Here is a 115,343-nt window from a genome sequence, read left to right as displayed (position 1 = left end):
CCGAAAAACTGACTAGCCAAGACCCCACAGACGCTTGCTTTGATGCGGCTTGGCAGACAGTCGGCGGAAAGGGAGCGGATTTCTGAAAACAACTGGAACATTTTTTCAAAAAAAGAACTGGAGGCTAAAGGGACTTAGGAATGGCCTTACTTCAATCCATGATATTAAAAGTAGACTGGCTATTATTCATGTTTTTTCCTTTTTTATATGAATGAAACCCTCACTAGATTGAAGAAATTTGCGACACTCCTGCCGAATAACTGACTAGCCGAGACCCCACAGACGCTTGCTTTGATGCGGCTTGGCAGACAGTCGGCGGAAAGGGAGCGGATTTCTGAAAACAACTGGAACATTTTTTCAAAAAAAGAACTGGAGGCTAAAGGGACTTAGGAATGGCCTTACTTCAATCCATGATATTAAAAGTAGACTGGCTATTATTCATGTTTTTTCCTTTTTTATATGAATGAAACCCTCACTAGATTGAAGAAATTTGCGACACTCCTGCCGAATAACTGACTAGCCGAGACCCCACAGACGCTTGCTTTGATGCGGCTTGGCAGACAGTCGGCGGAAAGGGAGCGGATTTCTGAAATCAACTGAAACGTTTGTTAAAGAAAAAACTGCAGGGAAACTCGCTTTTCTTCGAGTTTGTCTACAGTCTGAGACCGCTAAAAAAGCGGTCTTTTTTATAGCTGAAAATGCATAAAAAACCATGTATGTACATGAAATCTTAGTTTCCTTATTTGCTTGTATAATCTCTTTCAACCTTGCAAATTCGGGTGGAGTATGACGAGTACCAATCTTTCATACCTTTTTCTTGAGCCTTTTTGTGAGCAGCATTTTCTTTCCAAAGCTTTATGGCATCCAAGGACTTCCAATAGGATACGGTAATTCCTAACCCGTCTTGATCTCTTACGCTTTCGACTCCTAAATAGCCATCTTGTTGTGCGGCAAGTTCGCCCATGAATTCCGCGGTTGAATTGTAGCTTGCGGCATCCTTATCGCTTCTTTGAGAAGTGAAAATGCAAGCGTAATAGGGTGGTTCGGGAGTATTTGCAAGAAACATGAAATGATGCCTCCTTTTAACTTAATATTCAAAATAATACCACATATGCGAGAACATGGATATTATGCCCGGTAAATCGGGACCTTGATATCCAGCCAAGAAAACAAGGAGATAAGAAGCAGTATATATAACACTGACACGGCAATTCTATGGAAGGGATTTTATTCCTGATTAACGAATATATATTACTTTGGCAGTTTTGCAAAAAAAGGAGATGGTTTTGTGTGCGGGATTCGTTAGTAAACATATAGAAAGAGATGCATTTTTACCGAAACAACGCGATATTCTATTGGAAAATGCGTTAACAGATTTATCAGCAGATCCTGATGTTTTGGCTATTTACCTAACCGGTTCATTATAGCAAAAGGAAACGATGATAACTACTCTGATATAGATTTGCACACCATTGTTATTTCAGAACGGAAAGCAGATTTTTTAAAGGGTAAAAGGAATAGAGCCAATAATTGGGGAAATGTATCATTTCACGAAGACTACAATCCTTCTTCACCGTATGTCGTCACTCATTATAATACCTTAGTGAAAGTGGATAGCTGGTATCACGCACCTGAGGAAATTGTTCCCTCCATCTGGTTAAAAGAGGTTGAAGTCATTTATGATCCTTTTAATATTATGAGTCATGTTATTAAGGAATCCGTAAAGCTAGTTTATAAACCTTCACCTGATGAAGTTGAGCATTGGAGAGGAAAGCTGCTGCTTTTGTCCATGAAATATATAGAGCCGTTATGAGAAGAGAAAGTTCATACGCACTATCCAATCTTGATAGGATACGGTGGCTGATTGTGTCTGGGTGGTATATGGAAATGGAAGAACATGTAGATGTGCCCTATGGAGTATGGACAAAAATCGAGGGCAATAGAAGTAAATTAGATGGAAAGGAATTATCCCTGTTGGATATGGTATCTGATACCTTTTATAAAAATTATGGGACACGTTCATATGAGGCTAATGAAATTACGTAAGTGTAAAATGTGTAATCACTTTTGGAGGGATGACTAAGTGGCAGAATTGGTATATCATGTAGCCGTTTCGTTGGACAATTTCATTGCCGACCAAGCAATGTTGGAAGGGAATATCAATCATTCTTCTTTCTTATTTGAAGGAGATCATGTCCCAGACTTTTTATCCGATATCCAGCAATATGAAGCGGTGTTGATGGGTAGTAAAACATATGAATTTGGATTTCAATTCGGAGCTAAACCGGGTGAACCAGGTTATAAGGGTTTGAAACATTATATATTCTCGAGCTCCCTTCAGTTTGAATCCAATGAGGAGGTAGAACTTATCAAAGAAAACGCCGTGGCGTTTATAAAAAACCTTAAGCAGCAAGGTGACGGAAAGCTATGGCTTTGCGGGGGCGGAGAACTGGCTGGAACGTTTTTAAAACATAAACTCATTGATCAATTGGTGCTGAAAGTGAATCCAATCATAATAGGTGAGGGCATCCCTCTTTTTGGCAGCATTAAGCCAAGTCTAAAATTAGATTTAGTTGAAATGAAACAATATCCAAACGGAGTGATTAAACCCACATATAATATTATTTATACTTAGGAATATGTAGAGGGCTTTCCTTCAATAAATAGGGCTGCACTGGCGCAGCCTTTTTCGTGCGCCCGGCATGGGTGCAATCTATAGGGTGAAAGTCCCGAACCATGAAGGCAGTAGTAGTGGTTAGCTTAATGCAAGGGTGTCCACGGTGACGTGGAATCTGAAGGAAGCAAGCGGCAAACCTCCGGTCTGAGGAACACGAACTTCATATAAGGCTAGGTATCATTGGATGAGTTTGCGAAACAAAACAAAGTCCTTACTGCCGAAGGTGGTACAGAGTAAATGAAGCAGATAGATGGAGGGAAAGATTGCACTCTTACCCGGGGAGGTCTGATGACAGCCAAGTACACTTGGTAACCTGTCCAGTGATGGACAGCTGAATCATCAGAAGTCAGCAGAGGTCATAGTACTTGTCTACTCGAGAAGATAAGGAAGGACCGAACAGATTAAGGAGGATGAATACTAGGCGTTCGTTATCTGCAAAGAAGCAAACAATTCCTAACGGAACTTAATTGAAGGAAGAAGTGGTGAATACACGGGGAACTTCAAAAGGGTGGAGCAGATAAAGGCACAAATAGACCATTTATCCACGTAGAAAGGATATCAACGATGTTAATGGAACAGATACTAGGGAGGGAAAACTTAATACAGGCATTGAAGCGTGTAGAAAGAAATAAGGGAAGCCATGGTGTAGATGGAATGCCGGTTCAAAACCTGAGACCGCACCTCGTAACCGAATGGTACAACATGAAAACTGCCCTTTTACAGGGTACCTATCAACCGCAGCCCGTCCGTCGTATCGAAATCCCGAAACCAAACGGCGGAGTTCGGCTATTGGGTATTCCAACCGTTCTAGACCGTTTCATTCAACAAGCCATTGCCCAAATATTTACCAAGATATATGACTCAACCTTTTCGGAGAATAGCTATGGATTTCGCCCTAACAAACAAGGGCACCAGGCGGTTCGAAAGGCAAAGTCCTATATAACCGAAGGTTATACATGGGTAGTGGATATGGACTTGGAGAAATTCTTCGATAAAGTGAATCATGACAAGCTCATGGGAATGTTAGAGCGGAAAATTGAAGATAAACGAGTTCTCAAACTGATTCGTAAATTCCTTCAAGCAGGCATTATGATAGGCGGACTTTTTCATAAAAGTGAGGAGGGAACTCCGCAAGGAGGTCCGTTAAGTCCTTTATTATCTAATATCATGTTAGACGATTTAGATAAAGAACTAGAGAAACGCAATCTTCGATTCGTAAGGTATGCGGATGACAGTACTATCTTTGTGAAGACACGAAAAGCCGCCAAACGTGCAATGGGAAATATCTCAAGCTTCATTGAAAATAAACTGAAGCTAAAGGTCAACTACGAGAAGTCGAAGTATGATCGCCCTTGGAACAGAACGTTTCTCGGTTTTAGTTTCACGAAGTCAAAGAAGAACCCGAAGGTTCTACTGGCTAAACAAACGGTGAAGAGAGTAAAGAAACGAATCAGGGAAATGACCTCGAGAAAATTACCGATACCCATGAAACTCCGAATAAATAAGTTAAAGCAATACCTTAGAGGTTGGATGGGGTATTTCGCCCTCATTGATACTCCGAACGTATTGAAGAATTTAGATTCATGGATTCGAAGAAGACTCAGGATGTGCCTATGGAAGCAATGGAAATTGCCAAGAACGAGGGTGAGGAAACTCAAAGGATTAGGCGTCCCATTTGGAAAAGCATATGAATGGGGAAATAGCAGAAAGGGTTATTGGCGCATAGCGCATAGTCCTATTCTAGACAAAACCCTTAATAATGTTTATTGGCTCCATCATGGGTTAGTAAATCTATATGAACGATATACAAAACTACGTCAGTCTTAAACTGAACCGCCGTATACCGAACGGTATGTACGGTGGTGTGAGAGGTCGGAGGCTAGGCGCCTCCTCCTACTCGATTAATAGAATTCAATGGTCAATGGTCATTGTCGTTAAAATTTTTCTTAAGTGAAAAGTGTAAAAATAAAAGAAAATTAATTAGATATTTATTTTTAACATATATCCTTTCAGTATAACTTGAAAGGGGTTTTCTATATGGAAAAAATGTTGAAATTATCAAAGAATATATTTTTCACCTTCTTTGCTATTATCATATTTGTAGCAATAGCTGTTTTTATTTACCATAATTATCAAAAGGGCAAGGAATCATCATTAATTAGTGAAGGAACATCCGTTGATTTTAATAACAAAGAAATTAATGTATATACTGAGGGCAGCGGTGAGGATACATACGTTTTTATGTCAGGTTCCGGGATTGCTGCTCCTGTTTATGAATTGAAAGGATTATATAGTAAGTTTGCAAAAGAAAATAAGGTTGCAGTCATTGAGAGAGCTGGATATGGATACAGTGCTGTTTTTCATGATGATAGGGATATTGATACAATATTGGAACAAAGCAGGAAAACATTAATTGAAAGTGGAAATATACCTCCTTATTTTTTGGTTCCACACTCGGTATCAGGTATTGAAGCTATTTACTGGGCACAAAAATACCCAAGTGAAGTAAATGGAATTATTGCTTTGGATATTGGTTTACCGCACCAATATGTAACTCATAAAATGGGTATGGTAGATTCATTGACTGTAAGAGGAGTGAATATTTTAACGAAAATGGGTTTGCACCGTCTTGTTCCTTCTGCTGTTTATAATCCCGAAGTGATTCGGCAATCATTCTTAACTGACCATGAAAAGGAAATGTATAAAGCATTATCATATAAACAGTTTTTTAATGATGATATGGAGCAAGAGCTTTTACAAAGTTACAATAATGGTAAAAAATCAGTTAACTTGCCGATTCCAAAAGAAACACCCATTTTATTCTTAGATGCGATTGCCGATGAAAATAAAAATTCAAAATATACAAAACAAAAAAATGAAGATTATGAGGAGTTTGCAGAGAAACTATTAAAATCGGATGTAATAAAACTGAAAGGAACGCACAGCATTTATTTATACGCGCCTGATGAGATATATGATCTTGCCATGGAATTTATCAAATGAATTGAAGAAAGAAAGGCCCTATGATGAAAAGATATAATATTTTAATTGTTGAAGATGATTTGATGATTGGTGATTTATTGAAAAAAATTTTGCAACGCGAAGAGTACAATGTATGTTGGATGAAAGAAGGAAAAGATATTATAGATATAATCCATGAGATGGATTTAGTCATTATGGATGTTATGCTGCCTGGAGATGATGGCTATCAAATAACAAATAAAGTGAAAAGTCTAGGATTAAATATTCCAGTCATTTTCCTATCCGCCAGAAATGATATGGATAGCGAACTCCAAGGCTTGGCAATTGGTGAGGATTATATGACTAAGCCTTTTGATCCCATGGAGCTATTACTAAGAATGCAGAAATTGCTGGATAATCACTATGGTACTTTCACGCAAATTAAACATTTATATATTGATGCTGAATATAAAAAGGTATTCAATAATGACTTGCATAATGAAGTGGTTTTTACTGCGATAGAGCGTAAAATATTTTTTTATTTATATGAAAATAGGAATCGGATTTTAACGAAAGAACATTTCTTTGAATATTTATGGCAGCTCGAAGATAGGAATCAAAATATCATTAATGTACACATCAAAAAAGTTAGAACAAAAATCAATGATAACACCGGTGAGATCATCCAAAATATATATGGAGAAGGGTATAGATTGAATACCTATATAAAGAAATGAAATTAAAGAAAAAATACCTGCTATGGTTGTTTATCGCCGTTATTAGCGTGCCATTTATATTAGTGTTAATCAGTATCATTATGTCAGTAATTTATGATTTGGCCTTTAAAACCAAAAATAATGACATTCCTTTTCATGAATCCTTTGCATATCCTACAATGCTGGGAGTATTCATTTTATCATTATTATTGTTAGCCTTCTTATTTTCCAAATCTATTAACTCGCTATTAAATAAAATAAATATATTGAATGAAACCATCAGGAATTTAGCTCGTGATGAGGAGGTTCCGAATAAATTAGAGGTTAATGGCAATGATGAAATCGGGAACTTAACTAAATCGGTGAACTTACTAATTGAAAGAACGACCTATCGAGAATTGGAACTAAAGCAACAAGTGGAAATGAAAAAGGGACTCTTAAATAAATTAAGGCATGACATCAATACACCTTTAACAGCAGTAAGATTACAATTATTTTATTTAGAAGGTCAATATACGGATCAAGCTCCACTATTACAATCACTATATCAACAAATAGATTATATTTCAGAATTAACAAATGAATATAATATTCAATCCACAGATGCGTTAGATAATTCTTATATCTTAAATGATGAAGTGAATATGCACGATTTATTAGAAATGATGGTTAAAAAATGGGGTTATTTGTATATAATGCATGGTATTGAATTAATATATCATCCATTAATTGGAGAGATGGAATGGATAAGTAATGACTCGTGGCTCCAAAGGTTATTCGATAACGTTTTCTAAAATGTGTTGAATCACTCGAGGGCTGATAAACTTGTGATAACCATTGAAAATAATGTGGTCAGTATCAAGGATAATGGGATTGGTTTTGATATCGATAGTAAAAGTAAGGGGCTTGGCTTAAAAATAATTGAGGATATAGCCAAGACACTACATATAAAATATAATTTGCAATCAAACGAAAGCGGAACTTTATTTTGTTTTACAGTCGAAAAAACGATATAACTCTCACTTAATTCGTTATTTTGCGGCATTGACATCCGGGGATTTTGTCAAGGGTTTATCAATATTATTCTTTTCAGATAGTTTGCCTTATGCAACATAGTTATATATCACTTACTTATATAAAGCGCTACAAAAAGGTTGCTATAGACCCACCCATTTTTAAGTTGATATTATATTCAGGTACTTAATTGTGGGGGGAAGTTGAATGGAAGAACAAAAATATAATGACCTCAAATTAGGCGAACGTAGTGCAATCATTAGTATAATTGCTTATATTTGTCTATCAATCATGAAGCTGGCTATTGGATACATAAGCGACTCAGCGGCCTTAAAAGCGGATGGTTTGAACAACACGACTGATATTATCGCGTCCATTGCTGTACTGATCGGTTTAAGGCTGGCTCAAAGACCCCCCGATAAAGATCATGGTTATGGTCATTGGAAAAGTGAAACGATTGCTTCGATGGTAGCTTCATTTATCATGTTTGCTGTTGGTGTACAAGTTTTAATAGATGCAGTTGCTTCCATGCTTAAAGGTGGAAAGGAATCACCTGACATTATTGCAGGATATGTAGGTGTTTTATCAGCAATAGCCATGTATTTTGTATACCGATATAATAAAAAGCTTGCTATAAAAATTAACAGTAAGGCCGTTATGGCAGCTTCAAAAGATAATATTTCCGATGCTTGGGTAAGTTTCGGAACAGCTATAGGGATTTTCGGTTCCCAATTAAATATGCCTTGGCTGGATTCCCTTACTGCCGTCATTGTTGGATTATTAATATGCAAAACAGCCTGGGATATATTCATTCAAGCCTCGCATGAACTTTCTGACGGATTTGATGAAAAAAAAATCCATCTATATAAGGATGTAATTACAAAAGTGGATGGAGTCAAGGGGATAAAAGAAATTAAAGGGAGAAATTACGGGAATAATGAAGTGATTGATGTTGTGATCCTTGTCAATTCTACCTTGGATATTAAAGAAGCACATGATATAGCGACCCATGTAGAGAAAGTGATGATGAAAGATCATGGAGTGTATGATGTTCATGTCCATGTTGAGCCCAATTAATTTCTCTTTTTTATGAGCATTAATAAAAAAGGGAATAAATGGGCTTTGCAAACATATGTATAATATGCAATCATTAATTCATTACATTGGAAGGAAAAGGTACCTCATACAATGAAGCAGTAATCTTATCAAATAAACAGTAAATCCAAATCTATTTCAATGGGTGGTATCGGTTAGATATATTCAATGAAAATACGCTTCACTATGTTTGCTTACCGGATATATTGGTGAGTAAAGTGAATTCACTTTTTCATTTGAACAAGAATCTTTTTGAAACCCATGTGAGATTTTTAATGATTATGTTTAGAGATGGGATTCGTCTGTTCGTTTATAGGTACTAATTCATATACAACTACTTTTTCTGTTATCAAATCAGATGAGGTATATTTGGTTTGTATATTAATTTAGTAACAGGCGATCTCTCTCTAGAAAAATAGAGGGGGATTTTTCATGTTATTTCTAAAAGCGAATGATTTAAAGAAAAGCTACGGGAACCGTGAAGTTATTTCCGTTGATTCACTTCATCTTTACAGTCATGATCGTGTTGGTTTGGTTGGCAGGAATGGAGAAGGTAAAACGACCCTTCTTTCTATACTAGCAGGGTTTAGGGAACCCGATTCCGGTCATATAGAGAGCTATGGAACAGTCAGCTATATCCCGCAAATAGAAGAAACTGAACAAGAAATAAGCGGGGTATTATCGAGCATATGGAAACTGCCCAATGAGAATCAAGAAATCATAAGCGGCGGCGAACGTACTCGAAGAAAAATCGCCGCAGCTCTTTCTTCCAATGCGAATATATTGATTGCGGATGAACCTACCAGCCATTTAGATATATCTGGAATTGAACAATTGGAAAAGGATTTAAAGTCTTTTAATGGCGCTATTTTGCTTACTTCACATGATAAAGCATTCTTAAATCATCTGTGTAATACAATATGGGAAGTTGAGCAAGGCAAGGTAACTGTATATGAAGGGAATTACGAAGCGTATATCAAACAAAAGCAAGCAAAAACAGAAAAGGAAAATAAGCAATATGAAGAGTATACCCGCGAAAAGAATCGGTTGAAACAGGCTGCACAAAACCTCCAGGCCAAATCTGATTCAATTAGGAAAGCCCCTAAACGAATGGGCAATTCAGAAGCAAGGCTGCATAAACGCAGTGCTGGGAAACAGAAGGCGAAATTGAACCGTTCTGCTGAAGCGATTGAAACTCGAATCGAAAAATTAGCAAAAAAAGAAAAACCGAGGGAAGATCCCCCTATCATCTTTGATATTTCAGAATTTCCATATTTGCATAGCAAAAGGGTCATTCGATTTAATGGCTGTTCCCTGAAAGTCGGTTCAAGGATGCTGAAACAACATATTTTTGGAGATGTCCCCCTAGCATGCAGACTCGCCATCAATGGTCAAAATGGTTCAGGAAAAACGACATTATTGAAAAAGATAGTAGAACGGCACCCAGATTTATATATCGCGAAGCCAGCAAAGATTGGATTTTTTGCCCAACAACAAGAAAATTTGAATGAAAGTAAAACGGTTCTTGAAAATATATTGGATGACAGTCCCTATAATCAAGCTTTTATTCGTACGCTATTATCACGATTAGCTTTTAAAGGAAGTGACGTTCACAAACAAATATCACTTTTAAGCGGTGGGGAAAGAGTCAGGGCTTCCCTAGCAAAAGTTTTTTTGGGAAACTATAATGTACTGGTTTTGGATGAACCTACAAATTATCTGGATATTCATACTAAAGAGGCTTTAGCCGAAGTGTTAAAAGCATATCCAGGAACCATCGTTTTTGTGACCCATGATCGTTCATTGATCCAATCGCTTGCAACCCATTCACTTTCATTTGAAGATGAACCTCCGAGAGTATATGCGATCAATCAGGAATCAACAAAATTGGCTACTCGCAAGGAAGGTCAACAAGATAAACAGGCTGAACTTCTTATGATTGAAGTGCAAATCATCGAGACACTTGGGAAACTGTCCAGTGTTATCAAGGAAGAGGAAAAAGAGGAATTGGATAGGGAATACCTCCAACTCTTAAACAAGAAAAAGGAGCTTGAAGGTTAAGTGCAATCCATTAAAAAGGCCCCTCTCAATCGAGAGGGGCCTTTTTAATGGATAAAGACCGGTTAAGTAGGTAGAGAGTTATTTTACACTTAAAATACCAATAAATTAGTAAAATTAATGAAAAAAAGATGGGGAATGTTAAAATTAACCAAGTGTATGAAGGAGGGACTCATCTTGATGGGGATTGGATTAGATAAAATAAATGAAAATTGATCATTAAATGGCATTTTTACGACGTGACAATCCCCATTCCGGATTTCATAGCTAGAAATAACTACCACAAGTAGGGGGCGAACTGTTTAGTTGACGGGATCTTAAGTTCTTCTAGAGTATTACAAGGTTTAATATTGGCTTCATCTTTAAAATGACCAAAGAAGAACTTAAAAAGGAAATAAGAAGTTAAATGACGTATCAGTAAGTAATACTTTTCCTGGAATTGCTTGTTTAAACTCTCGGTTTAATAAGTTCGGCAGAACCGTGTGTTCTTGAGTGGCTTTCAACATCTTCTGGTAAGGGGTTGGTTCTTCTAATTGGACAAACAATCTTGTATTTTCTCATAATCCTTCGGATTCGCTTCAAGTTATATGTAATTTGAAACTGTCCTTCTAACGTCATCTTAATCTGTCGTGCACCTTTTTTACGGCGTTTAAATTGAAAAGCTTTTATAATATTCACTTTTAGTATCAAGTCTTTTTTCTCTCGTTGCTTTCTTCTTTCCTGAGATTCTGAAGAAAAGTAACTATAATAACCAGAGCGCGAAACTCCTGAAATCGCGCATAAGAAAAAAACCATATTTTTAAGTTCGTACTTTTCAATCACTGAACGTATTAAAAGAAACCTCTGTTCTGCAGAGACTTTTACTCGTTTCTCTCCAGCCCCCTTTCCATCATGTCTAACTTTTTTAGCAACTCATTCTCAGCTCGCAACAGTTGAATTTGGGCTTCTAATCTAGCATTTTTATCTTCTAAAGTACGCTCTTTCTTAGTTGGTCGCCCTGAATTCTCTCTACGCAAATCTCGAAGTCCTGATACTCCTGATTCGTTATAGCAGTTCGCCATTTATTGGCTGCCCTATTTACTCTGACTATACCAAGGACTTCAACATCAAAACCATTCTCCTCTAAAATCTGTCTAGGTAATTTTCCATTTTCATTTTCAGCTATAAACATCCTTTTAAACTCATCTTTATACGTAATACCCTTTGTACTTACTGATTTGATATAAGGGTTTTTGGATATGGTTTTTATTTCTTTTTCAGTAAAGTGTTTTTTAGACATTTGATTTTTCCCCGATTCTGCCATTTTTATTCATTATAAATAAAAATGCCCTATAAAGCAGACCTTTTTTAAAGTGTCTGCTCTATAGGGTACAGTTTAAATAACTCGCTGACCTTATAATACGAGCGGGGCAGGATAGTTGAATTACTGCAAATATAGATTAATTTTCTAAATGCATTAAAAACTGGGAATTAGGAATGATAATTGAGAAAACATTGAAACGTCATTCGGTGGCATTCTTAACTTGGAGTGTTATAAAAAATGAACAGTGCATGGAACCGGCTAATAAAAAAGCGAAAAAAAATAGAGCAAACCCTGTATGATGAAACAGAAATAAACTCAAACAAACAGGAAATCAGTAAACAATTAGATGAAAACCTTAAAAATATTAAAGAAGCTTTAGGGAACAGCGGTGACTTAGCTATTCGTGAATTTAAAATGGGAAAACCTTCTCTGCATAAAGTTGCGCTTATTTATATAAATGGGTTAGCAGATAAGGAGATTATTGGCAGCTTTATCATAGAAAGACTAATGGGTAACGTTAACAATACTGAAAGTGTTGATCCCCAGTCACCGAGCCAATTATTTACATACATGAAAGAGAATATCTTAACAGTTGGTACAGTTAAGGACATAACGGACTGGAACAAGATGTTACTTTCCCTCTTATCTGGACAAACCATTCTTCTGATTGATGATTGGAATCAAGCCATTAGCTGTTCGGCAGAAGGCGGGGATTTAAGAGCCATTACTGAACCCACGACAGAATCTGCTGTCCGGGGTCCTAAAGAGAGCTTTGTTGAGTCGCTTATTACCAATACAGCCATGGTCCGCCGCAGAATTAAAAGCCCCAATCTATGGGTTGAAACCATGAAGATAGGGAATTTCACACAAACAGATGTGGCCATTATGTATGTAAAAGGGATTGTTAATGACAAGCTTCTTACCGAGGTCAAAGAGCGACTGAGTAAAATTGAAGTAGATGAAGTTGCTAGTTCAAATACAATTGAAGAATGGATTAATGACGACACATGGACACCTTGGCCAACCATGTTAGTAACGGAACGACCTGATGTTGTGGCCGGAAATTTAATGGAAGGACGTGTCGCCATTTTTGTTGATGGGACACCGTTTCCTTTACTTTTACCAGCGACAATGAGTCAGTTTTTCCAAACAGCCGAAGATTATTATATGCGTTGGAATATAGCTAGTTTTTTGAGACTTCTAAGAGTTGTTACATTCTTAATCACCCTTCTAGGACCGTCTCTTTTTATTGCATTTATTTCCTTTCACCAAGAATTAATTCCAACACCTTTATTAGTTAGCCTGACAGCACAGCGACAAGCAATTCCATTTCCGGTATTTATAGAGGCACTATTAATGGAATTTACATTTGAGGTTTTGCGGGAAGCCGGTGTTCGAATGCCGCGTACGGTTGGACAGGCCGTTTCCATCGTTGGAGCACTTGTATTGGGAGAAGCAGCTGTTTTAGCAGGAATTGTTTCAAGCTCCATGGTGATTGTGGTGGCAGGGACGGCAATTGCCAGTTTTACCATCCCCCATGCTTCCATGATGGATGCAGCGCGTTTACTTCGATTTTTGATGATGGTGTTGGCAGCTTCTTTCGGGCTTTATGGAGTTGGCTTAGGAGTCATTGTATTAGTCGCACACACTTGCAGTGTACGCTCTTTTGGAATTCCGTATTTGGCTCCCTTTGCACCACTTATTTTTGCTGATTGGAAAGATACCCTAATTCGTATACCAAAACCGTTTTTGTCAACACGTCCTCGTTTAATTAACCAAACGAAAATTAAGAGGACAGGTAATACCGAAAATCTCGGGCCGTCACCGAGAGAAAATCAAATAAAGGACAACGAATCAAAGAGGGATTCCAATGAAACATAAACCATTCATTATTCTTTTTATGCTTCTATCTATTGTATTGCTGGCAGGCTGTTGGGATAGTGCCGAATTAAAAGACCTTGACCTTGTAAGTGCTATCGGCATTGATGAAGGCGGCGATAAGGTGGAAAACAGATATCGCGTCACCGTCCAAATTATAAATGAAGCACAAATAGCTGGTGCACCTGGGCAAGGAGGGACATCAGATGCGGCTCCGTTACGACCTTTTCGGCTACAGGAAGCACCGTTGCGGAAGCACTCCGAAAAATTGCGCCAAAGTCACCTCAGGAACTTTTTTTTCCTCATGTTCAATTATTGGTGATTGGAGAGGAGCTGGCGAGAAAAAAAGGGATTCAAGATTTGTTTGATTGGATTGAACGTGATTCTCAGTTTCGTACTCTTTTTCCGATTTTAGTCGTCAGAAATCATACAGCAAAAGAGCTTCTCCAAATCTCGACACCTTTAGAGAAAGTTCCCTCTACGAAAATTGTTGGCGGATTGGAATCCACTAAAAAAATCTGGGGAGAGTACGCAAGTACCCGTGCCGATCTAGTCATTCAACAATTAGGCGGAGAAGGGGCCTATTTAACGGGAGTTCAGATTACCGGCGACCCGGATAAAGGGAACCAGATAACAAACGTTCAACAAATATCGCCAAAGACAACCGTAGAGATAAGAGGACTTGCCATTTTTAAAAAGGGCAAACTTAAAAAATGGTTGGATGAAGATGCTGCCCGTGGTACTACTTGGATTAATAATGAATTGACAAAAACCATTTTGAACTTGAATTGTGAAAAGAAAAAAAAGGGGATTTCCGTAGACATGACGCGCTCTAAAACGAAAGTTAAAGCGGAAATAAAAAACAAAAAACCCGTTTTTTATCTCACAGTTCGGTCAGAAGGTGACATCTCAGAAGTCCATTGTCCAATCGATCTCAGTAAACATGAAGCCATTGAAAAACTTGAAAAACAGATGGAGAAGGAAATAAAAGAGGAAATCATGATAGCTGTAGCAGCCGCCAAAGAACAAAAAAGTGATATTTTTCGTTTTGGCGAAACTGTCAACCGAGAGGACCCAAAACTGTGGAAGAAGATCAAGAAAAAATGGGATGATGAAATCTTTCCCGAGGCAGAAGTCAACGTAGATGTAAAAGCGTTTATTCGACGGTCAGGCTTACGGACAAAATCATATATAAAATAAGGGCAAAGTCTAGTCATAACAAGTAACGAAGGATGGAGAAAGCAAAAGTTAGTGCCCTTCAACTATTTGCTATAATGTTTATATATGATTTGGGGACAGAACTGGTCATACCATATGGAATCGCTGCTAGAAAAGATGCCTGGCTTGCCGATCTTTTAGGAATGTGCGGAGGAATCATCTTATTCTATATTCACTTCTTTTTATTTCGTCAATACCCAAATCTTCCTCTTACCGGATATGTCAGAAAAATATTCGGTAAATATATGGGATGGATCATTGGGTTGTTATACGTCATGTACTTTTTATATATTGCTGCTAGAAATGTGCGTGACTTCGGTGATTTGATTATTTCATCGACATTGTCCGAAACACCGTTAGTAGCCATCAGTATCTCACTGGTTCTCGTCGTATGTTATGTACTTTATTTAGGGGTTGAGGTAGCAGGAAGAACAGGAGAGATATTTCTTATTATCTTGATTTTGTTTGGGATAGCAGGAAGCTTTTTTGTCCTTGTTTCAGGTAGTGTTGACCTTCATAATTTGCAGCCATTTCTTGAAAATGGATGGAAACCAATCTTCACGACAATATTTCCGGAAACCATCAATTTTCCTTTTGGAGAAGCGATCGTCTTTACGATGTTTTTTCCTTACTTAAATCAACCTGGATCATTAAAAAAAGTAGGGCTGTTTTCCTTGCTTTCAAGCGGTATTATACTAGCTTGGACTGCCAGTTTAAATATCGCTGTTCTTAGTGTCGAAGAAGTGGAGAGATCTACTTTTCCTCTGTTATCAACCATTGGAAAGGTCAATCTTTTGGAGTTTATACAACGACTGGATGCTATTGTTGTTTTTAGTTTTTTGTGACGATATTCTTTAAGGTATCTGTCTTGTTGTATGGTACTGTAATCGGAATAGCCGATTTGTTTAACTTGAAAAATTATAGACACATTCTTTTACCAACTGGATGCATTCTCATCTTTTGGTCAATGATGATTGCCTCCAATTTTTCAGAACATATAGAAGAAGGCATTTTTATAGCACATTCTTTTCACATTATTTTTTATATGATCCTTCCATTGCTAATACTAGTCGTTTCCTTAATTCGTGACCGATTCAATAAAGCTAACTAGAACCATTTTGTTTTATTAGCTCTATTTTTATGGTGAGCACAATTTGTCCAAGTGTTATATATTTTCACACTATAAATTACCCCTCCATTCTTAAAAGGATTAAATATAGGAAAGCAGGATAGGATGAATGACTAGTTTAGACGTACCAGCGTTTATCCGTCGGACAGGTATACATACAAAAACCCAGTCATAACAAGTAAAGAAAGGAGGCTTCTAAGACGATGGAGAAAGCCAAGATTAGTGTCATTCAACTATTTTCCATGATGTTTTTATTTGAACTTGGTAGTGCACTGGTCGTAAGTCTTGCCATTGATGCTAAAAAAGACGCCTGGCTCGCGATTCTTTTAGGGATGTGTGGTGGAATTGTCTTATTTTTTATTTACTTCTTTTTATTTCGCCAATATCCGAACCTGCCGTTGACCGGATATGCCAGGCAAATATTTGGCAAATACATTGGGTGGATAATTGGCCTATTATACGTTGTATACTTTTTGTACATTGCTGCCCGGGATTTACGTGACTTTGGGGAATTGCTGCTTTCATCGACTATGCCAAAAACACCGTTATCGACTCTTAATATCTTGATGATTCTTGCCATTTGTTATGTACTTTATCTAGGGATTGAAGTATTGGGGAGAACAGCAGAAGTATTTATTGTCGTTTTGATCTTTTTTGGATTTACAGGAAATCTTTTAGTGTACTTTTCAGGTAGTGTCGATCTCCATAATTTGCAGCCATTTCTGGAAAATGGGTGGAAACCCATCTTAACGACAGCCTTCCCCCTAACAACTTTTTTCCCTTTCGGAGAAATGATTGTCTTTACCATGCTGCTTCCTTATCTAAATCGGTCTGAATTAGCTAAAAAAGTTGGGTTGTCTGCCTTAATTTCAAGTGGGCTTATCTTAAGTTATACAACAAGTTTAGATATCGCCGTTCTTGGTGTCGAAGAAGTGGAAAGATCTACTTTTCCTTTGTTAGAGACCATCGGAAAGGTCAACCTTTTAGAGTTTATCCAACGACTGGATGCCCTTGTTGTCTTTACCATGCTGATTACGATGTTTTTCAAAATATCCATCTTTTTTTATGTTGCAGTCATCGGAATGGTCGATTTGTTTAAGGTAAAAAATCATCAACAAATTGTGTTGCCAGCAGGGATTATTCTTATCTTTTTATCCATGGTGATTGCCTCAGATTTTTCGGAACATATTGAAGAAGGTCTAAACGTTATACAATATTCTCTTCACATGCCTTTCATGGTGATTATCCCGTCGTTAATGCTCCTTGTTGCCATCATTCGCAACCGTTTCAAAAATAAAGCTAACTAGAACCATTTTGTTTGTTCGCTTTATTTTTTATGATGATGACGATTTGTTGACCAATTGTAAGCAACAGAAAAAATACTATCATCACATATTCTCCAGGTTCTGTTACCCAAAACGGGTGGAGTAAATGGAACAATGCTTGAGAGAGCTTAAAGCCTAAAAGAATGTCCATTAATACACTAAGTGAACTGGTTAATAAAAGAATGAATACAAAAATTCCTAACACTTTCATGGATTTTTTCTCCTATCATGTGTAAATATATTATTTGTCATTTGTCACACGGGAATCTTTTAATAAAATCCGTATGAACGAAGTTGCTGCAAAAAGTAGTTCCTTCTACATCATGGACGTGGGTATTTCATTTATATACTTGTACTTTTACGAACGGTTTATACCATTCAAATTTATACTTCAAAGGGTACTTTGTTTAAGTAATCATGATAATCAGAAATAGGTCGGATTGTCTCTAGCTTTATGATCAAATACGAGCACGTAACCATCTACCTTGCATTATCAATATATATCCTCGTTCTTCCAAGTAATGAACGACTGGAGTTGATCATGTCCAGTGGCTTCTAAACGGCTGAAGGACTCTGACCAGACTCTCTCTTTACATCCTTAAGAAACGCTACAAGTAAATTAAGCCCCTCAACAGTATGAGTTTTTTTAAAACTCTTTTGATAAGGTTTACCCTTTTAAAAAAATGCTTGAACCTGACTTTCCCCTTTCGAAACATCTAGACCAACGCTGTCACAGCTTCGCTTGTTATACGAGATCTATGTCCCAAACCAGCCTAATCATGTTTCTATAAGTAGGGGGCAAACTATTTAGTTGATGGGGTTCTACCCCCACGAGCAGGTACGTTTTGCCCCGGCTACCGTTATAATAAAACCATATAAAAAGTGATCAACCAGAAATATTTTCTGGCTGACCTTATAATACGAACGGGTGCTTTACTTCAATAAGGAAGGTTGCTGAGGCAGCCTTTTTCTTAAGACGCTACCATGAAAATTAAACACTAATAATCAGGAAAAAAGGCCATATTAAATAAAACGCAAGCTTCAAATTTTTAAAAAAAGAGCAGCGCCTTATTAGAGATTTCCTAATAAATCGGTGGTTAGGATGCTTCTGAAATATTTACGGTATATCCTAAGTTTTCTAACCTTCGCACCGAATTTCGTACAATGGAGGCTTGCTTTTGTTTATCAAAATAATCTTCGCCTAAGTCTACATACATTTCTTCTCTAGTTAAAAGATAATAAGCAATTCTTAACATGGCGTGGGCAACGACAATTCCAGCTCGTTTTCTTCCTTTTCGCGCAGCTGTCCGTCTGTATAGAGCGCCAAGGTAGTTTTTGGAGGCTCCAACTGAATGAGCAGCTTCGGTTAAAGCAGATTTTAAATATTTATTTCCCTTTTTGGCTCTAGTTGATTTTCTTTTTCCTGCACTTTCATTGTGTCCTGGTACGAGTGCGGCCCATGAACATAATCTGGCTGCACTTTCGAACTGCTTTTCAACGTCCGTTCCGATTTCAGCTATAATTTGTTCTGCCATTCGAGTGGCAATACCAGGTATTGAATCCAGTCGTTCTATGTTTTTTTGATACACACTAACTCTTTGGGCAACCTCTTGATCAAGTTTTTCAATCTGTTCAGTCAGAAAATCAATATGAGTTAGAATCGTTTTAAGCATCATTCGTTGATGAGGATTCACATACCCATTCAGGGCAAGGATTAAATCATCTTTTTTCTTCTTCATCGAACGTCGCGCCAAGTTTGCTAGTTTCTCAGAATCATCCTCACCATTTGCGATTGCATGAAGCATGTCCTTTGATGAAACGCCCATAATATCCGATACGACAGAGCCTAATTTGATATTTGCACCTTCAAGCACCTTTTGAATTCGATTATGCTGTCTAGCTCGTTCTTCAATAATACTTCTGCGATAACGAACAAGCTCACGCAATTCTCGCTGATTCCGATCAGGGATAAAGCTTGCTTTCAACAACCCATGACGAAGAAGTTGAGCCATCCACTCAGCATCCTTGACATCTGTTTTTCGACCAGGGACTGCTTTCATATGTTGTGCGTTAACAACTAAAAATTCCATTTCTTCATCCTTAATTAAGTTCACGATAGGCTTCCAAAACACACCTGTGCTCTCCATAGCGACATGAGTGCAACCATGTGATTTAATCCAATCCATCAGTTGAATTAAAAACACCGTTTTTGTAGAAAATGTTTGAATCTCCTTTCCTTCGGGGGTCATAATGCAGGCGGTAATTTTTATCTTTATGTACATCCATTCCGCATACTCGATCAATGATAATTCCATGGAAACCATCCTTCCTATGGCGAAAAATTAGAGGCTGGTGCAAAAACCAGAGTAGGATTAATCTACCATGAGTGCTTCCCGTAGGGGAGCGACAGTCTGTGATGCACCGTGGTCGTTGGAGTCAGACTAACGGATGGGCTCTAATGGCACCATAGTTCATCGACCTTCCTCTCCCAGCCATAGAAACAGTATGGACAGTTTTCCACCATTTTCATTCTCTGTGGTGAAGCGCTGATTTTTGCGCTTCATGGATGGCTAACGGGTGCGTTCGTATTATAAGGTCGACCAGTAAAAATGAACTGCACCTCCAATTGTTAGTTGTGTCTAACAATTGGGGTGCAGTTCACGTAGAGGAGAACGACTTTTTAAGTTGTAATTCTCTTTGCGTATAGACATTTACGAAATGGGCGGTATAGCATTGTTACAACCGTTCGTAAAAGTACACCTTTATGAACAAGAAAAAGCCCTTAATAGAAGAAAAAAGGGCATTTTCGTATTTTATTTCCTATAAGTTAGCTTATGTTAACTATGAACTATATCATATCTAAATGAGTTATTTCCCAATGTTTATTCTTAATAAGATGCTCTAAATTCTCTTTATCTCTTTTTTTAAAATAATTGATAATTTCTTTATGATCTTCATTCATTTCCTCTAATACGGCAAAAAGCTTTTCTTCATTATTACTTAAATAAATTTGTCTAACAAAACTATTTTGTAAAGAATCAAGAAGATCTATTAATGTAGGATTATTGCATTTATCAATATATACTTTATGGAATTGATTTTGGTATTTTTGATAATCTAAATAGTTTTTTGTTGAAATTGAAAATTCAATTTTCTTAACCAAATCTTCCATACGTTCAATATCACTTTCTGTGATATGCTCTAAAGATAATGAGGCTGCTAAAGAATCCAATACACTAACAATACGAAAAACATCTAGCTTTTTTTTTGTATCAAGTTCTTTTACGATAAATCCTTTTCTAGGAAGATACTCGAGCAAATTGTCTGAAGCTAGTTGTATCAAAGCTTCTCTTACAGGAGTTCTACTTACTCCTAATTTTTCGCATAATATCGATTCATTTATCTTATGCTTAGGAAGTAAAGTTCCGTTCTGAATTCTTTCAGTTATATAATCATATACGAGATCTTTTAATGATTGATATCTATTTTTGATAGCGTTTCCTCCTAAGCCAAAAATTAATTATATATAGTATACAATATATAATTAGAAATTCTTGTCTATTATATTAGCACCATCTTTTACAGACTTCAATGTCTCTATTATTTATTATTATATTTAAGATATAAACCTACTCCTGCTTCCATTTTTATTTATGAATTGTTGTTTTAAGTGATTCAAGTTGATAAATCTTATAGCATTAGAAATAAGAGTTTAAAGAATTTTTAAGAATAAAATAATAAAGCATTGAAAAATAGATAAGTTACTTGTATAATTCGATATGTAAAATATTTTCTGACTATTCTGTACTATATACAATATACAATATAAAGTATATTTTTGTATTTGTTTTAAGTTTTTTAAACTATTTGTATTAGATACCTTAATGTTAAGAAATAAACCCAAGAAAACATTAGGTAAAAACTGTAATGTGGAAGGGGGATTTTTTTTAGAGTGCAAAATATACAATATATTATATACAAAATAAAATTCAAGTTTCAACAAGACCATTTTTACAATTTATAAATTAGAGGTGAGAAAAATATGAGTGAGAATAACTTTAAAGATGTGCAAGATGGAACAAAAACGGTATGGGCAGGAGAAAAAGAATCTCTTGCTTATAATGCAACCCAAGTTCCTGTAGTTCTTAGTGTAGCCTACAATTACGATGACGTAGACGAATGGCAAGAAGTTGCCCTTGGAAATAAACCTGGTTATACCTATAATCGAATGGCAAATCCAACTGTTCAAGCTCTGGAAGAAAAAGTAAGGATACTCGAGGGGGCAGAGAAAGCTGTAGGTTTTTCATCAGGAATGGCTGCTATTAGTAGTACATTATATACATTTCTAAGACCAGGAGATCGGGTTGTATCAGTTAAAGATACTTATGGAGGAACCAATAAAATTTTTACTGAATTCTTGTCCAATCTTGATGTCGATGTGACATTGTGTAATACCGGAAACCATAAAGAAATCGAAGCTGAAGTGGTCAAAGGGTGTAAAGTGCTATATTTAGAGTCTCCTACTAACCCTACTATGAAAGTTACTGATATTGAGAGGATAGCGAGAGTCGGAAAATCAGTGGGTGCATTAGTTATCATAGATAATACGTTTGCTACTCCAATTAATCAAAATCCTCTTCAATTAGGAGTTGATATTGTAATCCATAGTGCAACTAAATTCTTAAGTGGACATGCAGATGCATTAGGTGGCATAGTATGTGGCTCTAAAAAATTAATGAAAAAAGTCTATCATTATCGTGAAATTAATGGAGCAACTATGGACCCATGGTCTGCCTACCTTATTTTAAGAGGGATGAAAACGTTAAAGCTTCGTGTACGGCAACAAGAAAAAAGTGCAATGGAAATTGCAAAGTATCTTCAAAAGAAAAAGCTTGTTGACGCAGTTTATTACCCGGGATTAGAAGCGCATCCACATCATGATATCGCAAAGAAACAAATGAAAGGGTTCGGTGGGATATTAAGTTTTGTATTAAAAGGTGAAATGAAAGCTATCAAAATTTTATTATCAAAATTAAAATATGCAAACAAAGCTGGAAACCTTGGAGCCGTTGAAACTATATATGGGCCTGCAAGAACGACTAGCCATGTTGAATGTACTATTGAAGAGCGAAAAGCCCTTGGTATCCCAGAAGGTTTAGTTCGTATCTCTGTAGGTATCGAAGATACAGAAGATCTTATAGCAGATTTAGAGCAAGCTTTTTCTTACTTAGAATCCAATTACCCTGTTAGCTGTAGTTGAAAGCATAAAATATTACTAATGGAAGAGGTATTGAAATATGACACATAAGATAGCATTACTTGGATTTGGTGTAGTTGGTCAAGGGTTAGCTGAAATTTTACAAGATAAAAGTGAGTCACTACGTAGTGGGTTTAACTTTGATGCAAAAATCGTTGCTATTTCTGATGTTATGAAAGGTTCCCTTTATGATCCTAAGGGGTTGGATCTTTCTTTAGCTTTACAAGCTGTAAAGGAAACAGGAAAATTAGATAGTTACCCTGAGACCCCTAGCTTGGTAAGAGGGTGGGATAGTTTTCAAACAATACGTGAGAGTAATGCAGACACTGTTGTTGAAATTACCTTTACTGATGTAAAAACAGGACAACCTGCCATTGATCATTGTAAAGCAGCATTTGAAAGCAAAAAGAACGTAGTAATGAGTAATAAAGGTCCGGTTTCTCTAGCTTATCAAGAGTTAGCTGAATTAGCAAAAAAAAATGATGTTCGTTGGGGCTTTGAAGGAACAGTTATGAGTGGAACCCCAGCATTAAGAATGCCACTGAGTTCATTGGCAGGGAATAGCATTTTTGAAATACGAGGGATTTTGAATGGAACAACTAATTATATCCTAACTAAAATGGAAGAAGGATTGAGTTATCACGATGCATTGTCAGAGGCACAAGCTCTTGGTTATGCAGAGGCAGATCCTACTAGCGACGTTGAGGGATATGATGCTCAATATAAAGCTACCATTCTTGCTAACATTGTAATGGGTATTCCAATGAAACGAGAAGAAGTAGAATGTGAAGGGATTAGTCATCTTACGGAAAAGGACATTGAGTGGGCAAAATCAGAAGGTAAGAGATGGAAGTTAATTGCTAAATGTATAAAGGATGGCGATAAAGTCATTGCAAAGGTAGGACCTGAAGCTATACCACTTACAGATCCTCTAGCTGGAGTTTTAGGTGCACAAAATGCAATTACTTATGATTGTGATTTAGCTGGCCCAATTACCTTAATTGGAGCGGGAGCTGGACGTAAAGAAACAGGATTCTCGATTCTTATTGATTTAATCAACATTAACCGTGATCAATTATAATTATAATTCGTTTCATTCTTAAAGCTATAAGTTAAAAATTACTTATCATGAGGTGATTTTGTATGATGTTTACTGACAATTTAATAAATAAAAATAAGATGTTTCTTGCTGGGGAATGGGTATCTCGTGATAAAAGCATTGAAGTCTTGGATCCACAGGATCATAGTTTAATCACAACAGTTCCTGCTGCTAATGAAAGAGACGTCATTTATACTATTGAAGAAGCAAAAAAAGGAGTAAAAATAGCAGCAGATATGTCAACACATGAAAGAATTGCTATTCTTCATCGTGCTGCGGACTGGATCTTTGAAAATAAGGAAAGATATGCAACTACTATTGCTCGTGAGGGAAGTAAAACAATTAAAGAAGCAAGAAAAGAAGTACTACGTTGTATTGAAACACTTCGTATAAGTGCTGAAGAAGCAAGGAGAATTAATGGAGAAACCATTTCGTTTGATCAAATGCCAGGAAGCGAAGATCGCATAGGTTACTATTATCGTTTTCCTATTGGAATTATTGTAGCTATAACACCTTTTAACGATCCATTAAATCTTGTTGCACATAAAGTGGGTCCTGCTATTGCTGCTGGGAACGCTATTATTGTAAAACCAGCAACAGTAACACCATTAAGTGCTCTCTTATTGGCAGAAGCTTTTGAAAAAGCCGGCTTGCCACCGAAAGTTTTATCCGTCATTACCGGTTATCCAAGTGACATGGGTGATAGTCTAATTACTCATTCAGCTATACGAATGATTTCTTTTACAGGAGGTCTTGCCACTGGCAAAGCAATTATTCAAAAAGCAGGCTTGAAAAAGATATGTATGGAGCTTGGATCAAACTCACCAGTTATTGTATTGAAAGATGCTGATTTAGAAGAAGCTGTGAAATCAACTGTTTCTGGAGCCTTTTGGGCAGCAGGACAAAATTGCTTAGGGGTACAGAGAATATATGTTCAAGAAGGTATTTATCATGACTTTATTGGTAAATTTATTGATCGTACTCAACAATATCGAGTAGGTGATAAATTATTAGAAGAAACAGATATGGGACCAATGATCTCCGAAATAGAAGCAAAACGTGTTGAAAGTTGGGTAAATGAAGCTGTTGAGAAAGGTGCAAAGTTGCTTTGTGGTGGAAAACGTGATGGCTCTTTTTATCAACCTACTGTTTTAGTTAATGTACCAGAAGATTGTAAATTGGCAACTGAAGAGGTTTTTGGCCCAGTTGTTACCATTTATAATGTCCCTGATCTCGATACAGCTATTTCCCAATCTAATAGTGTAGATTTCGGATTGCAAGCAGGTATATTCACTCGTGATTTAGATAAGGCATTGAGAGCCATACGTAAACTTGATGTAGGTGGAGTTATGGTAAATGATAGCTCAGATTATCGCATTGATGCGATGCCTTTCGGAGGTGTAAAAGGTTCTGGTTTAGGTCGTGAAGGAATTAAGTTTGCGCTTCAAGAAATGACTGAACCAAAAGTTGTTTGTTTTAAAGTTAATAATAAAACAATATGATAACATAAGGGCTGACCTGTCCAGGTCAGTCTTTAAGTTAAAGATTCTGACTTTTCTGTAAAAATATAAACTTTGTATATTGTTGTCTATTAAAATAAGTACTTGCAGAGAGTAATAACGAGGAGGAGACTAGATGCCAAACACAAATAATACCAATGAAAACCAGTTGAAACGTTCAATGAAAAGTAGGCATTTATTCATGATTTCGCTAGGTGGTGTAATTGGAACGGGTCTTTTTCTGAGCAGTGGATATACAATTAGCCAAGCTGGACCAGGAGGTACGATTCTCGCTTACTTAGTAGGCGGATTAATCATGTACCTTGTCATGTTATGCCTGGGCGAACTAACTGTTGCTATGCCAGTAACAGGTTCATTTCAAACTTACGCTACCAAATATATCGGTCCTGCTACTGGATTTACTATTGGTTTAATGTACTGGCTTACTTGGGTGGTAACGGTAGGTTCCGAATTTACTGCCTCTGGACTATTAATGCAGAGGTGGTTTCCTCACACTTCTGTTTGGATGTGGAGCGCCGTCTTTGCGATTCTAATTTTTTTACTTAATTCCTTTTCAGTAAAAATATTTGCAGAAACCGAATTTTGGTTTTCAGGTATCAAAATAATTACTATTATCTTATTTATTGTGCTTGGAGGATCTGCAATGCTTGGATTTATTCCAATGGATGATAGAGCCTCTGCCCCCATGCTTTCTAATTTCACTGTAGATGGAGGTCTTTTCCCAAATGGCCTGCTTCCAATTTTTATGGCTATGATTTCCGTTAATTTTGCCTTTTCAGGAACAGAACTTATTGGCATTGCTGCTGGAGAAAGTGAAAATCCAGAAAAAGACGTTCCTAGATCTATTAGAAATGTAATTTGGCGAACAATGTTTTTCTTTGTTGGTGCAATTTTTGTGTTATCTGGGTTAATCTCTTGGAAAGAAGCAGGAGTCATTGAAAGTCCATTTGTGATGGTTTTTGACAACATTGGAATTCCTTATGCAGCAGATATTATGAACTTTGTTATTATTACAGCTTTACTCTCAGTAGCAAACTCTGGTCTATATGCATCTACTCGTATGTTATGGTCTCTTTCAAATGAAAAAATGATAAGTTCATTCTTTGGAAAGGTAACATCAAATGGAGTACCATTGAATGCTTTATCTGTAAGTATGGCAGTAGCTTGTTTATCTCTATTATCTAGTGTATTTGCACCTGATACAGTTTATGTAGTACTTGTGGCTATATCAGGATTTGCAGTAGTAGTAGTTTGGATAGGGATTGTTTTATCACAATATATGTTCCGTAAACATTTTTTGAAAATGGGTGGAGATATTAAAAATTTAAAATTCCGTACACCACTTTATCCTTTTGTACCCATTGTTGCTTGTGTCTTGTGTCTTGCTTCTTGTATTGGTCTTGCTTTTGATGCGAGCCAAAGAATTGCTCTGTATTGTGGAGTACCTTTTATTATTTTATGCTATCTCTTCTACTATATGAAAAATCGAGGAAATAAGAATCAGATAAATTCTCAAAATGAATCGGATGATTATATTAGGAATATTAAGTAAAGAGATTTTTTGTGAAAATGAGAAGGCTTACAGGATCTTGAAAAAGACTATAAGATTTCTTAATGGAATTGCTTTTAAGCTTAAAATAAGGGGATCCAGAGCCAAAAAAGCGTATATAATACGCTTTTTTGGCTTCAATATCGTTCTAAAGGTGTTAAACAACAAGGAGATATGCCAATTGATTTTTTAAGAAAATGTAAACCCAACCATCTCGGGATAAGGGCAGTAATCGCTCCATTTTAATTGACAAAATTTTACCTTTAAGCTAAAATTTTTCCTTGAGGCAAGTTTTTTATATAAGTGCATATAATGTGGTTAAAGTGAAGTGTGGTAGATAACCACTTTATTTTTTGTTTAAATGTTGCCTTTGATAAACATTGTTATTTCATGAAAAAATATTATTTGCGAAGGAGATGTTTGTAATGAATTCCGCACTTACCATTAACAGTTTGTTTGAATCCTACCATGGTAGTGTAGCGGTAAAAAACGTAAGCTTTCAATTGATCAAGGTAAATTGGTTGGGGTTATAGGTTTAATGGAGCAGGGAAATCAACATTATTAGAAGCTTTGTTAAACTTACTCCCGAAAGATAAAGGTAATATTCAAATATATGGAAAAATTTTTAACAAACTAAGGAAATCTGTTGCATATATCCCGCGAAGAAGCAATATTGACTGAGATTTACCAATTACTGTTTTGGATACTGTATTACTCGGACCGTATCCCAATCTATGTTAATCAAAAAAAAAGAAAAGGAATGGGCACTTAAAGGTTTGCAAAGGGTTGGTATGGAGAATTTTCAAGAGGCCAAAACAAAGAGTGTTTTTATCAAGGGCGCTTGTTGAAAAATGAAACTTTTTCTATATGATCCTTTTTTTTGGGATATAGGTGACCTAGACTATTTAAAAGCCAGTTGTGAAATTTTGTTAACCAGTGATGACTACCTATTTAAAAGGAGGATTTTATATTGTTTGTTAAGTTTATAAGAGAAAATGTTTACGCGTCATTTATGCTAACGATACTTCGTATATTTATAGGTTGGCAGTGGTTGAATGCAGGGTTGAGTAAAATAACTAGTGGGAATTTTGATGCATCTGGGTTCATTACAGGTGCAATAGGGAAAGTAACTGGTGAACATCCTTCTGTTCAATCTTGGTGGGCTGAATTTCTAGGTATTTTCGCATTACCAAATGTGGGAATATTCAATATTCTAATTCCTTGGGGTGAATTTTTAGTCGGAATTGGACTACTTTTAGGCACTTTTACAACTTTTGCTGTATTAATGGGAGTACTAATGAACTTCTCCTACATGTTCTCTGGAGCAACGAGTACAAACCCACAAATGCTTTTAATTGAAATATTTATCCTTGTTGCAGGCTTTAATGCAGGGAGAATAGGTTTAGATCGTTGGATAATCCCATTCTTAAGAAAACAAGTTTTAAGAAAAAAGGAACAAGAAGTCACTATGCACAGTGCTTAGGAGTAAGTTATCTAATCATAACTCTACAACATATAAGGGGTACAGAAACGATTCACAGATTGAGGGGCCACTATGGAAAGTAATAGAATTAATAGGCAAACATATCAAAATGGTAGGTTTCACCACCAAACAAGGCTATTAAATCTTTAGCTTGGTAACTTGCTCGTCCTTTGAACAAAACCTACTTTTTTGGCTAGCTCTGGAGAGCTTGTGGAGATAAAGATCGTCGTCGGTTCCAGTGAAATGCCCCTTAAATAAATGTCAATTGTTTTGAAAAATTAGTAGAGAAGAAGGACTTGCGAAAGGGAAAGTCTAAAAAAATGTGAAAAAAGATTTCAAAAAAGAAAACAGGAAATTGACAGTGATCAATTCCCTGTTTTTTTAGTGTTCTAGGGGGAGCCACGAGAAGGATTTACACCTCTTTTATCAGCAGCGGTTATATAACTGCACTATGTATTCATTGATTTCAAAGTTTGTAACACTATCCATATTTTCAATAAAAATATGGAAGCCATCGCCATGTAAAAACAAGGAAAATCAAGCGATGCCCAGGATAAATTAAAGGAAGCGGAACATGAGTTTGTTGCTGCACATAAAATCCAAACCTCATTGATTCAACAAGAAGTGAACGGTGAGAAATTCGAAATTCCAATGCTCCTAATTCATGCTCAAGATCACTTGATGACTTCCATGACAACAAAAGATTTAGCGATTGAAATAGTGGAATTACATGAGAAAACACAAAGGAACTAACAATATTCAGGAGGTTGCTACGGCAGCCTATTTCTTATGGACATAACGTGTGAACTTGCACGAGAAGGCGGCGATATATTTACTTAGCTTAGGTTCATGAACCTAAGCTAAAGAAATATGGAATGAAAGGGTCACTCAAGATTAGGATTCTCCGAAAATTTAAATTATACTAAGGTTCATGGCAGTAGCTACACAGATTAACCAATATGTTCATGAAGGATAATCATGAAAAATGCAGCACATAGGTAAGCCATACCAAACACCTTATTAGCAAGATCAATCGTGATATAAAAGGAGAGAAAAACATGCAAAGAGTCAATCTAACTGAAGATTTTAGTCTTTCACGCATTGTGCACGGTATGTGGAGATTGGCAGATTGGAGATTTTCTACCGAGGAAATCCTATCTCTTATTGAACACGGAATGGATCGGGGCGTAACTACATATGATCACGCCGATATATATGGCAGCTATACATGTGAGGAGATTTTTGGGAACGCACTTTCATTAAAGCCATCTTTACGAGATAAAATGGAGATCGTTACGAAATGTGGCATAGTGCTCCAATCAGAAAACCGTCCATTTCATAAAAGTCACCATTACAACACTAGTAAAACCCATATTATAAAGTCTGTCGAACAATCTCTTATGAGCCTTAAAACGGATTATATTGATCTGTTACTTATTCATCGTCCAGATCCCCTGATGGACCCGGCGGAAACGGCTGAGGCGTTTAATCAATTAAAAGAATCAGGAAAGGTCCGTAACTTTGGCGTATCGAACTTCAAGAAACCGCAATGGGATATGCTTCAATCTTATCTTGAATATCCGCTTGTGACGAATCAACTGGAACTTTCAGCATACAATCTTGAAAACTTCGAAGATGGAACCATGAACTTATGTCAGGAAAAGGGCGTGGCGCCGATGGCGTGGTCACCGCTTGCAGGAGGAAGCATCTTTGAGGAGTCGAATGAAAAGGCTGTTCGCTTAAGAAAAACGTTAGAAATCGTGAAAGAAGAAATCGGTGCTAACGGAATGGATGAAGTATTGTATGCATGGCTGTTGAGACATCCTGCAAAAATCATTCCGATCGTTGGATCCGGTAAGAAAGAACGACTGGACAGCGCCATTGATTCACTAAACCTAAGCATGGAAAAAGAACAATGGTTTAATATTTTAACCAGCTCGATGGGACATGATATCCCGTAATGATCCTTACCTTTGAACGCAAAGAATGGAACTTCCAATAGGGGGTCCCATTCTTTTTTGCGTGAAGAAATAATTGGGGATTATTCAAGTTAATGTAAACAAGCTAGGCCACTGATTGATTAATGGCCTTTGCTTATTAAAGATTGATATTGGCAGAGAATTTTTTGTTATTTCCCAAAAAAATCTTCCATTCCAACTATGAATCCTGTAGTCGAACAGCGGGACATATGTCCTTTCCGGTATCTTTTATCTGTTATTTAATAATGGAAAGAAGGAAGGGGGAGACACAGTGAAAGGGATTTTCTTATCATTTTTAGGCGGAGCCTTTCTAACGTTGCAAGGTGTAGCCAATTCCCAGATTAGCCGGGACCTTAGCACGTGGCAAGTCGCAACAATCACACAGTTCACTGGTTTCATCATCGCCGGGTTGATATTAATTATGATACGTAAAGGGGATTCTCTTGAATTAAAAAAAGTAAAACCATTGTATTTGTCAGGTGGCACCTTTGCTGCGGTGATAATTTTCAGTAATATTACCGCTTATAAACAGATCGGAGTGACGTTTTCGGTATCAGCTTTATTGCTTGCTCAGCTAAGTCTTAGCTTTGTCATTGATAGCAAAGGGTGGTTTGGGGTAACGAAACAGAAGATGCAACTACCACAGTTCATTGGGCTTGGCTTGATGATGGCAGGAATCATTTTATTAGCGTTATAATTGTAAGGATATAAGGAATAGGCAGGAAGTGAATCTTAACGATGAAAGAAATAATGGATTCGGAAAATCTCAATCACTATTTGAAAGTCCATCAGTTGGAAAACATTTTTAACGGAGCCTTGATGCCCTATCTATCTCTCTACCAGGTTGAGTCAGGTGAATGCATTTGCTCCCAAGGCGATCGCGTGAATTATTTGTACGTGCTGGTTAAGGGAAAAGTTAAAGTGTATACGACATCAGCCGAAGGCAAGAATCTGATTCTGTCATTCAAGACCCCTCTCGAAGTAATTGGTGATATTGAATACATACAGGGAATCGATATCATTAATACTGTTGAAGCGGTATCGGATGTCTATGTAATCGGCATCCATCATCAATGGTTAAAAAAGTATGCCGAAGGTCAACCGGCCTTCCTCCAATTTTTACTAAGGGTCATCACCCAGAAGTTTTATGTTAAATCCAAGTCACTTAGTTTCAATTTAATGCATCCAGTTGAAGTAAGGCTTGCAAGTTACCTCCTATCTGTTTCGTTCGATGAAACAAATGCCCAAATCACTGGACGGTTGAATACAGATAGCTTGAAGGATACCGCAAACTTTATTGGGACAAGTTACAGGCACCTGAATCGAGTCATCCTGCAGCTTTGTAGGGACGGTTTGATTGATCGTTCCGCTGGATTCATCCAAGTTAAAGACTGGGAAGGGTTAAAGGCACTGTCAAGCCATAATATCTATGAGTAGATAGTTTATATGATTTGGAGGAGGCGCGTTACGATGTTACTTGGATTAAGTTGGGCAATCCTCGCGGGTTCAATGGTCAGTTTACAAAACGTTTTCAATTGTAAAGTAAATGAACATGTCAATCCATGGTCAACGACTACACTTGTATTAGGGTTGGGCTTTCTTGCCTCGTTTTTAAGTGGGTTCGCATTTGAGGGAATGGAGCTTTTTCAACTGCATAATATGAAGCCCTGGTATTGGCTCAGCGGGTTGGTTGGCATAGGCGTGGTCATATGTGTGACACAGGGAGTTAAGCTGCTGGGACCTACCTTCGCCATTTCAATCGTGATGTCGGCACAGCTTGTATTTGCTCTAGCTTGGGATTCTATGGGTTTGTTGGGGCTGGAGAAGGTTCCCTTTACATTCAAGCAGTTGGCGAGTGTCCTGTTTATCATTGCTGGGATGATAATATTCAAAATAGGAGGGAAAAGGAAAACGGCCTCTTGAAATGACCTAGAAAGACTATGGTTTGGTCACGAGTTATTCAAAGTAGGACGGAAACATTGAATGGAGTGATACACATGAACAGATACAAAGCTTTATTTTTTGATATAGATGATACACTTTTAGATTTTCGGAAGGCTGAAAGTGATGCACTGCGCTTACTTCTCGTGGAGAAACAAGTGTTGTATACACCGCAAGCGGAGGCGCATTATAAAACAATCAACCAAAACCTGTGGAAGTCATTTGAAAAGGGGGAAATATCGCGGGATGAGGTAATCAATACGCGTTTTTTAACTTTTTTTAAAGAATATGGCCGGGCGGTGGACGGGGTTGCACTGGACGTAGTTACTTGGAACAAGCGACCCAGGAGGTTAATGGGGCACATGAATTGGTAGCGAATTTAGAGCTGCACTATGATTTATATATTGTGTCAAATGGGGTCTCCAGGACCCAAGATAAACGCTTGCGGGATTCAGGCTTGCGTGCATATTTTAAACAAGTTTTCATTTCAGAGGATACTGGATATCAAAAGCCGATGAAAGAGTTCTTTGATTACGTATTTGCCTGTATTCCTGATTTTAAACCGGATCAAGGGTTGATAATCGGGGACTCATTAAGTGCAGACATAAGGGGAGGACAACTTGCCGGCATGGATACCTGCTGGTTTAATCCTCAACAGAAGCAGAATGAAACGGGAATAGAGCCAACCTACGAAATAAAGCAGCTTAGTGATCTATATTCCATAATCAACAAAGCATGTGACTTGAGTTGCAAAAGCTAGTTGCTATTTCATTGTATTTGCGATCAGTACATAGACGATAAAGAATGGCTAAATAAGCAAGTATACCCTGAAGAAAAGATGTGAAATAAATGGCTGAGCCCTTAAAGGATTTATATAATGAAACGTTCATTCGTGAATTCGGTGAAAAAGTAAGAGGGGTCCATCCGTCCTTCTCTACTGAATCGTTTGTAGAGGAAGTGATTGATGAGCATTGGGACGAGAGGAAGTTAAAAGAACGAATTAGACATATTTCCATTACTCTTGGCAAGCATCTTCCTAGTGAATATCAAGATGCTTTGGGTATTTTGTATCGACTTGATAAGGATTGTGAAGGTTTCAGATATTTATTTTTCCCGGATTTTGTCGAGGTACATGGATTGAATAAGAAAGATTGGCCGTTATCGCTAGGTGCGTTGGAGCGTTTCACTGCAAGGTCATCCTCCGAATTTGCCATCCGTGCTTTTATCTTGCTTGATCCCGTTTTAATGATCGAGAAGGTGAAGGAATGGACCGAACATGATGATGAACATGTCCGTAGGCTGGCTAGTGAGGGGTGCCGGCCCAGGTTACCTTGGGGACAAGCATTACCGATGTTCAAATCCGATCCGACACCTGTATTGGAATTACTTGAGAACCTGAAAAGCGATCCGTCCCTATATGTACGCAAAAGTGTGGCAAATAATTTGAATGATATTGCGAGAGATCATCCAAATGCCGTCATAGAGACTGCCAAGCGTTGGCATGAAAGTGGAAACCCCCAAACGATTTGGATTGTCCGACGGGGATGCCGGACCCTTGTTCGTCAAGCAGATCCAGAAGTCCTTTCATTATTTGGTTACACGGATGTATTGAACAATCCTAATTTCATTAAAAACGCATTTATTAGAAATGAACCAGACTCGATTTTTATTGGGGAAACCAGTGAACTTCATTTCGGGCTTCAATTGCACGCGAAGAATACAGCGAAACTTCGTATTGAGTACGCCATCGATTTTGTAAAAGCCAATAAGAAAACTTCTCGCAAAATATTCCTACTGGCAGATAGGAATTTCACGGATGGAGAAAGAGTCAAGAGAGTGAGAATCCACAATTGGAAGGATTTGACCACACGTCGTCATTACATGGGAACCCATCGAATATCCCTTCTCGTAAACGGAGTGGAAGTTGCAGAAACTCATGTAAAACTAAACGCTGAAACTTAAATGATTATTCATAATATCGAATGAACAGAACAGTTGTTAACGGAAGGGTTTTAATACTTCTATTTTAAATCAAAAAAAAATGTAGACAAACTCAATTATTATCGAGTTTGTCTACATTCTGAGAGGAGAACCCTAGCTCCTCTTTTTGTTATTTAGATATAAGTGCAGATTATTCATTTTTATCCGATTTTGAATACACTTCGTTAAATCGTTTATCGCATCAAAAGGCTTATACTTCTATTTACATCAAATCCAAAAAGTTGGATAGCTCCGATTGCTGCGCAAATTATTAATTAACAATGCCAGTAAAACGATTACGGCAGCACCAGTTAAAACAGGCGTAAATAAATAACTCCAGCTATACTGGCCAAGCATAACTACAAGCGGGTCTGCACCTGCTGGTGGATGCGTCGTTTTTGTCAGCATCATCACGGCAATTGCTAATCCGACAGCCAAGCCGATTGCCCAAGGCTCATCGCCAAAAAAATGATAGGAAGCTAAACCTACGAATGTTGAAACGAAATGGCCGCCAATAATATTCCGTGGCTGTGATAACGGCGCATTCCATAGCCCGAACGCCAGTACGCAACTGGCACCAAATGGAGCCATTAACCACACTGCAGATGTCATTTTTGTTAAAAGAATTAAAGCGAAAATAGTTAAAAATCCACCGATTAGCCCGGTTATTGCGTCTTTTACATTTATCTGTAAAGGACTTCTTCCTTTTCCCTTCATTTTAGATAAATAACGAATATGAAAAAAGTGTTTTTCTTTAGGCCTTGCTACTGATATAGGGTCCAATATTCCCCCTCCTTTTTTATATATTTAGACTTTACACGAAATAAACTAACCTGTCAAAAACATTTTTATAGGTTAGTTTAAAAAACCACAAAAAAACCAACTTTTATAAGTTGGGTCTTCATTCATCATCGGATTTCCGGTGCTGAAATCGGGCTACCTTTTTTCTATTCCCGCATATTTTCATTGAACACCACTTGCGTCTTCCACTTTCATCGATAAATAAAAGGACGCAATCATCATTCGAGCACCGCTTTAGTGAGGACAGCTTATTTTCTTCAATTAAAGTTAAAAAGTCAAAAGCAATATAAGATAGCAGGATATCTTCCGCTTCTCCAATAGGTATGGGAACCAGTTTTTGATCCATTAATTTATAAGTGAAAGGTGATTTTTGGATTTTGTTTTCTAAAAAAGCGATAAACTCATCAGGAATCTGATTCCCATCTGCTATTAACTCAAATTGTTTTCTTAAAATAGTACGCATTTCTAGAAGGCCTATAAATACCTGTTGAATTCTCTCTTTAATTTTTAAGGATAGCTGATTATCCCAAAATGAGTTTTTTCTTTTTATTACAGAAATCCAGTCCAGCACATCCCGTCCTGATAGTAATAAGTCTTGGCGCTGACCACGACTGACTAGTTCCGTATTCACTAAATCCAGAGAAAGATTACTTGATATAAGTGGAAATTTATTAGTTTCAGACATGAATTCATCCCCCATTTCCCTGTTAAATTCTAACCAATAAAATGTTAATTGAGAGGTTATATCATCATTATACCTTATTTCGGAATTTTTCAGCTACTCGTCTTTCTTGAGAAATTACGGGATAACATGAATCGTGTTATCAAACATCCATATTAGCAATAATTGAATAGTAAATGAAAGTACATGAAAATCAATCCTTTTAAAGTGAAGGAAAAAGTTCTTGACAGAACCTGTACGTACAGGATAATATGAAAGCGTATACAGAACCTATACGTACAGGTTATAAAAACAACTATATTTTGCTTTCTAGGGAAAGGAAGTAGTGAAATGGGTAAATACACAGAACCAGCAACGGATTTGCTTCAACATGTCGGAGGGAAGGAAAATATTGCGACGGTTACGCATTGTGCGACAAGGATGCGTTTTGCTTTGAAAGATCCCGCCAAGGCGGATGTAACGAATATCGAATCGATTAAGCTTGTAAAAGGAACCTTTACACAAGCTGGCCAGTTCCAGGTCATAATCGGGAACGAAGTATCATCGTTTTATAATGAATTCGTTTCCATAGCTGGACTTCAGGAAGCGTCAAAAGAAGATGTGAAAAAAGCGGCTAAACAGAATATGAGCTGGCTGCAGCGTATGATTGCACATCTAGCTGATATATTCACCCCACTGATTCCTGCCATAGTCGTTGGAGGTCTCATTCTTGGATTCCGCAATATCATTGGCGATATTAAAATGTTCGATGATGGCACAAAGACCCTTGTGGATATTTCACAATTTTGGGCAGGGGTCCACGCCTTCCTTTGGCTGATAGGTGAAGCTATTTTTCATTTTCTTCCTGTTGGGATTACATGGTCGATCTCGAAGAAAATGGGCACGACTCAAATTCTCGGAATCGTCCTTGGTTTGACCCTGGTTTCCCCACAACTTCTTAATGCATATGCAGTGGCAAACACAAAGGCAAGTGACATACCTTTTTGGGATTTCGGTTTTGCCCAGGTCGATATGATCGGCTACCAGGCTCAAGTCATCCCAGCGATACTTGCAGGGTTCGTCTTGGCTTATTTAGAACGGTTCTTGAGAGATAAAGTGCATAATTCCATTTCCATGATCGTCGTTCCATTTTTCGCTTTACTTCCAACTGTAATCATTGCCCATACCATTCTGGGGCCTTTAGGCTGGAAAATCGGTTCTGTCATTTCTACGGTTGTATATTCCGGATTGACTTCATCAGTTGGCTGGTTATTTGCTGCCGTTTTCGGCTTTGCCTATGCACCGCTTGTCATAACAGGCCTGCATCACATGACAAACGCAATCGATCTTCAGCTTATGAGTGAACTTGGCGGTACGAACCTATGGCCGATGATCGCATTATCCAATATTGCACAAGGTACAGCAGTGCTAGCAATGATTTACATCAACAGAAAGGACCAGGAGGAAAGACAAGTTTCCATACCCGCTACGATTTCATGTTATCTCGGTGTAACCGAGCCAGCCATGTTCGGGATTAACCTGAAATACGGCTTTCCGTTCTTAGCCGGTATGATCGGTTCACTTTTCGCAGGCATCGTTTCAGTCGGATCTGGAGTAATGGCAAATTCCATTGGTGTTGGAGGGATCCCAGGTATCCTATCCATTCAGCCACAGCATATGGGAATGTTTGCACTCGCGATGCTGGTTGCTTTCGTTGTGCCATTCATTTTGACTATAGCATTCTCCAAGCGTCCTAAAATGAACTTGAAAACTAGAACGAAAACAACGAAATTAAATGCTTAATAATGTGGAGGGAGAAGCATTCTCCCTCTTTTTTACCATACTGGCAAAAGATGCATCAGGGAAAGCAGAGGAGGAATTACAATGAAGGATTTTAAAAAAAGTGCCATCTATCAAATTTATCCGAAGTCATTTAAGGACTCGAACGGTGACGGCATCGGGGACATAAATGGAGTTATAGATAAACTTGATTATCTGAATAAACTGGGAGTGGATTATATTTGGCTGACCCCTTTTTATCGTTCACCTCAAAATGATAATGGATATGATGTAGCGGATTATACATCCATTGATCCTGTTTTTGGGACGATGGATGATTTCGAAAGATTGGTGAAGGAAGCTAATTCGCGGGATATCCAAATCATGCTGGATATGGTGTTCAACCATACATCAACAGAGCATGAATGGTTCCAAAAAGCATTGGCTGGAGAGAAAGAATATAAGGACTATTATATTTTCAAGAAATCAAAAAATGGAGAGCCCCCTACCAATTGGATTTCGAAATTCGGAGGCCCTGCATGGGAATATGTAGCGGAACATGATGAATACTACCTCCATTTGTTCGATCGGACACAAGCTGACCTTAACTGGGAAAATCCCAGAGTAAGGCAGGAAATCTTCAATATAGTAAACTTCTGGATGGATAAAGGTGTCAAAGGATTCCGTTTGGATGTCATCAATCTTATTTCGAAGCCTGACATCTATGAAAATGACAAAGATGGAGATGGACGATGCTTTTATACAGATGGTCCCAAAATTCATCAATTCCTTAAAGAGATGAATGAAGAAACTTTCGGGAAGGATGAAGAGGTGATGACTGTAGGGGAAATGTCATCGACGACCATTGACCATTGCATCAAATATTCATCTCCAGTTGAAAACGAGCTGTCCATGGTATTTAGTTTCCATCATCTAAAGGTGGATTATAAGGATGGGGAAAAGTGGTCACTTGCAGATTTTGACTTCAGGCAGTTAAAGGAGATCCTAAGCAGCTGGCAATATGGGATGCAAGAAGGAAATGGATGGAATGCCCTGTTTTGGTGCAACCATGACCAGCCGAGGATCGTATCCAGGTTTGGGAATGATCAAGAGTATCAAAAGGAATCAGCCAAGATGCTGGCAACAGCCATTCATATGCTTAGGGGAACCCCTTATATTTATCAAGGGGAGGAAATAGGGATGACCAACCCGAAATTCAATGATATTGGACAATATCGGGACGTGGAATCGATTAATTATTACAATATTTTAAAAGAGGCAGGCAAGGATGAAAAGGAAATAATCGAAATCCTTCAAGCTAAATCCCGTGATAACTCGCGAACTCCCATGCAGTGGGAAAATACGGAGCATGCAGGCTTTACAAAGGGGACTCCATGGATTGAGGTGCCTGATAATGCTAAGATCATCAATGCTGAACACGCACAGAAGGATCAGGATTCCATTTTTCATCATTACCAAAAACTTATATTCTTACGTAAGAAACATGATATCATTGCATATGGGGACTATCAGGAAATTCTTGGCGAGCATGACCATTTGTTCGCCTATGTACGCAGTTATGAAGACGAGAAACTTTTGGTCATCAATAACTTTTATGCAAAAGAAGCGTCCTTCGAAATTCCAAAAGATATAGACCTAACCGTATACAACTCAGAGCTCCTGCTCTCAAACTATATCGATTCGAAAGATCTTGCAGGTGATGTTATCCTTCGTCCCTATGAATCGGTTGTCTATTTGTTGAAAAAGGATGAGTAGCAGACTAAGAAAAATATATTGTGGTGATGAAATGAACAGCAAATATCTATCGCTATATGGTGATATCGTTTCAAAAATTGAAGAAGGAACCTTTCCGATAAATTCAAAGCTTCCTTCCGAAAGCAGCTTCATGGAAGAGTATGACATATCCAGGGATACTGTGAGAAAGTCCTTACAGTTGCTTGAACAAAATGGATATATCCATAAAATCAAAGGCAAGGGTTCCTTTGTCTTGGATTTCAGCAAATTTAATTTTCCTGTAGCAGGGTTGATTTCCTATAAAGAAATGGTGGAAAAGTTGAATTTACATTCCAAAACGATCATCCATAAGTTGGAGCTTGAGACCCCCGACTCAAACATGGGCAAGCTTCTAGATTTAACTGGTGATGGTAAAGTGTGGAAAGTATTCCGGGTACGGCAAATCAATGGGAAGAAAATCATACTGGACAAAGACTATTTCAAAAGCGAGATCGTAACTGACCTGACAAAGGAAATTTGTGAGGATTCGATTTATGGATATATCGAAAAGGAACTCGGGCTCCAGATTGGTTTTTCCAATAAGGAAATTACCGTGGAGCCATGCAGTGAAGAAGATAAACAATTATTGGACATTGAAGACTTCGATATGGTGGCAGTTGTGAAAAGTACGGTCCATTTAATTGATGGAAGCTTGTTTCAATATAGCGAATCCAGGCATAGACCCGATAAATTCAAGTTCACGGATTTTGCACGAAGGACTTGGTGAAGGGAAAAGGTATATGATGGCAGGATAAGGAATAAGTGTAAAAACGATTGGGCTTTCAAGGAAATGACTGTAGAATTATATTCAATGGAAGTACTGAAAGTTCTGCCCCATTCATAAAGAGAAGGCTGCCTTGGCGGCCTTATCCAATGCAGTTCAAGGTATCGTGTTTTTCTTATAGACAATTTTATTTTTGAACGGGCGGGGAGAGGGGGAGGGTCAAACTTTAGTTTGACCCTCCTTCTGCTTGTTTGGGGGTTTGGGAAGCATTTAGTAAAACCACTCCCCCAATGATTAATACTAATCCGCCTAATGTAGTGATACTAAATGGCTCATTCCATAATAGTACACCAATCAATGCTGTTAAAGCTGTGCCTATTCCTGACCAAATCGCATATGCTAAGCTTAACGGAATTGTTTTAAGACAGAAAGATAAGCTATAAAATGCTATTCCAAATCCTATTATGACGCCAAAAGTAGCGAATAAATGAGTGAAGCCTTCTGACAACTTAAGCATGGTCGTACCAAATACTTCGCTTATGATTGAGATTCCTAAAGCTATGTATCCTTTCATATGATTACCTCCGATTACTAAATTGTTAATGAGTGCCTCCACTAGAGAGTTTCAATACAACCACTCCTCCAATGATCAGGACCAAACCTAAAAATTTTTTCAGGTTAAAGCTTTCTTTATAAACGATAACCCCCACTAAAGCTGTTAAAGCTGTGCCTATTCCCGACCAAATGGCATAAGCCGTTCCAAGCGGTATGGTTATTAATGATAACGACAGGCAATAAAAAGCCAAACCCATTCCAATTACCACACCAATGGAAGGGAATAACCTTTTAAACCCGTTTGATATTTTTAACATCGAACTGCCAAACACTTCACTTAGGATGGCTATTGCCAAAAATGCATAAGGATTCAAGATGAACTCCTCCTTAATATTGATTACTATTTTCAAGCCCCCAAGAATCTTATCATCTTAAGGCCCCATATTAAACTAATACCACCTATAATTAGTTTCATATTTTCAGTCATTGCAGAATATATCCTTTCACGCTCAAAACTATGCTGAAAGTGATACAATAAGGCACTTCTTAAAACCTGATAGCAACATATAAAAGTGCAAACAGGGATTTTTAGGAATTTTGTCGAATTATTCCTTTAACGATTATATTGGGGTGAACTTATTTCATGGAATTTATAATAAACAAAGAATGCTTCAATATGTCGATTTCAGATGTCAGCCATGCCGTTTCCATAAAAAACAACTATACCCATTTTATCAGGAAAAGTTAGTGGCTAATGACGATTGCTTAACCCTTCTTGGTAGTAATTCCGATATTGTCATTGAAAATGTCATTGAAAAAACCATTCCTTTAACGATTGATGGGTGTAAAGGAATTGGAGGCTTGAAAACTACCAGAAGAACCTCTGTAAAGATATTGTTTATTTTAAAATATACCTCGATAGAATATATAATATAAATGTGATCCAACAATAGCTAAATACTCACTATTCGTTGTTCAGTAGGATCTATTCTCCTATGTCCAGTATGGAACGCTCCAAGAAGGATACCTGAGCATTTAAGCCAATGGGCCTTTACAGAAGGTGCATTTTATAACATTGGAAAAATATAAAGATGGAGATATGCAGCAAATTCATGCTAGGCTTTGGAATACAATAAGTGATTATTCTAAAAAAGGAGGAGAACAAGTCATCCATATGATTTGTTCCCCTTTTTCCTTCTTAGGAATCCGCCACTTCAATCAGAAAGTAAGGTCGATAAGTGGTGGGTAGTTCAATGTTCGCATCAAGCATTTCTTATGAATCCAATTTGGCTAAGAAAAATGCCTTTTTCCAATGTAAAACTAATAGAATACCTGCAAAAATCCCTACTTTAATATACTCTAATTGTTCTTTATCTACTTTTTCTCACCTCTTATAAGCCTTTTTTCACAGGTGTATATGCAATTAACATAGTAATTTCAAATATACTATTTCCTCTTAGAATCAAACTATTAACCTATTACACTTTTATATCTCTTTCATATACTAATATATCTTTTTATAAAGGGGGTAGAAAGTGTGCAATCAACTTGTATCTTAGAAGTTAATGGTCAATTCTTTTTAGTCACTGAAATTGATGATGTAGCTACACTTAGAATCCGTATTTCATCTCTATTAGCATCAACTTTAATAGGATTAGGATTCCCAGTCTGCGGCGAATAGGACTTTTCAAACATTTTTAGGTATACCACTTCAAAAAGGTTAGTGCCTACACTATACAAAACTAGTTAATATAATCAGATGTTATCGGCATGTAAAAAGGGATCTTCCAATTGAAATACCTTTTTACTACTTCTTCAACTAACGCACAGTTTGTTGAAAATAAGATAGCAATATGAAGGCACTTTCCTCAGTGCCAAGGAATAGAACTAGATTTGTTATACCCTCCAATAAACCTTCCCCACATGTACTGCACCCCAATTGTTAGACACCATCTAACAATTGGAGGTGCTATTTTTTATGCCAATTTCAGAATTGCCATTTGAAAATGATATAAATTTACAAACTTCGTAGGTGTATCACTGCCATCTCATAGCGAGAGTATGCGTGATGTAGGCCCAGATGAGAATTATTTAAAACATGTGTCCTATTTATTGGCAATGCACCGCCAATTTGCTCAGTTAAATAATCCAGTACTGGGAGTCATATTATTTGATCAACTTAGTCGTACCTATTTTCCACCAGGTAAAAAACCGGAAGAGTTTCAACTTGATACAGAACGAACACCTTTGTTAACATTCTTTGAAACAGGAGTTTAACCACTAAGTTTCTATTTAATACTTTTTTATCAACTCTCCTGCTTCTTAAAGTGTTGTCAAACAAACACAAATATGGAATGAGATACACATGTTGACTGTTCCCAAATGATTATCTAATCTATACCATAACGTGCCCGAAAATCAAAAGCTAAACCAAAAGTCTTTGGTTATACCGGCACGTTTATTCGTCTCAGTCTTAAGCTTCTTGCAGGATCCATCAAGATTCTCGCACTAAAGGGTCAACAAACGACTCTTAATATTTGGGGGTAAACCAATTCATTTTCATAATCTACCCTTTATAACGCGTATTTCGAATGTGCAATAACCTTTTGAATCATGAAGGGAGGAAGGGGCACGCTTAGCGTATCCTTTTTGTTTCCCTTTCGGATTACACTAATTTCCTTCGCACTGCAATCGACATCTCGACCCTTAAGTTGGAAAGCTCATTTACCGTATCCCGCTACCAAGAAAGAAGGACAGAATTGTATAAACCCGTTATAAATTCACAGGATATAGAAAGGGGGATAATTATGTATGTTATTCAAACCAGGGATCATGAAGTAATTGCAAAATTAAATCGAAATGTTCACAATCTGCATGTAAAACTATATCCTAAGTATTTTAAGGAATATAATTATAGTGCAATGAAAGAAACTTTCAAAAGTTTGGTTGAAAATAACAGTTTTGTTTTTCTAGTTTTAAGAGATCATGAAGAACCAATTGGTTATGTATGGATTGAAATTAAAAACTATCCAGAAAGTGCATTTAAAAATGCGTATAAATCAGTATATGTGCATCAGCTTAGTATCGTTGAAAGTCAAACCCAAAAAGGTTACGGAAAAAAACTAATGAAAGAGGTATATGAAATTGCTAAAAAGAACGATATTGATTTAATTGAACTGGATTATTGGTTTGAAAACATAGCTGCAAAAGAGTTTTATAAGAAACAAAACTTTAAAAAGTATAGGGAGTTTGCATTTAGACAGTTGTAAATACTTTGAATGTCAATTTTCAAAGGTTGAAGCATGGAATTAATAAAAACCCCGAATAGGGGTTTTTTTAATTAATATCTTATCATTCTCCTTGAAAAACTGGGGGGGTGAGGAACTCCACAAACAAAGCTTTGGGAATAACACTCTTTCACGATACTTCGGGTATGCGGTATATATGTGTTGAAGTGTTTATTCACGGTAGTTGTATGTGTCGGGTGAAAAACCGGAATCACAGTGTTAATGACATTAGTTTTAACATATTGCTTTGTTGGGGAGATTTGAGGTGGATTATACTGAGTGGGCATTCTGTGAGGTGGGCAATATTGTGGTGGACATTGACCGCCTTTCGGATGCCCCCAGGGCTTATTATACATTTAAACACCTCCTGGCTTTTTTTTGAAAGTCATTATTAGTTTATGAAAATAATTGATAAAGGGACTGGTATAAATGCCTTTATCAAAAATTCACGGGCATATCAGAACTTTCACTCATTTTAAAAAAATTGAATAAACATTAATTTAAACGAATTCGGTTAATCGCTTGACGAACAAATGACTTGTGTCTTATCCGCCAGTTATTTTCCTTGCTTTTTTCCAAGCCCCATTCAGGAAATGTAGATAACCGTAATGCGGCAAATAATTGCCAGAAAGGTAAGTTTGTAAAATTCACCTCCGGCATCATGGATTTATATTGATTGGTGAAGTCATTCATCGCTTGCATTCCATAATGATATGAAATTTCGAGTTGACTATTGGCAAGGTCAGCCAAAGGGTCCCCTAAGCCTGAGTCTTCCCAATCAATTATGGAAACTAGTTTATCCTCTTTCCATAATATATTTCCTGGCCAATAATCACCATGAAGGATCACTTCTTTATTGATGGAACATAACGGAATGGAATATTTTAACAAATCTCTAATCGCGCTCAGATTTAATGTTTCGTCCAGGATTACCCTATCTTTATTATTTAACATCTCGACATATCTATTTTCTAGTTTAGGCAGAAATGATAAAGATGGATTTGCACAATCAACATGATGGATTTTTGATAGATTGATTGCCAATTGTAAGATATGATCATTAAGATTTGAGGGGGTGAATTCTGACTTACCCTCAATAAACTCGATAAGTATGCATGGCTTGGAAAAAATCTCGCAGGATTGCTCGAAGTAATATGGCATCGGTACAGGTAAACCGGCAGCTTTCAATATCCCTAAGAGCTTGTGTTCATCTGCTGCAATATCTGGATTCCGTTTCAAGTCATTATCACAATGCTGACGAACGATCATTTTAATGATCCGCCCTGACGATTGTAATATTTCAAGTCCTGTCACCTGTGCAGAAATTCCGCCTTTTAATTCCCATGCGCGAATTAGCTTGTTTCCTTGATCTAACTTTTTAACCAATTGTTCAAATTTACCATATCCATTCATCATACGACCTCTCCTTTTAAAATCCCGTTCAATGTTTAGGAATATAAGTTCACCTTATCTATGGGGTAAGTGTCCAGTTTTTCTATAACTTTCGTATTCAAAGAATACATTTAGCATTTGGCTGAATCCTCAATAAATGAAACCAAAAACTTGATACACACGTAAAGCAATGTAAACAAAGTGAGGTGTGCAGACATTGAAAATAGAAAAATATAAACTGGAAACACCAAAAGGGACGTTACAATATAATATTAGTGGAAACGGCAAACCTAATATAGTTTTAATTAACGGTGGTTCGGGACCGATAGAGGGGTGGATGAAAATCCTACCGGCAATTTCGGAATCCTCATCAGTATTTTCCTAAAATCGTTTTGGTGTTGCTGGCAGTGATAAACCGAAGGAAAGCTAAGACGGGAAAAGTATTGTTAACACTTTACGTGAAGCATTAACAATCGTAGGGTTTGAACCTCCATATTTATTGGTGGACATCGCTATGTGGATTATATGCTAATTTATACCCCCGACTTTACCCAAATGAAGTAGCGGGAATCGTTTTTTTAGAATCCAGTACCCCGAAGATATTAGTCTTGATGAATATCAAGGCAAGGCAGTTAAAGCCATTAATAAGATGTTCAAGATGTTTGATTCCTTATCTCCACATAAACAATTCAATGAAGTTAATTTTGTGGAAAAAACCGTGAATCAAATCCATCAAACTGATACTTTTCCTGAAATACTTGTATTTGTCATTTCTGGTGGACAGGAAAACCGAATGATGCCAGAGGAACTTCGAAGAAAACGACTTGAGAATCAATTGGAATTACTTCCATTGTCTGTCAAGAAACAGCAAACACATTGTCGCTGAAAAAAATGGACATTTTCCGTAATTATCAGAACCAACTATAGTGATTGACTCAATCGAAGATTGTGCAGAAGTAATAAATAAAACAAACAATAACCAATAAATGAAAAGCTTTTTGTTGATGTTGACTTTTTTAAAATCTCTCTATCTCCTTCCATCACTTTGTTTATGCTCTGATACCGAAGTGGGAAAATGGAAGAAAGCTTTTTTCGAAAAATTCTCGTCCATTGGGCGAATGTCATAATATATAATTTGCCATAAACACCTTTAGGGGTGTATTTTTTTTGGGAACGGCAGCCGAGAAGAAGAATTCTATATTATTTTGAAATTTCTTTAATCCGATAGTTATGTGTACAAGCATTTGTTAATACGTAACATAAGATTAATAGAGGTGATAGAAATGGTAAAAGTATTTATTGATCCCGGCCATGGCGGTATGGATCCAGGCTCGGTGGGGAATGGATTGAGAGAAAAGGATTTAACTTTATCCATTGCAACTCGGATTAAAGACATTTTATTAATAGAATATAATAACGTTTCTGTAAAAATGAGCAGGACCCAAGATACGTACCCTTCCTTAAACGATCGAACAAATGCAGCGAACGCGTGGGGAGCTGACTTTTATCTCTCCATCCACATTAATGCTGGCGGCGGAACTGGGTACGAGGATTACATTTATACGTCCACTAACCAGATAACGAAAACGTATCAAGATCATATTCATTCAGAGGTCATGAAGCTTATTAACATCCAAGACAGAGGACAAAAAACAGGAGATTTACATGTGCTCCGTGAAACGGACATGCCTGCACTCCTTACTGAAAATGGATTTATCGATAATGTCAATGACGCATCCAAATTGAAAACGGCATCCTTTATCGAATCACTGGCTCGCGGACATGTTAACGGTTTAGTTAAATGCTTCAATCTTACAAAGAAAAGTACAGCTGTATACCACACTGTCGTTAGTGGGGATACCGTATATTCCTTAAGCATTGCTTATGGGAGTACGGTTCAGCAAATTAAAGATTGGAACGGTCTTGACAGTCAGTACACCATTACAGTAAACCAGAAATTGCGGGTGAAATGAATAAATAATTGACTAGTTAAATTATTCATCACTTCCAGAAAGCACACCACTCAGGAAGCCCTTCTCAAAAAGAGAGGGGCTTTTCTTGGTTCAGGAATATGCATGTAATGAAATAATGATATACATTCTACCGTCCCGATTCGAAAATAGCGGAAGGAATGGGAATATTATGACCAAAATATTATTAGCCTCTAATATTAAAATCTAATTCTTAAAACTGATATACGGGGAAAAGATTTAAGAACTAACATAGATGCCAGTCCACACAAAGGGAAAATAATAAATTTGCACAGTAGGAAAAAGTGGACTTTGTGTAAATGGGAGTCACTTTCTGGCATTATATATAATTACAGTTTATCAGGAAACAAGCCTCTGACGAGCTTCGAACCCGCACTCCTTTCGTAAGCATAGGATGAGGGAGAACACGCTTTCCAACGGATTTTCACCGGCTGGGATTCCACATGCCTCAGCTTATTTGCTTTTCGGTGCTTCTGAAACCCTTACCTTGCGACCCGGTGGCTACAATATTATCCGGCGCTCTTCCCTTCTAGAGCTACAGAGGCAAATGCTTATCATTCCATTATAAGATTTTATATGAGGTTGTGAACCCAATAATAAAAATTATGATAATTTGATTGCCTAATATAGACAATTTTATTCTTTCTGCATGTAAGGAAAATTTACTGGAAAAAGCGTCCTAGGACGCATAGTTACCAAATACATTCACTCAATTTCATAAGTAATCTAAGAGAACAATACTAAAAAGAAACAATGATGGCTTGTACCTAAATATGTAGAATTGAATCTATGTATTATTGCTCATTATTCATTTATTTTCATTTCCGTAAAGAAACCCTCGAGATGGATATTAATCGTATATTTTAATGGCTTGAACTACTTTTCCTAAAATTCGGACTCTATCATTTTTGATGTTATAGGTTTTTTCTTCATAAAAAGGATCCGTGCTGCAAGGAGTGAGTGTGATGTTTTCTTTATTGATATTCACTTTTTTGACCGTAGCATCGTAACCATTTACTAAAACCACACCAATTTTTCCGTTTTCGACGTAGGTTGTTTTTTCAACGAGAATCAATGATCCGTCTCTGAATTCTTTGTTCATGCTATTGCCAATCACTTTTAGGAAAAAATATTCTTTATTCGATTTTAGCATCGAATTTAATGTCGGCATATAGGCTTCTATATATTCGTTGGTAAAATTAGGCTCTCCAGCAGGGATATTTCCGTAGACACCAATTAATCTTACATTCTTTTCATTTAGAAATTCCATTCCAGGATTATTTCTATCTATAGGTGCTCCTTCAATGAGGTGGGATAGCGGTATTTCAAAGCATGTCGACATCATGCTCAATTTATCCATTAAAGGTTTATTCCGTCCGGATTCCCAAGCTGATACTGCCGTTGGGGCCACTTTTAATATATTTGCCAAATCTTCTTGTGTCATTTTTCTTTCTTTTCTTAACATTTTAATCCGTTCACCAATGTGCATATTTCTTCACCTCTTACTTGAATATACACTATGAGTGAAAGTGAGTAAACTTAAAGTGAGTGAATTTTGCGAAAAATTGTTGGTAACTATACTTCAAGTGTGATATTATTTTTTAAGACAGGTGGTGACAAGATATGACAAACGTTAAGTTCACACTTAAACAAGCTAGGAAGTATAAAGGATTAACTCAAGATGAAATGGCTAAAGTGCTGAAGATGGCCAAGAGGACTTACATTGACTATGAGCAATATAAGATTCCTTTGCGAATCGATAAGGCTTATTTATTTGCTGAATGTGTAGGATTCTCGATCGACGATATCATTTTTTTTGATCCTCATCTACACTTCAAATGTAGTTGAAAGTCAAGTGTACCAGCGTTTCTTCATCAGATTGGCCATTCGGAATGTAAAGTCTAATCAATACATTCCTAACTTCCACGGGACAAGATTCAAGTAATGATGGAAAGAAGATGAAAAAAGTGGAAAGGGAAATTAATTCTTTTGAAGTTGCAGTAGGAGGCATTGAGGATATTATCGTACACGACGGTGTTGTCAAATTGTACAATCGGAAGGTATTGATCCTGTTCTCAGGGGAAAATTCGGGTATGTAGGAGGAGGTGGGGGGAGTGCTTAAAGGAGAAAAAATCCAAACTTCTCACGTTCTTTAAAAAAGGGACAGCTGCAACCCCCAATTGGAGCATGCTGATATTTTGTATAAAATAGACGATTGATATTGGGATCCTCATGAATGACAGCCGATTGCCGTGAAAAAAATTTATTTACTTAATGTATAGGCCGGACTGAAAACACCATGAATAGGAGCAAATGGACAATGGCAAATTCGAAGGAAAAGTTAATATTGATGAACAAGCCCTCTATCCTTTGCAGGATAAGGGCTTGTTCTTTTTTTCGTGAACTTGAAGGATTCGATTTAAGGATTTCCTCCGTAAGTACATCTTCATAAAAGGAAAAGATGCATCCATAAATGAATTGAAGGCGAGTCTTCATACTTTATCTCCATTTTTGATGAACTTCTTCTAGTTTTTTTCTCCCATCTTTATGAAGATAGCAGGTAATGGTATGCAAAAGTACAAATATATACTAATGAAGGCTATGGAAGGCCTGGGAAGGAGGGCATTGATAATAGGATGAGTTCGAAAAAATACCACAGGATATTGGAGGAGATAACAATTGAAAAGGAATGTAATCAATTATGTCGTTTTTCTTGTCCTCATTCTAACCATATTATTTATGGCTAAGCCAGACATTTCCTCTGCAGGAAAATTGAAGCCGCCCTCCGAAACTTTCAGTCCAGGGGATTGGTTTCTTGGAAGTATTCCTCCCAATCTTGACACAGAGAAACCACCGATCGTGTTTGTTCAAGGGAAAAACAGCAGTTCAACCAGCTGGTACGGTGAAACGGAATATCATGGTGTTAATGATATGTATACCAAGGCGTATGAAGCAGGCTACCAAACTGTTTTTGTTCAGCTTCATGATTCAGCTGGAAATGGATCAGTGAGCCAATATGCTAATGGAAGGCTTTTAGCTCAAATGCTTTCAGAAATCAGTAACCATTTCGGGGGCGAAAAAGTAAATATTATAGCTCACAGCAAAGGAGGGCCAGACACCCAAGCGGCTCTAGTACACTATGGAGCACACCAATATGTTGGAAGGGTCATCACTTTAGCTTCCCCTCATCATGGTTCTTACCTAGCTGATTTGGCTTATAGCTGGTATGCGGGCTGGCTTGGTTCCTTATTAGGTCAAAAAGATGATGGAACTTATTCATTACAAGTTGGTAAAATGGCGGAATTTCGTTCTGTCACAGATAACCATGTTAACTCACGTAAAAACATGTATTTCACTGTAGCAGGTATGAACAGAGGCCCGGTTCTTTCAGCTTTATCAATGGGTGGACAATACTTATCTTCATATGGAGAAAATGATGGTCTTGTGAATGTATGGAGTACAAAAATACCCTACGCAACACATTTATTTACGGATCCCAACTTTGATCACGACAATATTCGAGTTGGTTCAGCTGTATTTTCAAGAATTGAACCCTATTTAAGAAGCACTTCCATCGCTGGGGTTCCTGAATTTAATGTCAACTATAAAGAACGAGTAGAAGATGATGTCATCACAACCGCACTCGCTCAAACCGTTCTGGGTGATGTCCTGAAACAAAATGTCTGGATTGAAAAAAATTTCCATGTAAATGAAGCCGCCCCATGTAATATAACCATATATACAGCCTCAAATGATGTTGAGGTTGAATTAATTTCTCCATCCAATAAAAAGTATTTACCTTCCTTAAAAGTTCATTCAGTCAAGAATGAAATTTCCTTTTTTAATGGCGCAACCATCCAATCATTCAATAGAAATAACCTTGAAATTGGGGACTGGAAAGTGCGAATGAAGACTAAATCGCCAAAAGACGCCTTCTTGTTCACAGCACAATTCAACGAAAAGAATCCCATTACTTTAAGTATGGCCGGTAAAGTTAAGCAAAAAGATGCAAAATTTTTAATAAAGAACCCAATGAATGATAAAAAAAGGCCAATCAGCACAACATTTTTGGTTCATCTATTAGATGAAAACGGTAATGAAATTAGTGAAAAAAGCTCCATTAAGGTAATGGATACCGAAAATTTTACTGGTGCCCTTCCAGAAGTACCTAAGTCAGGTGTTTATAATGTAACAATTGATGTCAAGGAAAAAAATGTGAATGGTACTGAAAGAACCCGGACGCTGATTCGTTCAGTCTATATTGAGAAATAGTGAAAGGCCTTCTCTTAATTGAGAGGGTATTTTTGATGAAATGAGATGGAGCTGTGAAATGGTATGGTTAACTAGGATGATGGCGATTCAGCAAAAGGAAACAGCCATTTTAGGTGTTAAATTTACGGGCGTTATATGGGGATATAAGCAAGTCAAGTCTCCTGGCAATAAAAAAGATTGATGAATTGCAACGAGTGACAACCTGTATAGATTTAATCCGCCTTTTGATACGATTCTCTATAAGACAAAATACCAGTCTTGAGTGCAGCATAATTGCCTATGCTTGCATAGCCATAAAACCAGCCCATGAAAATTCCTGCAACCAAATGATGACGATGGCTTATGAAAATGGAAATGAATAAGCCAAGACCTAAAGCGATGCTTGGGATGAATTTAGGAGGAACATGAAACATGACCTTTATAAGTTGAGTAAGAATCATGATGGTAGGAATGGCTATCACTGCATCCCAAAAGTTTGTATGGATGGTTGGGAAGTCCATAATTTCACCACCTTAACATGAAAGTTTTTAAAATTAATTTTTACTATTTATCAAGGTTTTATACCATAATATATGAATACATATTTAAAAATTATTTATTGAAAGGTTATCAAAATAAAATCCATAAATCTATATTATATCGATTGACGGCTTTCCTGTTTGGAAGGGGAGAATGGTTTTAATAAAACGCGGAGCGAGCCACTTTTCCGAACATTTTTTGTTGGACAAGCTGTAACCTTTCCCATATTTTAGAATACGATAAGAATAAAGATAAACAGTGAAAAAATAAAGTGATTCTAATAATTGGAGGTTCTAATGAGCAAGGAAAAGTTTATTAAGCATATTGCTCCTTATGCCCAGAAAATTCAAAAGGAATTTAAAATTTTACCTTCTGTTGTCATTGCACAAGCTTGCTTGGAGAGTGGATATGGGACAAGCTTATTAGCAAATCAAGGGAAAAATATATTTGGTACAAAAGGTGACTTTAAGGGCGAGTCTGTCATTATTCAAACAATGGAATATGTCAACGGTGTGCCCGTTCAAGTATGGAACAAATTTAGAAAATACCCAACTTGGGAAGTAAGTCTTCGAGATCTTGCCAATCTATATGTAAAGGGAACTTCGTGGAATAGAAGTCTCTATACAGCTGTCATTGGAGAAAAAGATTACAAAAAAGCACTCAAAGCAATATTCGATGCGGGTTACGCCTCGGACCCGAAATATATAGAAAAACTGGTGAGCCTAATTGAAACAAGTGATTTAACTAAATATGATGCAAGCACCGAAGAGGTTTATCATATTGTCAAAAAGGGGGATTCAGTCTCTGGGCTTGCAAAGGCATATGGTTCTACACAAGTGCAGATTCAACAGTGGAATGACTTGGTCGATCTAACCTAATTAAAGTGAACCAAAGATTAAGAGTGAAATGAATTTTAACTGGGAGCGGTATTTTACCGCTCTCCTTTTTTATTTGAAATAGTTTTTTTAAAAGTACATATATCAAGACAGGCGATAGTATACCTTTCATCCGTTATAAAGGATGTTAATATTCCATGAAAACTTGATTCTATTAAAAAATATCTCAAAATCTACTCTTCCATATGCATATTGAGAGAATTTGGGACATAAATTAAACAAACAAAAAAAGCGCGGTTAGCGCTTTTAGTGTATTTGCCTATATAAGCCGATTACTTTTCCAAGTATCGAAACATCTCGTAAAATAATTGGTTCCATATTTGAGTTCTCAGGCTGAAGCCTTATGTAATCCGGTTCCTTAAAGAATCGTTTTACAGTGGCTTCATCATCTTCCGTCATGGCCACGACGATATCTCCATTATTGGCACTGCTTTGTTGTTTCACGATGACATAATCCCCATCATGAATTCCTGCTTCGATCATACTTTCACCCATGATTTCCAGCATGAATACATGGTCATCATGTGGAACCATGCTTTCAGGAAGCGGAAAGTATTCTTCTATGTTCTCAATGGCCGTTATAGGCATGCCCGCTGTTACCTTTCCAAGTAACGGCACGTTCACGACATTGGCTTTGGGAATACTGTTCGCTTCCTCCGAATTCATTATTTCAATGGCCCTTGGCTTGGTCGGGTCACGTCTAATCAGGCCCTTACTTTCCAGGCGGGATAAATGTCCGTGTACTGTTGAACTTGATGCAAGTCCCACAGCTTCGCCAATCTCCCTTACGGAAGGTGGATACCCTTTTTGGCGGACCTCTTCTTTAATGAAATCAAGAATATCTTGCTGCCGTTTTGATAGTTTAGTCATTAGTGCACCTCTTCCCCAATGTTCTTTGCTACATTATAGCATGGCCCCCAACTCTATACAAACATAAGTTCGAATTTAGTTGTTGACTGAAACAAATGTTCGTATTATAATTTAACCATAACATACGAACGAACATTCGCTTTGGAGGGATAATTATGAAAAAATTATACAAAAATTATATTTATACGATTCTATTAGCGGGATCAGTATTCATCTTTTCAATTTTATTCTCTTGTACATTGAACAATGATCAAAAAAAAGATTTCCTTTCTATAGAAGTAAGTGAAGGTGACACCCTATGGGGAATTGCCGAAGAGTATGAAGAAGCAAATTTGACAAAAAAAGAATTCATTGGTTGGATAGAAGAGCATAATGGAGTCAGGGCGGATTCTATTAAAACTGGTCAAGTCATCGTCATACCGGTTAAAGAGGAAGAACTTGTCCAGAATTTGGCCAGTGAGCAGTAAGTAGTGAAGGTAGGGTATTATGAAGGCGGTAATCTATTGTAGGGTCAGCACAGAAAAAGAGTCACAGGAAACATCATTGGCAAGGCAGGAAGATGAATTAGTCAAATTGGCGGAAAAGATGGATGTGGAAGTTGTTTCCATTATAAAAGAACAGGCAAGTGGTTATGAGTTGAATCGGGATGGAATTTTTGACATGCTCGAACTATTTAAAACCAAAGAAGCTGAAGTACTATTAATCCAGGACGAAACAAGACTGGGAAGAGGGAATGCCAAAATAGCCCTTTTCCATTTCATCCTTAAAGAAGATGTGAAAATTTATACGCTCTCACACGATGGAGAGCTTGAGTTATCGGATTCGGATGCCATGGTCATCCAGATAGTCGGTATTGTAGAAGAATATCAAAGGAAACTACATAATCTTAAAATAAAGCGCGGGATGATAAGAGCCGTTGAAAAAGGGTACCGTCCTCAAAAAAACCTTCAGAATCAAAGGAACTCCACTGGAAGGGACCGTATGGAGATTCCTATTGAAGAAATTATTAAACTTCGGGCCAATGGATTGACATTCTCAGAAATCGCAGCCACATTAAGGGGCTTTGGATACAATGTATCTAAGGCTACTGTGAACAGGCGTTTTCTCGAACATCAAATGAATACAAAGGAAAGTAAATCATAGAACTTGTAATTTCGCTTTTTTTTTAATACCATGACAGTATCCGCAGATTATGAAGGAGCGAAATTATGTTATCAAAAGAAAAAATAGCCCGTATTAATGAACTTTCTAAAAAGGCAAAGGCTGAAGGTTTGACGGAAGTTGAGGCGAAAGAGCAAACCCAATTGAGAAGTGAGTATTTGGAAACATTCAGAAAGTCCATGTCCGATACGTTGGAGCATGTGAAAGTCGTGGATCCAGAAGGTAATGACGTCACTCCTCAAAAGATAAAAAATATAAAAGAAAAAAGAAATTTACATTAATGCTTGGATTCTTCTGAAGGGACATTCCAATTGAGAATTCTATTAGCATGTAAAAAGAGAGTGCATTGATGTATGTATTCTCCTATTTAGTTTATTCTAAATAGGGGACTTCTCTTATTTTTAGAAAATTGTAATATTGGGGCAGTAAATAGTGATTTTAGTTGTGATATTATGCTTGTCACTATAATATAAAGAGGTACATTACAGGAAGGGATGTTTTTACGATATGTTAGATAAATTAGATGCACTTTCTATTAATACGATTCGTACATTATCGATTGATGCAATTGAAAAGGCTAATTCTGGCCATCCAGGTATGCCAATGGGTGCAGCGCCAATGGCGTATAAACTATGGACCGAATATATGAACCATAACCCGAAAAATCCAGATTGGTTTAATAGAGACCGCTTTGTTCTTTCAGCTGGTCATGGGTCTATGCTGTTATACAGCCTTCTTCATTTATCGGGCTATGGCTTATCTATCGATGATTTGAAAAGCTTCCGCCAATGGGGCAGTAAAACTCCAGGACATCCTGAATACGGACATACGGCTGGTGTAGATGCAACTACCGGGCCGCTTGGACAAGGTATCGCAATGGCAGTCGGAATGGCAATGGCAGAACGTCACTTGGCTGAAAGCTATAACCGCGATTCTTACAATGTGGTCGATCATTATACATATAGCATTTGTGGAGATGGAGATTTAATGGAAGGTGTTTCTGCAGAAGCAGCTTCATTAGCTGGACATCTACAACTCGGAAGACTTGTTGTTTTATATGATTCTAATGATATTTCCCTTGACGGCGACTTAAGTCAATCATTTAGTGAAAGCGTGGCAGACCGGTTCAAATCTTATGGATGGCAGTATATCCGCGTTGAGGATGGGAACGATCTTCAGGAAATTGCTAATGCGATAGAAGAAGCGAAAACCGACGAAGCACGCCCAACATTAATCGAAGTGAAAACGGTTATTGGTTACGGTTCACCAAATCGTTCTGGTAAATCTGCTGTTCACGGCGCTCCGCTTGGTGCAGATGAGCTGAAATTGACAAAAGAAGCATATAAATGGACATTCGAAGAGGACTTCCATGTTCCTGAAGAAGTGTATTCACACTTCAATGAAGCTGTTGTTGATGCAGGCGCTCAAAAAGAAGAAGCTTGGAATGAATTGTTCAAAAATTACAAAGAAGCACATCCTGAGTTAGCACAGCAATTGGAGCTGGCCATCAAAGGTGAGCTGCCTGCTGAATGGGATCAGGAAATTCCGGTCTATGAAGAAGGTAAGACATTAGCTTCCCGTGCTTCAAGTGGGGAAGTACTAAATGCGATTGCCAAAAAGGTCCCTAGCTTCATTGGGGGTTCTGCGGATTTAGCCGGATCTAATAATACTGCCATCAAAGGTGAGACAGATCTATTACCTGGTAATTACAGTGGCCGTAATATTTGGTTCGGTGTACGTGAATTCGCCATGGGTGCGGCTTTAAACGGAATGGCACTTCATGGTGGATTAAAAGTATACGGAGGAACATTCTTCGTATTCTCTGATTATCTACGTCCTGCCATAAGAATGGCAGCACTAATGGGACTGCCTGTAAACTATGTATTCACTCATGACAGCATTGCTGTAGGGGAAGACGGGCCGACTCATGAGCCAATCGAACAATTAGCATCATTGCGCGCAATGCCTAACCTAGGGGTAATCCGTCCAGCTGATGGCAATGAAACGGCAGCAGCCTGGAAAGTGGCAATGGAGTCAACAAATAAACCAACTGCTCTTGTACTGACTCGTCAAGGGTTGCCAACAATAAAAGACACTTCCGAAACTGCGTATGAAGGTGTTTCAAAAGGGGCTTACATCATCTCTGCTTCTAAGAAAGAAGTAGCAGATGCATTACTTCTTGCGACTGGTTCCGAAGTGAACTTGGCTGTGGAAGCACAGAAAGCTTTAGCGAACGAAGGAATTGATGTTTCGGTAATCAGCATGCCATCATGGGATCGATTTGAAACTCAATCTAAAGAATATAAACAAAGCGTAATCAATCCGGCAGTGAAAAAACGTTTAGCTATCGAAGTGGCTTCACCGTTTGGTTGGGATCGTTATGCAGGTGATGAGGGTGAAATATTGGCCATCAATCATTTTGGAGCTTCTGCTCCAGGCGGTAAAATCATGGAGGAATTTGGTTTCACTGTAGAAAATGTAGTTGCCCGTGTTAAGGAAATGCTTAAAAAATAGTAATGGGGAACTGACACCAACTAGCGTGGTGTCAGTTTTTTTATCAAAAACAATCGTATTTTATATTGAATGTGCTCCTACTCTAAAGGAAATCTTCCATTCGACAAAAAAAGAAGATAATTTCTCCAGCAAACAACATATCTTTTTAGTTTGTCAATATATAATGAGAATAAATAAATTTCGTTTAAATGTGTCAGTTAAAGGGGAAAGTCATCAATAGTGGAAAATAGTGGAGAGGGTCCTGGTGGTTAGATGTTTTCGTGACCAAAATAGGAAAGCTAGGAGGCATTGGCTGATGAGAACCTATCAAATTTATTTAATCGAAGATGAATTTGCCCATCATTATTATGGAAGAGAGAAGCTATTTTTCAATTTGTTTTTGGAGTATATTCAAGCAAGGGGCAGACTGAAGAGTATTTTGCAAAAACAAATCGAATATGTCACCAAAACAGTCCCGATTATCCAGTTGCAGTTAGCTATTGAACAACGTTTGCAAAAAAAGATGAATTATTGGACTCAAAATGGAAAATACTATTTAGAAAAAACAAACGGATCAAGTAAAGCCGTTTTAATCATTCAGAATGAGTCCATTACTCTTAAGGCTGAAGGAGACTATGAAGCGGAGACGGCATTCTTTGAAAGTATTCGAAAATATGAAGCGAGTTTTCTGGCAATTGATTTTGAACATGAAAAATACGGTTGGTTAAAACCGATAAAAGAAAGAAAATTTGTGTAAATGGGGGACTTTTCGGTAGCGGGTATTGTATAATAACCTTTGGTCTAGTACACTGATGTTAGACAACATGAAGGAGGAAATAGTATGTGGGTTTACATTCTAGTTGGCGTACTGGCATTGATTGCTGGAGTAGTGCTGGGATTTTTCATCGCTCGTAAATACATGATGGATTACTTAAAGAAAAATCCGCCAATTAACGAACAGATGTTGAAAATGATGATGATGCAAATGGGTATGAAACCATCCCAAAAGAAAATTAATCAAATGATGAGCGCAATGAATAAACAACAAACAAAATAAGATAGCATGAAACCTTGATATATCAAAGTTCTTGGAAGATTGGATGCAAAATTTTATATAATATCGATATGGTTGATCCATTAAGACTGAATCCTTCCACCGATTTTATATAAAATTTTGGTTTATCTTTCATTTTTGTTTCTTAATCCACTTTTTCTGAATGAATGATTCAGTAAAGGTGGTTTTTGTTTTGGAATTGATAGATAAAAGCAGAACAGTATTTACTGATTGAAGAAAATTATAAAGAACGCATATTTAATAAAAATTTTTAGTATAAAAGGTAAGTCCCCATTCTAAAATGTACCCTTTGTTAAGGACAGCTTAAAAAAGATGATTCCTGTATTGTGGTATTATCCCCCTATAGTAGACAGTTGAAAGAAAGGTACTGTACTGTTTATTATGGAGGGGATATTTTTATGGGTAAATATAGAAGAACCTTTACTGTTGATTTTAAAATGCAAGCCATTGAAATGTACTTACATAGAGGTATGGGTAGTAAATTGATTGGAAAAGAACTAGGTGTAAGTTATAGACAGGTGGATTAAAAACTATAATAGTGATGGCATTCTGGGCCTACAAGAATTCAGTAGTACTTTACCTGGAACATCTTGTTTGAATTCCCTATTCAAAAGATTCGGCACCACACAAAGTGCTCGTGAGTGGCTTTCATCATTCGTCTGTACGGATTTGCCTTCCGAATAGGACATAGAATGCTGTACTTCTTCATGATTCGCCGGATACGCTTCAAATTATAGACAACATTAAATTGACCCGCCAAAGTCATCTTGATCTGACGAGCCCCTTTCTTACGATTTTTGAAATTTTTTCGATTTCTTTTTTCTTGTGATTTCACTGAGAAGTAATTATAATAACCACTTCTTGAAACACCGGCTATTTTTCATAGGTATTTCACCATATGTTTTAGCTGATATTTTTCAATCACGGAACGAATAGGATATATTTTTTGAAAGGAGGAAGAACTACTTCTTCATCCCCCTTTCTGCAAAACGAATCTTTTTTAACAGTTCGTTTTCTGCCTTTAGTAAGTTGATTTGTGCTTCTAAGCGAGCATTTTTCTCCTCTAAGGTAAGTATTCTTTCTTTTTGGCGCCTTGAATTTCCTGCTCTAGTGTCACATAAACCAATAATCCCATTCTTCTCGTAAACAGCTTGCCATCTCTTACTCGCTGATTTAATTCTTTCCGTCCCCAAAACCTCTATATCAAACCCAAATTCTTCAAAAATTCCTCTTGCGAATTTGCCTTTCTGTTTTTCCGCTATATATGCTTAAATTCATCAGTATAAGTAATCCCTTTTGAACTTACAGATTTAACATAATTATTTAGATGATAGTAGTTTGATTTCTTTCTCTGTAAAACGCTTTTTACTCATAACCTTCTCCAGTCCCATATTCTGTTTTCTCGTTGTGTTTCTTAATTATACAAAAAAGTACCCTATAGGGGCTGTTGACAAAATGGGGAAGAGCTTTTGCTCCTTCCCCATTTTGATTTTTATCGTTAATTGCTTGTTTATTGATTATTCTTCTTCATTTTTTTGTAGCTAGTTCATTACTTTTACCATTCGTTTTAAGTTTAAGGCCAACGCCGAAAAGAGGCATTGTTCATGGATTTTTTGAATGCCCCTCTTATATGTCTTATATAAATTGTGCTTTATTTTCATGGTGCCAAATGAGCCTTCACACCAGACTCTTCTTAGTTTTGAACCAGTTTGTAATCACTTGTTTTTGTCCTTTTCATGTTTTCTTCTAATAGTTCATGGGCGATGGGGCGTGATATGGTTCTTTTAGTCGCTGTTTTCCCGAAGCATTCCACTCTGAAAGGACAGACTTTACAGTCTTGGGTTTTTGCCGAATAGGTCTTGTAATTTGTTTCGCCCTTTCTCATTAAATGTGTAAAGGCTAGTTCCTTCTTATTTTGACATAGGTATATATCGTTTTCGCTATTATAAGTGAACTCCCGATGCGAGGTTGTCTTAAACGCCGAATCATACTGAGTGGGACTGATATACCCCGTTATGCCTAATTTTTTTAATCCATGGTGAATAGGCGTTGTATCGTATCCACGATCCGCCCCTACATTCTTAATATTTAAATGAAACTTCTCTTTTATCACTTTCAAGCGTTCTACGTAAGGTTCGCAGTCATTTACATTTCCTGCACTCGGATGAATATCTATTATGATTCCGTTTTGGGTATCAATGCTGGTATGAGCCAAATAGTGGGGACCTGATGGTTTCCCGGGTCGATTTAATAACCCTGAATCAGGATCGGTTTTAGAGACGGACACTATTTTTGTAGTAGACTCTTTCGGTTTTCTCCCAGCCTTTTTTCGGCCAACGTTTTCTCTTTTCTCCTGCAGTTCTTTTTCAAGCTTCTTTGCCTCTTCTTCAAGAGTATTTAAATACTGGGAAGGAGTCTTCTCAACCTCAACCTTTTTCACCTGATCCTTAGAAGCACTGGCTTTTATATGGGTAGAATCTGTCACAATGGTTTCCCCTGTGACCAATCCTTTTTCAATGCATAGTGAAACAATGTGATCGAAGATTTCTTGGAATACGGCACTGTCTTTGAACCGTCTTCGACGATTTTGACTAAAAATAGAGTGGTCGGGAATTCGATCAGTTAGATCAAGTCCTAAAAACCATCTATAAGCAAGATTTAAATGAACCTCCTGTTCAAGTTCGCGTTCTGAGTCAATATTAAAAAGATAGCCGATAAGCAACATCTTGAAAAGGAGGACGGGATCCAAAGACTTCCGGCCCAGTTTCGAATAAAAACTTTCCATTTTAACGTATATAAAAGAGAAGTCAATTCTCTCCAATATTAAGCGGAGAATATGATTAGTAGGAACAAAATCGTTCAAATCAATAAACTCCATTTTGCTTTGGTACTCATCATTGCGTCCCATCATAGAAATCCCTCCAATAAAAAACCTGCATAGAATAAATTCTATACAGGTTTCAGAAATTCCTTTTAGATTGTCAACAGCCCCTATAGGAGACTTTTTTAGGTGTCTACTCTATAGGGTACAGTTTAATTCTAGGTGAGCGCTTTTTTATTTTGAAAGTAAACACGCAAACAGAAAAAACACTTGTCCACACCTTCTATCAAAAGATGCATATACAGTATTAAGGAGGGTGTTAGAATGATAAATGATTTTGTGAAAAAATGCTTTGAGGATACTTGTTCGGTATGGTTTCCTAAATGTGAACATAAATTTGAACACAAATGTAAATTTAAAGATAACAAATGGGAATCTAAATTCAAATGGAAATCTAAATGTAAAAAATAAAAATCTTTTCAATTAATCTTTTTATTAAAGCACACTTGACCAATAAAGAGTCAGTGAATCTATAAAATTGATTAAAGTAAGCATCCGAGTAATCGGTTGTTTTTTTTGAATGAACTTAATAAATAGAAAAGTATTTAACCTGAATTGGTCGAGCGCTTTTTTGCATTTATATAGGTTGGTTTTATTTATATCTGATGCCCAAATTAATTTCATAAAGGATCTATATTCTTCATTCGCACCGTTTTAAACCATAAAAATATGTCTAAATATTAATGAGGGATCAAAAATTCGTTTCAGTAAAATCTAAAGATGAAGAAAGAGTGATTGAATCGTTATCATTAATTGCAATAATTTTAACACCGAGTCTTTTTTTAAGAGTCTTTAACTTCGGCAATATTAAAAGCATAAATTGGGGATTTCAATGCAATATTAAACCGATAGACAATGTTGAGAACCCTGTTGAGTTTTTTGAGTTGACTTTATCAACTGTAAATATTATTATTACAGTAATCTCCTTGAGGAGGATGCGTAAAGTGAATAGTGATTTTACAATAGCTGTGCATAGTTTGGTCTATTTAGCTTATTTACCAGATCATATGGCAAGCAGTGAGTCTATCGCAGAAAACGTTTGTACAAACTCGGCAAGGATTCGGAAAATGATGAGCTGCTTAAGAAAAAAGGGATTTGTAAAGACTAAAGAAGGTGTGGGCGGAGGCTATATTCTAGACTGTAACCCTGAAGAGGTAAGTTTGGCGGATATTTATATAGCGGTCTCACATGGAACCTTGAAACCAAAGTGGTGTACAGGTGATCCGGAGAAAAAATGTGTCATATCTTCCAATACCCAGGTAGTCATGGATCAAATATTTGATGAAGCTGAATTATATTTTGAAAAATATTTAGAAGATATAACTCTAAGCACTTTTTTGGAAAAAATTAAACAATGTCCGTGATATTGATTTAGTTTTTCCTTTGCACTAAATGTATATTTTATTATTACAGTTAATAACTTTGAATATCAAATGAACATAAAAGGGGTGTTAAGGAAATGGTTGAAAATAATCTGTTCAAAAATGGGGATTGGGTACAGGGAAAATCAAGAGATGGGGAACTTATCCATGGTTTTATTGAAACCGTAAGCGATAATCGAGAAATCGTTAAAGTGAATGTGGTGGAAAGTGACAATGAAAAAGCGGTTGGGAAATCGATTTGGATTCCGAGTAAATGGACCGAAAAATTGCCGGATCTAGAAATCAGTAATGAAACTCATCTTTTGGCCTTAATTGATTTGGCGTTACTTTCTAAAGATGAAACATGGTTTATGGAGTTATCCGGTAAATTGGAATCCATCAAGATCCATCCGAAAATAAATGCGAGGAAATCAGAATTTCTTATTCCGGGAAATGGAATCGCAAAAATTGATTTAAATAGATGATGAGTAAAGACCATAAATATTTCGGATAATACAAGGAGGAAATGATCATGACAATAGAACATGTAACAGATGATAATTTTGCTAGTGAAATCAAGGAAGGTTTAGTATTGGTTGATTTTTGGGCACCGTGGTGCGGTCCGTGTAAAATGATTGCGCCAGTGCTTAATGAAATAGATGTGGAAATGGGTGATCGGGTTAAGATCGTAAAACTTAATGTGGATGAAAATTCAGATACGACAAGCGAATATGGAGTGATGGGAATTCCAGCTCTAATTCTATTCAAAGATGGAGAAAAGGTAGATCAAGTTATTGGCTTCAAGCCAAAAGAAGCCATTTCGGCATTAATCACAAAACATGCATAATTATTATCATAATATGCGGATGTGTATCGTGAATTAAGGACTTATACCAACCAACATGGTGGGTAACTAAATGGAGGATTACTAAATGAATTCTAAATATACACCATTATTTGAATCGTTCAATTTAGGAGAGAAATTAGAAGTGAAAAATCGATTGGTGATGGCACCTATGACAAATTTCTCTTCTAATCCTGACGGGACCGTAACCGACGCCGAAGTTAACTATTATGAACGTCGGTCAAGCGGGGTCGGCATGGTTATAACGGCATGTACTTACGTGACGGCTAATGGCAAAGGTTTTCATGGAGAATTTGGCGGAGATCAGGATGAATTGATTCCTAGTTTAAGTCGTTTGGCATCAGCGATTAAAGCGAAAGGTGCAAAGGCAATTCTTCAGATTTTTCATGGTGGCCGTGAGGTTCCACCGGAATTAATACCAAATGGAGATGTTGTCAGTGCAAGCAATATCTCATCGGAAGGCGAAGGAAAAGCAGTTCCGCGTCCACTATCTGAAAAGGAAATAGAATCGATCATTCTCGACTTTGGTGAAACCACCCGACGTGCCATTGAAGCGGGGTTTGACGGTGTCGAGATTCACGGTGCAAATGGTTACTTGCTACAGCAATTCTTTTCGCCTCATTCAAACCGTCGTGAAGACAAGTGGGGCGGTTCCCTTGAAAAGCGCCTGACTTTTCCATTAGCGGTTGTGGATGAAGTGAAAAAGGCTGTTGCTGAACATGCCAAGGATCCGTTCATCGTAGGATATCGTTTTTCACCGGAGGAACCGGAAACACCAGGTATCACGATGGAGGATACACTTGCATTAATTGATGGACTTGTAACAAAGAATCTGGATTATCTTCATGTTTCATTAATGGATTTCTGGTCGAAAGCAAGACGGGGAGCCGAGGTTGACCGACCTCGGATAGAGATTATTAAAGAACGTATTGGAGATCATGTTCCCTTAATTGGTGTTGGTTCCATCTATACAGCGGATGATGCGATCAAAGCACTGCAATCGGGGGTTCCGTTAATCGCATTAGGCCGTGAAATCATAATCGATCCTGAATGGGTACAAAAAGTGGAACAAGGCAGGGAAGCTGAAATCGTGACAAAAATAAACAAAGATAATCAGCGGCAACTTGATATTCCAGACCCATTATGGCAAGCGATCATCCACTCTCCAGGATGGTTTCCCGGGATTGAATAAATAGACGTTCATATATTAGTGAAATAAAAAAATGCATAATGGTTTTCATATAACCCCGGATAAGGAACACATATTAAAGTGTTCCTTATCCGGGGCTTTTTATGATCTTTTGGCTGCTTCATAGGCAACATTAAGACAAAGTGGGTGAGTGCTAAACTGCATAATAAGACTTTTGCAACAATTTTTTTAATGGTCTCTCCTCCGTTAATTGTTTAAAAGGGTTTGGAATAACCTTCCTCTTAACAATAAACAAAAGTGAATTATAATAAATTTCTAAAATAAAATGGGTTTTTTGAAAATGAAACACTATTCTTTTTATTATGTAATTGAATTTGTTAGGTTCTGCGACAGCCTAACAATCTACTTTCGATTATTGAAGGAATTGGTATAGCCTTCAGGCCCATTTTCATTGAAGAGGGGTTCCCTATGTCGGGAATTTTGTAAAATATCCGGTAGATCTTCATTTCTGGATAAATTTCAATAATGGATAGAAGACAAATAACTGTAAGAGAAGACTCTGATAATAATTGATATGAACTTTTAGACTAGTACCTAGGGACAATAGTAAATGTACTTGATATTAAGGGGAATCTTAAATCAAAAATCACTTGTAGGAAGTCTGACCCTTATGAATTCTTACCAAAGATTGGAATCTGGAGAAAATATGCCCTGGTTCTTTCTAAGGAAAAAGAAAAAACACGGAGTGGTTTTATCCAACTCCGTGTTTTCATAATGTAGGGATTAGCAAACCTAAACGATATCTTTAAAATAGAAAGGAATCAAGTGAGTATGGGCCAGCTCCGATTATCGCAACGCCAATCGCCACTGCAAGAATGGCAAGATTATATTCATAACCGTTTTGAGTTGCCCAGTAGCCATTTGCTCCATGGACTTTAACGATCGCAACGAGCATTGTAAGTGCAATTAATATACCAGCAAAGGGTGTAAGGAGACCTAAAGCAAATAAAGCTCCGCCAATAAGCTCTGATAGACCAGCAAATAGGGCCATGGTAACTCCTGGCTTCATGCCAATTGAATCAAACCAGCCTCCTGTACCTTTCAAGCCATGACCGCCAAACCAACCAAATAATTTTTGAGCCCCATGTCCGACAAACGATAATCCGATTACTACGCGTATTACTAATAAACCTATACCAATCATTTATGATTCCTCCTGAAATTATATTTTGAATTTAGATATCTGTATTTCGAGATTTGTGCCAAAAAAACATAGCGCGAATTATCTCGAAATAAATTATCTTTATTTAAGGATAATATTTTTTGAGCGATTTGTCAAACACAATTTTATCATTTTCATTTTAAAAATAATAAAGATTAGAGAATAATTGAAGTTCCTTTTGATTTTTTTGTGTGAAAATTAAATGAAATGAAAAAACTATTTAATAGCAAACCGCAAAAATCTTGAGAGGGAAAAATAGCGTCAGCATAAGAAAATAAGGGAGAAATGTTCAATGTCAGCTATTACAATTAAAGCCGTACTTCAAGCAAAATCAAGTTACGAGTAACTTCTGCTGCAGAAGCTGTTAGAGGGAGGAAACTCTTTCACAAGAAGAAGAAGGGTGTATTACCTATGATATTCATCAGTTATTTTTTATGAGTCTTGTAAAGACCAAAGTGCACGAGAAATCATATAAAATTCAATCATTATCAACAATACGGAATCCTTGATTGAAGCATGAGAAGTGTACCGATTAAAAAAATTGAATTGTAACCAGTTGGCAGCCAAAGTGTATTGAGTAAACTTTCATATAATCAAAGTTCCCGCTTTGTTAATTTGAATCGTTAGGCATTTGAAGTAGCTTACTGTGGGTGGAGTTGAATATTTGGGGTGTCACAGTCGCTATTAGGGTCTTCAAACGAATGCCCTCCTGCAATATCTTACTCGTGAATTTCACTGTTTAACTCGTGAGTTTTGCTGATTTACTCGTAAGTTTTGCACTTTAACTCGTAAATTTCACACATTAACAGTATATGGAATTCGATTTTATTTATGAGGGCGCCGATCAATTTAAGCATTCCTTTTTCAACAGAGTAATTATCTTGGGGCTGCAAACGCCATTTATAAATAAATTCATATAGGATGCCTTTGATGGATCCAAAATTACCTGACTTTTAATGTCAGGTATTCCGTCTTTTTCTTCATAAATCCGTTGGCAGCCATTTGGAATAGCGCAAAATTCATAAGGAATGATTCTTTTTGGGATTCTCGTGCGAACTTCGTGGGAGAGCACTTAGGGGAAAACAACAAAGGTCTCGGGATTTCTGTATCCTTTTTAATAAAACGGCAATATATACTGTCCATTTCTAAAACTCTCCCCTTTTCTTATCTCCCTATACATTTTAAAAAAGGTAGTCTTGTGATCACTGTTCCGGACGATTCTTCCATCTTAGTTGGATCTCCTATTGTTCTTGTACTGACAAACTTTGCACCGACATCCGATGTTTATATTACAACATCGGATGTCGGTGCATTATTTTAAATGAAAAAAACAGGAAAACAGGCACGCACTTAGCGCTTGCCTGTTTTTTTATATAAAAAAGGTCATGCCTAAGTATTCAAATTAAGAAAGATTGTAAAAAGGGGAGATTAACAGCAAAATAATTCATATAATAATATATGTGGTTATCAATGGGAGATGAACTGAGTTAAAAACCTGTACCGGTTTTATAAAAAAGTTCATTATATTTATTTAATAATTGATCAAGTTGCTGGCTATATTCAACGGCAACATGCGAGTTTAAACCATCTTTAGCAACAATCTTGATAAGTTCATTTCTCTTTAATTCGATCTGTTCGAGAAATTCATTCTTTTTAGCCATTATATTTCCTTTCTGGCCCCAACATTTATTCAAGGTACCCTTAATTTATGTGTTCGTTTGTAAAATCTGTATGAATATAACAATTATATCGGCTTGGGGTAATGAATTCAAATAAGTTAACTTAATCCTCCGTCGCCCCATCCAAGTTATAAGCAATTGGTCGTCATGAAATATTCAAAGTTCCATAAATGTATTTTTTTATCTTATTTGTTACAATGTTTATAGGTTGACATACATAGGAGTGAGCTTATTTGAATGATATTAATATGTTTTTAGCTTTTGGGGCGGGCTTTCTGAGTTTTATATCGCCATGCTGCTTACCGCTATATCCGGCTTTTTTATCTTATATCACTGGTATGAGTGTTGGTGAAATCAAATCCGAGAACGCCATGCTCCAAAGAAGAAGCATGCTGCATACTTTATTCTTCCTTCTTGGGTTTTCTCTGGTTTTTATTGCAATAGGTTTTAGCACAACATACCTAGGTTCTTTTTTCTCGAATTACAAAGAATTAATTCGTCAGATTGGTGCCATCCTGATTATCATTTTTGGTTTATTCATTGTAGGAATCTTTCAGCCGAAATCTTTGATGAAAGACAGTCGTTTTGAATTTAAGAACCGACCCAGCGGATATATAGGTTCCATTCTTATCGGACTTGCCTTTGCGGCTGGATGGACCCCTTGTGCCGGTCCGCTATTAGGTGCTGTCATTTCACTGGGGGCAACTAATCCTAGTGCTGCCATGAGCTATATGACTGCCTATATTTTAGGATTTGCCATACCGTTTTTCATATTATCCTTCTTTGTCGGAAAATTGAAATGGATAAAAAAGTACAGCCAATACATCATGAAGATTGGCGGATATTTAATGATTGTAATGGGTGTGATTTTGTTTTTTAATTGGATGACCAAAATAATTGCAGTCCTGTCTAGACTATTCGGTGGCTTTACGGGGTTTTAGTCCATAATAAGCTATTTTTTCAATAAAATTCTATTTGAATTGACTGCTGTTAGGTCTTATTTCTTTCCTTTTTTGTGCCATTTCTGTTGATTCTGCGTCTAAAGTTATGTATTTTTAAAAATTATATATAAAAATCATTACATTTCGAACGCGTGCCCTTGTTTTGAATGAGGAGGAACGGCTATGGTGATGCTAAGTATATGAGAATGACACTTTCAATTTGAATCCTGACCTTATAACGATGGATATGACCATGCCAATCATGATCATGCTGGATGCCGAAAAAAATCAAGAAGGAATTTCAGCTGTAAAGGTCATAATGCATGGGTCAGCAAAAAATGGTTGTCGAGGCTATAGAAGCCGGGGCCTAGATTTTATCTTCAATCCTTTTGACGAGGGCATGGTATTGGATAAAAAGGCCGTTTAATTAATGACACTCACCTTGTTTATCTCAAATAGGTAATATATACTTTGTTTATCAATTGAAGTCATATATAATTTTTAAGGGTACTTACCTATTTTTAGTTTAAAGGGATGGTTAAGAGATGATATATATATCAACAGGTATAGCGATTGTGATGGCTATAGGTGTTTTCATGTTACGGATGAAGGAAACGAAAAAACCAGTGAATGAAAAGAAAATCATCTTACCGCCTCTGTTTATGAGTACGGGTGCTTTGATGTTTATTTTCCCGATGTTTAGGGTGACTCGATACGAATTGTTGGAGGCTCTTGTGGCAGGGATGTTATTTTCCATCTTATTGATTAAAACATCTAAATTTGAAGTTAGAGATGAAAAAATTTATATTCTACGCTCTAAAGCGTTCATATTCATATTGATTGGTCTCATGGTGATTCGACTGGTGGCAAAACTGATGCTGGGAAGCACGATTGAAATCGGTGTATTGAGCGGAATGTTTTTCTTACTTGCTTTTGCCATGATCGTTCCGTGGAGAATTGCCATGCTTTACCAATATAAGAAAGTTAAAGCAGCCAGTTTCGGCGGAAGTAGCATGGTGTGATACATGTATTGTAGGATTTATTCAAAGGGACAATCAAAAAACCTGAGTCGATATTCATAATGACTCAGGTTTTTCATTTGCCTGGAAACTATTCATGAGAGTATAAAATTAATCCGAAAACCTATATTTCGTCATGGCTGCCCCTAGCAGATATCCAAAAAGGGCAACCCAACTTCCGATCATGCCCTCACCGGCACGATACCATGTTCCAGTGGCGCAACCTCCTTCCAGAAACATACCAATACCAAAAATAAAGCCACCGACGATTGTTCCCAACCATGGAAAACCATCATTTCCAAACTGAATGACCCCTGTATCATTCAATGCATAAACACCAATACTTTGTATCGCTATAACAATAAATGTAGCTAAGAACATCCGTCCATCTTTAGCTAAAATCAAATCACGATATGCACCAACAACACAGAAACGGCCTCTTTGAAGCACAAATCCCAGCAGTAAACCACAAATAATCCCGAACACAAGCGTTGGGCTGCTACCGAAGGTCATGAAATCACGGAGTTTGAGCAGATCGATGACGCTAAATGGCGGATAATCGTGAAAAAGGGAAAGTAAATTGATTTGAAGAAAACGTGCTCGGGTTTCCTGTGCACGTTTTTTTATTTTTTCAAGGTTGAATAATTGGCGCTGAAAGTTTCTGGTGATAACATGTCTTTAACCACCTTTTTAAGGAGATGTTGATAATGGTAGACGAGGTCATTTTAAACGATGTTCCACTGCATGTTACTGATTTTCTTTCTGAAACTGTAAAGGATTCAGAGGGTGAGGAAGTCAGAAAAGTCAGTTTTAATTTCAAGGTTACACATAGTGAATATCATGATATTACAACATTGCTTTATCAAATGGTATTTGATTTAAAGATTCCACAGTCAAACGAGGAGTTTCGAGCAGAGATCTTTAACTATGCAACTTCGGTCACGAATCTATATGAAGAAAATGCGGTTGGGGATTTTTCGCTCGTCTTACTGGAAGTGAACGGTCAGGAATGATTGCGTTGCCAGTCTTGTAAAGATATGGGTTACTGTCTATAATAATAGTGACGATCATTCTATACATATGAGGTGGTACTTTGCTTAGTGGATGGTTTTTATGGTTTATTCTATTTTGGGTAGCCCTTTTAATTATATTGATGAGCATAGGTGGCTTTTTCATGTTTCGAAAGTTCCTGAAAAGATTTCCCAAAGAAGATGGGAAATCCGATATGGATTGGGAAGAATACTATTTGGACCAAACAAAGCACTTATGGTCAAAGGAGCAAAAGGAATTACTAGAAGATTTAGTGAGCCCTGTGCCAGAACTTTTTCGTGATGTTGCACGTCATAAAATCGCGGGGAAAATCGGCGAGTTGGCGTTAAAGGAAAAAGCGGGCGATATTACGGAAGATTTAGTGATACGCGGCTATATCATTGCCACACCAAAACGTGACCATAAATTTTTACAAAAAAAATTAGCTGAAAGAAAGGTGAATATGGGTCCCTATGAACACTTATTCAGCTAATGATGAAAAAAGCAGACTCTTTAGGAGTTTGCTTTTTTTATTCTGAATAATTCAAAAGAATGGGGCAGTGTGGTAAAAATTAGAACGTTTGTACCCAAACCATGCTATTCGTTAAATTTTTGATATAATAATAGTAAGTAAAATTAGGACGGAGTGAAACTATGAAATTTATCCATACGGCTGATTGGCATTTAGGGAAAATCGTTCACGGGGTACATATGACAGATGACCAAAGGCATGCACTCTTGCAATTCATAGAAATTGTCGAAGAGGAAAAACCGGATGCGGTTGTTATTGCCGGTGATCTATATGATCGTTCCGTTCCGCCGACAGAAGCGGTGGAGCTTCTTGATGAAATCCTTTATACGATTAATGTGAAAATGAATACACCGATTGTTGCGATATCGGGAAATCATGATTCTGCGGAAAGGCTTGCATTCGGTTCATCATGGTATCGTCATAGTCAGTTATACATTCATGGGAAATTGACAAAAACATGTGAGCCGGTTCGCATCAAAGGCGTGAACTTTTATTGTGTTCCATATGCAGAACCTGGGACGGTCCGCCATCTTTTTGAAGATGATAGTATCCATTCACATCAAGCAGCAATGAAGCGGATAACCGGAACGATTGCTGAAAATTTAAACAAGGATGAGCCGAATGTCTTCGTAGGACATGCTTTTGTATTAGGCGGAAAAACGAGCGATTCGGAAAGGGTCTTGTCGGTAGGTGGTTCTGGCTGTGTTTCATCCGACTTATTCGATGCGTTCGATTATACGGCACTTGGGCATTTACATAGTCCAGACGCGATACGTCATCCAAAGGTGTTTTACTCTGGATCACTATTAAAATATTCTTTTTCTGAGGCCAAGCAGAATAAGTCGCTTTCCATCGTCGATATGCAAGAAGATGGAAGCTTTGATATACGCTATCGTTCTTTGGCACCCAATTTCGATATGAGGGAAATATCCGGAGTTATGGAAGAGTTACTCGATCCCTCTTTCTATCAATTGCAAAAAAGGGATGACTATTTGAAAATAACACTAAATGATGAGGGGGCACTTATCGATCCTATTAACCGCCTGCGCCAGATTTATCCGAACGTACTACATCTAGAGCGAAAATGGGATTTGACCGACCTTAGAAGAAAAAAATCCTTCTCTTCTGTAAAAGATGAACGGAAATCAGAATTGGACCTGTTTGAAACGTTTTATCAAGAAATGACAGATCGGGACTTTGATTCTCAAAAGCAGGATTTGATGGTTTCGGTAATTGAGGCTGTTAAGAAAGAGGAGGCTTTGAAATGAGACCGGATATTTTAACGATGCAGGCATTCGGACCATATGCAGGAAGGGAAACCATTGACTTTAATTCCCTTGGAGAACGGACCATGTTTGTCATTTCTGGAAAGACAGGTGCAGGGAAAACAACGATATTTGATGGGATTAGTTTTGCGATATATGGAAAAGCCAGCGGTGAAGATCGAAGCGGGCAAGATTTGCGAAGTCAGTTTGCCGAAGATGATATGTTGACTGAAGTCTCGTTACAATTTACCCTGCGTGGAAAAACGTATTTGGTGACCCGATCGCCGCAGCAGGAACGTAAGAAAAAAGCAGGTGAAGGAACAACAACGGTTGGAGCAAAGGCTGAATTATATGAGATATTGGCAGAAGGAAAAAAATTGCTGGGTGCAAATGTACGAGAAGTTGAAGAAAAAATCAAAGTACTCATTGGACTTGATGCGAATCAATTCCGGCAAATCCTGATGATTCCACAGAATGAATTCCGAAAACTGTTAACTTCCGACAGCAAGGATAAAGAACAGATTCTCCAGAAATTATTTCATACTGAACTTTATAAACGAATAGAAGAAAAATTAAAAGAAGAGGCTTCCATCCTAAGAAAGAAAAGTGAAAAAAGTGCTCAGCGGCGAATTGAATTAATGAAAGGCATCCAGCCTGGTAATCATGAAGAATTGCAGGCACAATTACAAGGGGAAGAGCCTAATGAACAGCAGGTCTTACCATTATTACAGGAAGTCATTTTGCAAGCGGCAGAAAAAAATGAGGATATAAATAAACATATAAAGGAAAAGCAAAAAGCTCGTGATCAAGTAAACCAAGAACTTTCAAAAGCTGTCGATTTATTAAATCGATTTTCGGAAAAGGAAAAACTGCGAAAAGAAAAGGAGGCCCTTGAAGCAAAGCTGCCAGAAATGGAACTAGTGAAAGTCCAAATAAAAATGGCACACAAAGCGGCTTCGCTTGAAAAGCAGGAACAATACTATTTGCGAATTGGCAAACAAGTACAAGATGCGAATGCCGAACTTCAAAAGTTAAGTGAGCAGTCCGAGAAGTTACGGACTGAGCGCATTGAGAAGCAGGATTCCTATGATAAGGAAATGTTGAAGGAAAATCAAAGAGAGCAGGCAGTCCGAACTGTTCATCAGCTTGAGCAGGTAAAAGAGGCTGTCATGACTTTTGCAAGCTTAAAAGCACAGGTTACATTAGATGAAAAAGAATGGCAAACTAGTAAACGACTTCGTGAAAAAACTGTTTCGGAACATCTGTCTATTGAAGAGGAGGCAGAGAAAGTTGCTCAAGAAAAAACAGAAGCGGAAAATGCGGCTGTTCTTTATCGTGATCAGGAAATTGAAGCAGAAAGAAATAATCAATCGTTATCGAAAATTAAAAAGCTTCAAGAAGTTCTTCATGAAATCCAGAATACGAAACGAGTTCTGGATGAAAAGAATAATCGGTTCCAAGAGTTACAAAGAATACAAATTCAGGACAAGGAAAAACTGGAAACCCTGAACCGAAACTGGCGATCAGGCCAAGCGGGTATGCTTGCCTCCATGCTGCACTATGGAGAAAATTGTCCTGTGTGCGGTTCGCAAAGTCATCCAAAACCAGCGAAAATGCATGAGCATATGCCGACGGATTTGGAACTGAAAGAACAAGAAAACAAGCTGAAAACTGCAGAACAACAAAAAAGCCAAGCTGAAAGTGAATATTATCAAGCGAAATCAAAATATGATGCACTGGTAGAGTCTTCACAAGAAAAGCTTAGTGACTTAAAAAATGACATGCCGGAGTTTAGGTATGAAGATATTGATGAGCATTTGATACAGTTTGTACAAAAAGGAAAAGTGCTGCAAGAGCAGCTAAAAGAATTGATGCGAAAAAAATCTGTATTCAATGATCTGGAAAAAAGGTTGCTGGATTTAAAAGAGAAAGCATCCCAGCTTAAGGATAATCTGATCTCTTTAGAAAGAAAAGAGGACCAAGGGAAAACCAGGTATATTGAAAACTCTACAAAACTAACAGGATTAACCGATTCCCTGCCAGGTGGAATACGGACAGAGGAAGAATATAATGCAGCTTATCAAATGGCTGTGAAAACACAGAAACGCTTACAATCGGCCTTGGAAGATGCACAAAAAAACCTTCAACTGGTGAAGGAAAGAGAATCGGCCATCATAGCAAAAAAAGAATCCCTAAGCGGAAATATAGAGGCTTTAAATAAAGAATTGAAAGAGGAGCGGGAAAAGCTAATTACGGATATGACCAATCAAGGTTTTTCCAATTATAAAGAATATACGGCAGCAAAAAAATCGGAAGCGGCTCTTGGAAATTTGGAGGACCAAATTCAGCAGTATAATCAAAATTGGCAAAGTGTATTAAGTCTGTTTCATGATTTGGAAATGAAATTAAAAGATGTGACCAAACCGGATCTTGAAGGATTGAAAAAGACTTTCGATTTCATAGATGAAGAATTGGAGTCGTTACGCCAAAATCAGAATGAATTACAGGCTGAAAAGCGGACTAACGAAGAAATCGAAAGGAAATTGGCGCAAATCAGGGAAGATCAGAAAAGTTTGGATGAAAGGTACAGTATCGTCGGTCATCTGTCTGAGATTTCCAAAGGTCAAAACTCCTTCAAAATAACTTTTGAACGATATGTACTGGCTGCCTTTTTAGATGATATCCTAAAAGAAGCCAATTCAAGACTGCTGAAAATGACAAGCGGCAGATATCAGCTGTTGCGAAAGCTTGATCCTACACGCAGGAATATCCAGAGCGGTCTGGAATTATCTGTGTATGACCAATATACAGGACATGAGAGGCATGTCAAAACCCTTTCGGGAGGCGAGAGCTTTAAGGCATCCCTTGCACTTGCCTTAGGCCTTGCGGATGTAGTCCAGCAGAATGCTGGCGGAATTTCACTCGAAACGATGTTCATCGATGAAGGTTTCGGTACGCTTGACCCTGAATCTCTTGATCATGCGATTGAAGCATTAATGGATATACAAAGTACCGGAAGATTGGTGGGGATAATTTCCCATGTCCCGGAATTGAAAGAAAGAATCGATGCACAGCTTCAAGTCATTTCTACACAAAATGGAAGTCGAACTTCCTTTTATTTTGCTGGATAATCAAGAAAAAAGAATGGCTAAGGGGATGTGATTCCCTATGCCATTCTTTTTATTTTTATGAACGAACTACTCAATGTTAATATCTTCAGCTGTTTTTCCGGGGGAAAACTTATGGATGCGAATCACCAATATCGGATTCGAGAATTCAGCGGTAATTCTTCGTGAGCAAATCGAAAAGGGGAAAGGGATTTTTCTCTGTGTGGGTAGTGCATCTTCTTTTTTTTTAAGAAAATGCTTGTCAGTATCGTCAACGGTGATCGATAGCTCATTATCACATAGGCAAACTTTTATATCTTTCACATCATGATTTTCCAAAACCGCTTCCACCATATACTCATCGTCACTTTCGTATATATCAATTGAAAAAAGTTGATGATCCAACGCACAAGTTTCCGGATCCAGAAAAAAACTTTTTACCCATTCATCAAACTTTTCAACCTCATTCATTTGCGATCCATGTTGATTGTCTTGCATGTTGATACCCCCGGTTTTCCTTTGATGTATTATATGTTGGAGCAAGAAGAATGGTGATTGAAAAAGTGGTTCAAAAAATGTAAAAAGCAACCAAGGATTTTAGAAAAGTAATCAAAGCAAAGAAACGACGGGTGTGTGTGGGTATTAATTAAAAGTAGAAGTAAGTTAATAAAAGTGATAACCAATTCTATATGAGTTGGTCATTTCTTTATAATCGATCATGTTGATCTATTAAGCTCGAATCTTACTACCATCTATATCTTAATCTTCGAAACCAGTGAATCACTCAAAGTTTAACCATGAACTTAAATTCAAGGGTGATGAAATCCTGCGAATAAGCGAGTATTTGGAGAAAATCGAATTGAACTGAGGGAGTTCAACAAGCTTAGTGTATTTGCAAAGGGCATTAATTTAATTGGAAAATGATGTATAATCTAAACTAACAACAACTTTCATATGGTGGTGAAATTCATGTTTAAAGCTATGAAAGATTTTATTTCTAGTTTTTTGCTAATTACTAGTTGGCTAATATTTGCAGTTAGTAGCATTTTTTTCATTTTTAACAGTTTTTACAATCCCTATTTTTTTGATAATATTTGCAACTGGCTTACTTTTTTTCTATATTTCTAGGAAACTGGACACAAGAAAAGTCTCAAAAAGATAATTACGATTCCTATGTACATAAATAAATTTTGTTCTTAAAGTACAAGTGCTCTACTTCTAAGGGAGTTGCTGCAACTATTTTTCTTATGAATAAAGGGGCAGGTTCCTTTAATTTAAAAAATAATAATATTGCTAGTGGAATAAATAAGTGGAAAAGGAGGAAACGATTTTTTTGTATATATGTATCTAATCGGATTATTAATGGGTCTTGGGTTTTATGCACTTACTTATCTTTTTGTGAAGGAAATGGAAAATAAGGTAAGAGTTTTAGTGGTGGTAGTGCTTGGGGTTTTAACCTTATTTGGAAGTATTACTGTAATAGGTGGATTTGAAGGTATGCCCTTTGGAGTGTTAAGTGTAGGTATTTTAACAATCTAAATTTTGTTAGATTTTTTTGGAAAAAGTTCATTATGGAAAAAGTCAGTCTATACCTTTGTCATTTTGTTTGTTGTTTCGTATATTGCATTTAAGTATCTAAATGAAGTTGATTACTGGATTGTGAAAAAAACGCATTATTCTCCTGGCGATGATGTTGGGTTATTATATACAACAACTTCAGAAAGATGCAACTATTCAAGGGTATAAAACCATTTCTGAGGGAAATAAAGGTATTGTTCTATCTTTAGGTGGGAAAAAATTCATGGAATGTGGGGAATGATTCTACATTGAAATCATTGTGCTTTTCCAAGTTCATTGTCTTCACCATTTTTGTGCTTATTTCACTTTTTTATCATTACGTGATAAACAGGCTACCATGAAAGGTATACCACAGTATAGCCCTAGTCTTTGATTAGGAATAAAAATAAGGCTAATAAGGCAAATTAACACAATTCCGTTTGACACGAATCCCAAGATCGGAACGAGTGGATAAAGAGGTGTTCTGTGGAAAAAATGTAAAAGCTCATTAAGTATACTTCGACTATGTAATCACATTAACTAACTCTAATTCGACTATGTAATCACATTAACTAACTCTAATTCCAAGGAGGAATAAAAATAGGTGGAATAAAATCAGGAGAGAGAGAGAGTAGGACCGGAAATATCTAATGAGGACGATTAGTGCCCAAGATGAATATCAGCCGATGCTTTCAAGGTATTAGCTTTTTCGTTTTTATCAATTTATGTAGCATTTTTATACTTGACTGTTTTCTACCTCGAAAGAAGCCTGACTGTTGCATAAAAAAGGGGATTTATTCTATATACTGATCCCGGTCCTCACCTACGCTAGATACTATGACGGCCACGCATGCATGCCATCCTAGAAAACATCATTGGACTTCTTATTCTACTATTTGGTGTTGCAGGGTTGTTTCTCTAAGTAGTTTCTCGGCTTCAATTATACAAGCACCCTTGTCATGTAGGTATTCAAGTGAGATGCCCCTTCTTAATGCTGTTTGTTCCATTAATCTAATTTCATGATACATAGCATCAGACAAGATTCCTTTTTCAATGTTCTTTTTTATTTCATAATAAAACCCCGCCAATAATTCTAACGGTAACTTATCGTAAAGGGAACTTTTTTCGTTCTCCATAAAGCACCTCCTCTTTCGACAATAAATCTCGCATACATATTTGTAATAAAAACATAAGGGATCTTAAGGGGACCTTTCTAGGGAAACCCTGAATTTGACCGATTTGGCCGGATACAGAGTTTTTTTTGTATTTGAAAAAAGGAGCAAAGAGCCTACTTAACATGATTAATGAATCACTGTTTCCTATTCGGAAGAAGCTAGCCGTTGCATAAAAAAGGGGATTTCTTCTATGTACTGTTCCCGGTATTGGCCCCACCTACGCCAGATACTATGACGGCCACGCATGCCATCCAACCTATTATCATAATAAAAGAAAGCGCTTACATTGTCAAGGATTTCATTTGGAAATATGAACAAAAACCCTTGGTATGATAAAAGTGATCTAAGGCTGATAGGCTAAAGGGAATAAAAATAACAAAATCAGCAGACCTATCATTTTAATAATACCCAAAATAGGATAATATGTATTTAGCCAAAATGGTTGAGCGCCGTTTAAAGCTAAAAATCCCGTAGTTTCAGTCCCATTTTTCCATCCTTTTACTAGTTTAAATGTTTTAGGTATCTTCACTGTCGGAAGAATCTCTAAAGCATAATGGTTTTGTTTATTTTAAAATAGACCACGATAGAATATATTTTTTATATAACATCCCCAAATGGCTATGCTCACTATTCCTATTTAGTAGGATTTATTGTTCAATAATATTAACAATCATTTATTTTCAATTTTTTGTATGAAGCTTGGCAAGCCATTCGGCATCTTTCACATCAGTCTTACGCCCTGGAACATTTTTGACATGTCTGGCATTGGCAAGAACAAGGTGCAAAGATCCTTCGAGTATATTCCATATTGGTTTCCAGTAGACTCCGGTACTTTCCATCACAACATCGGATACCTAAAGGGTAGCGAGCCAATCACTTAAAGCCAACAGTCCCGTTGTTGTAGTTGAAAAAGTTTCAATAGAGGTTTTTGGCTTTTTTCTAATGGACCAAATAATACGCGGGCTTCTACTTTTTCTTGGTGTACATCTAGGCCAGCACACCGTTCAATCATTGCTTCCATAGGAGAATCACCTCAATAAAAGATTAACCATACATATGACAGGAGATTTGTTACAAAAATTTTTGTATACGTACTAGCAGTACACTAAATGGTTCTTCCATACTGTCACAACCAGTTTCATATACAGGGTATCTTCCTTAAGATCCACCAAAAAAGGTTCAGCCTGGTTGTATTGTTATCACCATTATTGTCAACGGTTTAATGGGTTAGACTTTATTTTGGGTAATGAGCAGGGTTTCGTGGTAGATGGTGGCGGCGAGGATCGCCGCCATAGAAGTTTCTTATGGAACTAAAGGGGCAGTTTTGTTAAAGATAAGGTTAAATAAGAGTTTAAACTGTACCCTATGTAAAGGACATTTTAAAAAAAGGTCATGCCACTTGGAGAAGGTGATTTCTGTATTGAACAGGAGTCATCTTCTTTAAGTTCCATTGATATCTGAAATTGTTATAGTACGTCATATAACTTCTTATTTCCTTTTTAAGTTCTTCTATAGTATTACAAGGTTTAATATAAGCTTCATCTTTGAAATGACCAAAGAAGGACTCTAGTGGAGCGTTATCCCAACAGTTCCCTCTTCTTGACATGGATTGCCCAAGTCCTAGTTTTTTTACGTGTTTCTGAAAAGTGGGACTAGTATAGTGTACTCCTTGATCAGAGTGTATAAAGGCCCCTTCGGCAAACTTTACTCGTTTATTCTTCGTTAACTTTACTAATGTATCTGTAGCTAAATCTAATGTCATTCGGCTAGACACATTATATGCAAGTATTTCATTCGTTGAACTATCTTTAATCGTGGATAAATAAGCCTTTTGTCTATTGTCATAATATAAATAGGTAATATCAGTAAGTAATACTTTTCCTGGAATTGCTTGTTTAAACTCTCGGTTTAATAAGTTCGGCAGAATGGTGTGTTCTTGAGTGGCTTTCAACATCTTCTGATAAGGGTTGGTTCTTCTAATAGGACAAACAATCTTGTATTTCCTCATAATCCTTCGGATTCGCTTCAAGTTATATGTAATTCGAAACTGTCCTTCTAACGTCATCTTAATCTGGCGTGCACCTTTTTTACGGCGTTTAAAATGAAAAGCATTTAAAATATTTTCTTTAAGTATCAAGTCTTTTTCTTCTCTTCGCTCTCTTCTTTCCTGAGCTTGTGAAGAAAAGTAGTTATAAAAACCAGAGCGAGAAACTCCCGCAATTTCGCATAAGAAACTCACCATATTTTTAAGTAGATACTTTTCTATTACTGAACGTATTAAAAGAAACCTCTGTTCAGCAGAGACTTTTACTCGTTTTTCTTCATCCCCCTTTCCATCATGTCTAACTTTTTTAGTAATTCATTCTCAGCTCTCAACAATTGATTTTGTGCTTCTAATCTAGCATTCTTTTCTTCTAGAGAAAGCTCCTTCTGAGTTGGTCTCCCCGAATTATCACTACGCGTATCCCTAAGTCCCAAAACTCCTGATTTTTTATAAGCAGTACGCCATCTGGAGGCTGCCCTTTGTACTCTGACAATACCTATGACTTCAATATTAAAACCATTCTCCTCGAAAATCCGCCTTGGCAACTTACCATTTTCATTTTCAGCTATAAAAATCCTCTTAAATTCGTCTGTATATGTAACACCCTTTGAACTTATAGATTTAACATATGGATTATTAGATAGTATTTCTATTTCTTTCTCAGTAAAGAGTTTTTTTGGCATTTAATTGTTCTCCGATTCTCCCATTTTTTTCATTATACATAAAAGTACCCTACAGAGCAGACCTTTTTTTAGTGTCTACTCTATAGGGTACAGTTTAGTTGTTTTGTAACTCTTTTTTTGTATTACCATTTAATTGATAATAGGTTAAAAAACATTTTGGAGGTAACTAATAAAAAATAAACAAGATGATTGGTTTTTTTGTTGTCCGATGTTTGGAATTCTAGTACCTTTCTAATGTAGCTCTTTTGTGATTTTTGAGCAAAACGGGCGCTTAATTGAATAAGGATCACAGAAATGATCAATCTTTTTTATAAAGTACAATTGTTAAAAAAAGAACCACAAATAAATGTTTGACTATTTTGGAAATTCTTGATAATATTTACGCATAAAAGAATCAATCGGCAATGGCGCCTGTTTCAATAGCTAATAACGAGCTATTGGGCAGGCGTCTTTTGTATTTTTCAGGGGGGATAATATGAATAATAGAACCAAATTAAAATCTTTATTTGGCATGATCGTTATTTGCTTGTTTTTGTCTGCTTCCTTAGGAGCGGCTGCAAGCGGAAAAGCAGTTTCGAGTCTACAAAAAAGGGAGGGCCATTGTATTCAAGTGTTGGATAAAGGAGAATGGGCTCCTGACACCTATAAGTCTGTTCAAAACCTAATTGATAAGCATGGTGCTGGAAGTACAGGATACGATCCAAATCGAAAACCTTATGTTGTTTTTGATTGGGATCATACGAGCATCATGAATGATACGGAGGAGGCCCTCTTTCTTTATCAAATTGATCACTTGGCATATAACATGCAACCGGAAGAGTTTTATGAAGTGATCAAAAAGAATGTGCCGAATGGACCCTTTTCACACGAGTTTAAAAACCTTCAAGGAGATGCGGTCACTCTCAAGGAAATCGCTGAGGATCTGAAGCGCGATTACGAATTTCTTTATTCCAACTATAATGGGATGAATGGAAAAGAGCGGTTAGAAACGCTTCATTCAACTGATCAATTTAAAGATTTTAAAGCGAAAATGTACTTTCTGTATGAAGCCATTGGGGAAACATACGGTGTTGAAATTGGATATCCATGGGTGCTTTATTTATTTGCCAACATGTCGACCGAAGAAGTTCAGCAGCTTGCAGAGGCTTCAAATGATTATAATTTAGGGGCGGAAATGGCATCGGTGACGCTTATAAGTCCTGGGTCCATGTTAGGAAAAGCTGGTACTGTTCAAGTTACCTATACAACAGGACTGCGTCTGGCCTCGGAAATCGCAAACTTAATGCATACTTTTATGGAGAATGGGATTGACGTTTATGTTATTTCGGCTTCGATGGAAGAGGTGGTGGAGGTATTTTCGTCAAATCCAAAATACGGCTACAACCTTCCAAAGGAAAATGTCTTTGGGATGAGATTAAAAAAGAAGGAAGGAATTACTCAAGCAGAATATGAAGACAATTGGCCAATCACTGCTCGAGAAGGTAAGGTGGAAGTGATCGAACACGCGATCTCCAAAACGCGGGGCGGATACGGTCCGATATTCATAGCGGGAGACAGCAGCACAGATTATGAAATGCTGACAATTAAGAGTTTGAAACTCGGTTTAATTATCAACCGCCTCAAAACAGGTGATATCGGCAAGCTTGCGAAAACAGCTGCAGAACGGATGGGCAAAAACAACCCGAAATATGTTCTCCAAGGAAGAAATGAGAATACAGGCTTATGGATACCGACTGAATACACGATCAAGCTTGGGTCAAATGAAGAAAAATTGTTGGCGAATCCATAAAAAGATTCGTCCCAGGAGATTAAGTCACACTCGGAGTATAAAATAAAGATTGATCATGACATCTTAGACTCGCTTTTATACATTCAATTTTCCAAAACATAACCAAAATCAATGTGAATCATGCACCCTATTCCATTAAGCCATTTTAAATGAAGATAAATCTTCTACTCTCATTTCGTAAACATAAAGTATTTTGGGTTTTACCTATTGAAGAATTAAATCAAATTCGGTAGAAAAAACAAACGTATTTATATAAAAGTAATTGAAATTCAAGAAAAGGGCGCTTTCCTGTAAGAAGGATCGCGCTCATTTTTACATTTAAGGGCCATTTAATGGAATAAGACTTACAAACAAAACTGGATATTTATATTAATATTGGTGTGAGAATGTGAAGAAATGTACTTAAACTAAACCAGCTAATAGTTTGTCAACATTTATCAATAAAAACTAAAAATATTTCATGCTATACTAAAAATATGCATGCCAAATTACCTTCCAATGAACTGCTTTTGGAAAGTTTAGTTATATTTAGTTATACTTTTCAACTAGGCCAGGTCTTGGAAAGTCGAGTTGTTTTGTAATAGTGCATATATCCATTGTAGAAGCTTATTAGCACATGCTATAACAGCTACTTAATAGGGCTTTCCTTCTTTCCGTTTCTTATCATAGAACTCACGTAATCTCTTGTTACGAGGGATAACTTCATCAGTCGTTTTCTTTTGCGACATCACGAATGGCACATCGAACAGCCATATATAAGGCATGCCGTAATCTACTCGAACCTCTTTTGGTTATTTTGTTTACGGATCCCTTGAATCTACCAGATTCAAAGATACTAGGATCAATTCCTGCAAATGCTACGAGTTTTTTAGGGTGATTAAACCGATCAATCTCACCAATTTCAGAAATAATCGTTGCCGCGATTTTTTCACCGATACCAGGGATTGATTGGATTATCTTATATTCTTCAATTTCTTTAGCCAAAGCACCTATCTCTTCTTCCAACTTTGATAGGTGCTTTTGGTATTCTATAAGCATTTTGATATACATTTCTAAGCTCATTATATGACTTTGATACAGTGTTGTCTGAAAGGGATTTTTAGCTGCTGCAGCTATAAGTTTCTTTGCGAAATGTTTGGCGGTACCCCTAAGTGAAAGTTAATGGATAACATTGTGATATGCAGCAAATGTGTTGGGGATTATTGGTTAGTTATAATTCTTTACTAATCGTTCTAAAAAGGGTATTATTTAATCATGGTTTGAAATTCATGTGTTTATTTTAGAACGTTCATTCTATAATGGATTATGACGTTTGTTTTTGTTAGTATTGGTTCATGGATTTTTTTAAGGAGAAATAAAATGGCCAGAAGTAAAGAGTTTGACGAAAAAGCAGTATTAAGAAAAGCAATGGAGCTTTTCTGGGAACAGGGTTATGAAAAAACATCCATGCAAGATTTGGTGGATCATATGGGGATACACCGCAGGAGTATATATGACACATTTGGTGACAAGCGTTCATTGTTTTTAGCTTCCCTTAATCACTATGAAGAGCTCATCGTCAATGAGATGGAAAGCATAATTAGCAGCACTTCATCCATTAAACAGGCGATATGTGATGTTTTTATTTTCATACTGAATCCCATTGAACAATACCCAAAAGGTTGTTTATCAGTAAATGCTGCCATTGAATTATCTTTGTTGGACAAAGAAATTGGACGCATAGTTACAAAAATGTTTAACCGTACTGAAGATATGTTTAATAACCTTATAAAACGGGGCCAAACTAGTGGAGAGCTATCAAAAGAAATCGATTCTGATAACACATCTCGTTTTTTACACAACAATTTGGTAGGTATAAGAGTACTAATAAAAACTAATTACAATAAAAAAGAATTAGAAGGCATCATCACTCTAGCACTTTCAGTGTTGGACTAGCTTTCTTTTTTTACTCTTTTTAGAACGCTCATTCTAAAATTAGCATGAAACGAACCATCATAATGCATACTTATAAAATCGTTTTTTAATTTCTAAGGAGGAACACAAAAATGACAAACTTTAAAATACCAACAGAATCAGAATTTATTGAAGCAGATGGAACTCGTTACGCATATAGAAAATTTGGTACACAAGATGGTATACCAGTAGTATTTCTTGTTCACTTTAGAGGAACGATGGAAAACTAAGATCCAATCATGCTTGAACCTATTGCAAATACACGCCCAGTAATCTTATTTGACAATAAAGGGGTTGGTGAGACCGATGGACTAACGCCTACTACAATTGCTGATATGGCAAAAGATACAGCAACATTTATAAAAACTCTTGGATTAGAACAAGTTGACATTCTTGGTTTTTCGATTGGTGGCATGGTTGCACAAGAGCTAGCTTTACAAGAAGGAGATTTAGTAAGAAAAATTATTATGGCAGGTACTTCGCCTGAATCTGGTATTAATCCAAATCCAGAGATTTTTGAAAGAATGAATCGTCACGGCGGAACGGAAGAAGATGGAATAAATGATTTTATGTTCTTTTTCTACGAACAAACCGAAACAAGTAAATCTGCAGGAATGGCTTCACTACAAAGAATTTTTAATCAGAAAAAAGTAAACAGTTCAGAACAAGTAAAAGAGGCACAATTACAAGCCATTGCAAAATGGGCTAAACAAAAATCTAATCATGATTATGAATGGTTACAAAACATCAAACACCCTGTACTTGTTACTAATGGTGTTAATGATGTGATGGTACCGACTAAAAACAGTTATATCTTAACAGAGAAATTACCCAAAGCACAGCTGATTATATATCCTGATTCTGGTCACGGGCATCTGTTTCAATTTCCAGAACTATTTGCAGAACACGTAAATTCATTTCTTGATTCTAATTCTTATTAAAAAGGAGTATTCATATGAGCAGTTTATTTGAAAAAGTTCGTATCGGAAACATTGACTTAAAAAATCGTATAGGTATGGCTCCGATGACTAGAAGTAGAGCTTTACCAGATGGTACGCCGAGCGATTTAGTAGCAGAGTACTATGGTCAGCGTGCTTCAGTCGGTTTAATTATAAGCGAAGGAACCCAACCTTCAGATGATGGGCAAGGTTACACTAAGACACCTGGTATTTATACAGAAAATCATATTAAAGGGTGGAAAAAAGTAACTTCTAAAGTTCATAGTGAAGGTGGTCATATTTTTGTTCAGCTTATGCATGTGGGACGTGTATCACACCCTGATAACACACCTCACCACCGCCAAGCAGTTGCACCGTCAGCTATTGCACCTGGTGTAGAAATTTTCACGGCAGAAGGAATAAAAGAAATTCCAACACCAAGAGAATTGAGTGAGCTTGAGATAAAAGATGTTATCCATGAGTTTCGTTTAGCAGCACGTTCAGCAATTGAGGCTGGTGCAGACGGAGTTGAAATTCACGGAGCGAATGGTTATCTGATCCAACAATTCCTTAGTGAAAACTCCAATCATCGTCAAGATGCATACGGTGGTACGATTGAGGGTCGTTCTCGATTCGCTATTGAAGTAGCTAAAGCAGTTGTTGATGAAATAGGAGCAGAAAGAACGGGCATACGTTTTTCTCCTCAAGGAACACTGCAAGGCATTGATGAGGGGGAAAATAGCCTTGAGATGTAACGCTATTTAATAAGTGAATTAAATAAGCTTAACCTTGCATATTTGCATTTAATGCACTTTGGAAACGAGCAATTCCTAAAAGATGTGCGTCAACTTTGGGATCAATCACTTCTTGTTAACCGTCCAGGTCTTCCGCTAGATCAACTTTCGTCTGATGTAGATAATAATCTTGCAGATGTTGTCACAGTAGGCACTTGGGTACTAGCTAATCCAGACTTTGTAGAACGGATTCAATCAGGTGCTCCCCTAAACGAACCTGATAAAAACACGCTCTATGCAGGAGGAAAAGATGGTTATACAGATTATCCTTTCTTAAAATAATTTATTTATTATGAATATCCCATCTAGGGATATTCATAATCTTTTTTCTTAGGTTCGTTATGAAAAGATGCATGTGTGTTAAATAAAAATGTGGAGGATTGTAATGAAAGCTTTAGCAATTGAAAACTACGGTAAAAAACCAAATTTTTTATACTTCCCTATGCCCAAAATAAATAATGACGAGGTCTTAGTTGAGATATATGCGGCAAGTATAAATCCTCTTGATACAAAAATTCGAAAAGGTGAATTAAAATTATTATTGAAATACAAGATGCCGTTAATTTTAGGAAACGATTTTTCTGGAAAAATTGTTGAAGTAGGTACTAGTGTCACGAAGTTTAAAGTCGGTGATGAGGTATATGGTCGACCTAGAGCAAATAAAATGGGAACTTTTACTGAATATCTCTCTGTTAACCAAGAAGATATTGCATTAAAACCTAAAAATTTAAGTTTTGAAGAAGCCGCCTCCATCCCTCTAGTCGGATTGACATCCTACCAAGCTTTACATGATATTCTGCGAATTGAAAAAGGACATAAAATATTAATACATGCAGGATCAGGGGGAGTAGGAACATTTGCTATCCAACTTGCAAAACATATGGGTGCTTTTGTCGCAACTACAGCTAGTGATGGTAGTGATTTAGTAAAATCTCTTGGGGCTGACGAAGTTATTAATTACAAGACAGAAAAGTTCGAACATTCGATTCATGACTACGACGCAGTTCTTGATACCATTGGGGGGGCGACATTAGAGAGATCATTTGTAACATTAAAAAAAGGAGGAAAGATTGTTTCTATATCTGGAATCCCGAATGGTCGCTTTGCTAAAGAAAACGGATTTAGCTCATTTAAAAAAACCTTATTTTCAATTGCAAGTTATAAACTTACGAAGCTAGAAAAAAGACATAATGTCCAATACACGTTTATTTTTATGAAGCATAGTGGAGAGCAATTAAAATTTTAACAGAAATGTTAGAGTCAGAAGTGATTAAGCCTACACTTGATAAAGTTTTTATTTTCGAAGATGCCCAAAAAGCATTGGAGTATGCAGAGGCGGGAAGAGTAAAAGGAAAAATAATACTTAAATTAAAATAATTAGTCTTATCTAACAAACCTTTCCTTAGGTAGAAAGTGTTTGTAGAAGTTTCTTATGAAAGAATCCGATAAAAAGATCGATTGACTTGCCCGACCAAGGTTCTTAGAGAATCTATTACCTAGCAAACAAACGGTTTGATTTCTATTCTAACGGATTGCTTGAGTTGAAGAATGGAGGAAATGGCGACACCTCTTTTTTCTTCTTCAACAAACGAGCAGTTTAGGTTAATAAAAATGGTGAATTTGAAATAACTGCATGACACCTCAATAACTAAATTGAGGTATTTTTTTGTTGACATAAAACATACCCTAATGTTAGGATATGTTTATCCTGAAGTTAGGATATATCATTTTAGGATAAATAATATTAGAATAAAGGGAGAGAAAATTAATGGTTGTTTTATCAATTATTCTTCAAGTTATATTAGGATTAGGATTCCTAATGTTTGGATTTATGAAATTCGGATCAAAGCAAATGGTGGAAGGGTTTAAGCATTATGGGTATCCAGGATGGTTTAGAGTGTTTACAGGATTGGCAGAAGTCGTTTCAGCGGTATTAGTTATCGCAGGTATTTGGAATGAGAGGTTAGCTGCATGGGGAGGGTTATTCATTGTAGTAACGATGATTGGTGCCGTTTTTACTCATATTAAAATAAAAGATACTGTAAAACAAATGATGATGCCGATCATTTTATTAATTCTTGGATTAGTAGTATTACTTATAAATTTTGGATCTTTGCTTGGATAAATAGACAATTACTCTATAGGAGGGATTTAAATGGAAATTAAAATTATTAAACCACAGTATCAAGCGAATGGGCAGTTTGATGACGGTAAAATTAAAGAGCAAAAACCGATTGGTTTTTCTGGAGAAGGGTCTCTAATAAATCGACTAGGACCATTATTTTACTGGGCTTGGGGTCATTCTCAGGAACCGGCAGAAATTGGACTGCATCCACATCAAGGCTTTGAAATCATCACCTATGTGATAAAGGGTAAAGCTTATCATCGGGATACACTTGGTACGGAAAGTGTTGTAGAAGAAGGGGGAACCCAACTCATGCAAACAGGCTCCGGTGTGTATCATGCAGAAGCATTAAAAGAACCATCGGAAATCTTTCAAATCTGGTTTGAACCACATTTAAGTCAAGCTGTAAAACGTACACCTGCTTATTCACAATACGATTCCAATGATTTTTCTTTAACGGGTGAAGATGGTGTGAAAATTAAAACAATACTAGGAAATGATTCACCAATGAAAATCGTGACAGATGCTCAGATGTGGGATGTACTCATTCCAAAGGGAACAGTATATACTCATCGCCTTTCATCGAATCGTACATTAGCTGGTTTAGCCATCAGAGGCCATGGAGATTTTTCTTTAGACACGAATGAACCCACTCGTTTAGCAGAAAAAGATTTTTCCATCGTTCAATCAGTACAGGGTGGAGACGTAACAATTCAAGCATTAGATAAAGACTTTAGGATCTTCCTAATTGAAGTTCCGACTGAAGTTGATTATCCTTTATACAGAAAACCAAAATAACCAATTGTAATTTCAAAAGTTAGTCGTAATAGGAGGAGGTTCGGTGAATGTATCAAGGAGATGAACAAAGCGAGATTGATTTACGTCTTTTCCGCATCTGGCTTAAGGCAAGTAAAACTATTTTTGGTCATGTTGTTAAAGATATTGAAAGACACGGAATTAGTTCAGAGAATTTTATGATTCTGGAACTTCTTTATAATAAGGGCCCCCACTCAATTCAAAAAATTAGTGAAAAATTATCTATTCCTAGTGGAAGCATCACTTACGTTGTGGATAAACTTGAAAAAAAAGAATTTGTTAAAAGGGAACCAAATCCAGTAGACCGTCGAGCTTCAAATGTAATTCTAACTGACAAAGGTCAAAGTTTATTTAAAGAAATCTTTCCCCAACACGTTGAAGTCATATCTGAAAATTTGTCTTTTATAAGTAATGAGGAAAAAATACAGTTAATGGATCTTCTCAAAAGGCTTGGACTAGGTGCACAAGATTGAGATAACAAGATAAATAAGTAAGTGTTTTTATGAATTGACCCAATCCACTCATTTGCCCAATCTTAAATAATCTACTCTCATACAATAAAACCAGAGTACTAAAAGGTACAAATGGTTTTATTATAAGGAGTGAATATTATGGGTAAGGAATCAAAAAGGGATTTATGTAGTGAATTTGCAAGGATTCTTGACGGTGATGCAAGTTTTATGAATGGAGTATGTCTAGTTCAAAGATTTAGAGACATACCATTTAAAATCCTTGGAAGGAGAACTAATTCACCGTTAGTAAACCCTCAATTTTTCACCTTTGAGAATTTAGATAGTAAAGGAAATGCACTAAATCTAGGTGAAACAGTTCTACTTCAAGTCGAGGTAAATCCATTGTTAACAGAATTAAGAGAAAGGGATATTATTGTAACTGCAGTTCATAATCACTGGTTGTTTGAAAATCCTAGAGCCATGTATATGCATTTTGAATCAATCGAACCACCACTGGAATTTGCTCGAAAAGTTCGGGAAGCATTCAAAGTTTTAAAAGGTTGAGTTGAAAAAAATTTTAATCAGGAGCTGGAATCAGCTCCTTTTGTTATGCAACTCCCATGAAAATTAAAAAAGCTCAGAATTGAACTGCACCCCAATTGTTAGACACCATCTAACAAGCTTTTTTTATGACAAAATATTCATTAGAGTTGAAATTAAAATCTGTCCTTGCTTATTTAGAAGGAATAGACTCATTTAGAACTGTAGCCAATCAATTTAATATCAGTTTGACTCCTTTAAAGCAATGGGTGGCGCATTATAAAGAACATGGGATAGAAGGGCTAATGTCTACCTATACAAATTATGATATTAGCTTTAAGATGGATGTACTAAACTATATGAACGATTTTGGAGTGTCTAGTACCCATGCAGCTGCTGTGTATAACATTGCTTCTCCTTCTACTATTACTAATTGGCTAAAGCAATTGGAGGAGTACGGAGTTGACGCTCTTAAAACGAAGAAAAAGGGGCGTCCATCCATGAAAAAAGAAACGAAGAAAAAACCAGTAGAAGGGTCATTAGAGGCGTTACAGGCTGAAAATGAAAGATTACGTGCAGAGAATGCATATTTAAAAAAGTTGAGAGCCTTAGTTCAAGAAAGCGAAGCGTCCGAACGCAAAAAGCGAAAGTAGTACATGAACTAAGGGAAGATTTTAATTTAAAGCTACTTCTGTCCGTCGCAAATCTCGCAAGGAGTACCTATTATTATTGGATAAACGCCTTCGGGTGTCAGGATAAATACGAAGAAATAAAGCCAGTTATCCAGGAGATATTTCATACGAATAAAGGGAGATACGGGTATCGACGCATTACATTGGAATTACGTAATAGGGGGATTTCAATGAACCATAAAACGGTCCTTCGATTGATGAAGGAGTTGGGACTAAAGTGTCTGGTCCGTATGAAGAAATACCGTTCATACAAAGGCAAGATTGGAAAGGTTGCGCCTAATATCCTCAATCGTAATTTTAAGGCAACAAAGCCAAATCAAAAATGGGTTACGGACGTAACTGAATTTCATTTACACGGTGAGAAGTTGTATTTATCGCCCATTCTAGACTTATTTAATGGAGAGATTATTGCTTACAATATCGAATCACGTCCTGTTTATCCCTTAGTCTCCAAGATGCTTGACCAAGCCTTTATGCGATTGGAATCGAAAGATTCCCCCGTTCTCCATTCAGATCAGGGCTGGCATTACCAGATGAAACAATACTCACATGATTTGAAAAGACATAACATTCTACAAAGCATGTCCCGCAAAGGAAATTGTTTAGACAATGCCGTCATAGAAAACTTCTTTGGCTTACTGAAATCGGAATTACTTTATTTACAGAAGTTCGACAGCATGGAGCATTTCAAAAAAGAACTGGAAGATTATATCCATTATTACAATCACCGACGAATCAAAGTAAAATTAAAAGGCATGAGCCCAGTAGATTACCGGGTTCATGCCCTCAAGGTTGCCTAATTAAATAAAGTGTCTAACTTTTTGGGTTCACTTCAAATCCAGAAAAAACAACGGACCCAGTAAAAAACGCTTTTAAAAAAAGGGCTGAGCCTTATGAGTGATCTGATTGAGTTTGGTAAATCGTTAAACAAAAACCTCTAATCATAGCAAAATAAGTAAACCCTATTGGGATGCTTTTGTTTTCTTAAGATTACTATAATTTAGAGTCCCATATAACTTATTCCAAAATATAAATATGAACCATCTGTAGGGAAAGCTGGTTCTCCTGTTTTACACAGACAAACTAAGCGCCATAATATATCTGGGCTTATTATCGCGTGATTGGATGTTCATAAATTTAGTTACATACAAGGATATTATTTACATTCATTCTCTTGATCGTTTTGGTCGGAACAAATAGGAGATTCTAAAAGAGTGGAATGACATTACAAAAAAATTTCCATGCGGATATCGCAATGGATTTTCAATGGTGGGAGAATACTTTGCCTGTTCTGCCAATTTATATATTTATATACATCTATTTTAAAAATTTAGCTTTGAAATGAATTCACCCCTTGTTAGAACGGACCCCCTAAACAAACTCAGGATCATATTGATGGACCCAACGCGTAGCATTAGTATATCAAAGATTTAGAGATTACTTGCAAGATGTTCAAATTTTTGCACCAGAGCCCGTTATTTTATAATTTTCATATTTACGATGAATTGCGTATAATGAGATTATGGAAGGGTATACATAAATTTAAATAAATAAGAAGTGAAGAATTGGTTTCATTCTATTCATGTAATTTCTGTATATAAGCAATTAATCTATTAAAGGTGAAATAATTATGATAGCTAGTCTTATGAAATCTTGGACAATATGGATGAAAATTGGAGTAATTTTAGTCGGAGTATTCTTACTAACGTGGTTGGGTCCTGACGAAATCGGGCTTACTGATTTGCTTATTTCATTAAGAGAAGATGAAGAAACAGGTAATTCGTTAATGCTTGCCGTTTTTTTGTTAGTATCTTTAAATACAGTTTTAGCTTTGTTTCATTATATTGGTGCACTGCTGTTGGGAGATGAAATCGGTGATCGTTTAAACCGTCCATGGTTAAAGATTATCATTCCTCTTATTGTTATTCCTCTCGTCTATATCGTGATAAATGTTTATTATTCTTTAACATACTCATTTAGCGCATATGCGTTGTTATTGCTCTTAGCAATCTTATTATTGCAAGCCTTTGGAAAGGATAGGCTAAAGCCTATTATTAAAACAATTATTTGTTCTCAATTAATCTTTGGGATTGAATGGCTGAATGAGATTCCTTCTTTATCTAAATATGGATTTGGTGAAGGATCGATTTCAAAGGAAATAAAAGATATAGCAGTTCAAATTGGATTTGAGCAATCTTTAACATTGTACAGTTTAACTTTGTGTTTAATTTTTATTATTAATGCTGTTATTTTAGCTGTTTATTTTTCATTAGCTGAACAAAAGTGGAGGATAAAACAAGAGCTTCATTATGCGCAGTTAGAAGCAATGCAGTCAAGATCAGGACGAGAAGCACTATATCTGGTCCATGATTTAAAAACACCTCTCACAGCAATTGAGGGGCTAAATTCTTTAATTAGTTTGAAAGTGGACGATACTAAAATTAAAGAATATTGTCAAAAGATTTCATCATCGATTCATTCCGTTAGCGACATGATTTCTGAGATTTTATATGATGATAAAAAACATTGGTGCCGTATAAAAGATTTAGTTGGATACGTCAAATCAAGCAGACTGAGCGGGACAAATCTCATTCTGAAAGTAGACTTTCAAACAAATCCTGAAATTAAAATTTTAATTAATAAAATCCGAATGACTAGGGCATTAGTGAATTTAATTGACAATGCTTACGATGCAGTGAATGGAATAGAAGATGGCAAGATTTTGCTTAAGATAAAAACCTATGAAGATGAACTATGGTTGGGTGTATCGGATAATGGGAAAGGGATTACACCTAAAGAGCAGGAGAAAATATGGAAAGCTGGGTTTAGTACAAAATCGCATCCGGGAATGGGGTTAGCTTTCGTACAACAAGTTGCCAAAGGACATGGTGCATCTTTAGAAATTGACAGCAAGCTTAGACACGGGACAACAATTTGGATTAAACTAGCTGAGAGGAGTGTGTCAAGTTGAATATTTTAGTCATTGATGACGACGCATCAATTCAATATATGCTAAGTGAAATTTGTGAATTTGCCGGCTGGAATGTAAATACGGCTAACAACGGAAAAGAAGGATTAAATGTGTTTGCAGAAAAAGGAGCAGATGTTATTTTAGTTGATTATCATATGCCGGAAATGGACGGAATAAAAACAGTAGGTGAGCTCCGTAACCGTAATGCTGATGTTCCAATTCTTGTATTAACAGTCGATGAACGGCAGGAAATTGCTGATCGCTTTCTTGAAGCAGGCGCAACAGATTTTGCACTAAAGCCTGTAAAAGCGCCTGATATGATTTCAAGAATTCAACTGCATGCTCGCCTTGCAAAATTAACTCAGTCAGCTCCGCAGCAAATATCGATTGAAGAAAAGGATGTATTCACAACAAAGGGAATTAGTAAGAGAACACTTTGTCACATTAGTGATTTTTTACATTCTAATCGTGAACCTTTGTCTGTTGATACAATTTCTAAAGAAGTTGATTTAGCTTATCCGACCGTCTATCGCTATATTATGCATTTACTTGATGAAGGAAAAGTAGAAATTATTGTGAGTTATCAAAAAATAGGAAGACCGAAAAATTTATATCAATGGATTGTTGACTAAAAAACTGCCTTAATACTAGGCAGTTTTTTATTTTAATGGGAACTATGTAGCAGTCGAACCAAATCACGTAATAAGCATTAGCGGACATTGATTTTAAGGTTTTTTTCATCAAAGTGATATCCACTATTAGTACTTAGAGGACAATAAAAATTCCTTATTATTTAACTTATAAGTTTGTTCTAAACTCTTTAAAAGACAGACCTTTAGAGTAAGAAGATGCATTTTTTTCTGTTTTAGGTCCGCTATTACTGGTTATGTAATTTGTCTCCGTTGCCACACAAACCCTATTGCATCAAGAGTTTTTTTCTTTTTTTTCTGTATTTTTATATTTTCTGATAATATAAAATTATTTTGCAACATTAAAAATAATTTAAAATCTAAACACTTTCATTGAACGTCATTTTTTTTAGCAATAAGTATTATTCATTTCGAGAGATTGATTACACAAAGGGGAGACATTGAGGGAAGACATTATTAGTACTGATTCATTTTGCACCAGAGCCACGATTAGAAATGTAAACGTTTCCCATTATACTTATATTGGGTTGGATGGCATTCGTGCCCATCATCGTATTTGGTGTATGGTTTAATATTTAACTAGATTTAGGGGGACTTTATGATGCAAGCAATTTTAAAAAATGATGTTCAGCAGCCAAACCATTCCAGGAAAAAGCACCCTCCTGGACTGTACATGCTGTTCGCGACTGAGGCATGGGAGCGCTTCAGCTATTACGGAATGAGAGCAATCCTTGTTCTTTACTTAACAGCAACTGTTGTAAACGGCGGGCTCGGAGTCGACAAAGCTACGGCTATGGGCATTTACGGATTCTTTACTGGTGCCGTTTATATTACACCAATGATTGGCGGATACTTATCTGACCGTTTCTTAGGCAGAAGATTGGCGATAACGATTGGTGGTATTTTAATGGCGGTTGGTAACTTTTCGCTATTCTCAAGTCAGAGTATGACAGCGCTTTACATAGGTCTTGGTTTATTGATTATCGGTAATGGTTTCTTCAAGCCAAACATCTCGACAATTGTAGGTGATCTTTATGAAGACAACGATCCGCGGCGTGATGGAGCTTTTACCATCTTCTATATGGGTATTAACGTTGGGGCTTTCTTTGCACCATTAGTAGTTGGACTTATGAGCTATAAATATGGGTTCTTGACAGCAGCAATTGGTATGATTGTAGGGCAGATAGTTTTCAACTTATTAGGCAATCGCTATTTAGGTGATATCGGTAAAGAACCTACTGGTAAACCGAAAGTTACAGCTGGTCAAAAAACAGCTGTACCGTTAACGAAACGAGAACAAAAACGTACAACGGCTATCGTTATTTTGGCTGTCTTCGTAATTGCGTTCTGGGCCGCTTTCGAGCAGGCAGGAAGTTCATTGACATTGTATGCTAATGACCAAATTGATCGGAATGTATTTGGTTTTGAGGTTCCAACTGCCTGGTTCCAATCTTTGAACCCATTATTCATCGTTATTTTAGCGCCAATTATGTCTGCTTTATGGTACAAGCTTGGCAGCTCAAAACGCGGTGACTTAAAAACTCCAACGAAGATGGCTCTTGGTTTAGTCACTGTTGGTTTAGGTTTCTTAGTGCTGCTTCCTGCTGTTATGTATACAGGAAACGATACAGCGCTGAAAGTAAACATCCTGTTCATGATTGTAACGTATTTCCTTCATACATTAGCTGAATTAATGATTTCACCAGTTGGTTTATCAATGGTAAGTAAAATCGCTCCAATCAAGCTTGCCTCTCTTCTAATGGGAGTATGGCTGGCAAGTTCCGCGGTAGCTAATATGGTAGCGGGCCAATTAGCTGCATATACGCAGTCTTTAGGTTACCTGGAAATATTCAGTGTAATTGGTTTTGTAACAATTGGTTTAGGTATTGTATTATTTCTTCTTTCAAAGCCAGTAGCAAAGCTGATGGAATAATAAGAAAAGGAGCTGACCCAAAAGGCACATAATGTGCCTTTTAGGTCGAGCTTATTTATTTAGTGTAAAAAATAAAAGAATCGGACCTGGTGTAAGATGAGTCTTCACCACGACCCAAACCAGAAAGGAACGATGAAACATAATGAACTTTCTTTTAAAGAGTTTACCATGGATAACCGGTTTCGGTGCAAGGTATCCATCCGACTTGCCCACACTCAAGTGCACATCATATAAAGTTTAGACCCCTGGGGACAAACTATAAAGTAAAAGAGCTTTTTACTGATTTGGAAACCATTGGAAATGATATAAATACCAATATCTTCTGAAGTGAAGAAAATAGATAAATATTCAGTTGTAATTAACAGAAAATTCTTAATTAACACGAAAATAAGTATATAATATTATAAAACAGTTATCTAAGTTTGTGGGTCACTATTTCTTAATAAGGAGGCGATACTCTTAATCATATACGGAAATTTATTTTATTAGTAGGATGAAGAAAAGGAGAAATTTATCAGTCTAGAAAGGAATTAAAGAAGCTACAGTAGTCGCTGGAATGCGGGTTTGGATATTACGTGTCCACAAAGTCGTTCAATTGGGATTCGCTCCTATTGCAGCCTAGTTTCTGGAGATCAACTTTATGTAGCATTACTTGCTGGGGGAGCTTATCAAATTTTATACAGACTATTTTTAACGATGTGGTTTGGTCAACGCTATAAAAATAAAGCGCTTTCGACAGAATTTATTCAGCCCAGTAGCTAGCCAGTCATTTCGTGTTGTATTCAATTAAACTATGTATTTATTAATATATACAAAAAATCACTATATATACATACAGGAGGTTTTAGGATGAAAAAGAAAAAAGCATTATCCGGCCTGATGGCTGTAAGTTTACTAACAGTAATTCCGTGGAGTTCTGGACATGCTGAGAAACCTCAATGGACAAATGTTAATACATATGAGGAACAGGACGGAAGCAAGTTTAATAGCGAAAACTATGACTTTGTGAAATTCTCACAAATTGGTTCCAAATTAAAGGAAATTGAAAAACTTTCAAACCGTGTGAAAGTTGAAGTCCGTGGAACATCAGCTGATGGAAACCCACTTTACGTTGTCACGATTGCTGACCCAACAACGCAAGGGAAGTTCGGAAAAGTTAAGGCACTTAGAAAGCAAATGTTTAAGAATCCAGGCAAAGCTCAAGAATGGGTTGCCAATAATCCTGACTTTAAGGTTCCAATCATGATTAATGGTTCTATTCATGGGACTGAATTTGTCGGAAGCGATGCAATCCTTCAATTAATTGAACGTTTTGCTACCCAAAATGATGCAACAACCAAAGACGTTTTAGAGAATAATATTCTTATTTTCAATGTCGTACAAAACCCTGATGGACGTATTGATGCCACCCGCTTTAATGGCGAAGGAATTGACATAAATCGTGACTTTATCACCCAGTCGCAGCCAGAAACAAAAGAGATGGTTGAGCTCATTAAAGAATGGAACCCGATGGTGTTCCTTGATACTCATGGTTATGTGAAGGATTATCAGCCAAATCTGCAGGGGTTAATTGAGCCTTGTACGCCACCGCATAATCCTAATTACGAGTATGACTTATACGGAAAATGGGCCTATAAACAGGCAGAAGCGATGGAAGCGGAAATAATGAAGGATCATGAGAACTATTCAGGATCCTTGTATCAAAACATGAAAGGTACATATATTCCGCTGCGAGATGATTCCGCTGGCTGGGATGATTACCCACCAATTTTCACACCAATGTATGCGATGTATCATGGTGCTTACGGTCATACACTAGAAGCCCCAACAAATGATTGGGATGGCGTACGTTGGATGTATAATTCGATTATGGGGGCACTGAAATTTGCAACAGCTAACAAGCAATCCATGATTACTGATCAAATTGAAGTTTTTAAAAGAGGAATTAACTTTGACCATCCTTTTCATAAGGAAGGGTTATTTCCAAAAAACTACATACTTCCACTAGACCCTATGGATCCGACTGTTACGAATAAGGCTGTAAATCATTTGATCAATAATGATATTGAAGTTATTCAAGCTTTGAATGCATTTGAAGCGGATGGAGTGTCATATCCAAAAGGAACTTATCTCGTTGAAATGGATCAGGCGAAAGCCGGATTAGCAAACACGATGCTCTGGGATGGGGAAGACATCACGAACGATACCCCAGCAATGTACGACATTTCCGCATGGAGTTTACCGGAGCTTTGGGGATTCGAGGCAGTAGCCACACAAAATCCTATTAAAGTCAATGCAACTAAAGTAAACCAGATTACAGGTCAAGGAACGGTTTCAGGAAAAGGACCGTTTCTGATTCCGAACAGCTCTGTCCAATCGGTAAATTTAGTAAATGAATTGCTTAAGCAAGGAATACCTATTGTACGTGATGCACAAGGTAACTTCTTTGCAAAAACAGTAGCTAATCAGGTATCAGCAGCGGTGAAAGAATCTGGGTTACAGGTTGGAACTGCTGATGTACCAGCAGATGCAGTGGCTATTACGTCTTTAAAAGTGGCTATATTAAAGGATGGAGGTATGGGTAAACAGAAATCACACGCAGGAACAAAGCTCGCTTTGAAAAGATTAGGTTTTGATGTGACAGAAGTTACGCCAGTTGAAGTGGCTAAAAATACCCTAAACGGTTTTGATATTTTTGTCTATAGTGGAACGGAAAGTCTCATTTCTACCAACCTATCTGAAGCTAATAAAGAATTTGGATTAAAGAACGAAGGGCAACTTAATGCGTTTAAAGACAATGTGACAAGCTTCTTAAATGAAGGAGGAAAATATATAGCTGTAGGTGCTGGTGCATCTAGAGCAACTAAGACACTTGGTCTTACAGACGACATCATTAATGTAGGAGGTTCCAACAGTAATGGTATCGTAAAAGTTGATTATTTGGGAACCGGTTTAACAGCAGGTTATGGAGAGGATGATATCGGCTTTGTATATCGTCCAACTTGGTTCACGGGTACGGATAATGATGAAGTCGTCGCGACCCTTGCAGATTCAGATAATTTCTTCGTAGCTGGTCACTGGAAAAATAACATAACTGCCAAGGGCCAAGCTATAATAGTAAAGGAACAGAATAAAGATGTAACTCTTATTGGGTTAGAAGCAGGATTCCGCGACCACCCGGATTACTTGTTCCGTCTTCTATCAAATGCAATTTTCGAAAAATAGTAGAAATAACCAAAGCCGGATTCAGCAATGAATCCGGCTTTGGTTATTTGAAAAATGCTGAACGCTTGCTACTGAGTTTTGAACAATTATCTCAGTAAATGCTATATAAATACTCATTACTTTTAAATCATCTGTTGCAAAAACTGCTGAAGGACGATTCTTATCAAGAGTAGTTGTTTAGTTGTTTAGCCGATTGAAAGGCGTTTTCTACCATATACCCACTATCTATTGAGTATATTAGGCTGTATAAAAGATCTCCCAATATAAGGTTTACTAAGTAGTTTGATAAAAATTAGAAACGTTCGAAATTAATATTAAAGTCCATACTTTGTTATCTTTTTGTAAAGAGTAACTCTTGAAAAGCCTAATTCTTTTGCTGCCAATGTCTTATTACCGTCCGTTTTTTCTAATGCTTTTTTTATTCGTTTTTTTTAATTAAGCTTATCTCATCTTGAAATGTGATATTAGTATTTTCAAACGTTGTTTTTTCCCTTTGTGGAAGCATATTCAATATATCACTGGCTTGTAATAAAGCGTCATAAAGTCATGACCACAAGTCTTTCTACAAGATTTCTTAATTCTCTAATGTTACCAGGCCAGTGATAGGAGGAAAGATACTTTGCCCAAAATGGATTGGAATATGTTTTTTATAAATTTGGCCAAGCGAAAGAATGGGCGTCACAGAGAAGATTTTCTTATTAAAGTAACGGGTGCTTTACTTCAATAAGGAAGGTTGCTTTAGCAGCTCTTTTTTCTTATTGAACTTTCGGGGCAGGTTAGTTCAATAATAAAAGTGGAAGTAAATCCAATTAATAGTATTTTTATGTTAAAGTTATACAGTTGATGTTTTATTACATAATTGCATTAGGAAGGAAGAAAATCTGTATGACTGTAGGACTGTATTTTTTAAAGGATATTTTTGGTTATAAAGGAAGGGTTAAAATGGGGAAAAGAATATTAGGTAGTATGTTGCTTTTATTACTAGGCATGGTTAGTTTTACTTTTTTATCTGGCTTAAAAGTTGAAGCAGCAGATCGAGTGCATACTGTATCCTCTCAAGAAACGGTAGAATCGATTGCAGCGACTTATGATATATCGGCAGAGCAATTAATGAAGACGAATGGTTTACCGGATGGTAAGTTATATAGGGGCCAGAAGTTAATCATTCAGACTGATTATACTCCTTCGATCTATCAATGGACAGAGAGAGGGAAACAAATCGGGAATTATGCGAAATCTTTTACAGGATTTAAAAAAACGGCTGGAGAAGAGACACCTAAAAAAGGGTTTGATTCTAGCGGTTTGATTTATTGGGTGCTCTCCCGACAAAACGTGCCCACCGACCGTATGTCAGTTGAAGGCTATTATAAGGAAGGAATGGATACAGATACTCCTAAGGCTGGAGATGTTATATTTTTTCTGGAAAAGGAAAGTTCAAAAGTCGTGACCGCTGGGATCTATCTGGGAGGAAATCAGTTTGTTAATTCTGGTTACGGAGCAGAGACAGTCCAGGTGAGATCTACCACAGAAAAATATTTTGAACAATACCAAGCCGCGTATAAAACGTATACACCTAAGGGAGAGCATGTCGTTCAAAATAATGAAACACTTAAAAGTATCTCGGATATTTACGGTATATCGGTGGAAACAATCAAAATGCGTAACGCTTTACCAACTGATAGCTTGATGCAGGGGCAGTATCTTCAAATATACAGCAGTCCCTTGTATCCATTTTATGCAAATCAAGAGGCTTCCTATGATAAAGCTTATGATGTCATAAAGTATGCATATACTCTACGTGGATTCACCTATGTTTTCGGAGAATATGATCCGATGATTGGAATGGATTGCAGCGGTTTTATCTATTGGGTCATGAAGGAGCAGGGCATTTCCATTAAACGTGGTTCGGCAGCGGACTACTATTCCTTGCTGCCGAAACTCAGAGATCCAAAGGCAGGGGACTTAGTATTTTTTAGAGATACAGACTTAAGTCAAGAGATAGCCCACGTAGGTATTTATCTAGGGGATGGTCGCTTTATTCATACAACAAAGAATACTGGCGTTCATATATCTGATCTTACTTCAAGTTATTTTACTCAGAAGTTCGAAAGCTTTGGGCAAGTCCAAAGCAATATGGACTAAGATAGACACGAGAGAATTAGGTTACTTGAATTTTCTGGTGATATTTTCCCCTTAAGGTAGGAAGTGTAACAAGACCACGAACAAACGTGAATGTTACAACTACTATCTAGAGGGGATATTTAATGTGCTTAGAAAGGGCAAAAATTTTGAGGAATATACAAATGAAAAGAGAATGAAAGTTGTTCAGATTTATCGGTTATTAATAGATGTTTTAACTGCGATAAGAATCGAAATAGTGATTAGAAAAAAAGTTGTACTGTTTATAAAAAAGATGAACCGAAATGATCTAATTTCGGTATTTCTTAATTTTTTAAGAAAATTATATTTTTGGTAAGGAATGATTATGAATATTGGAAACGAATATTTAAAGATTAATCGAAAGATTTAAAAGTGTAAAAAGCCTTGGAGATAAAACGATAAAACAATTATCCGAAAGGGAAATACATTGGACTTATAATATCGAGTCTGTTGCGGTAATAGTAAAGCATTTGAGTGGAAATATAAGGTGGACAGACTTTTTAACTTCAGACGGAGAAAAGGGATATAGAAATCGTGATGAAGAATTATAGATGATATATCTTCAAAATCCGAGCTAACTATTGTTTGGGAAAAAGCTGGAAAACCCTAATTGATATATACTCCAGAAAAAAATGTTTTCTTGGAACATTTTAACGGATGCCAGTGAATTTATCCTAGGTATACCCTGTAGAGGTATTTTCATTTGCTTTTCTAATTTCTGCCACCAGCTTTTGAGAGATGATCTTAGATCCTTTTACTAGATTCATCGATTTCGGTTAACTTAGCAGCTTTTTTTCTTACTCTTCGAGTTGTTGAGCCTAATACTTCCTGCAATCGAATGGAACTGATTCTCTTGTTCCTTAATCCTTAAACAATGATGCTTGTCTCGTTCTTTCCCTAACGTTATGAATGTGTATACTTCCAATGTTTGTTCAATTAATTTAATATTTAAAAAAACATTTGTTAGTTTTTGTAGTTTTATATTAGATTCTGTGGTTCCTGTGATAAATTAAAGGTGCTTTTTTGTAAGAGAAAATACGAAAAAAAACAATATTTGTGTTTTGGGGTTTTAGAAAGAAACTTTATAATTCTTACAAATGGAAACAAACTTAAGAGGAGAAACCAATATGAATCATCTACAAAAGCAAATACTCTTTTTCCTTGAGGAATGCAATAGAGAAAGATGTGTAAGTAAAATTGCTGAAAAGTACGATAAAAATCTTGAAGTGGTAAGGGCTGAGTTAGTGATACTTGCGAACAAGAACCTCATAGCTATCAAAAAGAGTACCACTGGGAAGATAAGCAGAGCAACGATTAGTCCAAAAGGTAAACAGTGCTTCAGGGAAGCTACTGCAATTGTTACTAAGGCTTCAGTACAAGGTCAAATCAATGAGTTGAAACAAAAGTTGTCAGCTCTGGAAGCCTCCTTTCTACGTGCACAAGAGAATCCAACTGGGGAGAATAAACAGTCACTATTGGATAATGCGAATACGGTTCATTCAGTGGCTAATGGGTTAAACTCATTATTTAAAGTTGGAATGGATATCTTTAAGTAAACAAGAACCTCAGAGGATGACCAGGGAACTTTTGTACATTCGGGAATACATCAGGGTCAAAACAGGCTCGCTAATGGGATAGTTAGTAAGATCCACTAAAAAAGGTTCGAGCCTGGTTGTATTGTTTAGCGTCAAGGGAGCGGCAGCCTGTAAAGCACCGAGCCGTTGGAGTCAGACTAACGGATAGGTTCTAAAGGCTCCATAGTTCATCGACCTTCCTCACCCTTCCAAAGAATTAGTACGGACGATTTTCTACCATTTTCATTCTTTGTGGTGAAGTGCTGATTTTTGCGCTTCATGGATGGCCAACATTTGCTTCCTTCATTTCCAGGAGCCGAACGGCAGCTCCTTTTCTTATGCAACAAACAGGGTAGTGAAAGGAAATGAAGGACTTGAGTCAATAAGCCCTCTTTTAAAGACGGTCATCTTCCCATGCTCTATCATAATCTCTTATATTGTGTTTTTCGTTTGGAGTTTCTTCTTGTTGACTTTGTTGATCTGCTTTCTTCATTTGTTGTTTTAATAAGTTTGAAGCTTGATTTGCTTGGGCACCTTGTGGAGAATTTTGAAATTGAGATACGGTTTGAATTAATTGAGAAACTTCTTGATGAATATTTGCAAGCTCTTGTCCTAATTCAGTATCAGTAAATCCAGGTAGTTTAGTGTCTATTTGATTTTGCTGTTGAGTGTTTTTTGTCATGGTAGAAACCCTCCTTAAAGTAGTTAAATCATACCCTTTTATAATGTTCTATAGTTTCTAATAAATAACTGGTAATTTTTATGTAGAAATCTAGTGTATGTTTATTAGGGGTGCTTTACTTCAATAAGATTGCTGAGTCAGCCTTTTTCTTATGGCACTAACGGGGAGAATAGCAATAAAAATGGGTAGATTAAGGGTGTTCAAGAAGGAATAGTTAGTGGAGTAAATGAAAATAGAGAGTGTTATATAGACTAATGATGTATAAAATATAACAAAAGAAAAAACCAGTTTTATTAGACTGATTTTTTCATCTTAATATAACACTTTGTTAAATTCAGTTTTTAACACTTACATGTTCAATCATACGCTTCATTGCCTGAATTTGCCCCATATGAGTCGCTTCATGCATTAATGTTAAACCTGCAAGTTCTCCAACAGTCTTACAACCTAGGAATGGAGTATCTAAATCTTGATCTAGCTGTTCAGTTGAAATTTGCTTTAAACGAGTTAATTGACCTTTCAACTGTACGATAAGCTGATCCATAGCAGGTATATTCCCTGTCCAATCAGCTGGTTTTGTGCCATTCCCAAACAATTCTATATAATTTGTGGGAAGGTGAGTTGTTACATTCGGGAAACCAAACATAGTTTGTTCGGTAATTGTCAAAACGTGACCTGTATGCCAATGAATTGTGTTATTAAAACCATCTGGCTGCACATCAGTTTGTTCCTTAGAAACGGACTCTACATTCTTGATGAAGTATTCTCTTGTCATCTCAAATTGCTTAAATACAAGTTGATTCATCTTTTTCTCCCCTCTCATCAACAAAATCATCCATATTATACCAATAAAAATCGAAAAAGAATATAGTTGAAACTTCCTAAAATTAGCTTTATGTCAACCGGTTCTTGTTCCACAGTAGGCAGTAGGGCGCGATTCTTTAATAAGGTTCGCTTTTCTAATTGAAACTAACGGGTGTGTTAGCTTCTTTAAGGATCAATAAAAATAATAAATCCAATTGCACCTTCCATTTTATTAGCATTCTCACAAAAATAAAAAGTCTCAAAAGGGTATTTTGGGACACTTAACTGAAAAATTTCAATAAAGCCGATTTAAATACTAAACTAAATTGTTATACAATTGTAAAATTATACAGATTCATTTCCGGTATAATGGAAATTATTAGAAATGTGGCACAAAAATCAATTTTATATCGGATTTAATGAGTAACTGTCGCTGTGTCGGCTGGATGAGACTTAGAGTTTGTGCCTAACCACCTATTTCCCTTTTGCTATTGAATAAGCAGCCAGTGAGAGGAAGGATTTTCACGCTTCGGGTGAAAATCCCGAATGAGCCCGCTGTATAGTCTTAGTGAAAATCAATGGTACTTCCTCCTGAATAGACTGCACGATATAAGTACATCCATTGAAATCCTTCAGACTTATGAAGACTCACGTTAAAGATTGGCAGCTACATAACTGTGGTGAAGTACTCCTACTTTCTTGGCTAGCTTGGAGAGCTTGTGGAGACAAAGGTCGTTGTCAGTTCCTGTGAAATGCGCCTTAAATTCAAATGCAGTAATGATACCCTCAAAAGAATTAACTATTAGAAGTAATGTTAAGAGGGTAAAAGTGATTAAAAGGGAGGCGAATTGTTTTTGACTATAATAGATATTGACCAATTGCTTTTAGCTACTGAAGAACTTGCCGAAGAATCAATTCCAATCCATCTCGATACATTTGACATTGATCAATTATTAGATAAAACGGATAACTGGTAAAGAAAAGCATACCCAAAGTTGAACTATACCCCGGATAACGGACACACATAAAAAAGTGTCCCTTATGGGGCTGTTGACAATCTAAAAGGAATTTCTGAAACCTGTATAGAATTTATTCTATGCAGGTTTTTTATTGGAGGGATTTCTATGATGGGACGCAATGATGAGTACCAAAGCAAAATGGAGTTTATTGATTTGAACGATTTTGTTCCTACTAATCATATTCTCCGCTTAATATTGGAGAGAATTGACTTCTCTTTTATATACGTTAAAATGGAAAGTTTTTATTCGAAACTGGGCCGGAAGTCTTTGGATCCCGTCCTCCTTTTCAAGATGTTGCTTATCGGCTATCTTTTTAATATTGACTCAGAACGCGAACTTGAACAGGAGGTTCATTTAAATCTTGCTTATAGATGGTTTTTAGGACTTGATCTAACTGATCGAATTCCCGACCACTCTATTTTTAGTCAAAATCGTCGAAGACGGTTCAAAGACAGTGCCGTATTCCAAGAAATCTTCGATCACATTGTTTCACTATGCATTGAAAAAGGATTGGTCACAGGGGAGACCATTGTGACAGATTCTACCCATATAAAAGCCAGTGCTTCTAAGGATCAGGTGAAAAAGGTTGAGGTTGAGAAGACTCCTTCCCAGTATTTAAATACTCTTGAAGAAGAGGCAAAGAAGCTTGAAAAAGAACTGCAGGAGAAAAGAGAAAACGTTGGCCGAAAAAAGGCTGGGAGAAAACCGAAAGAGTCTACTACAAAAATAGTGTCCGTCTCTAAAACCGATCCTGATTCAGGGTTATTAAATCGACCCGGGAAACCATCAGGTCCCCACTATTTGGCTCATACCAGCATTGATACCCAAAACGGAATCATAATAGATATTCATCCGAGTGCAGGAAATGTAAATGACTGCGAACCTTACGTAGAACGCTTGAAAGTGATAAAAGAGAAGTTTCATTTAAATATTAAGAATGTAGGGGCGGATCGTGGATACGATACAACGCCTATTCACCATGGATTAAAAAAATTAGGCATAACGGGGTATATCAGTCCCACTCAGTATGATTCGGCGTTTAAGACAACCTCGCATCGGGAGTTCACTTATAATAGCGAAAACGATATATACCCATGTCAAAATAAGAAGGAACTAGCCTTTACACATTTAATGAGAAAGGGCGAAACAAATTACAAGACCTATTCGGCAAAAACCCAAGACTGTAAAGTCTGTCCTTTCAGAGTGGAATGCTTCGGGAAAACAGCGACTAAAAGAACCATATCACGCCCCATCGCCCATGAACTATTAGAAGAAAACATGAAAAGGACAAAAACAAGTGATTACAAACTGGTTCAAAAACTAAGAAGAGTCTGGTGTGAAGGCTCATTTGGCACCATGAAAATAAAGCACAATTTATATAAGACATATAAGAGGGGCATTCAAAAAATCCATGAACAATGCCTCTTTTCAACGTTGGCCTTAAACTTAAAACGAATGGTAAAAGTAATGAACTAGCTACAAAAAAATGAAGAAGAATAATCAATAAACAAGCAATTAACGATAAAAATCAAAATGGGGAAGGAGCAAAAGCTCTTCCCCATTTTGTCAACAGCCCCCTTATCCGGGTTTTTTTATGTTTCAATAGATGTAATGAGTATGGACGGAGGGTTTCTATGAGTAAGAATATATATACTGAATATCAGATTAAAGAACTTGAAAAGAATCCAAATATCATTAGTGTTTCCGAGCGATCTATTTCCTATAGTCCGGAATTTAAGACAAAAGCAGTTAAAGAATATAAAAAGGGGAAAACCCCCTCTCAAATTTTCATTGACCAGGGATTTAATCTCGAAATAATTGGCAAGAATCAACCCAAGCGTTGTCTACAGCGCTGGCGTAGTACCTTTGAAAGGTTTGGTGAGGAAGGCTATTTTTTTCCCTAGATAGGTAGAGTGAGATACACTATAAAAATGCGATTTCTAATAACTTAAAACATAAATATAAATTAATAATTCAACCAAGGGATGGTTAAAAATAAATAAAAGCATACGTTGGTGATTTATACCATCGTATGCTTAAAATTTCATTCACTATTAGTTAATCAAGGAATTCTAATTTTAAATATTAATATTCGTTAAAAAATTGCTGAATTTCTTTTGGATCATCTGTTTTTGTTAATGCAAGCATCGTCAAAATGCGTGCTTTTTGAGGATTAAGTGAGTCCGCTGTAACAAAATTATTTTCATCGTCAATCTTTTCTCTCGTAACAATACCATTTCCTACACGGCTAGAGCGAGTAATAATCACGCCTTTTTTGACAGCGTCTTTAGCACCCTCAAAAGCAGTATCAGAAGTTAAACCGTTTCCTTCACCTGCTATTATGATCCCTTTAGCTCCTGCTTTCACAGATGCATCGTAAAAATATCTACTATCATTTTGATAGCTATAAATAATGTCCACTTGAGGAAGTTTATCTAGTTTCGATACATCAAACACCGATTTGTTTGTATGTTTACGAGTGGGTTCATTGTAGAAAAATATTTTATTACCTGCGATTGCTCCTAAATAGCCTTGTTCCTCAGATTGGAATGTATCTGTCATGGTTGTATTGGTTTTAGTTATGTAACGTGCAGAACCTATCCGGTCATTTAATGAGATTAAAACACCTTTGTTCTTAGCTTCTTTACTAGCAGCAATTTTTACAGCATTATATAAGTTTAAAGGTCCATCTGCACTTATAGCTGTAGCCGGTCTCATTGATCCAACAATCACGACAGGTTTGTTGCTTTTTACGACCAGATTCAGAAAGTAAGCAGTTTCTTCTAAGGTATCTGTTCCATGCGTTACGACAATTCCATCAACGTCTTTAGATTTTAATAACTCATTAATTCGTTTCGCCAACTTTAATAAGGTTTTATTATCCATATTGTTACTGCCAATATTGGCGATTTGTTCACCACTCACATTTGCTACTTGTTTTAATTCAGGAACAGCTTTAATTAGTGTTTCAACACCAAGTGCCCCTGCTTTATAACCAGTTGTGTCAGTATTGGATGTAGCAGAACCTGCAATCGTTCCACCAGTAGCTATAATTTTAACATTGTTTAACTTGGGATTTGTTGAAGTTGCTTCTACTTTCTCTTCTTTTGGATTACTATTTGCTGAGCTATGGATAGCAGTGATAGATCCAGAAAATAATAGTGTAACTAATAGAAACGTGATTCCTAGATATTTTTTAATGTTCATGTCTAGTTAGCTCCTTCTTTATTTAATTATGTACGACATATGAAAATACTATCATATCTAGATATTACTTACAATAAATACAATAAATATGTGTTAGATTATCTTACATGTTTTTTGTTATGTTGAAAAAAACCCATAGAAATATAGTATGTTAGCTTTCTTGTAGAATCGCTATGCAACAGAACCATATTTTCAAATAGATTTAATATTTTGCGTGTTAACAAAATATTTGATTATTATAATCTACAATATGTTAGACTAAATGACATTTTGAAGAAATCTTGCTCTTACTTCAATATTCCTGGGAAGTATTACATTGATTAAATTTGGAGAGAGAGGAGTGTGAAGTGAGTTTAAGTGCAACCTTTATCTTATGGAACTAAAAGGGCAGCTTAGTTTCAGAATAAATGGTGTTTTTACAAAATAGAAAAAATAACCCCGAAAAATCGGAGGCTGCTGAAAAACTCACGTTTTTCTAACTAGTACGGTAAACCAAACTAAAAAAAGACGATTCTCATTCGATACTTGAATGGAAATCGTCTTTTTTTGCTTCTGTGTGTCACTTTTTTAGGCCATTAATTTCAATATTCTTTTCAAATTAACGGTGAAAATAGCCATGGATCCTTGTAATTCCATGCCAAGTAGACCCGAGGATTTTGCAACATCATACCCGTGCCTGTGTTTCAAATTCACTGTTTTTCGCTTCAATTTTATAACGTTCTTTTGATTTTTCTTTAAAATATTCACTCTCCTGGAATGTAGCCTGTTCTGTACTTTCCTGAGTTGTCCCTCAATTCTTCCAACAAAAAAGAAAAGTCAATAAGTTCATTGATCTTGCGTAACATGTTATCCTTTGGAACCACTACATCATAAATGGCCATATACGGACTAAAAACCATAGACGTTTGTATCATCGTACTCACCCACATAAATTTATTACCTTGATTATAAAACAAAAAAGGTAGAGTTCCTCAGAATAAACTGAGAAATCTACCTCTATTGGCCCGGAAGGGACTTTTTCAGTGCCCTCAAAAATCGTAGTTATTTTTTATTTACTTGACGTCCACTTTTTTTGGGGCTCTGTGAACTTGTGTTTCCAATTTGAAATTCATTACCTAGTTCAACATCATTTCTTTTATCCTGTTTCTCGATTTGCTTTCTCGTTTGATCCTTGTTTTGCATCCCTTGTTTAGACAATACGTATCCATCTCCCTTTCAATGTCATTGTTTTTAATATGCGCAAGTATAAGGGAAATACGTATTATTTATTTAAAAAATAATTCTTGTCTTTAGTAACTTATTATTTAGACTTTGTTGAAATATCAGGTGCGTTAGCTGAAGATCGGAGCTGTCTTTAAGGCAGCTTTTTCGTGCGCCCGGCATGGGTACAATCTATAGGGTGAAAGTCCCGAACCATGAAGGCAGTAGTAGTGGTTAGCTTAATGCAAGGGTGTCCACGGTGACGTGGAATCTGAAGGAAGCAAGCGGCAAACCTCCGGTCTGAGGAACACGAACTTCATATAAGGCTAGGTATCATTGGATGAGTTTGCGAAACAAAACAAAGTCCTTACTGCCGAAGGAGGTACAGAGTAAATGAAGCAGATAGATGGAGGGAAAGATCACACTCTTACCCAGGGAGGTCTGATGACAGCCAAGTACACTCGGTAACCTGTCCAGTGATGGACAGCTGAATCATCAGAAGTCAGCAGAGGTCATAGTACTTGTCTACTCGAGAAGATAAGGAAGGACCGAACAGATTAAGGAGGATGAATACTAGGCGTTCGTTATCTGCGAAGAAACAAACAATTCCTAACGGAACTTATTTGAAGGAAGAAGTGGTGAATACACGGGGAACTTCAAAAGGGCGGAGCAGATAAAGGTACAAATAGACCATTTATCCACGTAGAAAGGAAAGGATATCAACGATGTTAATGGAACAGATACTAGAGAGGGAAAACTTAATACAGGCATTGAAGCGTGTAGAAAGAAATAAGGGAAGCCATGGTGTAGATGGAATGCCGGTTCAAAACCTGAGACCGCACCTCGTAACCGAATGGTACAACATGAAAACTGCCCTTTTACAGGGTACCTATCAACCGCAGCCCGTCCGTCGTATCGAAATCCCGAAACCAAACGGCGGAGTTCGGCTATTGGGTATTCCAACCGTTCTAGACCGTTCCATTCAACAAGCCATTGCCTGAATATTACCAAGATATATGACTCAACCTTTTCGGAGAATAGCTATGGATTTCGCCCTCATTGATACTCCGAACGTATTGAAGAATTTAGCTTTATGGATTCGAAGAAGACTTAAAATGTGCCTATGGAAGCAATGGAAATTGCCAAGAACGAGGGTGAGGTAACTCATAGGATTAGGCGTCCCATTTGGAAAAGCATATGAATGGGGAAATAGCAGAAAGGGTTATTGGCGCATAGCGCATAGTCCTATTCTTGACAAAACCCTTAATAATGTTTATTGGCTCCATCATGGGTTAGTAAATCTATATGAACGATATACAAAACTACGTCAGACTTAAACTGAACCGCCGTATACCGAACGGTACGTACGGTGGTGTGAGAGGTCGGAGGCTAGGCGCCTCCTCCTACTCGATTTTATTCAACTGATATGAACGAAACTGTCAACCCAGAACACTCAAACGAAATTCTTATAGGTTGTAACAATAGATCTGGATAATTTCGGGACATATAAGACGGTGTTTGCCGTTCAATGTAATCCTTCTCTTCTAGAATGCAACCTACAGGCAAGTGGAGGACACTTTGTTGATTGGCCTGATGCAGTGGCAATGGGTATTGCATTATGGGATGATATAGTTCTTGAAGACAAGTTTTGCTACTGCTATGTGTGTACCCAATCCTCCTAATGCGACTAACTTAAAAACCATTGACAATTAGTTATTCAAAAATCAGATATTAGAATTATTGGTAAGTTAAAATCATGAGGTTGAAGAAGAATCTCAAATAGCATAGCCTGCAAAAAAGAACGCAAACTAAAAATACTGGTTGCCGATAACGAAAAAAGATAAAAATTACACAGGATCTTTAAATAGTGTATTTATTATTATAGGCATCCAAGTCATATAATTAAATCAAACTAAAGGGGTGGTGGAAAAATGTCTAAAAATAAAAATAAGCAATTGAAGAATAATGATGCTTTACCTAAAACGGATGTAGAATTTGCGAATAATGGACTTGGAAAATTAGCATTAAAAGCCCAGGAACGCAAAAAAAAGTAAGCATATGTGACTTTCAAACTGTCCCTCAAAAAAAGATGTTTTTTGGGGGATACTAAAATTACCGTCCCAAAATTAACAATTTGTTTCCCTATATCTTGTAGAAGAAACTCGTCAAAAAAAGCCTTTGCTCCATGGGAGTAAAGGCAAGAATTTATCATTTTATTTTTCGTAGATACGCTTATCCGTTAAGAACATCAGCGGAAATTTCACTAATCTAAAAGACTGACAGTGACACAATATCGTCCCGCTCCATTCTGATTGTAAAATTCACTAGGACTTCCATTCCACTTACGAAATTAACTTATTGGTTCTTATCTAATTTATAACTACTTATCCATAAAGCTTAGCATGAACTATATTGTTCCCAGGGATAATTTGTAGTTAAAAATGCAGCCAATTCCTTACTTTTTTGTTTCCTTTCCTTACGAATTCTTGCTCTATCAGGTGCGGTTTCATGTAATTTTCGCTCTTCTTCTGTTTCTGGAATGACTAGTGGAACACGTGTTGGCCGGTTATGTTGATCAAGTGCTACGAAAGTTAAAAGTGCAGTTGCTGCGATTTTACGATTACCGCTTTTTAAGTCTTCTGCAATAATTTTCACAAAGACTTCCATTGAAGAAGTACCTGTCCATGTTACATAAGATTCAAAGGAGACTGAATCTGATGTTCGAACTGGATGTAAAAAATCAACTGAATCTGTTGAGGCAGTTACACATTCCCTACGGCTATGACGCGCTGCAGAAGTTGAGGATACCTGATCCAAGTGACTCATCAAACGACCACCGAACAAAGTATTGTGATTATTTACATCATTTGGGAAAATGCGACTTGTTCTTATAACTCTTGATTCTTTACAGTATTTAGTTTCCATTTAAATATCTCCCTTTAATTTATAAACCTCTTTATATCTATTCCTAAAATAGTGAAACTGTCCCGTTCATATCGATCGATTTTGAACAAGGTTCTAGTACATCTATCTTTCTTTTTATAATCCTGACTAGTTTAAAAAAGGAATGTAAAAAGTTATAATTAGCTAAAAATTCTGAATTTTTATGATTTAACTAAATCAAAATCATTAAAATAAATTACTTCTGTTAGGATTTTACAACCCTGCATACTCCTGAAAGCATCTGTAGCTTCTTTTTCAGAGTCAAACTCATATATTTTAATGTTGTTCTTTGAATGAACAGTGATTACCCACATAAAAGGCCTCCAATAAAAAGTTTTTTAAATATGTTTTTCCATTAGATGATTTTATAAACATCGAAAACAAGAAGTTTCAGCGGTCTTTCTTCTTCCAAACAATAAGCTGCTATACGCATGATGACTTAGTCTATAAATGGTTCAATAATTTAGGGTTAAGGACATATTTTGTGTACCTCCTAAGTTTTTAAAAATCTATATTAATCTACAATGCAAGTATCGCGCCAACTTGTAACTCGCAGAATTAAAAGAGTATTAGCGACTTTAGACTGCCAAATTTTTTTGCATGAATAATTTTTCGTGTTGAGATAGCAAAATATTTTTGCACCCATCTGCCACTTTCACAATAAAGATTAAGCTGTGTATTTCCACCAAATTTACTTTAATAAAGTTACTTAAATAAATTATGCAGTTTAGTTCCTTCATCAGCTAGAGGGTGCTTTACTTCAATTAGGGAGTTGCTGGGCAGACACCCTGGGGGTTTCTTCTTCTGTAATCCCATTATTCACACGCCAAGAAAACACTGAGTAGCTCATTTTCATATAGTCTTACTTTTGGTGGACCATCAATAGATTGGTCAAGAGTTTCCAGTACTAGTTTTGATAAATGACTACACATACTCAAACATCATATTAAAAAATAAACTAAGATAGACAAAAACAATCTGAGCTTATCCCTCTAGGGATAAGCTCTCAGACTGTAGACAAATTCGATGAAAATCGAGTTTGTCTATTTTTATGGCTTGTACAATTTGGACGTTGATTTCCACTCCAGGCACTCGCTTTCCACGGGCGGTCGGGGAGCCTCCTCGGCTTTCGCCTGCGGGGTCTCCCCTAGACGCGCTTTTCCCCAGGAGTCTCGTACCTTCCGTTCCAATCAACTTTGTCTTACCTTTTAGATAGAACACTTTTGCCTGGAGTCATTTTTGTTTTAAAATAGAAGTATTAAAACTTGAGGTGATGAGGATGCTTTCTAAACATGATTCTATTCAGCGAGATCAACTTGAAATGAATACTTTAGATCAACTGGTGCCAAACCATTTGGTTCGTAAAATGGAGGCTGCCATTGACTTCACTTTCATTTATGACTTGGTGAAAGATATGTATTCAGAGGTAGGACGCCCAAGTATTGATCCAGTTATTTTAGTTAAACTGACTTTCATTCAATATACCTTCGGTATTCGTTCCATGCGTAAAACGATTGAAGAAGTTGAAACCAATATGGCTTACCGTTGGTTCTTAGGCTATGGTTTCCATGATAAAGTACCTCATTTCTCTACGTTCGGGAAAAATTATGAGCGACGCTTTAAAGATACAGACCTGTTTGAACAGATTTTCTATCGCATTTTAATGACAGCTGCTAATAAAAAGTTAATAAGTGGTGAACACGTTTTCGTGGATTCCACACATGTGAAAGCCAGTGCGAATAAACGGAAATTTGAAAAGAAAATCGTTCGTAAAGAAACACGAGCGTATCAAGGACGTCTTCAAGAAGAAATCAATCAAGATCGTGAAAACCATGGAAAAAAGCCTTTTCCACCAGATAAATTTGATAAAGAAGAGACCAAAGAGATTAAAGAAAGTACAACGGATTCTGAGAG

114 protein-coding genes and 13 pseudogenes (1 of these 127 running past the window's edge) are annotated in these 115,343 nt (G+C 36.8%); 88 read left to right on the top strand and 39 right to left on the bottom strand.

Annotated features, from left to right (window positions below; genetic code table 11):
* Window positions 1-739: 739 nt before the first annotated feature.
* Window positions 740-1,066 carry an antibiotic biosynthesis monooxygenase family protein gene (locus QFZ73_RS02125; protein WP_251437535.1) on the bottom strand — a complete coding sequence of 109 codons (327 nt, stop codon included), beginning with the start codon at window positions 1,064-1,066 and terminating at the stop codon, window positions 740-742.
* A 220-nt stretch (window positions 1,067-1,286) separates the two neighbouring features.
* On the opposite strand from QFZ73_RS02125, the gene QFZ73_RS02120 reads away from it, so the two are divergent.
* The 9 genes and pseudogenes from QFZ73_RS02120 (at window position 1,287) to abc-f (ending at window position 10,524) form a co-directional block, all read left to right on the top strand.
* Complete coding sequence (locus QFZ73_RS02120; protein ID WP_251437533.1) at window positions 1,287-1,427, top strand: hypothetical protein; 141 nt, start codon at window positions 1,287-1,289, stop codon at window positions 1,425-1,427.
* Window positions 1,428-1,887: 460 nt separating this feature from the next.
* Window positions 1,888-2,046: a hypothetical protein gene (locus QFZ73_RS02115; protein WP_307262372.1), complete on the top strand. Its 159-nt coding sequence runs from the start codon at window positions 1,888-1,890 to the stop codon at window positions 2,044-2,046.
* Between the two features lie 37 nt (window positions 2,047-2,083).
* Window positions 2,084-2,635 carry a dihydrofolate reductase family protein gene (locus QFZ73_RS02110; RefSeq protein ID WP_307262367.1) on the top strand — a complete coding sequence of 184 codons (552 nt, stop codon included), beginning with the start codon at window positions 2,084-2,086 and terminating at the stop codon, window positions 2,633-2,635.
* A 606-nt stretch (window positions 2,636-3,241) separates the two neighbouring features.
* Complete coding sequence (gene ltrA, locus QFZ73_RS02105; protein ID WP_307262363.1) at window positions 3,242-4,504, top strand: group II intron reverse transcriptase/maturase; 1,263 nt, start codon at window positions 3,242-3,244, stop codon at window positions 4,502-4,504.
* Between the two features lie 210 nt (window positions 4,505-4,714).
* A complete protein-coding gene (locus QFZ73_RS02100; RefSeq protein WP_307262361.1) occupies window positions 4,715-5,680 on the top strand; it encodes an alpha/beta fold hydrolase in 966 nt (321 codons plus the stop codon).
* Between the two features lie 23 nt (window positions 5,681-5,703).
* Window positions 5,704-6,375 (top strand): response regulator transcription factor, encoded by a 672-nt coding sequence (locus tag QFZ73_RS02095; RefSeq protein ID WP_307262359.1) that lies wholly within the window; start codon window positions 5,704-5,706, stop codon window positions 6,373-6,375.
* A pseudogene (locus QFZ73_RS02090) lies at window positions 6,372-7,370 on the top strand (sensor histidine kinase). Before QFZ73_RS02095 ends, QFZ73_RS02090 begins: the two are co-directional and overlap by 4 nt.
* Before the next feature lie 205 nt (window positions 7,371-7,575).
* Window positions 7,576-8,445, top strand: coding sequence for a cation diffusion facilitator family transporter (locus QFZ73_RS02085; RefSeq protein WP_307262357.1), 870 nt, complete (start codon window positions 7,576-7,578; stop codon window positions 8,443-8,445).
* A gap of 450 nt (window positions 8,446-8,895) precedes the next feature.
* Window positions 8,896-10,524, top strand: a complete 1,629-nt coding sequence (gene abc-f / locus QFZ73_RS02080) for a ribosomal protection-like ABC-F family protein (RefSeq protein ID WP_307262355.1) — start codon at window positions 8,896-8,898, stop codon at window positions 10,522-10,524.
* A gap of 401 nt (window positions 10,525-10,925) precedes the next feature.
* Here the strand turns inward: abc-f and QFZ73_RS02075 are convergent.
* Window positions 10,926-11,824 (bottom strand): annotated as a pseudogene (locus QFZ73_RS02075) (HTH domain-containing protein); the annotation flags it as partial.
* A 237-nt stretch (window positions 11,825-12,061) separates the two neighbouring features.
* On the opposite strand from QFZ73_RS02075, the gene QFZ73_RS02070 reads away from it, so the two are divergent.
* The 5 genes from QFZ73_RS02070 to QFZ73_RS02050 all read left to right on the top strand — a co-directional run bounded on the left by QFZ73_RS02070 (window position 12,062) and on the right by QFZ73_RS02050 (window position 17,356).
* Entirely contained in the window at window positions 12,062-13,705 is a 1,644-nt protein-coding gene (locus QFZ73_RS02070) for a spore germination protein (RefSeq protein ID WP_307262353.1), read from the top strand.
* Complete coding sequence (locus QFZ73_RS02065) at window positions 13,695-14,024, top strand: Ger(x)C family spore germination protein (protein WP_307262351.1); 330 nt, start codon at window positions 13,695-13,697, stop codon at window positions 14,022-14,024. The genes QFZ73_RS02070 and QFZ73_RS02065 overlap by 11 nt, the downstream gene beginning before the upstream one ends.
* Entirely contained in the window at window positions 13,970-14,902 is a 933-nt protein-coding gene (locus QFZ73_RS02060) for a Ger(x)C family spore germination protein (protein ID WP_307272531.1), read from the top strand. The genes QFZ73_RS02065 and QFZ73_RS02060 overlap by 55 nt, the downstream gene beginning before the upstream one ends.
* Window positions 14,903-14,934: 32 nt before the next feature.
* Window positions 14,935-15,765 carry a GerAB/ArcD/ProY family transporter gene (locus QFZ73_RS02055; RefSeq protein WP_307262349.1) on the top strand — a complete coding sequence of 277 codons (831 nt, stop codon included), beginning with the start codon at window positions 14,935-14,937 and terminating at the stop codon, window positions 15,763-15,765.
* A gap of 487 nt (window positions 15,766-16,252) precedes the next feature.
* Window positions 16,253-17,356: a GerAB/ArcD/ProY family transporter gene (locus QFZ73_RS02050; RefSeq protein WP_307262347.1), complete on the top strand. Its 1,104-nt coding sequence runs from the start codon at window positions 16,253-16,255 to the stop codon at window positions 17,354-17,356.
* Here QFZ73_RS02050 and QFZ73_RS02045 read toward each other — a convergent pair.
* The 3 genes and pseudogenes from QFZ73_RS02045 to QFZ73_RS02035 form a co-directional block, all read right to left on the bottom strand.
* On the bottom strand, window positions 17,349-17,585 hold the full coding sequence (locus QFZ73_RS02045) for a YczF family membrane protein (protein WP_251437518.1): 237 nt from the start codon (window positions 17,583-17,585) through the stop codon (window positions 17,349-17,351). The two genes, QFZ73_RS02050 and QFZ73_RS02045, sit on opposite strands and share 8 nt — an antisense overlap.
* Window positions 17,586-18,471: 886 nt before the next feature.
* Window positions 18,472-19,660 (bottom strand): annotated as a pseudogene (locus tag QFZ73_RS02040) (IS110 family RNA-guided transposase).
* A 562-nt stretch (window positions 19,661-20,222) separates the two neighbouring features.
* Window positions 20,223-20,867: a GntR family transcriptional regulator gene (locus QFZ73_RS02035; RefSeq protein WP_307272529.1), complete on the bottom strand. Its 645-nt coding sequence runs from the start codon at window positions 20,865-20,867 to the stop codon at window positions 20,223-20,225.
* 549 nt (window positions 20,868-21,416) lie between these two features.
* Here QFZ73_RS02035 and QFZ73_RS02030 point away from each other — a divergent pair.
* From QFZ73_RS02030 to QFZ73_RS01975, 13 genes and pseudogenes are all read left to right on the top strand, one after another.
* Window positions 21,417-22,634 (top strand): cystathionine gamma-synthase family protein, encoded by a 1,218-nt coding sequence (locus tag QFZ73_RS02030; protein ID WP_307262344.1) that lies wholly within the window; start codon window positions 21,417-21,419, stop codon window positions 22,632-22,634.
* A gap of 37 nt (window positions 22,635-22,671) precedes the next feature.
* Window positions 22,672-23,712: a homoserine dehydrogenase gene (locus tag QFZ73_RS02025; RefSeq protein WP_307262342.1), complete on the top strand. Its 1,041-nt coding sequence runs from the start codon at window positions 22,672-22,674 to the stop codon at window positions 23,710-23,712.
* Window positions 23,713-23,777: 65 nt separating this feature from the next.
* Window positions 23,778-25,232, top strand: a complete 1,455-nt coding sequence (locus QFZ73_RS02020) for an aldehyde dehydrogenase family protein (protein WP_307262340.1) — start codon at window positions 23,778-23,780, stop codon at window positions 25,230-25,232.
* A 133-nt stretch (window positions 25,233-25,365) separates the two neighbouring features.
* Window positions 25,366-26,802, top strand: coding sequence for an amino acid permease (locus QFZ73_RS02015; protein ID WP_307262338.1), 1,437 nt, complete (start codon window positions 25,366-25,368; stop codon window positions 26,800-26,802).
* A gap of 567 nt (window positions 26,803-27,369) precedes the next feature.
* Entirely contained in the window at window positions 27,370-27,480 is a 111-nt protein-coding gene (locus QFZ73_RS28855; RefSeq protein ID WP_373458905.1) for a hypothetical protein, read from the top strand.
* 289 nt (window positions 27,481-27,769) lie between these two features.
* On the top strand, window positions 27,770-28,282 hold the full coding sequence (locus tag QFZ73_RS02010) for a DoxX family protein (protein WP_251436613.1): 513 nt from the start codon (window positions 27,770-27,772) through the stop codon (window positions 28,280-28,282).
* A 537-nt stretch (window positions 28,283-28,819) separates the two neighbouring features.
* A pseudogene (locus QFZ73_RS02005) lies at window positions 28,820-29,035 on the top strand (PTS sugar transporter subunit IIA); the annotation flags it as partial.
* Window positions 29,036-29,340: 305 nt separating this feature from the next.
* Window positions 29,341-30,243: an aldo/keto reductase gene (locus QFZ73_RS02000; protein WP_307262334.1), complete on the top strand. Its 903-nt coding sequence runs from the start codon at window positions 29,341-29,343 to the stop codon at window positions 30,241-30,243.
* A 289-nt stretch (window positions 30,244-30,532) separates the two neighbouring features.
* On the top strand, window positions 30,533-30,958 hold the full coding sequence (locus tag QFZ73_RS01995) for a DMT family transporter (protein WP_251436607.1): 426 nt from the start codon (window positions 30,533-30,535) through the stop codon (window positions 30,956-30,958).
* Between the two features lie 41 nt (window positions 30,959-30,999).
* Window positions 31,000-31,698 (top strand): Crp/Fnr family transcriptional regulator, encoded by a 699-nt coding sequence (locus tag QFZ73_RS01990; RefSeq protein ID WP_307262331.1) that lies wholly within the window; start codon window positions 31,000-31,002, stop codon window positions 31,696-31,698.
* Between the two features lie 33 nt (window positions 31,699-31,731).
* Entirely contained in the window at window positions 31,732-32,184 is a 453-nt protein-coding gene (locus QFZ73_RS01985; protein ID WP_307262329.1) for a DMT family transporter, read from the top strand.
* Window positions 32,185-32,258: 74 nt separating this feature from the next.
* Window positions 32,259-32,962: pseudogene (locus QFZ73_RS01980) on the top strand (YjjG family noncanonical pyrimidine nucleotidase).
* An 89-nt stretch (window positions 32,963-33,051) separates the two neighbouring features.
* Window positions 33,052-34,164 (top strand): DNA alkylation repair protein, encoded by a 1,113-nt coding sequence (locus QFZ73_RS01975; protein ID WP_307262327.1) that lies wholly within the window; start codon window positions 33,052-33,054, stop codon window positions 34,162-34,164.
* Between the two features lie 246 nt (window positions 34,165-34,410).
* Here QFZ73_RS01975 and QFZ73_RS01970 read toward each other — a convergent pair whose 3' ends face one another.
* Window positions 34,411-34,965 carry an HPP family protein gene (locus QFZ73_RS01970; protein ID WP_307262324.1) on the bottom strand — a complete coding sequence of 185 codons (555 nt, stop codon included), beginning with the start codon at window positions 34,963-34,965 and terminating at the stop codon, window positions 34,411-34,413.
* 118 nt (window positions 34,966-35,083) lie between these two features.
* Window positions 35,084-35,668, bottom strand: coding sequence for a CGNR zinc finger domain-containing protein (locus QFZ73_RS01965; protein ID WP_307262322.1), 585 nt, complete (start codon window positions 35,666-35,668; stop codon window positions 35,084-35,086).
* 327 nt (window positions 35,669-35,995) lie between these two features.
* On the opposite strand from QFZ73_RS01965, the gene treP reads away from it, so the two are divergent.
* From treP to treR, 3 genes are all read left to right on the top strand, one after another.
* Window positions 35,996-37,447, top strand: a complete 1,452-nt coding sequence (gene treP / locus QFZ73_RS01960) for a PTS system trehalose-specific EIIBC component (protein ID WP_307262320.1) — start codon at window positions 35,996-35,998, stop codon at window positions 37,445-37,447.
* 81 nt (window positions 37,448-37,528) lie between these two features.
* The gene (gene treC, locus QFZ73_RS01955) at window positions 37,529-39,199 is read left to right on the top strand and encodes an alpha,alpha-phosphotrehalase (protein ID WP_307262318.1); all 1,671 of its coding nucleotides are present in this window, start codon (window positions 37,529-37,531) and stop codon (window positions 39,197-39,199) included.
* Between the two features lie 31 nt (window positions 39,200-39,230).
* Window positions 39,231-39,944, top strand: coding sequence for a trehalose operon repressor (gene treR, locus QFZ73_RS01950; protein WP_251436592.1), 714 nt, complete (start codon window positions 39,231-39,233; stop codon window positions 39,942-39,944).
* 223 nt (window positions 39,945-40,167) lie between these two features.
* Here treR and QFZ73_RS01945 read toward each other — a convergent pair whose 3' ends face one another.
* Together QFZ73_RS01945 and QFZ73_RS01940 are read right to left on the bottom strand one after the other, a co-directional pair.
* Window positions 40,168-40,515, bottom strand: coding sequence for a DMT family transporter (locus QFZ73_RS01945; protein ID WP_251436590.1), 348 nt, complete (start codon window positions 40,513-40,515; stop codon window positions 40,168-40,170).
* 25 nt (window positions 40,516-40,540) lie between these two features.
* On the bottom strand, window positions 40,541-40,870 hold the full coding sequence (locus QFZ73_RS01940) for a DMT family transporter (RefSeq protein ID WP_307262315.1): 330 nt from the start codon (window positions 40,868-40,870) through the stop codon (window positions 40,541-40,543).
* A gap of 373 nt (window positions 40,871-41,243) precedes the next feature.
* On the opposite strand from QFZ73_RS01940, the gene QFZ73_RS01935 reads away from it, so the two are divergent.
* The 4 genes from QFZ73_RS01935 (at window position 41,244) to QFZ73_RS01920 (ending at window position 43,765) form a co-directional block, all read left to right on the top strand.
* Entirely contained in the window at window positions 41,244-41,432 is a 189-nt protein-coding gene (locus QFZ73_RS01935; RefSeq protein WP_307262313.1) for a hypothetical protein, read from the top strand.
* A gap of 601 nt (window positions 41,433-42,033) precedes the next feature.
* On the top strand, window positions 42,034-42,177 hold the full coding sequence (locus QFZ73_RS01930; protein WP_251436588.1) for a DUF3956 family protein: 144 nt from the start codon (window positions 42,034-42,036) through the stop codon (window positions 42,175-42,177).
* Window positions 42,178-42,557: 380 nt separating this feature from the next.
* On the top strand, window positions 42,558-42,773 hold the full coding sequence (locus QFZ73_RS01925) for a DUF3732 domain-containing protein (protein WP_307262308.1): 216 nt from the start codon (window positions 42,558-42,560) through the stop codon (window positions 42,771-42,773).
* Window positions 42,774-43,303: 530 nt separating this feature from the next.
* A complete protein-coding gene (locus tag QFZ73_RS01920; protein WP_251436585.1) occupies window positions 43,304-43,765 on the top strand; it encodes a GNAT family N-acetyltransferase in 462 nt (153 codons plus the stop codon).
* Window positions 43,766-43,836: 71 nt separating this feature from the next.
* On the opposite strand, the gene QFZ73_RS01915 is transcribed toward QFZ73_RS01920, so the two are convergent.
* Window positions 43,837-44,070 carry a CotD family spore coat protein gene (locus tag QFZ73_RS01915; RefSeq protein WP_307272527.1) on the bottom strand — a complete coding sequence of 78 codons (234 nt, stop codon included), beginning with the start codon at window positions 44,068-44,070 and terminating at the stop codon, window positions 43,837-43,839.
* A 208-nt stretch (window positions 44,071-44,278) separates the two neighbouring features.
* Window positions 44,279-45,199, bottom strand: coding sequence for an aminoglycoside phosphotransferase family protein (locus tag QFZ73_RS01910; RefSeq protein WP_307262303.1), 921 nt, complete (start codon window positions 45,197-45,199; stop codon window positions 44,279-44,281).
* Window positions 45,200-45,392: 193 nt separating this feature from the next.
* Between QFZ73_RS01910 and QFZ73_RS01905 the strand changes: the two genes are divergently transcribed.
* From QFZ73_RS01905 to QFZ73_RS01895, 3 genes are all read left to right on the top strand, one after another.
* On the top strand, window positions 45,393-45,560 hold the full coding sequence (locus QFZ73_RS01905; RefSeq protein WP_307262300.1) for a hypothetical protein: 168 nt from the start codon (window positions 45,393-45,395) through the stop codon (window positions 45,558-45,560).
* 273 nt (window positions 45,561-45,833) lie between these two features.
* Window positions 45,834-46,061: a hypothetical protein gene (locus tag QFZ73_RS01900; RefSeq protein WP_307262297.1), complete on the top strand. Its 228-nt coding sequence runs from the start codon at window positions 45,834-45,836 to the stop codon at window positions 46,059-46,061.
* 397 nt (window positions 46,062-46,458) lie between these two features.
* The gene (locus tag QFZ73_RS01895; protein ID WP_307262294.1) at window positions 46,459-47,148 is read left to right on the top strand and encodes an N-acetylmuramoyl-L-alanine amidase family protein; all 690 of its coding nucleotides are present in this window, start codon (window positions 46,459-46,461) and stop codon (window positions 47,146-47,148) included.
* An 868-nt stretch (window positions 47,149-48,016) separates the two neighbouring features.
* On the opposite strand, the gene QFZ73_RS01890 is transcribed toward QFZ73_RS01895, so the two are convergent.
* Window positions 48,017-48,655 (bottom strand): LexA family protein, encoded by a 639-nt coding sequence (locus tag QFZ73_RS01890; RefSeq protein ID WP_307262291.1) that lies wholly within the window; start codon window positions 48,653-48,655, stop codon window positions 48,017-48,019.
* Between the two features lie 134 nt (window positions 48,656-48,789).
* Between QFZ73_RS01890 and QFZ73_RS01885 the strand changes: the two genes are divergently transcribed.
* Complete coding sequence (locus QFZ73_RS01885) at window positions 48,790-49,014, top strand: helix-turn-helix transcriptional regulator (RefSeq protein ID WP_063234642.1); 225 nt, start codon at window positions 48,790-48,792, stop codon at window positions 49,012-49,014.
* 110 nt (window positions 49,015-49,124) lie between these two features.
* Entirely contained in the window at window positions 49,125-49,265 is a 141-nt protein-coding gene (locus QFZ73_RS01880) for a hypothetical protein (protein WP_307262286.1), read from the top strand.
* 172 nt (window positions 49,266-49,437) lie between these two features.
* Here QFZ73_RS01880 and QFZ73_RS01875 read toward each other — a convergent pair whose 3' ends face one another.
* Entirely contained in the window at window positions 49,438-49,662 is a 225-nt protein-coding gene (locus tag QFZ73_RS01875; RefSeq protein WP_307262283.1) for a hypothetical protein, read from the bottom strand.
* A 243-nt stretch (window positions 49,663-49,905) separates the two neighbouring features.
* Between QFZ73_RS01875 and QFZ73_RS01870 the strand changes: the two genes are divergently transcribed.
* Window positions 49,906-51,438, top strand: coding sequence for an esterase/lipase family protein (locus tag QFZ73_RS01870; protein ID WP_307272525.1), 1,533 nt, complete (start codon window positions 49,906-49,908; stop codon window positions 51,436-51,438).
* Window positions 51,439-51,496: 58 nt separating this feature from the next.
* Complete coding sequence (locus QFZ73_RS01865; RefSeq protein WP_285847378.1) at window positions 51,497-51,619, top strand: hypothetical protein; 123 nt, start codon at window positions 51,497-51,499, stop codon at window positions 51,617-51,619.
* 31 nt (window positions 51,620-51,650) lie between these two features.
* Here the strand turns inward: QFZ73_RS01865 and QFZ73_RS01860 are convergent, their stop codons facing one another.
* Window positions 51,651-51,938, bottom strand: a complete 288-nt coding sequence (locus tag QFZ73_RS01860) for a hypothetical protein (RefSeq protein WP_251436570.1) — start codon at window positions 51,936-51,938, stop codon at window positions 51,651-51,653.
* Window positions 51,939-52,253: 315 nt separating this feature from the next.
* On the opposite strand from QFZ73_RS01860, the gene QFZ73_RS01855 reads away from it, so the two are divergent.
* Window positions 52,254-52,835: a glucosaminidase domain-containing protein gene (locus QFZ73_RS01855; RefSeq protein ID WP_307262278.1), complete on the top strand. Its 582-nt coding sequence runs from the start codon at window positions 52,254-52,256 to the stop codon at window positions 52,833-52,835.
* Window positions 52,836-53,099: 264 nt separating this feature from the next.
* Here the strand turns inward: QFZ73_RS01855 and lexA are convergent, their stop codons facing one another.
* Window positions 53,100-53,723, bottom strand: coding sequence for a transcriptional repressor LexA (gene lexA, locus QFZ73_RS01850; RefSeq protein WP_251436565.1), 624 nt, complete (start codon window positions 53,721-53,723; stop codon window positions 53,100-53,102).
* Between the two features lie 155 nt (window positions 53,724-53,878).
* Here lexA and yneA point away from each other — a divergent pair, with 155 nt between their 5' ends.
* From yneA to QFZ73_RS01815, 7 genes and pseudogenes are all read left to right on the top strand, one after another.
* Complete coding sequence (gene yneA / locus QFZ73_RS01845; RefSeq protein ID WP_251436562.1) at window positions 53,879-54,190, top strand: cell division suppressor protein YneA; 312 nt, start codon at window positions 53,879-53,881, stop codon at window positions 54,188-54,190.
* Between the two features lie 19 nt (window positions 54,191-54,209).
* Window positions 54,210-54,866: a YneB family resolvase-like protein gene (locus QFZ73_RS01840; protein WP_251436559.1), complete on the top strand. Its 657-nt coding sequence runs from the start codon at window positions 54,210-54,212 to the stop codon at window positions 54,864-54,866.
* 65 nt (window positions 54,867-54,931) lie between these two features.
* Complete coding sequence (locus QFZ73_RS01835; RefSeq protein WP_063592970.1) at window positions 54,932-55,165, top strand: DUF896 domain-containing protein; 234 nt, start codon at window positions 54,932-54,934, stop codon at window positions 55,163-55,165.
* A 226-nt stretch (window positions 55,166-55,391) separates the two neighbouring features.
* Window positions 55,392-57,398 (top strand): transketolase, encoded by a 2,007-nt coding sequence (tkt, locus tag QFZ73_RS01830; RefSeq protein WP_307262269.1) that lies wholly within the window; start codon window positions 55,392-55,394, stop codon window positions 57,396-57,398.
* Window positions 57,399-57,693: 295 nt separating this feature from the next.
* A complete protein-coding gene (gene sirA, locus QFZ73_RS01825) occupies window positions 57,694-58,134 on the top strand; it encodes a sporulation inhibitor of replication protein SirA (protein ID WP_251436553.1) in 441 nt (146 codons plus the stop codon).
* A gap of 84 nt (window positions 58,135-58,218) precedes the next feature.
* Window positions 58,219-58,434 carry a YneF family protein gene (locus QFZ73_RS01820; protein WP_034312934.1) on the top strand — a complete coding sequence of 72 codons (216 nt, stop codon included), beginning with the start codon at window positions 58,219-58,221 and terminating at the stop codon, window positions 58,432-58,434.
* Window positions 58,435-58,850: 416 nt separating this feature from the next.
* A pseudogene (locus QFZ73_RS01815) lies at window positions 58,851-59,016 on the top strand (transposase); the annotation flags it as partial.
* A gap of 2 nt (window positions 59,017-59,018) precedes the next feature.
* On the opposite strand, the pseudogene QFZ73_RS01810 reads toward QFZ73_RS01815, so the two are convergent.
* The 3 genes and pseudogenes from QFZ73_RS01810 to QFZ73_RS01805 form a co-directional block, all read right to left on the bottom strand.
* Window positions 59,019-59,825, bottom strand: a pseudogene (locus tag QFZ73_RS01810) (HTH domain-containing protein); the annotation flags it as partial.
* 168 nt (window positions 59,826-59,993) lie between these two features.
* Window positions 59,994-60,113 (bottom strand): hypothetical protein, encoded by a 120-nt coding sequence (locus QFZ73_RS28850; RefSeq protein WP_373458904.1) that lies wholly within the window; start codon window positions 60,111-60,113, stop codon window positions 59,994-59,996.
* 32 nt (window positions 60,114-60,145) lie between these two features.
* Entirely contained in the window at window positions 60,146-61,363 is a 1,218-nt protein-coding gene (locus tag QFZ73_RS01805; protein WP_307262264.1) for an IS1182 family transposase, read from the bottom strand.
* 914 nt (window positions 61,364-62,277) lie between these two features.
* Between QFZ73_RS01805 and QFZ73_RS01800 the strand changes: the two genes are divergently transcribed.
* The 4 genes from QFZ73_RS01800 to QFZ73_RS01785 all read left to right on the top strand — a co-directional run bounded on the left by QFZ73_RS01800 (window position 62,278) and on the right by QFZ73_RS01785 (window position 64,751).
* Entirely contained in the window at window positions 62,278-62,697 is a 420-nt protein-coding gene (locus tag QFZ73_RS01800) for an RrF2 family transcriptional regulator (protein ID WP_063234652.1), read from the top strand.
* 95 nt (window positions 62,698-62,792) lie between these two features.
* Window positions 62,793-63,179: an IDEAL domain-containing protein gene (locus QFZ73_RS01795; RefSeq protein ID WP_251436550.1), complete on the top strand. Its 387-nt coding sequence runs from the start codon at window positions 62,793-62,795 to the stop codon at window positions 63,177-63,179.
* A gap of 47 nt (window positions 63,180-63,226) precedes the next feature.
* Complete coding sequence (trxA, locus tag QFZ73_RS01790) at window positions 63,227-63,541, top strand: thioredoxin (protein WP_307262257.1); 315 nt, start codon at window positions 63,227-63,229, stop codon at window positions 63,539-63,541.
* A gap of 85 nt (window positions 63,542-63,626) precedes the next feature.
* Window positions 63,627-64,751, top strand: coding sequence for an NADH-dependent flavin oxidoreductase (locus QFZ73_RS01785; RefSeq protein WP_307262254.1), 1,125 nt, complete (start codon window positions 63,627-63,629; stop codon window positions 64,749-64,751).
* Window positions 64,752-65,514: 763 nt separating this feature from the next.
* Here QFZ73_RS01785 and QFZ73_RS01780 read toward each other — a convergent pair.
* Window positions 65,515-65,913: a DoxX family protein gene (locus QFZ73_RS01780; RefSeq protein WP_251436541.1), complete on the bottom strand. Its 399-nt coding sequence runs from the start codon at window positions 65,911-65,913 to the stop codon at window positions 65,515-65,517.
* Between the two features lie 862 nt (window positions 65,914-66,775).
* Window positions 66,776-67,003 (bottom strand): DUF4183 domain-containing protein, encoded by a 228-nt coding sequence (locus tag QFZ73_RS28845; protein WP_373458903.1) that lies wholly within the window; start codon window positions 67,001-67,003, stop codon window positions 66,776-66,778.
* A 126-nt stretch (window positions 67,004-67,129) separates the two neighbouring features.
* Between QFZ73_RS28845 and QFZ73_RS01775 the strand changes: the two genes are divergently transcribed.
* Window positions 67,130-67,252, top strand: a complete 123-nt coding sequence (locus QFZ73_RS01775; RefSeq protein ID WP_307262249.1) for a hypothetical protein — start codon at window positions 67,130-67,132, stop codon at window positions 67,250-67,252.
* 166 nt (window positions 67,253-67,418) lie between these two features.
* On the opposite strand, the gene QFZ73_RS01770 is transcribed toward QFZ73_RS01775, so the two are convergent.
* On the bottom strand, window positions 67,419-67,592 hold the full coding sequence (locus QFZ73_RS01770; RefSeq protein WP_076368851.1) for an aspartyl-phosphate phosphatase Spo0E family protein: 174 nt from the start codon (window positions 67,590-67,592) through the stop codon (window positions 67,419-67,421).
* A 251-nt stretch (window positions 67,593-67,843) separates the two neighbouring features.
* Between QFZ73_RS01770 and QFZ73_RS01765 the strand changes: the two genes are divergently transcribed.
* From QFZ73_RS01765 to QFZ73_RS01755, 3 genes are all read left to right on the top strand, one after another.
* Complete coding sequence (locus QFZ73_RS01765) at window positions 67,844-68,551, top strand: cytochrome c biogenesis protein CcdA (protein WP_251436539.1); 708 nt, start codon at window positions 67,844-67,846, stop codon at window positions 68,549-68,551.
* 220 nt (window positions 68,552-68,771) lie between these two features.
* Window positions 68,772-68,978 carry a hypothetical protein gene (locus tag QFZ73_RS01760; RefSeq protein ID WP_251436536.1) on the top strand — a complete coding sequence of 69 codons (207 nt, stop codon included), beginning with the start codon at window positions 68,772-68,774 and terminating at the stop codon, window positions 68,976-68,978.
* Window positions 68,979-69,096: 118 nt separating this feature from the next.
* The gene (locus QFZ73_RS01755; RefSeq protein WP_063234659.1) at window positions 69,097-69,573 is read left to right on the top strand and encodes a CcdC family protein; all 477 of its coding nucleotides are present in this window, start codon (window positions 69,097-69,099) and stop codon (window positions 69,571-69,573) included.
* A 108-nt stretch (window positions 69,574-69,681) separates the two neighbouring features.
* On the opposite strand, the gene QFZ73_RS01750 is transcribed toward QFZ73_RS01755, so the two are convergent.
* Window positions 69,682-70,056 (bottom strand): YeeE/YedE family protein, encoded by a 375-nt coding sequence (locus tag QFZ73_RS01750; protein WP_307262236.1) that lies wholly within the window; start codon window positions 70,054-70,056, stop codon window positions 69,682-69,684.
* 221 nt (window positions 70,057-70,277) lie between these two features.
* Here QFZ73_RS01750 and QFZ73_RS01745 point away from each other — a divergent pair, with 221 nt between their 5' ends.
* From QFZ73_RS01745 to QFZ73_RS01730, 4 genes are all read left to right on the top strand, one after another.
* On the top strand, window positions 70,278-70,583 hold the full coding sequence (locus QFZ73_RS01745; RefSeq protein WP_251436534.1) for a DUF3219 family protein: 306 nt from the start codon (window positions 70,278-70,280) through the stop codon (window positions 70,581-70,583).
* Window positions 70,584-70,663: 80 nt separating this feature from the next.
* Entirely contained in the window at window positions 70,664-71,092 is a 429-nt protein-coding gene (locus QFZ73_RS01740; RefSeq protein WP_251436531.1) for a DUF2621 domain-containing protein, read from the top strand.
* 161 nt (window positions 71,093-71,253) lie between these two features.
* Window positions 71,254-72,399: an exonuclease SbcCD subunit D gene (locus QFZ73_RS01735; protein ID WP_251436528.1), complete on the top strand. Its 1,146-nt coding sequence runs from the start codon at window positions 71,254-71,256 to the stop codon at window positions 72,397-72,399.
* Window positions 72,396-75,527, top strand: a complete 3,132-nt coding sequence (locus QFZ73_RS01730; RefSeq protein ID WP_307262228.1) for an AAA family ATPase — start codon at window positions 72,396-72,398, stop codon at window positions 75,525-75,527. Before QFZ73_RS01735 ends, QFZ73_RS01730 begins: the two co-directional genes overlap by 4 nt.
* 66 nt (window positions 75,528-75,593) lie before the next feature.
* Here QFZ73_RS01730 and QFZ73_RS01725 read toward each other — a convergent pair whose 3' ends face one another.
* Window positions 75,594-76,001, bottom strand: a complete 408-nt coding sequence (locus tag QFZ73_RS01725) for an Hsp20/alpha crystallin family protein (RefSeq protein WP_251436522.1) — start codon at window positions 75,999-76,001, stop codon at window positions 75,594-75,596.
* Window positions 76,002-76,910: 909 nt separating this feature from the next.
* Here QFZ73_RS01725 and QFZ73_RS01720 point away from each other — a divergent pair.
* Window positions 76,911-77,042 carry a hypothetical protein gene (locus QFZ73_RS01720; protein ID WP_285847376.1) on the top strand — a complete coding sequence of 44 codons (132 nt, stop codon included), beginning with the start codon at window positions 76,911-76,913 and terminating at the stop codon, window positions 77,040-77,042.
* 336 nt (window positions 77,043-77,378) lie between these two features.
* Here the strand turns inward: QFZ73_RS01720 and QFZ73_RS01715 are convergent.
* The 5 genes and pseudogenes from QFZ73_RS01715 to QFZ73_RS01695 all read right to left on the bottom strand — a co-directional run.
* Window positions 77,379-77,546, bottom strand: a pseudogene (locus QFZ73_RS01715) (amino acid permease); the annotation flags it as partial.
* A 398-nt stretch (window positions 77,547-77,944) separates the two neighbouring features.
* Window positions 77,945-78,196, bottom strand: coding sequence for a hypothetical protein (locus QFZ73_RS01710; RefSeq protein WP_251436519.1), 252 nt, complete (start codon window positions 78,194-78,196; stop codon window positions 77,945-77,947).
* A 719-nt stretch (window positions 78,197-78,915) separates the two neighbouring features.
* Window positions 78,916-79,074, bottom strand: coding sequence for an IS110 family transposase (locus QFZ73_RS01705; protein WP_373458987.1), 159 nt, complete (start codon window positions 79,072-79,074; stop codon window positions 78,916-78,918).
* Window positions 79,075-79,112: 38 nt separating this feature from the next.
* Window positions 79,113-79,256 carry a hypothetical protein gene (locus tag QFZ73_RS01700; RefSeq protein WP_307262219.1) on the bottom strand — a complete coding sequence of 48 codons (144 nt, stop codon included), beginning with the start codon at window positions 79,254-79,256 and terminating at the stop codon, window positions 79,113-79,115.
* A gap of 369 nt (window positions 79,257-79,625) precedes the next feature.
* Window positions 79,626-80,962, bottom strand: a protein-coding gene (locus QFZ73_RS01695) for an IS3 family transposase (RefSeq protein ID WP_373458902.1) whose coding sequence is annotated in 2 segments (ribosomal slippage) — window positions 79,626-80,578 and window positions 80,578-80,962 — 1,338 coding nt in all. Because the reading frame shifts where the segments join, the coding sequence is not laid out codon by codon here.
* A 475-nt stretch (window positions 80,963-81,437) separates the two neighbouring features.
* Here QFZ73_RS01695 and QFZ73_RS01690 point away from each other — a divergent pair.
* Window positions 81,438-82,751, top strand: coding sequence for an HAD family hydrolase (locus QFZ73_RS01690; protein WP_307262216.1), 1,314 nt, complete (start codon window positions 81,438-81,440; stop codon window positions 82,749-82,751).
* Window positions 82,752-83,296: 545 nt separating this feature from the next.
* Here QFZ73_RS01690 and QFZ73_RS01685 read toward each other — a convergent pair.
* Window positions 83,297-83,879 (bottom strand): annotated as a pseudogene (locus QFZ73_RS01685) (IS110 family RNA-guided transposase); the annotation flags it as partial.
* 231 nt (window positions 83,880-84,110) lie between these two features.
* Between QFZ73_RS01685 and QFZ73_RS01680 the strand changes: the two are divergent.
* From QFZ73_RS01680 to QFZ73_RS01610, 15 genes and pseudogenes are all read left to right on the top strand, one after another.
* Window positions 84,111-84,686 carry a TetR/AcrR family transcriptional regulator gene (locus QFZ73_RS01680; protein WP_307262213.1) on the top strand — a complete coding sequence of 192 codons (576 nt, stop codon included), beginning with the start codon at window positions 84,111-84,113 and terminating at the stop codon, window positions 84,684-84,686.
* A gap of 110 nt (window positions 84,687-84,796) precedes the next feature.
* Window positions 84,797-84,934, top strand: coding sequence for a hypothetical protein (locus QFZ73_RS01675; protein WP_307262209.1), 138 nt, complete (start codon window positions 84,797-84,799; stop codon window positions 84,932-84,934).
* A gap of 9 nt (window positions 84,935-84,943) precedes the next feature.
* Complete coding sequence (locus QFZ73_RS01670; RefSeq protein WP_307262204.1) at window positions 84,944-85,645, top strand: alpha/beta fold hydrolase; 702 nt, start codon at window positions 84,944-84,946, stop codon at window positions 85,643-85,645.
* A gap of 14 nt (window positions 85,646-85,659) precedes the next feature.
* The gene (locus QFZ73_RS01665) at window positions 85,660-86,397 is read left to right on the top strand and encodes an alkene reductase (RefSeq protein WP_307262200.1); all 738 of its coding nucleotides are present in this window, start codon (window positions 85,660-85,662) and stop codon (window positions 86,395-86,397) included.
* Window positions 86,398-86,448: 51 nt separating this feature from the next.
* A complete protein-coding gene (locus tag QFZ73_RS01660; protein ID WP_307262197.1) occupies window positions 86,449-86,718 on the top strand; it encodes a hypothetical protein in 270 nt (89 codons plus the stop codon).
* A 103-nt stretch (window positions 86,719-86,821) separates the two neighbouring features.
* Window positions 86,822-87,813: pseudogene (locus tag QFZ73_RS01655) on the top strand (NADP-dependent oxidoreductase).
* Between the two features lie 391 nt (window positions 87,814-88,204).
* A complete protein-coding gene (locus QFZ73_RS01650) occupies window positions 88,205-88,561 on the top strand; it encodes a DoxX family protein (RefSeq protein ID WP_251437566.1) in 357 nt (118 codons plus the stop codon).
* A 30-nt stretch (window positions 88,562-88,591) separates the two neighbouring features.
* On the top strand, window positions 88,592-89,359 hold the full coding sequence (locus QFZ73_RS01645; RefSeq protein ID WP_307262190.1) for a pirin family protein: 768 nt from the start codon (window positions 88,592-88,594) through the stop codon (window positions 89,357-89,359).
* A gap of 47 nt (window positions 89,360-89,406) precedes the next feature.
* Window positions 89,407-89,850 (top strand): MarR family winged helix-turn-helix transcriptional regulator, encoded by a 444-nt coding sequence (locus QFZ73_RS01640; RefSeq protein ID WP_307262187.1) that lies wholly within the window; start codon window positions 89,407-89,409, stop codon window positions 89,848-89,850.
* A gap of 138 nt (window positions 89,851-89,988) precedes the next feature.
* On the top strand, window positions 89,989-90,393 hold the full coding sequence (locus QFZ73_RS01635) for a DUF1259 domain-containing protein (protein WP_307262184.1): 405 nt from the start codon (window positions 89,989-89,991) through the stop codon (window positions 90,391-90,393).
* A gap of 125 nt (window positions 90,394-90,518) precedes the next feature.
* Window positions 90,519-91,861, top strand: a protein-coding gene (locus QFZ73_RS01630) for an IS3 family transposase (RefSeq protein WP_307262181.1) whose coding sequence is annotated in 2 segments (ribosomal slippage) — window positions 90,519-90,960 and window positions 90,960-91,861 — 1,344 coding nt in all. Because the reading frame shifts where the segments join, the coding sequence is not laid out codon by codon here.
* Window positions 91,862-92,691: 830 nt separating this feature from the next.
* Window positions 92,692-94,032 (top strand): sensor histidine kinase, encoded by a 1,341-nt coding sequence (locus tag QFZ73_RS01625; RefSeq protein WP_251437563.1) that lies wholly within the window; start codon window positions 92,692-92,694, stop codon window positions 94,030-94,032.
* A complete protein-coding gene (locus tag QFZ73_RS01620; RefSeq protein ID WP_251437562.1) occupies window positions 94,029-94,664 on the top strand; it encodes a response regulator in 636 nt (211 codons plus the stop codon). Before QFZ73_RS01625 ends, QFZ73_RS01620 begins: the two co-directional genes overlap by 4 nt.
* 619 nt (window positions 94,665-95,283) lie before the next feature.
* Window positions 95,284-96,615, top strand: a complete 1,332-nt coding sequence (locus QFZ73_RS01615) for a peptide MFS transporter (RefSeq protein WP_307262173.1) — start codon at window positions 95,284-95,286, stop codon at window positions 96,613-96,615.
* Between the two features lie 849 nt (window positions 96,616-97,464).
* Window positions 97,465-99,840, top strand: coding sequence for a M14 family zinc carboxypeptidase (locus QFZ73_RS01610; RefSeq protein WP_307262170.1), 2,376 nt, complete (start codon window positions 97,465-97,467; stop codon window positions 99,838-99,840).
* Between the two features lie 314 nt (window positions 99,841-100,154).
* Here QFZ73_RS01610 and QFZ73_RS28840 read toward each other — a convergent pair whose 3' ends face one another.
* Together QFZ73_RS28840 and QFZ73_RS29125 are read right to left on the bottom strand one after the other, a co-directional pair.
* Window positions 100,155-100,223 (bottom strand): helix-turn-helix domain-containing protein, encoded by a 69-nt coding sequence (locus QFZ73_RS28840; protein WP_373458986.1) that lies wholly within the window; start codon window positions 100,221-100,223, stop codon window positions 100,155-100,157.
* Between the two features lie 153 nt (window positions 100,224-100,376).
* Window positions 100,377-100,451: pseudogene (locus QFZ73_RS29125) on the bottom strand (AAA-type ATPase lid domain-containing protein); the annotation flags it as partial.
* Between the two features lie 331 nt (window positions 100,452-100,782).
* Between QFZ73_RS29125 and QFZ73_RS01605 the strand changes: the two are divergent.
* From QFZ73_RS01605 to QFZ73_RS01595, 3 genes are all read left to right on the top strand, one after another.
* Window positions 100,783-101,982 (top strand): C40 family peptidase, encoded by a 1,200-nt coding sequence (locus tag QFZ73_RS01605; RefSeq protein ID WP_307262166.1) that lies wholly within the window; start codon window positions 100,783-100,785, stop codon window positions 101,980-101,982.
* Window positions 101,983-102,356: 374 nt separating this feature from the next.
* Window positions 102,357-102,551 carry a DUF1572 family protein gene (locus QFZ73_RS01600; RefSeq protein ID WP_307272523.1) on the top strand — a complete coding sequence of 65 codons (195 nt, stop codon included), beginning with the start codon at window positions 102,357-102,359 and terminating at the stop codon, window positions 102,549-102,551.
* 576 nt (window positions 102,552-103,127) lie between these two features.
* Window positions 103,128-103,556: a hypothetical protein gene (locus QFZ73_RS01595; protein ID WP_251437556.1), complete on the top strand. Its 429-nt coding sequence runs from the start codon at window positions 103,128-103,130 to the stop codon at window positions 103,554-103,556.
* A gap of 412 nt (window positions 103,557-103,968) precedes the next feature.
* Here QFZ73_RS01595 and QFZ73_RS01590 read toward each other — a convergent pair whose 3' ends face one another.
* Together QFZ73_RS01590 and QFZ73_RS01585 are read right to left on the bottom strand one after the other, a co-directional pair.
* A complete protein-coding gene (locus QFZ73_RS01590; RefSeq protein WP_251437555.1) occupies window positions 103,969-104,256 on the bottom strand; it encodes a hypothetical protein in 288 nt (95 codons plus the stop codon).
* Between the two features lie 334 nt (window positions 104,257-104,590).
* On the bottom strand, window positions 104,591-105,061 hold the full coding sequence (locus QFZ73_RS01585) for a DinB family protein (protein WP_251437554.1): 471 nt from the start codon (window positions 105,059-105,061) through the stop codon (window positions 104,591-104,593).
* 853 nt (window positions 105,062-105,914) lie between these two features.
* Here QFZ73_RS01585 and QFZ73_RS01580 point away from each other — a divergent pair.
* The 3 genes from QFZ73_RS01580 to QFZ73_RS01570 all read left to right on the top strand — a co-directional run bounded on the left by QFZ73_RS01580 (window position 105,915) and on the right by QFZ73_RS01570 (window position 107,983).
* Complete coding sequence (locus tag QFZ73_RS01580; RefSeq protein WP_285847440.1) at window positions 105,915-106,037, top strand: hypothetical protein; 123 nt, start codon at window positions 105,915-105,917, stop codon at window positions 106,035-106,037.
* Between the two features lie 147 nt (window positions 106,038-106,184).
* Window positions 106,185-107,555 carry an IS1182 family transposase gene (locus QFZ73_RS01575; protein ID WP_307262153.1) on the top strand — a complete coding sequence of 457 codons (1,371 nt, stop codon included), beginning with the start codon at window positions 106,185-106,187 and terminating at the stop codon, window positions 107,553-107,555.
* Between the two features lie 158 nt (window positions 107,556-107,713).
* Entirely contained in the window at window positions 107,714-107,983 is a 270-nt protein-coding gene (locus tag QFZ73_RS01570; RefSeq protein WP_251437552.1) for an HTH domain-containing protein, read from the top strand.
* A gap of 181 nt (window positions 107,984-108,164) precedes the next feature.
* On the opposite strand, the gene QFZ73_RS01565 is transcribed toward QFZ73_RS01570, so the two are convergent.
* The 4 genes and pseudogenes from QFZ73_RS01565 to QFZ73_RS01550 all read right to left on the bottom strand — a co-directional run bounded on the left by QFZ73_RS01565 (window position 108,165) and on the right by QFZ73_RS01550 (window position 110,483).
* A complete protein-coding gene (locus tag QFZ73_RS01565; RefSeq protein WP_307262149.1) occupies window positions 108,165-109,286 on the bottom strand; it encodes a type II asparaginase in 1,122 nt (373 codons plus the stop codon).
* Between the two features lie 567 nt (window positions 109,287-109,853).
* Window positions 109,854-110,058 (bottom strand): annotated as a pseudogene (locus QFZ73_RS01560) (transposase); the annotation flags it as partial.
* On the bottom strand, window positions 110,030-110,200 hold the full coding sequence (locus tag QFZ73_RS01555) for a hypothetical protein (protein WP_251437550.1): 171 nt from the start codon (window positions 110,198-110,200) through the stop codon (window positions 110,030-110,032). The pseudogene QFZ73_RS01560 and the gene QFZ73_RS01555, both read right to left, overlap by 29 nt.
* A 127-nt stretch (window positions 110,201-110,327) precedes the next feature.
* A complete protein-coding gene (locus QFZ73_RS01550; protein ID WP_170974108.1) occupies window positions 110,328-110,483 on the bottom strand; it encodes a hypothetical protein in 156 nt (51 codons plus the stop codon).
* A gap of 524 nt (window positions 110,484-111,007) precedes the next feature.
* On the opposite strand from QFZ73_RS01550, the gene QFZ73_RS01545 reads away from it, so the two are divergent.
* From QFZ73_RS01545 to QFZ73_RS01535, 3 genes and pseudogenes are all read left to right on the top strand, one after another.
* Window positions 111,008-111,163 carry a hypothetical protein gene (locus tag QFZ73_RS01545; RefSeq protein WP_307262143.1) on the top strand — a complete coding sequence of 52 codons (156 nt, stop codon included), beginning with the start codon at window positions 111,008-111,010 and terminating at the stop codon, window positions 111,161-111,163.
* Between the two features lie 48 nt (window positions 111,164-111,211).
* Window positions 111,212-111,823, top strand: a pseudogene (locus tag QFZ73_RS01540) (hypothetical protein).
* 594 nt (window positions 111,824-112,417) lie between these two features.
* Window positions 112,418-112,540: a hypothetical protein gene (locus QFZ73_RS01535; protein WP_307262141.1), complete on the top strand. Its 123-nt coding sequence runs from the start codon at window positions 112,418-112,420 to the stop codon at window positions 112,538-112,540.
* A 343-nt stretch (window positions 112,541-112,883) separates the two neighbouring features.
* Here QFZ73_RS01535 and QFZ73_RS01530 read toward each other — a convergent pair whose 3' ends face one another.
* Both QFZ73_RS01530 and QFZ73_RS01525 read right to left on the bottom strand, forming a co-directional pair.
* Window positions 112,884-113,411 carry an acyl-CoA thioesterase gene (locus tag QFZ73_RS01530; protein ID WP_307262139.1) on the bottom strand — a complete coding sequence of 176 codons (528 nt, stop codon included), beginning with the start codon at window positions 113,409-113,411 and terminating at the stop codon, window positions 112,884-112,886.
* A 179-nt stretch (window positions 113,412-113,590) separates the two neighbouring features.
* Window positions 113,591-113,743, bottom strand: coding sequence for a hypothetical protein (locus QFZ73_RS01525; RefSeq protein WP_307262137.1), 153 nt, complete (start codon window positions 113,741-113,743; stop codon window positions 113,591-113,593).
* A 965-nt stretch (window positions 113,744-114,708) separates the two neighbouring features.
* On the opposite strand from QFZ73_RS01525, the gene QFZ73_RS01520 reads away from it, so the two are divergent.
* Window positions 114,709-115,343: the 5' end (the start) of an IS1182 family transposase gene (locus tag QFZ73_RS01520; RefSeq protein ID WP_307262135.1), read on the top strand. It continues 721 nt past the right edge of the window; 635 of the gene's 1,356 nt are visible here — the first part of the coding sequence; the start codon lies at window positions 114,709-114,711; its stop codon lies off the right edge, out of view.

Origin of the sequence: Peribacillus sp. V2I11, assembly GCF_030817135.1 — a bacterium.
GTDB lineage: Bacteria > Bacillota > Bacilli > Bacillales > DSM-1321 > Peribacillus > Peribacillus simplex.
Note: the sequence above shows the minus strand (reverse complement) of the source record. Positions and strands in the feature narration are given on the sequence as shown.

Coding starts and splice junctions, on each gene's coding strand:
- QFZ73_RS02125 (WP_251437535.1), bottom strand. CDS start 1,066: ATGTTTCTTGCAAATACTCCCGAACCACCCTATTACGCTTGCATTTTC.
- QFZ73_RS02115 (WP_307262372.1), top strand. CDS start 1,888: ATGGAAGAACATGTAGATGTGCCCTATGGAGTATGGACAAAAATCGAG.
- ltrA (WP_307262363.1), top strand. CDS start 3,242: ATGTTAATGGAACAGATACTAGGGAGGGAAAACTTAATACAGGCATTG.
- QFZ73_RS02100 (WP_307262361.1), top strand. CDS start 4,715: ATGGAAAAAATGTTGAAATTATCAAAGAATATATTTTTCACCTTCTTT.
- QFZ73_RS02095 (WP_307262359.1), top strand. CDS start 5,704: ATGAAAAGATATAATATTTTAATTGTTGAAGATGATTTGATGATTGGT.
- QFZ73_RS02085 (WP_307262357.1), top strand. CDS start 7,576: ATGGAAGAACAAAAATATAATGACCTCAAATTAGGCGAACGTAGTGCA.
- abc-f (WP_307262355.1), top strand. CDS start 8,896: ATGTTATTTCTAAAAGCGAATGATTTAAAGAAAAGCTACGGGAACCGT.
- QFZ73_RS02070 (WP_307262353.1), top strand. CDS start 12,062: ATGAACAGTGCATGGAACCGGCTAATAAAAAAGCGAAAAAAAATAGAG.
- QFZ73_RS02065 (WP_307262351.1), top strand. CDS start 13,695: ATGAAACATAAACCATTCATTATTCTTTTTATGCTTCTATCTATTGTA.
- QFZ73_RS02055 (WP_307262349.1), top strand. CDS start 14,935: ATGGAGAAAGCAAAAGTTAGTGCCCTTCAACTATTTGCTATAATGTTT.
- QFZ73_RS02050 (WP_307262347.1), top strand. CDS start 16,253: ATGGAGAAAGCCAAGATTAGTGTCATTCAACTATTTTCCATGATGTTT.
- QFZ73_RS02045 (WP_251437518.1), bottom strand. CDS start 17,585: ATGAAAGTGTTAGGAATTTTTGTATTCATTCTTTTATTAACCAGTTCA.
- QFZ73_RS02030 (WP_307262344.1), top strand. CDS start 21,417: ATGAGTGAGAATAACTTTAAAGATGTGCAAGATGGAACAAAAACGGTA.
- QFZ73_RS02025 (WP_307262342.1), top strand. CDS start 22,672: ATGACACATAAGATAGCATTACTTGGATTTGGTGTAGTTGGTCAAGGG.
- QFZ73_RS02020 (WP_307262340.1), top strand. CDS start 23,778: ATGTTTACTGACAATTTAATAAATAAAAATAAGATGTTTCTTGCTGGG.
- QFZ73_RS02015 (WP_307262338.1), top strand. CDS start 25,366: ATGCCAAACACAAATAATACCAATGAAAACCAGTTGAAACGTTCAATG.
- QFZ73_RS02000 (WP_307262334.1), top strand. CDS start 29,341: ATGCAAAGAGTCAATCTAACTGAAGATTTTAGTCTTTCACGCATTGTG.
- QFZ73_RS01990 (WP_307262331.1), top strand. CDS start 31,000: ATGAAAGAAATAATGGATTCGGAAAATCTCAATCACTATTTGAAAGTC.
- QFZ73_RS01985 (WP_307262329.1), top strand. CDS start 31,732: ATGTTACTTGGATTAAGTTGGGCAATCCTCGCGGGTTCAATGGTCAGT.
- QFZ73_RS01975 (WP_307262327.1), top strand. CDS start 33,052: ATGGCTGAGCCCTTAAAGGATTTATATAATGAAACGTTCATTCGTGAA.
- QFZ73_RS01965 (WP_307262322.1), bottom strand. CDS start 35,668: ATGTCTGAAACTAATAAATTTCCACTTATATCAAGTAATCTTTCTCTG.
- treP (WP_307262320.1), top strand. CDS start 35,996: ATGGGTAAATACACAGAACCAGCAACGGATTTGCTTCAACATGTCGGA.
- treC (WP_307262318.1), top strand. CDS start 37,529: ATGAAGGATTTTAAAAAAAGTGCCATCTATCAAATTTATCCGAAGTCA.
- treR (WP_251436592.1), top strand. CDS start 39,231: ATGAACAGCAAATATCTATCGCTATATGGTGATATCGTTTCAAAAATT.
- QFZ73_RS01945 (WP_251436590.1), bottom strand. CDS start 40,515: ATGAAAGGATACATAGCTTTAGGAATCTCAATCATAAGCGAAGTATTT.
- QFZ73_RS01925 (WP_307262308.1), top strand. CDS start 42,558: ATGCGTGATGTAGGCCCAGATGAGAATTATTTAAAACATGTGTCCTAT.
- QFZ73_RS01920 (WP_251436585.1), top strand. CDS start 43,304: ATGTATGTTATTCAAACCAGGGATCATGAAGTAATTGCAAAATTAAAT.
- QFZ73_RS01915 (WP_307272527.1), bottom strand. CDS start 44,070: ATGCCCACTCAGTATAATCCACCTCAAATCTCCCCAACAAAGCAATAT.
- QFZ73_RS01910 (WP_307262303.1), bottom strand. CDS start 45,199: ATGATGAATGGATATGGTAAATTTGAACAATTGGTTAAAAAGTTAGAT.
- QFZ73_RS01900 (WP_307262297.1), top strand. CDS start 45,834: ATGTTTGATTCCTTATCTCCACATAAACAATTCAATGAAGTTAATTTT.
- QFZ73_RS01895 (WP_307262294.1), top strand. CDS start 46,459: ATGGTAAAAGTATTTATTGATCCCGGCCATGGCGGTATGGATCCAGGC.
- QFZ73_RS01890 (WP_307262291.1), bottom strand. CDS start 48,655: ATGCACATTGGTGAACGGATTAAAATGTTAAGAAAAGAAAGAAAAATG.
- QFZ73_RS01885 (WP_063234642.1), top strand. CDS start 48,790: ATGACAAACGTTAAGTTCACACTTAAACAAGCTAGGAAGTATAAAGGA.
- QFZ73_RS01880 (WP_307262286.1), top strand. CDS start 49,125: ATGAAAAAAGTGGAAAGGGAAATTAATTCTTTTGAAGTTGCAGTAGGA.
- QFZ73_RS01875 (WP_307262283.1), bottom strand. CDS start 49,662: ATGAAGACTCGCCTTCAATTCATTTATGGATGCATCTTTTCCTTTTAT.
- QFZ73_RS01870 (WP_307272525.1), top strand. CDS start 49,906: ATGGCTAAGCCAGACATTTCCTCTGCAGGAAAATTGAAGCCGCCCTCC.
- QFZ73_RS01865 (WP_285847378.1), top strand. CDS start 51,497: ATGGTATGGTTAACTAGGATGATGGCGATTCAGCAAAAGGAAACAGCC.
- QFZ73_RS01860 (WP_251436570.1), bottom strand. CDS start 51,938: ATGGACTTCCCAACCATCCATACAAACTTTTGGGATGCAGTGATAGCC.
- QFZ73_RS01855 (WP_307262278.1), top strand. CDS start 52,254: ATGAGCAAGGAAAAGTTTATTAAGCATATTGCTCCTTATGCCCAGAAA.
- lexA (WP_251436565.1), bottom strand. CDS start 53,723: ATGACTAAACTATCAAAACGGCAGCAAGATATTCTTGATTTCATTAAA.
- yneA (WP_251436562.1), top strand. CDS start 53,879: ATGAAAAAATTATACAAAAATTATATTTATACGATTCTATTAGCGGGA.
- QFZ73_RS01840 (WP_251436559.1), top strand. CDS start 54,210: ATGAAGGCGGTAATCTATTGTAGGGTCAGCACAGAAAAAGAGTCACAG.
- QFZ73_RS01835 (WP_063592970.1), top strand. CDS start 54,932: ATGTTATCAAAAGAAAAAATAGCCCGTATTAATGAACTTTCTAAAAAG.
- tkt (WP_307262269.1), top strand. CDS start 55,392: ATGTTAGATAAATTAGATGCACTTTCTATTAATACGATTCGTACATTA.
- sirA (WP_251436553.1), top strand. CDS start 57,694: ATGAGAACCTATCAAATTTATTTAATCGAAGATGAATTTGCCCATCAT.
- QFZ73_RS01820 (WP_034312934.1), top strand. CDS start 58,219: ATGTGGGTTTACATTCTAGTTGGCGTACTGGCATTGATTGCTGGAGTA.
- QFZ73_RS28850 (WP_373458904.1), bottom strand. CDS start 60,113: ATGAAAATAAAGCACAATTTATATAAGACATATAAGAGGGGCATTCAA.
- QFZ73_RS01805 (WP_307262264.1), bottom strand. CDS start 61,363: ATGATGGGACGCAATGATGAGTACCAAAGCAAAATGGAGTTTATTGAT.
- QFZ73_RS01795 (WP_251436550.1), top strand. CDS start 62,793: ATGGTTGAAAATAATCTGTTCAAAAATGGGGATTGGGTACAGGGAAAA.
- trxA (WP_307262257.1), top strand. CDS start 63,227: ATGACAATAGAACATGTAACAGATGATAATTTTGCTAGTGAAATCAAG.
- QFZ73_RS01785 (WP_307262254.1), top strand. CDS start 63,627: ATGAATTCTAAATATACACCATTATTTGAATCGTTCAATTTAGGAGAG.
- QFZ73_RS01780 (WP_251436541.1), bottom strand. CDS start 65,913: ATGATTGGTATAGGTTTATTAGTAATACGCGTAGTAATCGGATTATCG.
- QFZ73_RS01770 (WP_076368851.1), bottom strand. CDS start 67,592: ATGGCTAAAAAGAATGAATTTCTCGAACAGATCGAATTAAAGAGAAAT.
- QFZ73_RS01755 (WP_063234659.1), top strand. CDS start 69,097: ATGATATATATATCAACAGGTATAGCGATTGTGATGGCTATAGGTGTT.
- QFZ73_RS01745 (WP_251436534.1), top strand. CDS start 70,278: ATGGTAGACGAGGTCATTTTAAACGATGTTCCACTGCATGTTACTGAT.
- QFZ73_RS01735 (WP_251436528.1), top strand. CDS start 71,254: ATGAAATTTATCCATACGGCTGATTGGCATTTAGGGAAAATCGTTCAC.
- QFZ73_RS01730 (WP_307262228.1), top strand. CDS start 72,396: ATGAGACCGGATATTTTAACGATGCAGGCATTCGGACCATATGCAGGA.
- QFZ73_RS01725 (WP_251436522.1), bottom strand. CDS start 76,001: ATGCAAGACAATCAACATGGATCGCAAATGAATGAGGTTGAAAAGTTT.
- QFZ73_RS01720 (WP_285847376.1), top strand. CDS start 76,911: ATGGAAAATAAGGTAAGAGTTTTAGTGGTGGTAGTGCTTGGGGTTTTA.
- QFZ73_RS01710 (WP_251436519.1), bottom strand. CDS start 78,196: ATGGAGAACGAAAAAAGTTCCCTTTACGATAAGTTACCGTTAGAATTA.
- QFZ73_RS01705 (WP_373458987.1), bottom strand. CDS start 79,074: ATGGAAAGTACCGGAGTCTACTGGAAACCAATATGGAATATACTCGAA.
- QFZ73_RS01700 (WP_307262219.1), bottom strand. CDS start 79,256: ATGGAAGCAATGATTGAACGGTGTGCTGGCCTAGATGTACACCAAGAA.
- QFZ73_RS01690 (WP_307262216.1), top strand. CDS start 81,438: ATGAATAATAGAACCAAATTAAAATCTTTATTTGGCATGATCGTTATT.
- QFZ73_RS01680 (WP_307262213.1), top strand. CDS start 84,111: ATGGCCAGAAGTAAAGAGTTTGACGAAAAAGCAGTATTAAGAAAAGCA.
- QFZ73_RS01675 (WP_307262209.1), top strand. CDS start 84,797: ATGACAAACTTTAAAATACCAACAGAATCAGAATTTATTGAAGCAGAT.
- QFZ73_RS01670 (WP_307262204.1), top strand. CDS start 84,944: ATGCTTGAACCTATTGCAAATACACGCCCAGTAATCTTATTTGACAAT.
- QFZ73_RS01665 (WP_307262200.1), top strand. CDS start 85,660: ATGAGCAGTTTATTTGAAAAAGTTCGTATCGGAAACATTGACTTAAAA.
- QFZ73_RS01660 (WP_307262197.1), top strand. CDS start 86,449: ATGCACTTTGGAAACGAGCAATTCCTAAAAGATGTGCGTCAACTTTGG.
- QFZ73_RS01650 (WP_251437566.1), top strand. CDS start 88,205: ATGGTTGTTTTATCAATTATTCTTCAAGTTATATTAGGATTAGGATTC.
- QFZ73_RS01645 (WP_307262190.1), top strand. CDS start 88,592: ATGGAAATTAAAATTATTAAACCACAGTATCAAGCGAATGGGCAGTTT.
- QFZ73_RS01640 (WP_307262187.1), top strand. CDS start 89,407: ATGTATCAAGGAGATGAACAAAGCGAGATTGATTTACGTCTTTTCCGC.
- QFZ73_RS01635 (WP_307262184.1), top strand. CDS start 89,989: ATGGGTAAGGAATCAAAAAGGGATTTATGTAGTGAATTTGCAAGGATT.
- QFZ73_RS01625 (WP_251437563.1), top strand. CDS start 92,692: ATGATAGCTAGTCTTATGAAATCTTGGACAATATGGATGAAAATTGGA.
- QFZ73_RS01615 (WP_307262173.1), top strand. CDS start 95,284: ATGCAAGCAATTTTAAAAAATGATGTTCAGCAGCCAAACCATTCCAGG.
- QFZ73_RS01610 (WP_307262170.1), top strand. CDS start 97,465: ATGAAAAAGAAAAAAGCATTATCCGGCCTGATGGCTGTAAGTTTACTA.
- QFZ73_RS01605 (WP_307262166.1), top strand. CDS start 100,783: ATGGGGAAAAGAATATTAGGTAGTATGTTGCTTTTATTACTAGGCATG.
- QFZ73_RS01595 (WP_251437556.1), top strand. CDS start 103,128: ATGAATCATCTACAAAAGCAAATACTCTTTTTCCTTGAGGAATGCAAT.
- QFZ73_RS01590 (WP_251437555.1), bottom strand. CDS start 104,256: ATGACAAAAAACACTCAACAGCAAAATCAAATAGACACTAAACTACCT.
- QFZ73_RS01585 (WP_251437554.1), bottom strand. CDS start 105,061: ATGAATCAACTTGTATTTAAGCAATTTGAGATGACAAGAGAATACTTC.
- QFZ73_RS01575 (WP_307262153.1), top strand. CDS start 106,185: ATGATGGGACGCAATGATGAGTACCAAAGCAAAATGGAGTTTATTGAT.
- QFZ73_RS01570 (WP_251437552.1), top strand. CDS start 107,714: ATGAGTAAGAATATATATACTGAATATCAGATTAAAGAACTTGAAAAG.
- QFZ73_RS01565 (WP_307262149.1), bottom strand. CDS start 109,286: ATGAACATTAAAAAATATCTAGGAATCACGTTTCTATTAGTTACACTA.
- QFZ73_RS01555 (WP_251437550.1), bottom strand. CDS start 110,200: ATGATACAAACGTCTATGGTTTTTAGTCCGTATATGGCCATTTATGAT.
- QFZ73_RS01535 (WP_307262141.1), top strand. CDS start 112,418: ATGTCTAAAAATAAAAATAAGCAATTGAAGAATAATGATGCTTTACCT.
- QFZ73_RS01530 (WP_307262139.1), bottom strand. CDS start 113,411: ATGGAAACTAAATACTGTAAAGAATCAAGAGTTATAAGAACAAGTCGC.
- QFZ73_RS01525 (WP_307262137.1), bottom strand. CDS start 113,743: ATGTGGGTAATCACTGTTCATTCAAAGAACAACATTAAAATATATGAG.